Annotated in this window: 110 protein-coding genes and 1 pseudogene; 59 read left to right on the top strand and 52 right to left on the bottom strand. The window is 66.7% G+C overall.

The window, feature by feature from the left end; translation table 11 throughout:
* Positions 1-486: 486 nt before the first annotated feature.
* Both BLA15945_RS11000 and BLA15945_RS10995 read left to right on the top strand, forming a co-directional pair.
* Positions 487-1,320, top strand: coding sequence for a response regulator transcription factor (locus BLA15945_RS11000; protein ID WP_059241346.1), 834 nt, complete (start codon positions 487-489; stop codon positions 1,318-1,320).
* Positions 1,313-3,661, top strand: coding sequence for a sensor histidine kinase (locus tag BLA15945_RS10995; protein ID WP_174992333.1), 2,349 nt, complete (start codon positions 1,313-1,315; stop codon positions 3,659-3,661). Before BLA15945_RS11000 ends, BLA15945_RS10995 begins: the two co-directional genes overlap by 8 nt.
* 37 nt (positions 3,662-3,698) lie before the next feature.
* On the opposite strand, the gene BLA15945_RS10990 is transcribed toward BLA15945_RS10995, so the two are convergent.
* The 8 genes from BLA15945_RS10990 to BLA15945_RS10955 form a co-directional block, all read right to left on the bottom strand.
* A complete protein-coding gene (locus BLA15945_RS10990) occupies positions 3,699-3,968 on the bottom strand; it encodes a hypothetical protein (RefSeq protein ID WP_174992332.1) in 270 nt (89 codons plus the stop codon).
* A gap of 18 nt (positions 3,969-3,986) precedes the next feature.
* Entirely contained in the window at positions 3,987-5,090 is a 1,104-nt protein-coding gene (gene yjfF, locus BLA15945_RS10985; protein ID WP_174992331.1) for a galactofuranose ABC transporter, permease protein YjfF, read from the bottom strand.
* On the bottom strand, positions 5,087-6,127 hold the full coding sequence (locus tag BLA15945_RS10980; RefSeq protein ID WP_059241342.1) for an ABC transporter permease: 1,041 nt from the start codon (positions 6,125-6,127) through the stop codon (positions 5,087-5,089). Before BLA15945_RS10980 ends, yjfF begins: the two co-directional genes overlap by 4 nt.
* A complete protein-coding gene (locus BLA15945_RS10975; protein WP_059241341.1) occupies positions 6,124-7,638 on the bottom strand; it encodes a sugar ABC transporter ATP-binding protein in 1,515 nt (504 codons plus the stop codon). The genes BLA15945_RS10980 and BLA15945_RS10975 overlap by 4 nt, the downstream gene beginning before the upstream one ends.
* A 75-nt stretch (positions 7,639-7,713) precedes the next feature.
* Positions 7,714-8,655 (bottom strand): ABC transporter substrate-binding protein, encoded by a 942-nt coding sequence (locus BLA15945_RS10970; protein ID WP_174992330.1) that lies wholly within the window; start codon positions 8,653-8,655, stop codon positions 7,714-7,716.
* Between the two features lie 331 nt (positions 8,656-8,986).
* Entirely contained in the window at positions 8,987-9,838 is an 852-nt protein-coding gene (locus BLA15945_RS10965) for a pirin family protein (RefSeq protein WP_174992329.1), read from the bottom strand.
* A gap of 36 nt (positions 9,839-9,874) precedes the next feature.
* Positions 9,875-10,480, bottom strand: coding sequence for an FMN-dependent NADH-azoreductase (locus BLA15945_RS10960; protein ID WP_059241338.1), 606 nt, complete (start codon positions 10,478-10,480; stop codon positions 9,875-9,877).
* A 27-nt stretch (positions 10,481-10,507) separates the two neighbouring features.
* The gene (locus BLA15945_RS10955) at positions 10,508-11,086 is read right to left on the bottom strand and encodes a YceI family protein (RefSeq protein ID WP_059241337.1); all 579 of its coding nucleotides are present in this window, start codon (positions 11,084-11,086) and stop codon (positions 10,508-10,510) included.
* Between the two features lie 119 nt (positions 11,087-11,205).
* Here BLA15945_RS10955 and BLA15945_RS10950 point away from each other — a divergent pair, with 119 nt between their 5' ends.
* Both BLA15945_RS10950 and BLA15945_RS10945 read left to right on the top strand, forming a co-directional pair.
* The gene (locus BLA15945_RS10950) at positions 11,206-12,129 is read left to right on the top strand and encodes a LysR family transcriptional regulator (protein WP_174992328.1); all 924 of its coding nucleotides are present in this window, start codon (positions 11,206-11,208) and stop codon (positions 12,127-12,129) included.
* A gap of 131 nt (positions 12,130-12,260) precedes the next feature.
* Complete coding sequence (locus BLA15945_RS10945) at positions 12,261-13,649, top strand: MFS transporter (protein ID WP_174992327.1); 1,389 nt, start codon at positions 12,261-12,263, stop codon at positions 13,647-13,649.
* A gap of 74 nt (positions 13,650-13,723) precedes the next feature.
* Here the strand turns inward: BLA15945_RS10945 and BLA15945_RS10940 are convergent, their stop codons facing one another.
* Positions 13,724-14,251 (bottom strand): hypothetical protein, encoded by a 528-nt coding sequence (locus BLA15945_RS10940; protein WP_174992326.1) that lies wholly within the window; start codon positions 14,249-14,251, stop codon positions 13,724-13,726.
* Between the two features lie 464 nt (positions 14,252-14,715).
* Here BLA15945_RS10940 and proP point away from each other — a divergent pair, with 464 nt between their 5' ends.
* Complete coding sequence (gene proP / locus BLA15945_RS10935) at positions 14,716-16,185, top strand: glycine betaine/L-proline transporter ProP (protein ID WP_174992325.1); 1,470 nt, start codon at positions 14,716-14,718, stop codon at positions 16,183-16,185.
* A gap of 60 nt (positions 16,186-16,245) precedes the next feature.
* Here the strand turns inward: proP and BLA15945_RS10930 are convergent, their stop codons facing one another.
* From BLA15945_RS10930 to BLA15945_RS10915, 4 genes are all read right to left on the bottom strand, one after another.
* Entirely contained in the window at positions 16,246-17,070 is an 825-nt protein-coding gene (locus BLA15945_RS10930; protein WP_174992324.1) for an alpha/beta fold hydrolase, read from the bottom strand.
* A 180-nt stretch (positions 17,071-17,250) separates the two neighbouring features.
* Entirely contained in the window at positions 17,251-18,243 is a 993-nt protein-coding gene (locus tag BLA15945_RS10925; protein ID WP_059241331.1) for a LysR substrate-binding domain-containing protein, read from the bottom strand.
* 638 nt (positions 18,244-18,881) lie between these two features.
* A complete protein-coding gene (locus BLA15945_RS10920; protein ID WP_174992411.1) occupies positions 18,882-19,733 on the bottom strand; it encodes a ferritin family protein in 852 nt (283 codons plus the stop codon).
* Between the two features lie 26 nt (positions 19,734-19,759).
* A complete protein-coding gene (locus BLA15945_RS10915; RefSeq protein WP_059241330.1) occupies positions 19,760-20,707 on the bottom strand; it encodes a fatty acid desaturase family protein in 948 nt (315 codons plus the stop codon).
* A 380-nt stretch (positions 20,708-21,087) separates the two neighbouring features.
* On the opposite strand from BLA15945_RS10915, the gene BLA15945_RS10910 reads away from it, so the two are divergent.
* Genes BLA15945_RS10910 through BLA15945_RS10800 form a run of 23 tightly spaced genes read left to right on the top strand, consistent with a single transcriptional unit; the run spans position 21,088 to position 44,796 of the window.
* The gene (locus tag BLA15945_RS10910; RefSeq protein ID WP_233464181.1) at positions 21,088-22,851 is read left to right on the top strand and encodes a fatty acyl-AMP ligase; all 1,764 of its coding nucleotides are present in this window, start codon (positions 21,088-21,090) and stop codon (positions 22,849-22,851) included.
* Complete coding sequence (locus BLA15945_RS10905; protein WP_059241328.1) at positions 22,848-23,558, top strand: ABC transporter ATP-binding protein; 711 nt, start codon at positions 22,848-22,850, stop codon at positions 23,556-23,558. Before BLA15945_RS10910 ends, BLA15945_RS10905 begins: the two co-directional genes overlap by 4 nt.
* Complete coding sequence (locus BLA15945_RS10900; RefSeq protein ID WP_174992322.1) at positions 23,530-24,747, top strand: ABC transporter permease; 1,218 nt, start codon at positions 23,530-23,532, stop codon at positions 24,745-24,747. The genes BLA15945_RS10905 and BLA15945_RS10900 overlap by 29 nt, the downstream gene beginning before the upstream one ends.
* Positions 24,744-25,484: an outer membrane lipoprotein-sorting protein gene (locus BLA15945_RS10895; protein ID WP_059241326.1), complete on the top strand. Its 741-nt coding sequence runs from the start codon at positions 24,744-24,746 to the stop codon at positions 25,482-25,484. The genes BLA15945_RS10900 and BLA15945_RS10895 overlap by 4 nt, the downstream gene beginning before the upstream one ends.
* The gene (locus BLA15945_RS10890) at positions 25,474-26,814 is read left to right on the top strand and encodes a hypothetical protein (protein WP_059241325.1); all 1,341 of its coding nucleotides are present in this window, start codon (positions 25,474-25,476) and stop codon (positions 26,812-26,814) included. Before BLA15945_RS10895 ends, BLA15945_RS10890 begins: the two co-directional genes overlap by 11 nt.
* Positions 26,815-26,827: 13 nt before the next feature.
* Positions 26,828-27,922, top strand: coding sequence for a hypothetical protein (locus BLA15945_RS10885; protein ID WP_059241324.1), 1,095 nt, complete (start codon positions 26,828-26,830; stop codon positions 27,920-27,922).
* Between the two features lie 58 nt (positions 27,923-27,980).
* Positions 27,981-28,235 (top strand): acyl carrier protein, encoded by a 255-nt coding sequence (locus BLA15945_RS10880; protein ID WP_011350104.1) that lies wholly within the window; start codon positions 27,981-27,983, stop codon positions 28,233-28,235.
* Between the two features lie 7 nt (positions 28,236-28,242).
* Complete coding sequence (locus BLA15945_RS10875) at positions 28,243-29,118, top strand: hypothetical protein (RefSeq protein ID WP_059241323.1); 876 nt, start codon at positions 28,243-28,245, stop codon at positions 29,116-29,118.
* A 1-nt stretch (position 29,119) separates the two neighbouring features.
* Positions 29,120-29,740, top strand: a complete 621-nt coding sequence (locus tag BLA15945_RS10870; protein ID WP_174992321.1) for a hypothetical protein — start codon at positions 29,120-29,122, stop codon at positions 29,738-29,740.
* 1 nt (position 29,741) lies between these two features.
* Entirely contained in the window at positions 29,742-30,725 is a 984-nt protein-coding gene (locus BLA15945_RS10865) for a ferritin-like domain-containing protein (RefSeq protein WP_174992320.1), read from the top strand.
* Position 30,726: 1 nt separating this feature from the next.
* Positions 30,727-31,716, top strand: coding sequence for a beta-ketoacyl-[acyl-carrier-protein] synthase family protein (locus BLA15945_RS10860; RefSeq protein ID WP_059241320.1), 990 nt, complete (start codon positions 30,727-30,729; stop codon positions 31,714-31,716).
* Positions 31,706-32,881 (top strand): PLP-dependent decarboxylase, encoded by a 1,176-nt coding sequence (locus BLA15945_RS10855; RefSeq protein WP_174992319.1) that lies wholly within the window; start codon positions 31,706-31,708, stop codon positions 32,879-32,881. The genes BLA15945_RS10860 and BLA15945_RS10855 overlap by 11 nt, the downstream gene beginning before the upstream one ends.
* 20 nt (positions 32,882-32,901) lie before the next feature.
* Positions 32,902-34,479, top strand: a complete 1,578-nt coding sequence (locus tag BLA15945_RS10850) for an acyl-CoA ligase (AMP-forming), exosortase A system-associated (RefSeq protein WP_174992318.1) — start codon at positions 32,902-32,904, stop codon at positions 34,477-34,479.
* Positions 34,476-35,567, top strand: a complete 1,092-nt coding sequence (locus BLA15945_RS10845) for a hypothetical protein (protein ID WP_059241317.1) — start codon at positions 34,476-34,478, stop codon at positions 35,565-35,567. Before BLA15945_RS10850 ends, BLA15945_RS10845 begins: the two co-directional genes overlap by 4 nt.
* Positions 35,567-37,414 (top strand): acyl-CoA dehydrogenase, encoded by a 1,848-nt coding sequence (locus BLA15945_RS10840; RefSeq protein ID WP_174992317.1) that lies wholly within the window; start codon positions 35,567-35,569, stop codon positions 37,412-37,414. Before BLA15945_RS10845 ends, BLA15945_RS10840 begins: the two co-directional genes overlap by 1 nt.
* Position 37,415: 1 nt before the next feature.
* Positions 37,416-38,663 carry a citrate/2-methylcitrate synthase gene (locus BLA15945_RS10835; RefSeq protein WP_174992316.1) on the top strand — a complete coding sequence of 416 codons (1,248 nt, stop codon included), beginning with the start codon at positions 37,416-37,418 and terminating at the stop codon, positions 38,661-38,663.
* 28 nt (positions 38,664-38,691) lie between these two features.
* Positions 38,692-39,354 carry a class I SAM-dependent methyltransferase gene (locus BLA15945_RS10830; RefSeq protein ID WP_174992315.1) on the top strand — a complete coding sequence of 221 codons (663 nt, stop codon included), beginning with the start codon at positions 38,692-38,694 and terminating at the stop codon, positions 39,352-39,354.
* Positions 39,355-39,357: 3 nt separating this feature from the next.
* Positions 39,358-40,431 carry a TauD/TfdA family dioxygenase gene (locus tag BLA15945_RS10825; protein ID WP_174992314.1) on the top strand — a complete coding sequence of 358 codons (1,074 nt, stop codon included), beginning with the start codon at positions 39,358-39,360 and terminating at the stop codon, positions 40,429-40,431.
* A gap of 11 nt (positions 40,432-40,442) precedes the next feature.
* Positions 40,443-41,456, top strand: coding sequence for an ATP-binding cassette domain-containing protein (locus BLA15945_RS10820; RefSeq protein ID WP_174992313.1), 1,014 nt, complete (start codon positions 40,443-40,445; stop codon positions 41,454-41,456).
* Positions 41,449-42,528 carry an ABC transporter permease gene (locus BLA15945_RS10815; protein ID WP_174992312.1) on the top strand — a complete coding sequence of 360 codons (1,080 nt, stop codon included), beginning with the start codon at positions 41,449-41,451 and terminating at the stop codon, positions 42,526-42,528. Before BLA15945_RS10820 ends, BLA15945_RS10815 begins: the two co-directional genes overlap by 8 nt.
* Positions 42,529-42,565: 37 nt before the next feature.
* Positions 42,566-43,108 (top strand): hypothetical protein, encoded by a 543-nt coding sequence (locus tag BLA15945_RS10810; RefSeq protein ID WP_059241310.1) that lies wholly within the window; start codon positions 42,566-42,568, stop codon positions 43,106-43,108.
* Between the two features lie 2 nt (positions 43,109-43,110).
* Positions 43,111-44,520 carry an FAD-binding oxidoreductase gene (locus BLA15945_RS10805; RefSeq protein WP_174992311.1) on the top strand — a complete coding sequence of 470 codons (1,410 nt, stop codon included), beginning with the start codon at positions 43,111-43,113 and terminating at the stop codon, positions 44,518-44,520.
* A gap of 33 nt (positions 44,521-44,553) precedes the next feature.
* Positions 44,554-44,796 (top strand): hypothetical protein, encoded by a 243-nt coding sequence (locus BLA15945_RS10800; protein WP_059241308.1) that lies wholly within the window; start codon positions 44,554-44,556, stop codon positions 44,794-44,796.
* 22 nt (positions 44,797-44,818) lie between these two features.
* Here BLA15945_RS10800 and BLA15945_RS10795 read toward each other — a convergent pair whose 3' ends face one another.
* The 4 genes from BLA15945_RS10795 to BLA15945_RS10780 form a co-directional block, all read right to left on the bottom strand.
* Entirely contained in the window at positions 44,819-45,910 is a 1,092-nt protein-coding gene (locus BLA15945_RS10795) for a lactonase family protein (protein WP_174992310.1), read from the bottom strand.
* A gap of 92 nt (positions 45,911-46,002) precedes the next feature.
* Positions 46,003-47,355, bottom strand: coding sequence for a TRAP transporter large permease (locus BLA15945_RS10790; RefSeq protein ID WP_059241306.1), 1,353 nt, complete (start codon positions 47,353-47,355; stop codon positions 46,003-46,005).
* A gap of 4 nt (positions 47,356-47,359) precedes the next feature.
* On the bottom strand, positions 47,360-47,932 hold the full coding sequence (locus BLA15945_RS10785) for a TRAP transporter small permease (RefSeq protein WP_059241305.1): 573 nt from the start codon (positions 47,930-47,932) through the stop codon (positions 47,360-47,362).
* The gene (locus BLA15945_RS10780; protein ID WP_059241304.1) at positions 47,929-48,915 is read right to left on the bottom strand and encodes a TRAP transporter substrate-binding protein; all 987 of its coding nucleotides are present in this window, start codon (positions 48,913-48,915) and stop codon (positions 47,929-47,931) included. The genes BLA15945_RS10785 and BLA15945_RS10780 overlap by 4 nt, the downstream gene beginning before the upstream one ends.
* Before the next feature lie 577 nt (positions 48,916-49,492).
* On the opposite strand from BLA15945_RS10780, the gene BLA15945_RS10775 reads away from it, so the two are divergent.
* Positions 49,493-51,643, top strand: a complete 2,151-nt coding sequence (locus BLA15945_RS10775; protein ID WP_174992309.1) for a glycoside hydrolase family 28 protein — start codon at positions 49,493-49,495, stop codon at positions 51,641-51,643.
* Between the two features lie 70 nt (positions 51,644-51,713).
* On the opposite strand, the gene BLA15945_RS10770 is transcribed toward BLA15945_RS10775, so the two are convergent.
* Positions 51,714-52,799, bottom strand: a complete 1,086-nt coding sequence (locus BLA15945_RS10770) for a helix-turn-helix transcriptional regulator (protein WP_233464180.1) — start codon at positions 52,797-52,799, stop codon at positions 51,714-51,716.
* On the opposite strand from BLA15945_RS10770, the gene BLA15945_RS10765 reads away from it, so the two are divergent.
* Both BLA15945_RS10765 and BLA15945_RS10760 read left to right on the top strand, forming a co-directional pair.
* The gene (locus BLA15945_RS10765; RefSeq protein WP_174992307.1) at positions 52,800-53,204 is read left to right on the top strand and encodes a hypothetical protein; all 405 of its coding nucleotides are present in this window, start codon (positions 52,800-52,802) and stop codon (positions 53,202-53,204) included.
* A 17-nt stretch (positions 53,205-53,221) separates the two neighbouring features.
* A complete protein-coding gene (locus tag BLA15945_RS10760; protein ID WP_059241302.1) occupies positions 53,222-54,334 on the top strand; it encodes a histidinol-phosphate transaminase in 1,113 nt (370 codons plus the stop codon).
* A 69-nt stretch (positions 54,335-54,403) separates the two neighbouring features.
* Here BLA15945_RS10760 and BLA15945_RS10755 read toward each other — a convergent pair whose 3' ends face one another.
* Entirely contained in the window at positions 54,404-54,655 is a 252-nt protein-coding gene (locus BLA15945_RS10755; protein WP_059241301.1) for a hypothetical protein, read from the bottom strand.
* Between the two features lie 443 nt (positions 54,656-55,098).
* Between BLA15945_RS10755 and BLA15945_RS10750 the strand changes: the two genes are divergently transcribed.
* Both BLA15945_RS10750 and BLA15945_RS10745 read left to right on the top strand, forming a co-directional pair.
* Complete coding sequence (locus BLA15945_RS10750) at positions 55,099-56,157, top strand: NAD-dependent epimerase/dehydratase family protein (protein ID WP_174992306.1); 1,059 nt, start codon at positions 55,099-55,101, stop codon at positions 56,155-56,157.
* Positions 56,154-57,143, top strand: a complete 990-nt coding sequence (locus BLA15945_RS10745; protein WP_174992305.1) for an AraC family transcriptional regulator — start codon at positions 56,154-56,156, stop codon at positions 57,141-57,143. Before BLA15945_RS10750 ends, BLA15945_RS10745 begins: the two co-directional genes overlap by 4 nt.
* 41 nt (positions 57,144-57,184) lie before the next feature.
* On the opposite strand, the gene BLA15945_RS10740 is transcribed toward BLA15945_RS10745, so the two are convergent.
* Positions 57,185-57,673, bottom strand: coding sequence for a RidA family protein (locus tag BLA15945_RS10740; protein ID WP_174992410.1), 489 nt, complete (start codon positions 57,671-57,673; stop codon positions 57,185-57,187).
* A gap of 227 nt (positions 57,674-57,900) precedes the next feature.
* Between BLA15945_RS10740 and BLA15945_RS10735 the strand changes: the two genes are divergently transcribed.
* Positions 57,901-58,200 carry an H-NS histone family protein gene (locus BLA15945_RS10735; protein WP_059241298.1) on the top strand — a complete coding sequence of 100 codons (300 nt, stop codon included), beginning with the start codon at positions 57,901-57,903 and terminating at the stop codon, positions 58,198-58,200.
* A gap of 163 nt (positions 58,201-58,363) precedes the next feature.
* Here the strand turns inward: BLA15945_RS10735 and BLA15945_RS10730 are convergent, their stop codons facing one another.
* Positions 58,364-58,696, bottom strand: coding sequence for a cupin domain-containing protein (locus BLA15945_RS10730; protein ID WP_174992304.1), 333 nt, complete (start codon positions 58,694-58,696; stop codon positions 58,364-58,366).
* Positions 58,697-59,012: 316 nt separating this feature from the next.
* Positions 59,013-59,390 carry a RidA family protein gene (locus tag BLA15945_RS10725; protein WP_174992303.1) on the bottom strand — a complete coding sequence of 126 codons (378 nt, stop codon included), beginning with the start codon at positions 59,388-59,390 and terminating at the stop codon, positions 59,013-59,015.
* A 206-nt stretch (positions 59,391-59,596) separates the two neighbouring features.
* Here BLA15945_RS10725 and BLA15945_RS10720 point away from each other — a divergent pair, with 206 nt between their 5' ends.
* Entirely contained in the window at positions 59,597-60,406 is an 810-nt protein-coding gene (locus BLA15945_RS10720) for a glutathione S-transferase family protein (protein WP_174992302.1), read from the top strand.
* A gap of 38 nt (positions 60,407-60,444) precedes the next feature.
* On the opposite strand, the gene BLA15945_RS10715 is transcribed toward BLA15945_RS10720, so the two are convergent.
* Complete coding sequence (locus BLA15945_RS10715; protein ID WP_174992301.1) at positions 60,445-61,659, bottom strand: MFS transporter; 1,215 nt, start codon at positions 61,657-61,659, stop codon at positions 60,445-60,447.
* A 155-nt stretch (positions 61,660-61,814) separates the two neighbouring features.
* Between BLA15945_RS10715 and BLA15945_RS10710 the strand changes: the two genes are divergently transcribed.
* Positions 61,815-62,039, top strand: coding sequence for a hypothetical protein (locus tag BLA15945_RS10710; RefSeq protein ID WP_174992300.1), 225 nt, complete (start codon positions 61,815-61,817; stop codon positions 62,037-62,039).
* Positions 62,040-62,066: 27 nt separating this feature from the next.
* Here BLA15945_RS10710 and BLA15945_RS10705 read toward each other — a convergent pair whose 3' ends face one another.
* Positions 62,067-62,990: a LysR family transcriptional regulator gene (locus BLA15945_RS10705; protein WP_174992299.1), complete on the bottom strand. Its 924-nt coding sequence runs from the start codon at positions 62,988-62,990 to the stop codon at positions 62,067-62,069.
* A 67-nt stretch (positions 62,991-63,057) separates the two neighbouring features.
* Between BLA15945_RS10705 and BLA15945_RS10700 the strand changes: the two genes are divergently transcribed.
* On the top strand, positions 63,058-63,675 hold the full coding sequence (locus tag BLA15945_RS10700; RefSeq protein WP_174992298.1) for a LysE family translocator: 618 nt from the start codon (positions 63,058-63,060) through the stop codon (positions 63,673-63,675).
* A gap of 49 nt (positions 63,676-63,724) precedes the next feature.
* Here the strand turns inward: BLA15945_RS10700 and BLA15945_RS10695 are convergent, their stop codons facing one another.
* Entirely contained in the window at positions 63,725-64,357 is a 633-nt protein-coding gene (locus BLA15945_RS10695) for an FMN-dependent NADH-azoreductase (RefSeq protein ID WP_059242414.1), read from the bottom strand.
* 132 nt (positions 64,358-64,489) lie between these two features.
* Between BLA15945_RS10695 and BLA15945_RS10690 the strand changes: the two genes are divergently transcribed.
* A complete protein-coding gene (locus BLA15945_RS10690) occupies positions 64,490-65,368 on the top strand; it encodes a LysR substrate-binding domain-containing protein (protein ID WP_059241291.1) in 879 nt (292 codons plus the stop codon).
* 151 nt (positions 65,369-65,519) lie between these two features.
* Positions 65,520-66,209 carry a hypothetical protein gene (locus BLA15945_RS10685; RefSeq protein WP_155627322.1) on the top strand — a complete coding sequence of 230 codons (690 nt, stop codon included), beginning with the start codon at positions 65,520-65,522 and terminating at the stop codon, positions 66,207-66,209.
* 46 nt (positions 66,210-66,255) lie between these two features.
* On the opposite strand, the gene BLA15945_RS10680 is transcribed toward BLA15945_RS10685, so the two are convergent.
* Entirely contained in the window at positions 66,256-67,731 is a 1,476-nt protein-coding gene (locus tag BLA15945_RS10680; protein ID WP_174992297.1) for a coniferyl aldehyde dehydrogenase, read from the bottom strand.
* Positions 67,732-67,830: 99 nt separating this feature from the next.
* Here BLA15945_RS10680 and BLA15945_RS10675 point away from each other — a divergent pair, with 99 nt between their 5' ends.
* Positions 67,831-68,484, top strand: coding sequence for a TetR/AcrR family transcriptional regulator (locus tag BLA15945_RS10675; RefSeq protein WP_059241288.1), 654 nt, complete (start codon positions 67,831-67,833; stop codon positions 68,482-68,484).
* Positions 68,485-68,616: 132 nt separating this feature from the next.
* Positions 68,617-69,324 (top strand): type 1 glutamine amidotransferase domain-containing protein, encoded by a 708-nt coding sequence (locus tag BLA15945_RS10670; RefSeq protein WP_174992296.1) that lies wholly within the window; start codon positions 68,617-68,619, stop codon positions 69,322-69,324.
* On the opposite strand, the gene BLA15945_RS10665 is transcribed toward BLA15945_RS10670, so the two are convergent.
* The 3 genes from BLA15945_RS10665 to BLA15945_RS10655 form a co-directional block, all read right to left on the bottom strand.
* Complete coding sequence (locus BLA15945_RS10665; RefSeq protein ID WP_174992295.1) at positions 69,321-69,800, bottom strand: MerR family transcriptional regulator; 480 nt, start codon at positions 69,798-69,800, stop codon at positions 69,321-69,323. The genes BLA15945_RS10670 and BLA15945_RS10665 overlap by 4 nt on opposite strands.
* A gap of 124 nt (positions 69,801-69,924) precedes the next feature.
* Positions 69,925-71,169: a saccharopine dehydrogenase family protein gene (locus tag BLA15945_RS10660; protein ID WP_174992294.1), complete on the bottom strand. Its 1,245-nt coding sequence runs from the start codon at positions 71,167-71,169 to the stop codon at positions 69,925-69,927.
* A gap of 43 nt (positions 71,170-71,212) precedes the next feature.
* Positions 71,213-72,130 carry an acetoacetate decarboxylase family protein gene (locus BLA15945_RS10655; RefSeq protein ID WP_174992293.1) on the bottom strand — a complete coding sequence of 306 codons (918 nt, stop codon included), beginning with the start codon at positions 72,128-72,130 and terminating at the stop codon, positions 71,213-71,215.
* Positions 72,131-72,346: 216 nt separating this feature from the next.
* Between BLA15945_RS10655 and BLA15945_RS37630 the strand changes: the two are divergent.
* A pseudogene (locus tag BLA15945_RS37630) lies at positions 72,347-72,669 on the top strand (alpha/beta fold hydrolase); the annotation flags it as partial.
* A gap of 74 nt (positions 72,670-72,743) precedes the next feature.
* Here the strand turns inward: BLA15945_RS37630 and BLA15945_RS10650 are convergent.
* The gene (locus tag BLA15945_RS10650; RefSeq protein WP_174992292.1) at positions 72,744-73,406 is read right to left on the bottom strand and encodes a glutathione S-transferase family protein; all 663 of its coding nucleotides are present in this window, start codon (positions 73,404-73,406) and stop codon (positions 72,744-72,746) included.
* A gap of 154 nt (positions 73,407-73,560) precedes the next feature.
* Between BLA15945_RS10650 and BLA15945_RS10645 the strand changes: the two genes are divergently transcribed.
* Positions 73,561-74,487, top strand: a complete 927-nt coding sequence (locus BLA15945_RS10645; RefSeq protein WP_233464179.1) for a helix-turn-helix transcriptional regulator — start codon at positions 73,561-73,563, stop codon at positions 74,485-74,487.
* A 239-nt stretch (positions 74,488-74,726) separates the two neighbouring features.
* On the opposite strand, the gene BLA15945_RS10640 is transcribed toward BLA15945_RS10645, so the two are convergent.
* Positions 74,727-76,688, bottom strand: coding sequence for a Kelch repeat-containing protein (locus BLA15945_RS10640; RefSeq protein WP_174992290.1), 1,962 nt, complete (start codon positions 76,686-76,688; stop codon positions 74,727-74,729).
* 458 nt (positions 76,689-77,146) lie between these two features.
* The gene (locus BLA15945_RS10635) at positions 77,147-77,791 is read right to left on the bottom strand and encodes an HD domain-containing protein (RefSeq protein WP_059241280.1); all 645 of its coding nucleotides are present in this window, start codon (positions 77,789-77,791) and stop codon (positions 77,147-77,149) included.
* Between the two features lie 145 nt (positions 77,792-77,936).
* Between BLA15945_RS10635 and BLA15945_RS10630 the strand changes: the two genes are divergently transcribed.
* On the top strand, positions 77,937-78,344 hold the full coding sequence (locus BLA15945_RS10630) for a DUF3224 domain-containing protein (protein ID WP_174992289.1): 408 nt from the start codon (positions 77,937-77,939) through the stop codon (positions 78,342-78,344).
* Between the two features lie 49 nt (positions 78,345-78,393).
* Here the strand turns inward: BLA15945_RS10630 and BLA15945_RS10625 are convergent, their stop codons facing one another.
* The 5 genes from BLA15945_RS10625 to BLA15945_RS10605 form a co-directional block, all read right to left on the bottom strand.
* Positions 78,394-79,959 (bottom strand): methyl-accepting chemotaxis protein, encoded by a 1,566-nt coding sequence (locus BLA15945_RS10625; protein ID WP_174992288.1) that lies wholly within the window; start codon positions 79,957-79,959, stop codon positions 78,394-78,396.
* Between the two features lie 190 nt (positions 79,960-80,149).
* A complete protein-coding gene (locus tag BLA15945_RS10620) occupies positions 80,150-80,638 on the bottom strand; it encodes a VOC family protein (protein WP_226196065.1) in 489 nt (162 codons plus the stop codon).
* Positions 80,635-81,480, bottom strand: a complete 846-nt coding sequence (locus BLA15945_RS10615; protein WP_174992287.1) for an MBL fold metallo-hydrolase — start codon at positions 81,478-81,480, stop codon at positions 80,635-80,637. The genes BLA15945_RS10620 and BLA15945_RS10615 overlap by 4 nt, the downstream gene beginning before the upstream one ends.
* 18 nt (positions 81,481-81,498) lie before the next feature.
* Positions 81,499-81,825, bottom strand: a complete 327-nt coding sequence (locus BLA15945_RS10610; RefSeq protein WP_059241275.1) for a hypothetical protein — start codon at positions 81,823-81,825, stop codon at positions 81,499-81,501.
* Positions 81,800-82,348 (bottom strand): sugar ABC transporter, encoded by a 549-nt coding sequence (locus BLA15945_RS10605; RefSeq protein WP_174992286.1) that lies wholly within the window; start codon positions 82,346-82,348, stop codon positions 81,800-81,802. Before BLA15945_RS10605 ends, BLA15945_RS10610 begins: the two co-directional genes overlap by 26 nt.
* A gap of 168 nt (positions 82,349-82,516) precedes the next feature.
* Between BLA15945_RS10605 and BLA15945_RS10600 the strand changes: the two genes are divergently transcribed.
* From BLA15945_RS10600 to BLA15945_RS10585, 4 genes are all read left to right on the top strand, one after another.
* Positions 82,517-83,410, top strand: a complete 894-nt coding sequence (locus BLA15945_RS10600) for a LysR substrate-binding domain-containing protein (protein WP_059242410.1) — start codon at positions 82,517-82,519, stop codon at positions 83,408-83,410.
* A gap of 111 nt (positions 83,411-83,521) precedes the next feature.
* The gene (locus tag BLA15945_RS10595) at positions 83,522-84,469 is read left to right on the top strand and encodes an alpha/beta hydrolase (protein ID WP_174992409.1); all 948 of its coding nucleotides are present in this window, start codon (positions 83,522-83,524) and stop codon (positions 84,467-84,469) included.
* On the top strand, positions 84,466-84,831 hold the full coding sequence (locus tag BLA15945_RS10590) for a hypothetical protein (RefSeq protein ID WP_174992285.1): 366 nt from the start codon (positions 84,466-84,468) through the stop codon (positions 84,829-84,831). The genes BLA15945_RS10595 and BLA15945_RS10590 overlap by 4 nt, the downstream gene beginning before the upstream one ends.
* A gap of 468 nt (positions 84,832-85,299) precedes the next feature.
* On the top strand, positions 85,300-85,701 hold the full coding sequence (locus BLA15945_RS10585) for a hypothetical protein (RefSeq protein ID WP_174992284.1): 402 nt from the start codon (positions 85,300-85,302) through the stop codon (positions 85,699-85,701).
* 227 nt (positions 85,702-85,928) lie between these two features.
* On the opposite strand, the gene BLA15945_RS10580 is transcribed toward BLA15945_RS10585, so the two are convergent.
* The 5 genes from BLA15945_RS10580 to BLA15945_RS10560 all read right to left on the bottom strand — a co-directional run bounded on the left by BLA15945_RS10580 (position 85,929) and on the right by BLA15945_RS10560 (position 90,197).
* Complete coding sequence (locus BLA15945_RS10580) at positions 85,929-86,747, bottom strand: alpha/beta fold hydrolase (protein ID WP_174992283.1); 819 nt, start codon at positions 86,745-86,747, stop codon at positions 85,929-85,931.
* A 244-nt stretch (positions 86,748-86,991) separates the two neighbouring features.
* Complete coding sequence (locus BLA15945_RS10575) at positions 86,992-87,225, bottom strand: hypothetical protein (RefSeq protein WP_011549124.1); 234 nt, start codon at positions 87,223-87,225, stop codon at positions 86,992-86,994.
* A 349-nt stretch (positions 87,226-87,574) separates the two neighbouring features.
* A complete protein-coding gene (locus BLA15945_RS10570; RefSeq protein WP_174992282.1) occupies positions 87,575-88,114 on the bottom strand; it encodes an AAA family ATPase in 540 nt (179 codons plus the stop codon).
* Positions 88,115-88,362: 248 nt separating this feature from the next.
* Positions 88,363-89,391, bottom strand: a complete 1,029-nt coding sequence (locus BLA15945_RS10565) for a leucine-rich repeat domain-containing protein (RefSeq protein ID WP_174992281.1) — start codon at positions 89,389-89,391, stop codon at positions 88,363-88,365.
* A gap of 122 nt (positions 89,392-89,513) precedes the next feature.
* Positions 89,514-90,197: a TetR/AcrR family transcriptional regulator gene (locus tag BLA15945_RS10560; protein WP_174992280.1), complete on the bottom strand. Its 684-nt coding sequence runs from the start codon at positions 90,195-90,197 to the stop codon at positions 89,514-89,516.
* A 52-nt stretch (positions 90,198-90,249) separates the two neighbouring features.
* Here BLA15945_RS10560 and shc point away from each other — a divergent pair, with 52 nt between their 5' ends.
* The gene (shc, locus tag BLA15945_RS10555; protein WP_174992279.1) at positions 90,250-92,289 is read left to right on the top strand and encodes a squalene--hopene cyclase; all 2,040 of its coding nucleotides are present in this window, start codon (positions 90,250-90,252) and stop codon (positions 92,287-92,289) included.
* A gap of 68 nt (positions 92,290-92,357) precedes the next feature.
* Here the strand turns inward: shc and BLA15945_RS10550 are convergent, their stop codons facing one another.
* Positions 92,358-93,272 (bottom strand): LysR substrate-binding domain-containing protein, encoded by a 915-nt coding sequence (locus BLA15945_RS10550; protein WP_174992278.1) that lies wholly within the window; start codon positions 93,270-93,272, stop codon positions 92,358-92,360.
* Between the two features lie 149 nt (positions 93,273-93,421).
* Here BLA15945_RS10550 and BLA15945_RS10545 point away from each other — a divergent pair, with 149 nt between their 5' ends.
* The 4 genes from BLA15945_RS10545 to BLA15945_RS10530 are packed head-to-tail and all read left to right on the top strand — an operon-like array spanning position 93,422 to position 97,097.
* Positions 93,422-94,546 (top strand): NAD(P)/FAD-dependent oxidoreductase, encoded by a 1,125-nt coding sequence (locus BLA15945_RS10545; protein WP_174992277.1) that lies wholly within the window; start codon positions 93,422-93,424, stop codon positions 94,544-94,546.
* A complete protein-coding gene (locus tag BLA15945_RS10540) occupies positions 94,539-94,838 on the top strand; it encodes a (2Fe-2S)-binding protein (protein WP_059241263.1) in 300 nt (99 codons plus the stop codon). Before BLA15945_RS10545 ends, BLA15945_RS10540 begins: the two co-directional genes overlap by 8 nt.
* A complete protein-coding gene (locus tag BLA15945_RS10535) occupies positions 94,835-96,271 on the top strand; it encodes an FAD/NAD(P)-dependent oxidoreductase (protein ID WP_174992276.1) in 1,437 nt (478 codons plus the stop codon). Before BLA15945_RS10540 ends, BLA15945_RS10535 begins: the two co-directional genes overlap by 4 nt.
* 43 nt (positions 96,272-96,314) lie before the next feature.
* Entirely contained in the window at positions 96,315-97,097 is a 783-nt protein-coding gene (locus BLA15945_RS10530) for an ABC transporter substrate-binding protein (RefSeq protein WP_174992275.1), read from the top strand.
* Between the two features lie 132 nt (positions 97,098-97,229).
* On the opposite strand, the gene BLA15945_RS10525 is transcribed toward BLA15945_RS10530, so the two are convergent.
* Positions 97,230-98,249, bottom strand: a complete 1,020-nt coding sequence (locus BLA15945_RS10525) for an aldo/keto reductase (RefSeq protein ID WP_059241260.1) — start codon at positions 98,247-98,249, stop codon at positions 97,230-97,232.
* A gap of 101 nt (positions 98,250-98,350) precedes the next feature.
* Here BLA15945_RS10525 and BLA15945_RS10520 point away from each other — a divergent pair, with 101 nt between their 5' ends.
* Positions 98,351-99,262, top strand: a complete 912-nt coding sequence (locus tag BLA15945_RS10520; protein WP_174992274.1) for a LysR family transcriptional regulator — start codon at positions 98,351-98,353, stop codon at positions 99,260-99,262.
* A 158-nt stretch (positions 99,263-99,420) separates the two neighbouring features.
* Here the strand turns inward: BLA15945_RS10520 and BLA15945_RS10515 are convergent, their stop codons facing one another.
* Both BLA15945_RS10515 and BLA15945_RS10510 read right to left on the bottom strand, forming a co-directional pair.
* Positions 99,421-99,837, bottom strand: coding sequence for an SRPBCC family protein (locus tag BLA15945_RS10515; protein ID WP_174992273.1), 417 nt, complete (start codon positions 99,835-99,837; stop codon positions 99,421-99,423).
* A gap of 17 nt (positions 99,838-99,854) precedes the next feature.
* Positions 99,855-100,874: an aldo/keto reductase gene (locus BLA15945_RS10510; protein ID WP_174992272.1), complete on the bottom strand. Its 1,020-nt coding sequence runs from the start codon at positions 100,872-100,874 to the stop codon at positions 99,855-99,857.
* 323 nt (positions 100,875-101,197) lie between these two features.
* On the opposite strand from BLA15945_RS10510, the gene BLA15945_RS10505 reads away from it, so the two are divergent.
* Complete coding sequence (locus tag BLA15945_RS10505) at positions 101,198-101,539, top strand: DUF4148 domain-containing protein (RefSeq protein WP_059241256.1); 342 nt, start codon at positions 101,198-101,200, stop codon at positions 101,537-101,539.
* Between the two features lie 370 nt (positions 101,540-101,909).
* On the top strand, positions 101,910-102,170 hold the full coding sequence (locus tag BLA15945_RS37625) for an efflux RND transporter periplasmic adaptor subunit (protein ID WP_233464176.1): 261 nt from the start codon (positions 101,910-101,912) through the stop codon (positions 102,168-102,170).
* Between the two features lie 287 nt (positions 102,171-102,457).
* Here the strand turns inward: BLA15945_RS37625 and BLA15945_RS10495 are convergent, their stop codons facing one another.
* From BLA15945_RS10495 to BLA15945_RS10480, 4 genes are all read right to left on the bottom strand, one after another.
* Positions 102,458-103,360: a LysR substrate-binding domain-containing protein gene (locus BLA15945_RS10495; RefSeq protein ID WP_059241255.1), complete on the bottom strand. Its 903-nt coding sequence runs from the start codon at positions 103,358-103,360 to the stop codon at positions 102,458-102,460.
* 186 nt (positions 103,361-103,546) lie between these two features.
* Positions 103,547-104,458, bottom strand: coding sequence for an NAD-dependent epimerase/dehydratase family protein (locus BLA15945_RS10490; RefSeq protein ID WP_174992271.1), 912 nt, complete (start codon positions 104,456-104,458; stop codon positions 103,547-103,549).
* 220 nt (positions 104,459-104,678) lie between these two features.
* A complete protein-coding gene (locus BLA15945_RS10485) occupies positions 104,679-105,302 on the bottom strand; it encodes an ankyrin repeat domain-containing protein (protein WP_233464174.1) in 624 nt (207 codons plus the stop codon).
* Positions 105,303-105,344: 42 nt separating this feature from the next.
* A complete protein-coding gene (locus BLA15945_RS10480) occupies positions 105,345-106,202 on the bottom strand; it encodes a response regulator transcription factor (protein WP_174992270.1) in 858 nt (285 codons plus the stop codon).
* A gap of 271 nt (positions 106,203-106,473) precedes the next feature.
* On the opposite strand from BLA15945_RS10480, the gene BLA15945_RS10475 reads away from it, so the two are divergent.
* The 3 genes from BLA15945_RS10475 to BLA15945_RS10465 all read left to right on the top strand — a co-directional run bounded on the left by BLA15945_RS10475 (position 106,474) and on the right by BLA15945_RS10465 (position 109,050).
* On the top strand, positions 106,474-107,592 hold the full coding sequence (locus tag BLA15945_RS10475; protein WP_174992269.1) for a polyamine ABC transporter substrate-binding protein: 1,119 nt from the start codon (positions 106,474-106,476) through the stop codon (positions 107,590-107,592).
* A gap of 77 nt (positions 107,593-107,669) precedes the next feature.
* Positions 107,670-108,041: a cupin domain-containing protein gene (locus tag BLA15945_RS10470; protein WP_174992268.1), complete on the top strand. Its 372-nt coding sequence runs from the start codon at positions 107,670-107,672 to the stop codon at positions 108,039-108,041.
* 121 nt (positions 108,042-108,162) lie between these two features.
* A complete protein-coding gene (locus tag BLA15945_RS10465) occupies positions 108,163-109,050 on the top strand; it encodes a LysR substrate-binding domain-containing protein (protein ID WP_174992267.1) in 888 nt (295 codons plus the stop codon).
* A gap of 15 nt (positions 109,051-109,065) precedes the next feature.
* On the opposite strand, the gene BLA15945_RS10460 is transcribed toward BLA15945_RS10465, so the two are convergent.
* Both BLA15945_RS10460 and BLA15945_RS10455 read right to left on the bottom strand, forming a co-directional pair.
* The gene (locus BLA15945_RS10460) at positions 109,066-109,752 is read right to left on the bottom strand and encodes a histidinol-phosphatase (protein ID WP_174992266.1); all 687 of its coding nucleotides are present in this window, start codon (positions 109,750-109,752) and stop codon (positions 109,066-109,068) included.
* Between the two features lie 140 nt (positions 109,753-109,892).
* Complete coding sequence (locus tag BLA15945_RS10455) at positions 109,893-112,031, bottom strand: phosphocholine-specific phospholipase C (RefSeq protein ID WP_174992265.1); 2,139 nt, start codon at positions 112,029-112,031, stop codon at positions 109,893-109,895.
* Positions 112,032-112,177: the final 146 nt, after the last annotated feature.

Below are 112,177 nucleotides of genomic sequence, written 5' to 3'. Positions count from 1 at the left end.
CTAGTGTGCAGGCATCCGTTCAAACAAACCTTTTCTCGAGCGGAAAAAAGCTTTTCCCGAGCGGACGATATTTACTTTCATACATTCCGGCTCGCAATCCGGTTTTTATCGAATCGAATGTTGACCGGCCAGTAGAAATCCATTAATCGCGCCAGCACCGATTGAGCGCATTTATTTCACATTGAAAGGAATCGTCTTTCGACACAACTCTCCCGAATTCATATCGCGGGCCAATTCGATTCTACAATCGATAAAATCCGGAAATAAAGACCGATATCGAAATGCAATTCGGCATGTTTTTCCACCTCCATTTCGTTCGACCCGGCGTCGGCGCCGAAACCGCGCAGCGCCCCGCCGGATATGCCCACACGGGCCGCACGGAATCCTCACAATCGGCACTGTTGTCGACATATAATTTTTCGCAACAATTGAGCAGAAAGCGCTGCTTTCGATCCGACTGAACACCCTTCCACCGCGCCCGCCACCATGTCATCCCGCTCGTCCAGCCCGGCGCAGCTTCGCTCCACGCCGGATCTCGCTGACGCACATATTCTTGTCGTCGACGATCGCCCGAACGACCTGCGGCTCCTGACCGAAATCCTGCGTGCCGCGCGATGCCGGATCAGCGTCGCGTTCGACGGACTGCAGGCGTATCACCGCGCCCAGGCGATCGCGCCCGACCTGATCCTGATGGACGTCCGCATGCCGCGCATGGACGGTTTCGCTGCATGCCGGCTGCTGGCGTCGACACCGTCGACGCAGTCCATCCCCGTCATCATCCTGACGGCCGCGGGCGATCTCGAGGATCGCATCGCGGGGCTCGAAACCGGCGCGATCGACTACATCGTCAAGCCGTTCGAGCCGATCGAAGTGCTGGCCCGGATCCGCAACCACCTGAAGCGCGCGCGGCGCAGCCAGCCGTTCGCGCACCTGCCCGAGATGCCCGCCAACCCGGATGCGGCCCTCGTACGCGCGGCGGCCGAAGTCCTGCTGCGCGACCTGCGCTATCCGCCGGCGCTCGAGGAACTCGCCCGGCAGGTCGGCACGCACGAAAAGCGGCTGTCGCGCGTGTTCCGCGACCAGCTTGGCCAGACCGTGTTCGAGTACCTGCGCGACACGCGCCTGCGCGCCGCGATGCACTTCCTCGCGGAGACATCGATGGGAATCGGCGACATCGCCGAGGAAATCGGCTTTTCAACGCCCGGCAATTTCGCGACGGCGTTCCGCGAACGCTTCGGCATCACGCCGTCCGACTGGCGGCGCCAGCGCCATGCGATCAACGCGCCGCTCACGCCCGGCGGGCATCATCCCGATGCGTAGTCGCGGCGCGGCGTGGGCAGCCGGATGGCGCGCGGTGCTGCTGCTTCTGATGGCACTGGCCGTCACCTGCGCGACGGCCCGCGCGGCCTCGGCGCCGAATCCCGCGCAACTGGACGCCGTGTCGGTGTTCGAGGACGCGAGCACGACGATGACAGCCGAGCAGGTCGCCGCGCGCATCGCCGAGCCGGGGCGGGACGCGGCTGCGGCCGGCGCATCGACGTTCAACGTCGAGTTCTCGCGGTCGGCATGGTGGGTCCGCGCGACGCTGGTCAACCGTGACAGCGCCGCACGCCCGCTGGTACTGGTAATTCGCGACGCACGCGTCGACCATGCCGACTTCTACGTCGGCCAGAACGGCCGGTGGACGCTCGACAGCCGTTTCCCGGCCACCGGCGCGGGCGGCGATGCCACCGCGCCGCCCGCGCGCTACCCGGCACTCGACGTCACGCTGCCCGCCGGCGAAAGCCTCCCCGTGCTGATCCGCGTCACGTCACGCAAGGAAATGCGGCTCGCGCCGGCGGCATTCACCCGTGCGGCCTGGGATGCGCTGGAACGGCGCGCGACGATGTGGGACTTCGGTTTCTTCGGTGGGCTGCTCGCTCTCGCGTGGTGCGCGCTGCTGATCGGGTTCTTTTCGCGCAGCGGCGTGTTCCACGTCCTGGCCGCGCTGGCGCTGGGTACGACGCTGTTCGAAGCGGCATACCGCGGCTATACGGCAATGGCGTTGCCGCCCGCGTTGCGCGAATGGTCGGCGCGCGGCGAGGTGATCTTCGCGTACGTGGCTGTCGCCTGCTTCATCGCCTTCATCCTGATGGTCGCCCGGCGTGAGCAGGCGAGGCTGCCGTTGCGCGCGATCTACATGGCGTTCCTCGCGCTCGAATGCATCGGCATGGCGGGCGCCGCAGGCGGCGACCTGCTGACCTTCACGTGGTTTTGCCTGCGGTTGAACGCGGTGCTGGGGATCGTCAACATCAGCCTCGCGCTGCTGCTCGCGATCCGCCGGACGCCGACCGGCCGCGTGATGCTGATCGCGATCGCGATCGCCACCTTCAACATGCTGATCCGCGTGCTCGACGGCATGAACGCGCTGCCGCCGGTACTGTTCTGGCTCAAGTCCGACATCTACCCGAACCCGGTCATCGCGATCGTCGGGCTTGCCACGCACCTGCTGGTGCTGGCCGCGTGGATCCACCACGTGGGCCGCCAGCGCACCGAGGCGCGCAAGCGGCTCGAACACTGGCAGCTCACCGAACAGGATCGCCTGCGCGACGAAGTCGCGAGACGCACGGTCGCGCTCAACGACGCGTTGCAACAGGTGACGACCCACATGCAGCAGAAGATCGAGACGCTCGGCTATGTCAGTCACGACCTGCGCGCGCCGCTGTCCACGATCAACGGCTATGCGAAGCTGCTGCTCCAGAGCGCGACGCACAGCCAGGCGCGGCTGATCCGGTCGATCGACCGCAGCATCCGCTACCAGCTCACGCTGATCGACGAACTGCTCGCGTTCACGAAGGCCGAGCTGCAGCCGCTCGGCGTGACGCCCGACACGACCGACCTGCCCGGCCTGCTCGACGATCTCGGCCACTACGCGCTCGCGCTGTGTGCGCAGCAGGACAACCGGTTCGTCTACCGGCCGGCCACACCGCTGCCGCGCACGGTGTCGATCGACGGGATGCGGCTGCAGCAGGTGCTGCTGAACCTGCTGTCCAACGCGTCGAAGTTCACGCGCGACGGCACCGTCACGCTGTCGGTGCATGCGGCGCGCGAAGGCGATGCGTGGCGCCTGCTGTTCGAGGTCGCCGATACGGGTATCGGGATCGACATCAGCGGCACCCGCGACATCTTCCGCGCGTACCAGCAGGTGCAGGCCGTGAACGGCGGAACCGGGCTCGGCCTGTTCATCGCACAGCGCATCGTCGGCGCCATGGGCGGCGAACTGGCGGTCGCCAGCCAGCCGGGCGTCGGCACGGCGTTCTCGTTCGCGATCGTCGCGCCGGCCGTCGGGCATGCACTCGTGCCGGCGTCGGAGCTCGTCCGGCGGCTTCATCCGGGCGACGATACCGGGCCGGAACGCGCCGCGCCCGCGATGGACGGCCCGCCCGACGACGCGCTCGACGAACTGATCCGGCTCGCCCGCGACGGGCGGCTCACCGATATCGAGCAATGGCTCGGCCAGGTTGCGGATGCGCCGGATTACGAAGCCTTCGCGCAGCACGTGCGCGAACACCTCGAGGCACTGGACCTGCCCGCGATCGAGAAGCTGGCCGGCTCGGTGAAACGCGCACGCGTCGCGGATGCGTCATTCGATGCCGAGACAGGCTCAGCCGGCGCGGCCTGACGGCGCAGCGCCGCTCGCGCGTTTCAACCCGAGTCCGCTATCGCTGCCGATCGGCCCGTTCGACGACGCGGGCGAGACGAATGATGTCGGTCAACCCGAATTCGCCCGCCTCCGGGCGCGGGCGGCCATGCTCGTCGGCCACGCGCATCGCGAACGCCAGCGCTTCCGAGCGCTCGCGCAGCAGCACGCGCAGCGCATCGGCCACGATCCGGCAGTCGCGCGCATCGCCCAGGTCGAGCAGCGGCCGGCGGCCGGGCTCGACGGCCAGCGTACCGGCACCGCTCGCCGTCACGTCATTGCGCGTCATGCCGTTCTCCTCGCGGAATCATGATCGGCCGCCCTGCAGCCGCCGCATCGTTGCAACCCGCGCCGCATGTTCCTCCGGCGATGCCCGCCGCGCGGGCGCGCTGTCGCGCGCCGGTTGCCGCGTACCCAGCCCCGTGCCGCCGGTGCGCCGCCGCGCGGCATGCCGTTCGATCACCCGCTGCAGCACGCAGAACACGCACAGCAGCGCGCCGATCACGATCCGCGTCCACCACGAACTCAACGTGCCGTCGAACGTGATCAGCACCTGAATCGTGCCGAGGATGGCGACACCGAACACCGAGCCCGCGACATAGCCCACGCCGCCCGTCAGCAACGTGCCGCCGATCACGGTCGCGGCGATCGCGTCGAGCTCCATCCCCTGCGCCTGCAATCCGTAGCCCGACAGCACGTACAGCGTGAACACCACGCCGCCGAGCGCCGAACAGAAGCCGCTCAACGCATACACGCCGATCTTCGTACGCGCGACCGGCAGCCCCATCAGCAGCGCCGAGCGCTCGTTGCCGCCGATCGCATACACGTTGCGGCCGAAACGCGTGAAATGCGCGACGTAGAGCGCGACGGCCAGCGTCGCGAGCGCCATCAGCGCGCCCGCGCTCAGCATCCCGCCACCGACCGGCACGCTGACGCCCGCGATCGCATGGAACGTCGGTTCGTTGATCGTGATCGACTGCGTCGTGATCAGGAAGCACGCGCCGCGCGCGAGAAACATCCCGGCGAGCGTGACGATGAACGGCTGCAAACGGAAGTAATGGATCAGCGCGCCCATCGCCGCGCCGTACAGCGCGCCGAACGTCAGCACGAGCGGCACGATCACCCACACGGGGCAGTGCAGCCGCTCGGCGCCGACTGCGCACAATATGGTTGTTAGCGCAACCACTGAGCCAACCGACAGGTCAATGCCGCCCGACACGATCACGAACGTCATCCCGATCGCGACGATCAGCAGGAACGCGTTGTCGACGAGCAGCCCGGTCAGCACCTGCATCGAGAAAAATCCCGTGTACATCACGGACCCGAAACCGAACAGCGCGGCGAACAGCACGATCGTCACGACGATCGGCAGCGTACGCGGGTCGGCGAGCCGGCCAAGGAATCGGGTCATCGGTGCGTCGCTCCGGAGGTGGCGCGCGAACGCGCGGAAGGCAGCAGCCGCGACGCATGCCGGACGACGAGCGCGCGCGCCGCCTCCGACTGGATCAGCGTCACGACGATCACGACGACCGCCTTGACAACGAGCGTCGCCTCCGGCGGCACACCGATCGAATAGGTCGTGTAGGTGAGCGTCTGGATGATCAGCGCGCCGAGCACGGAACCGGCGAGGCTGAAGCGGCCGCCGAGCAGCGACGTGCCGCCGAGCGTCACGGCGAGGATCGCGTCGAGCTCGAGCAGCAGCCCCGCGTTGTTGCCGTCGGCGCTGCGCACGTTCGAGCTCGCGAGGATGCCGGCGAGCGCCGACAGCACGCCCGAGCCCAGATACACGCCGAACACGACCGCGCCCGAGCGCAGCCCGACGAGCCGCGTCGCGACCGGGTTCACGCCGATCGCGCGGATGAACAGCCCGAGCGCCGTGCGGTTCACCAGCAGCGCGGCCGCGGCGATCGTCGCGAGGGCGATCCACACCGCGCACGGGACAGCCGCGAGATAGCCGCCGCCGAGCGCGAGGTAGCCCGGCGCGCCGATCGGGATGATCTGGCCGCCCGTCAGCAGTTGCGCGACGCCGCGCCCGGCCACCATCAGGATCAGCGTCGCGATGATCGGCTGCATCCCGACGAACGCGACGAGCAGGCCATTCCATGCGCCGGCCAGCAACCCGACGCCGAGCGCGGCCGCGAGTGCCGTGCCGACCCGCGACGGGTCCGCATCGAGCACGATCGCCGCGGCCGCGCCTGCAATCGCGACGATCGCACCAACCGAGATGTCGATCCCGCGCGTTGCGATCACGAGCGTCATCCCGAGCGACACGATCACGAGCGGCGCTGCGCGGTTCAGGATATCGATCGGCGCGCCGAACAGATGACCGTCGAGCAGCGCGATCGACAGGAAGCCCGGACGATGCGCGACGTCGAGCGCGAACAGCAGTGCGAGCGTCAGCGCCGGCCACGCGAGCGGATGGCGAAACAGCGTGCGCAGCCGCGTCATGACTGGCCTCCCGCGATCAGCCGGTACACCTGCTCCTCGGATGCGTCGGCGCCGGTCAGTTCGGCGACCTTGCGCCGGTCGCGCAGCACCGCGATCCGGTGGCTGACGCGCACGACCTCGCCGATCTCCGACGAGATGAACAGGATCGCGAGCCCGGTCGCGCACAGCGCGAGCACGCGCTCCATGATGTCGAACTTCGCGGCGACGTCGATGCCGCGCGTCGGTTCGTCGAGAATCAGCAGCTTCGGATCCGTCGCGAGCCAGCGCGCGAGCAGCACCTTCTGCTGGTTGCCGCCCGACAGCAGCCCGATCGGCTGCTCGGCGTCGTGCGCCTTGATGCCGAGCCGCACGAGGTACGTATCGGCGATCTCGCGCTGGCGCGCGCGCCCGATCAGCCGCCACCAGCCGCGTCGCGCCTGCAGCGCGAGGATGATGTTCTCGCGGATCGACAGCGCGGCGACGATGCCCTCCTTCTTGCGATCCTCCGGGCAGTACGCGATACCGTGGCGGACCGCGTCGTGCGGCGAGGCGAGCCGCCTGCGCGCGCCGTCGATCTCGATCGCGCCGATGTCCGGCCGCTCGGCGGCGAATGCCAGCTGCGCGGTCTCCGTGCGCCCCGAGCCGAGCAGCCCGGCCAGCCCGACAATTTCGCCCGGGTGCACGTCGAGATCGAGCGCGTTCATCATCCCGCGCCGCCCGACCTGCTGCATCGACAGGAACGGCACGGCGTCGCCGGCCGTACGCTCGACCGCCGCCGCACCGGCCTGCAGCGTGTCGGACATCCGTTCGCGGCCGGTCATCTTCGCGACCAGCGCATCGACCGGCAGGTCGCGCGCCCGATACTCGCCTTCGCGCTCGCCGTTGCGCATCACGGTGATCCGGTCGGACACCGCGTAGGTCTGCTCGAGAAAGTGCGTGACGAACAGGATCGCGATGCCCGACGCCTTCAGCCGGCGCAGCACGTCGAACAGCCGCACGACTTCGCCGTCGTCGAGGCTCGATGTCGGTTCGTCGAGAATCAGCACGCGCGCGTCGACGGACACCGCGCGCGCAATCGCGACCATCTGCTGCACGGCGATCGGATAGGCATCGAGCGAGCGCGTGACGTCGAGCGTCAGGTCCAGTTCGGCCAGCGCCGCGCGCGAGCGCGCATGGATCGCGTTCCAGTCGATCGCGCCTCGGCGCATCGGCTGCCGGCCCGCGAAGATATTCTCGGCGACCGACAGGTTCGCGCACAGGTTCACTTCCTGGTAGAGCGTCTGAATGCCGGCCGCCTCGGCCTCGCGCGGCGCGGCGAAGCGCACCGGCCGGCCGCCGACGCGAATCTCGCCCGCGTCGTGCGCATGCACGCCGGTGAGCACGTTGATCAGCGTCGACTTGCCCGCGCCGTTCTGGCCCATCAGTGCGTGGATCTCGCCCGGAAACAGCCGGAAGTTCACGCGCTGCAGCGCGCTGACGCCCGGAAACGACTTGTCGATGCCGATCATCTCGACCACCGGCGGACTCTCCATGCATCCTCCCTCGAAGCGGTTGCCATCGTCCGGGCGGCCGCGGCGCGGCGGCCCGTGCCGGATCGGCCGGACCGGTCAGTACTTGCGGGTCGGCATCACCTGCGCCGCGACGCTCATCGGGAACACGGTCTCGTTCGTCACGATGCGCTTGGGCAGCGTCTTGCCGGCGACGACGTCCTTCACGGCGCTCATCAGTTGCGGGCCGAGCAGCGGGCTGCATTCGACATCGACGTTGATCTTGCCGGCGACCATCGCCTGGAAGCCGCCCTTCGTCGCGTCGAACGACACGACGCTCACGTCCTTGCCGGGCTTGATCCCCGCTTCCTCCATCGCCTGGATCGCGCCGAGCGCCATGTCGTCGTTGTGTGCGTAGACGACGTTGATCTGCTTGCCGTAGGTCTTCGCGAACGCTTCCATCACCTGCTTGCCGCCGGCGAGCGTGAAGTCGCCGCTTTGCGACGCGATCACCTTGAATTTCGGATTGCTCCTGATCACTTCGAGCAGGCCCGCGCGGCGATCGTTGGCCGGTGCCGAACCGACCGTGCCCTGCAGCTCGACGATGTTGATCGGGCCGGCATCGTTCCTGTAGTGCTCTTCCATCCAGTGACCCGCGCGCCGCCCTTCCTCGAGGAAGTCCGAGCCGATCATCGTCACGTACAGCGACGGATCCTTCACGTCGACCGCGCGGTCGGTCAGGATCACCGGGATGTGCGCGGCCTTCGCTTCGGTCAGCACCGGCTCCCAGCCCGACTCGACGACCGGAGAAAACGCGATCACGGAGCGGATCGCACGGATCTGGTTCTCCTGCTTCTGCTGCGCATCGGAAAACTTCAGGTTGATGCCGGCGTCCTTCGCCGCGCCCTTCACCGACACGGTGTTCGCGGTGCGCCACGCACTCTCCGCGCCGACCTGCGAGAACCCGAGCGTGATCGGCCTCTGCTGCGCGAACGCGCCCGGCGCCCATACCGTCGCCGCGGCGACGAGCGCACCGGCCGCCAGCTTCCTGATGAATGTCATGGTCCGTCTCCGATGATGTCGTTGTCTGCCGCGGCGCTGTTCTGTTTCTGCGTGGCGCTGGCGCGGATCGGGGCTGCGCCGGCCGGCGCGTGCGGCCGGCCCGGTCTGCCTGCCCCGCATCAGTCTAGGAACAAGCCCGATAACCTTCCAATGAAATATTGGATTGAAGCGATATCGGAATCGGCATACGTATAAACACCTAAACGCGCGAAGGCCGGCGCATGCGGGAATGCGCCGGCCCGTCGGGTTTCAGCGGACGGAGGGGAAGTGATCGTTCTGCGCCGGATCGAAGCGGCGGACGATGCGTCGCCGTGAAACGGCTTCCGTCAACTCAGCGCATCACACCCCTGGCGCGTAGTTCGCGGCCAACGCGCACGATTTCGCGCTCGCCTTCCGCCAGCGCGGCGGCGCTCGTATGCACCGAGTAGGCACCCAGATGCAGATCGTGCGGATGCGGAATCGCCGTACCGACCACGAAGCGCGCGTCGGTCACGGCCTCGAATTCGATCCCCGCGTCGGACGAGTCGAACACGGCCAGTTCGCCCTGGCCGACCGGATCCGGCGTACGCAGGCTGCCGTCCATCACCGCCGTCCAGCCAACCCGATACCCGTGCGGCGGCCGGCAGATCCAGCGCTCGCCTGCCTTCAGCTGGACGACGACATAGTTGATGCCCGGCGGTGCATCGATGGGGCTGACCGCGTCGCCATGACGGCCGAGCAGCACGCGCGCCGGGCCGTCGGTCGGGATGTCGTCGATCGACAAGTGCTGGCTGAACGCCGGCGCCAGCTCGCGCCCCGGCGGCAACGCAACCCACAACTGGAACGCCTTGACCGGCGGCACCACGGAACCCGTATGCCAGACGCCGCGCCCCGCGCTCATCCATTCGATGTCGCCGGGTGCCATCGCGCCTTCATGGCCGGTGGATTCCGCATAGGTGCCGTGCCCGTCGATCGCGAGCGTCAGCGTCGCGATGCCCGAATGCGGGTGCCAGCCGAAGGACGGCTGCCCGATCGGCGCCTGCGTGTCGATCAGGTCGAGAAAGACGAACGGCTTGATGATCTCGCCGACATCGGACGGGCTGACCATCCGGACGACCGGCCCGTTCGCGTGGCCATGCGTGCGAAGCACGATACGGCGGCAGGCGCCGATGGTCCCCGGACCAGATTCGAAGGCATGCAACATGGTGGTTCTCCTGTGACCGGCATCCGGCCCGGCGCGTCAGGCTGCGAGGGCCGCTACCGCTTCCTTCGCCGATGCAATGGCGTCGCTGCGCTTGTCCGGCCCCATCGCGACGCCTTCCGCACGAATGAACGTGATGTCCGTGACGCCGATAAAGCCGAGCACATCTTTCAGATAGGTTTCCTGATGATCGAGCGATGCCACCGGCGCCCCTGCGCTGTACACGCCGCCGCGCGACGATGCGATGACCAGCTTCTTGGCGCCGCACAGACCGACCGCCCCGTTCTCGCCGTAGCGGAACGTCTTGCCGGCCACCAGGATGCGGTCGATCCACGCCCTCAGTTGCGACGCGATGCCGAAGTTGTACATCGGCGCGCCGACGACCACGATGTCGGCCGCGAGGAATGCGTCGAGCGCGTGCTGGCCGATCTCGACGTCCGCCTTCAGCGCGTCGTCAACCGGCGCGCCTTGCGCGGCGGCGAGGTGACCGGCCGTCAGATGGCCGATCGGCGTCGCGGCGAGGTCGAGTCGCGTCACCGTGAGGCCGGGATCGCGAGCACGCAAGGTCGCGACGATATCCGCCGACAGTTCGCGGCTGACCGAGCCTTGGCCGAGGATGCTGGAATCGATATGCAGCAGTTTCATGAGGAATCTCCGAACGGGATGACGCGATTACTGCTTGAGGGCTTCGGCCGTGATGAGCAACTTCGTCTTCATCCGGAAGCCGTACTGCTTGCCGTAGTCGAGGCCGAAGTCGCTGCGGTCGAATTCGCCGACGGCGTCGACGCCGCACACTTCACGCTTGAGCATCGGGTGCGGCATGCAATTGAATGAGTCGATCTTCAGCGTCACCGGCTTCGTGACGCCATGCAGCGTCAGGTTGCCGACCACCGATACCGGCTTGTCGCCGTCGAACTTGATCGTGCCCTTGTAGTTCGCCTGCGGAAACTTCGCCGCGTCGAAGAACTCGGCCGTCTGCAGGTGCTCGTCGAGCTTCGCGCTGCCCGTGCGGATCGACGTGATGTCGGTCGTCACGTCGACCGTGCCCGTCTTCGCCGCGCGGTCGAGCGTCACGGTGCCGCCCGACTTGTCGAACTTGCCGCGCCAGACCGACAGGCCGCCCATGTGGTCGGCTTCAAAGCTCGGGTACGTGTGGCTCGGATCGAGCTGGTACGTCGATGCGGCCGCGAATGCGGAAAGCGACAGCGATGCAGCGAGCGCGCCAATCGCGATCGTCAGATGCTTCTTCAATTCAATCTCCTTGAGACTTCAGGGGGTTCGTCTGTAGCGTGAGGCCAGTATGGAGATGGAAGCTGCTTTACACTAGACGGATAAATAGGATTTGATTAATCCATTTTTGGAGGAATCCGATGCTCGATCTGAATGATCTCGCGCTGTTCGTCCAGGTCGTCCGGGCCGGCAGTTTCTCGGAGGCCGCGCGGCGCCTGCGCATGCCGGCCAATACGCTGAGCCGGCGCATCGACCAGCTCGAGGGGCATATCGGCACGCGCCTGCTGCACCGCTCGACCCGCAAGCTCGCACCGAGCACCGAAGGCCAGGCGCTATTCGAGCGCTATGCGCCGGCGCTCGACCGGATCTTCGAGATCGAGCGGCAGCATGCGCACGGGCAGGAACCATCCGGCACCGTGCGCGTGGCGGCAATGGCCGGCCTGTTCGAATTTTTCCAGTTCGAATGGCTGGCCGAGTTCTATGCGCGCTATCCGCAAATCAGCCTCGACTTCCTGCTCGACGACACGCCGTCCGACCTGATCGGCGAGCGCATCGACCTCGCGCTGCGCATCGGCATCGAGACGGGCGGCAGCTTTCGCGTGCGCCGGATCGCGCCGGGTACGATGATCCTCGCCGCCAGCCCCGCTTATCTGAAACGGTGCGCCGCGCCGCGCACGCCGCGCGAACTGGCCGGTCACGATTGCCTGACGGTGTCCAGCCGCCAGGGGCGCAGCATGTGGCGCCTGCAGGGGCCGCGCGGCACGCAGGAAATCTCGATCGACGGCCGTTTCTCGGTCAACGACATGCGCGTGGTCGTGCAGGCGTGCATCGCCGGGCTCGGCATCGCGCTGGTGCCGCAACTGATCGCCGAACCGGCGATCGAGCAAGGCAAGCTGGTGCGCGTGCTGCCGTCCTATCGGCGATCGAGCCCGGGCCTCGGGCTGCAGCTCGTCTATACGAGCCGCCCGCCTCTGCCGCCGGCGGTCACGGTCGTCGCCGAGTTTCTGCTGGAGAAGCTCGGTCAAGGGATACCGGGGTACCCGGAGCCCGCGGCCGACCGATAACGTTTCGTTGTCGCGGCGAACGGAATTTCTTGTTGGACGCGGAATTTCGGCGCACGAACACTGCGGGGCATCGCGTCGGGTACCGACTGACGCCAATGCAAGGGCGCGGAGCCCCATCGCAGGAGACAGCCATGCCGGCAGCAGGAAGATCCGTCAACGTCCGGGAATTCATCGACGCGCGCGCCGTCAGCCCGTTTCAGTGGCTCGTGGGGCTGCTCACGTTCGTCGTGATCTCGCTGGACGGCTGGGATACCGTCATCATCGGCTTCGTCGTGCCGGAACTCATCAAGGAATGGGGCGTCACGAAGAGCGCACTGGCGCCGGTGCTCAGCGCCGCGTTGTTCGGTCTGGCGGCCGGCGCGCTGTTGGGCGGCCCGATCGCCGACCGGTTCGGACGCAAGCGCGTGCTGGTCGCGAGCGTGCTGATCATCGGCGTCGGCACGCTGGCCACCGCGCATGCGACGTCGCTCGCGACGATGCTGCCGATCCGCTTCGTCACCGGGCTCGGCCTCGGCGCCGTGATGCCGAACGTCGTGACGCTGTGGTCCGAGTACGTGCCGGAGCGCCGGCGCTCGTTTCTCGTGACGGTCGTGTACAGCGGGTTCACGGTCGGCGCCGCGCTGTGCGGGTTCATCGCGGCATGGATCATCCCGAGCTACGGGTGGCGCACGATGCTGACCGTGGGCGGTGCGCTGGCCGTCGCATGCGTGCCGCTTCTCATGCTGTGGTTGCCTGAATCAGTCGCATTCCTGACGGTTCAGAACAACCGTCCCGAACTGATCGCGAAGATCCTTTCCGCAATCGGCCGCACGCCCGTGCCCGCCGACACGCGATTCTTCCTGCCCGCGCAACCGAAGGTGAAAGGCGGCGCGATCGGCACGATCCTGTCGACACGCTATATCGCAGGCACGGTCCTGATCTGGCTGTGCTACTTCGTCGGGCTGTTCGTCCTTTACCTGCTGTACAACTGGCTGCCGACGATGGCGAAAGACGCCGGCTATACGAGCGCACAGGGCGCGATCATGGTCGGCTTCCTGAACTGGGGCGGCACGCTGGGCTCGGTCGCGATCGGCTGGCTGATGGATCGCTTCGACCGCTACCGGGTGATCGCCGCGAGTTTTTGCCTGGCGGCACTGTCGCTGTGGGCCGTGCACGGGATGCAGTCGACGTTCGGGGCGCTGCAGGTTCTCGCGTTTGCGTGGGGATGGTTCATTCCCGGCACGAATACCGGCATGAACGCGCTGACCGCGCGCTTCTACCCGACCGTCGCGCGCTCGACCGGATTGAGCTGGATGCATGCGTTCGGACGGCTGGGCGCGATCGGCAGCGCGTTTGCCGGTGCGGCCCTCCTGAGCGCGGGGCTGGGCCTCGGCCAGATTCTTCCGATCATGGCCGTCGCGCCGCTGGCCGGTGCGGTGGCCGTGCTCGTGATCGCGACGCTCGTGAAGCGCTGGGCGCTGGCCGATGAGTCGGCGGGCGCGGCCGTGACTTCCGCGGCGGAGGTTTCCGCGAATACGTAACGACAGCCGTCGCGGCAACCCTCAGATCCGGCAAGTCGCCACCGGCCTGTCGGTCTCCCGGGCACTCTCCGCGGTCAACGCGGGGAGAATGGCTTGTGCCCCGTTGCCTTCAACGCGATGTTCACATCATCGCGCGTGTTGACGATACGGCCTTCCACCTTGCAATCCGATTGCACCGGCTTCGCACCGGCTGCAAATCCCGCGCCGCCGAGATCGGTTGCGACCCATTGCGCGCTGCGCTTGTCCAGCGCGAACTTCATGATCTCGGCCTGGTCATCCGTCATCTCCAGGCTGCCGCCCTTATCCGTCAATGCCACGCATGCGAAGGCGGCATCTCGATCCTCGATCAGATCGACCACGAAATAGTGGTAATCCTTCAGGTCCGGTTCGCGGTCGTTCAGCCGGTGAACGGCGGCCAGTATAGGGGCGCGGTCAGGGTCGCGCTTGTCCAGATCGCGGGCATACGTCACGTTGGCGACGGTCGCGACGAGGACCCATGCGCATGCAGTGAGCTTGGATAGCGTCATCATCGAGAATCGAGAAAAACAAGTAACCGGGATCGCCCCGCCATCGAGCGGCAGTGCGAACGTCTCGCGGGACATCGCAACACCCGGCCTCGGGCGACAGTACCTCTGGCGAGTCGATGCTGCCGTTATCCGGCACCAGCGCCCGTTGATAGTGATCGTCTGTTGCGTCATGGCCGATCGGGAGACGCTACGCTACCACCAAAGACGGCGGCAGATGGCTTTTGTTCATCTCGTGCGCGTTGCCCCGGTTTCCACCCGACGTTGCCAACGATTGCAGATGTTGATGAGCATCGAAACGATGGGCAGCCACCGTTCCTTCCGTGTCGTTTACAACCGGGTTCCGGGCGCATGACCGATAGTCGGCTGCACCCGTTTCTCTAAACTGGTTCTCACAACACACTTGCCCGGTGTCGCCCGCAACGCACGTCACGTCACCGACATCGAGGCCCCCGAGACATCCGCCTTCGCTGCTCCTCGGCCCGCACGACTCCACTGCATTCCAGCCCGGCCGGCTGCCAAGGCAATTCCAGGAGAGTTCATTGAGCCCGTCGCAAGCGCACCCTGCGAAATCGCGATCTTCGCGCCAGTCCGTCAAGCTGGATGACATCACGATCGTCGACCCTGCCGTCCTCAAGCGGGCAGTCGGTGCGATGGCGTTCGGCAATGCGATGGAATGGTTCGACTTCGGCGTCTACAGCTACATCGCCGTCACGCTCGGCAAGGTGTTCTTCCCGTCCAGCAGCCCGTCCGCGCAGTTGCTCGCGACCTTCGGCACGTTCGCGGCCGCGTTTCTCGTGCGCCCGCTCGGCGGCATGGTGTTCGGCCCGCTCGGCGACCGCATCGGCCGCCAGCGCGTGCTCGCCGCGACGATGATCATGATGGCCGTCGGCACCTTCGCGATCGGCCTGATCCCCAGCTACGCGTCGATCGGCATCATGGCGCCCGTGCTGCTGCTGGTCGCCCGCCTCGTGCAGGGCTTCTCGACCGGCGGCGAATACGGCGGCGCGGCCACCTTCATCGCCGAATTCTCGACCGACAAGCGCCGTGGCTTCATGGGCAGCTTCCTCGAATTCGGCACGCTGATCGGCTATACGCTCGGCGCGGCGACCGTCGCACTGCTCACCGCAACGCTGTCTCAGGAAGCGCTGCTGTCGTGGGGCTGGCGCGTACCGTTCTTCATCGCCGGCCCGCTCGGCCTCGTCGGCCTCTACGTGCGGCTGCAACTCGAGGAAACGCCTGCGTTCAGGAAGGAGGCCGAAGCACGCGAAGCGGACGAACGCGCGCGGCCGAAGCAACGCTTCGCGACGCTGCTCGCCGAACAGTGGAAGCCGCTGCTGCAGTGTGTCGGCCTCGTGCTGATCTTCAACGTGACCGACTACATGGCGCTGTCGTACCTGCCGAACTATCTGTCCGCGACGCTGCACTTCCGCGAATCGCACGGGCTGTTCATGGTGCTGCTCGTGATGGTGCTGATGATGCCGATGACGCTGTACGCCGGGCACCTGTCGGACAAGGTCGGCCGCAAGCCGGTGATGATGGCCGGCTGCGTGGGCCTGCTCGTGCTGTCGGTGCCCGCGCTGATGCTGATCCGCACCGGCGGCATGCTGCCGGTGTTCGGCGGGATGCTGATCTACGGCATCCTGCTGTCGACGTTCACGGGCGTGATGCCGTCGGCGCTGCCGGCGCTGTTCCCGACGCGGATCCGCTACGGCGCGCTCGCGATCGGCTTCAACGTGTCGGTGTCGCTGTTCGGCGGCACGACGCCGCTCGTCACCGCGTGGCTGGTCGATCGCACCGGCGACCTGATGATGCCCGCGTACTACCTGATGGGCGCCTCGTTCATCGGCATCGTGTCGGTGCTCGCGCTGCGCGAGACGGCGCGGCAGCCGCTGCCCGGCTCCGGGCCGTGCGTGGCCAGCCGCGCGGAAGCGCTGAGCCTCGTGCGCGGGCATGCGGACGAAGCCCGTGTACCCGGCAGGAAGTTCACGCCGGCCGGCGAACGCGCGTGATGCAGTCTGGCGTGACGCGACGCCGTGCGGCATGCGCTGGCGTCGCCATACACACGTTCGTCAGTTCGACGGCAGTTGCTGCGCGTCGAACCAGTCGAGCAGCGCGCGCGTGACGAACGCGGGATTTTCCAGATTCGAAATGTGGCCGGCGTCCGGCACCAGCGCATGCGCGCAGCCGATCACGCTCGCCATCTTCACGGTTTCCGACGGCGGGCGCGCCATGTCGCCCGCGCCGCACATCAGCAGCGTGCGTTCGGCGTCGAGCGCGGCCAGCGCCGACAGCGTGTCGGGCCGACCGAAGATCAGCCGGCCGAGCGGGACGATCGATTGCCGCAGCCGGTCGGCGGGCAGGCTCGCGAGCGCCGCGCGGAACGCGGTCGGCACCGGGTCGGCCAGATTGACGTCGGGACGGAAGAACAGCGGCACGATCGCGTCGAGCAGCGGCGGCACGATACTGCCGGCCGCCGCGATCGCATCGAGCATCCCGAAGTAGCGCAGCCGGGTCGCCTCGGGCTCGGCCTCCAGCGACGCGTCCATCAGCACGAGCGAACGCACGCGCCGCGGTTCGCGCAACGCGAGCCGCGCGCCCCACATGCCGCCGACGCTGAGCCCGACGACCGCGCATTGTTCGATCTCCAGCGCATCGAGCAGCGCGCTCGCGTGCGCGGCGAGATCGTCGAGCGTCTGCGTGCCGTCGGGCAGCGCGCCCGATGCACCATGCCCCCACAGGTCCGGCACGATCACGCGGTACGAACGCGACAGCGCATCGATCTGCGGCGCCCACATCGCCGCGTCCCACAGATAGCTGTGTCCGAACAGCACCGGGAACCCGGTGCCGTGATCCTGGTAATGCAGCGTGCTGCCTTGAATGATGTGTGCGGGCATGTCGTCTCCGGGTATCAGGACGCGGCGGTGACCCGGAACCGGGCGCCGCGGTCGGCGGCGTTCTGCAACGAACGCGAAGCGGCGCATCATCGCACAGGTCGCAGGTGTTGCGCATGACGGAACCGCACGCGCGGCGGCGCGACACGCACGAAACCGCACGAAGCATGGCGGGCGGCCGTGCTATCCGACGCGATACATCGGCAGCACGTTGCTGCCGGCGGCATCCTGGTTCGACGCGAGCGGATGGCATGCCTGTTCGAGCAGCCAGTTGGTCAGCACCGCGATATCGAATTCGTTGCACGCATCCGGGTTCTGCACGAGCACGTAGCTGCCCGATGCAACCGTGCAATGCGGGAACAGCTCGACGAGCCGCCCCTGCTTCAGCAGCCCGTCGACCAGCGGCCGCCTGCCGATCGCGACGCCGTGCCCGTCGACCGCGGCCTGGACCAGCTGGTCGTACTGGCTGAAATGCAGCGCACCGGCCGGCCGCAGGCGCGGCACGCCGAGTTCCTTCAGCAGATGGCTCCACCCGTGCCACGGCCACTCGCCGCGCGGATCGTCGAGATGCAGCAGCACGTGCTTGTCGAGGTCGGCCGGCTTCATCGACGCGGCGTCGCCCGCCGCCGTCATCAGGCTCGGACTGCACACGGCCACGACGCGCTCGCGAAACAGCACCTCCGTCTCGTCGGTCGACGTATACGGCCCCGCATATCGGACGGCCAGGTGCAAACGTTTGCGCTTAAGATCTTCAATTTCGCTCGTTGCCGACACGCGCACATCGATGTCCGGATAGCTGGCGCGGAATGAACCGAGGCGCGGAATCAGCCACAGCGCCGCGAACGACACGGTGGTCGACAACGAGATGGAGCGCTGGCCGACGCTCGACGACAGCTTGCCGATCACCGATTCCAGGTCGGACAACGCGAACGAGATCGCGTCGTACAACTCCCGTCCCTTGTCGGTCAGCGTCAGTGAACGGATGTGCCGGTGAAAGAGCTCGATCCGGAGCTGCTCCTCGAGCGCCTTGACCTGGCGACTGACGGCAGATTGCGTGACGCTCAATTCCTGCCCCGCACGCGTAAAGCTCAAATGGCGCGCCGCGCATTCGAAGCCTCTCAGGAAATCCAGCGAAGGCAAACTTCTCAATCGCTTTGCCAATCTCACATTAGCCATACCGCCACCTCAAAGTTGCACCCATCGACAGACAAGTCGCCGTTCGTCTCCCTGTGTCGCCTCTCCTATTTGGATTCGGAAACGATTTTATATTGAAGCATGGATGCATATCATTCTTATTTTCAATCGTGACACGCGTATTTATCTATCACTTTTCATCGCCCCGATATCCTTACATAAGCATTATGAAGTAGTGATTTTGTAAATTAATACATGCACGAAATGATGTCTCGGACGATCGCAAAAAACCCGTAAAAACAGATGCTTTTTGCCTGGATTTGCCATCTCGGCAGCGTTTTCGACGCCCCGGCAGAGCTGTATTCGAATGCCTACAAATCAATTTCATTTTCCCGACCATTCATTTCATTTACCGGATTGCGAAAAAACAATGCAATTCAACATTCATTCAAAATACCATTTAAATCACGAATTTCGTGTTTATTGAAATATACTAAACGGACGAAATTTAATCGCCTCATTCAATTCCGGAAATTGATGAACCAATTGTGTCCGGAAATGCGCATTCCGCCGGCTGGCGGCGGCAATCCGCACACGCTGCGCCGACGGGTCGGCTCGCATCCGGCGTGCGCCCGCACAACGCGGAACGCGGACCGCGGGACGCATGGCCCCTCCGGTCCCTAGCCGGCGTCCGCCACACTGCCCGCTCGCACCGTTACCTCGCGGCGGTAACGGTTCAGCTCCTGCGCGGTCGCGAACGTGCGCTCGAACAGGATCGACAGGTTGTGCAGAATGCGCTCGACGACCTTCTTTTCCCACTCGCCGTCGAAACGGATCTGCTCGTCGAGCCAGCGCTCGAGCCATTCCGGATCCGGCAGGCGCGACTGCACGGTGTCGCGCGGGAACAGCGCCTGGTTCACGTGCAGGTTGGTCGGGTGCAGCGGCTTCTCGGTGCGGCGCGCCGACGCCATCAGCACGCCGATCTTCGCGAATGCGGCACGCGCGACGTCGCCGCAGTTGTTCAGCGCCTTCTTCATGTAGCGCAGGTACGCGCCGCCATGACGCGCTTCATCGCGCGAGATCGTCTCGTAGATCTGCTTGATGACGGGCTCCGTGTGCCAGTCGGCCGCGCAGCGATACCAGTGGTTCAGGCGGATCTCGCCGCAGAAGTGCAGCATCAGCGTCTCGAGCGGCGGCGCCGGGTCGAACTGGAAGCGCACCGCGTGCAGCTCCTCCTCGGTCGGCACCATTTCCGGCTTGAAGCGGCGCAGGTATTCCATCAGCACGAGCGAATGCTTCTGCTCTTCGAAGAACCACACGCTCATGAATGCGGAAAAGTCGCTGTCGTGCTGGTTGTCGCGCAGGAACATTTCCGTCGCGGGCAGCGCCGACCATTCGGTGATCGCGTTCATCTTGATCGTCTTCGCCTGCTCGTCGGTGAGCAGCGAAGCGTCGAACTTGTCCCACGGAATGTCCTTCTCCATGTCCCAGCGGACAGCTTCGAGCGACCTGAACAGTTCCGGGTAGAGCATCGTCGTCGAAAGGCGCGCGGGCGCAGTCATGCCGATTGCGTGGACGCCGCCGCAGCCGACTCCGCATCGGGCTCGCGGTCGTCCATGTCGTCGTCCACCGAGCGCGGCGACAGCCTGCCGCGCAGCAGCGCGTAATAGAACTGCCGGTACGTGCGGTGGTAGTAGCGGATGCGCGGCGCGATTGCGCCATGCAGGTCGTGCAGTCGTTCGATCGGCAGGTTCGGCATCATGTGATGCTCGACGTGATAGTTGTTGCCGTTCGTGAACCACGTCATGAATGCATTGCTCTCGATCGTCCGCGTGTTGCGAAAGGGATCGGTGCTCGTCAGGTCGCAGCGGTAGTGCTCGGGCATCTCGACCAGTGCATGCACGGGCGCCGCGACGAACGCGAGCGGCACGACCCACACCCACACGACGAACCACGTATGCAGTGCGAACGACAGCCCGGCCAGCAGCACGATCGCCGCGACCGTCAACAGGTGATCGCGCCGGATCGCACGCGACACGAGCGGGTTGTCGCCGAAGCGCGCCCCCGGCACGACGAGCTTCGCGACGTTCTTCGCGAACTGGATGTAGTGCGCGGCCATCGACAGGCGCCACGCCCAGCGGCCGAGATTGACGACGGGGCTCGCGCCGTACTGGTCGCCATAGTCGAAGAATTCCTTGTTCTCGGGGGTGCCCAGCAGCCGGTGATGGCGCAGATGGCTGTCCTGGTAAGCATGAAACGACACGAGCATCGGCATGCCGAGCAGCACGCCGAACACCATGTTCAGGCGCTTGCTCCGGAACCCCTGGTAGTGCAGCGCCTGATGCTGCAGCTCGACGCCGTGCGCATACATCGCGCCGATCAGCAGGATGCCGGCGATCTTCAGGATCACGATCGCCGACTGCGCGAACATCATCCCGTGCGCGATGAGCGCGACGTAGACCGCCAGCTTCAGCGAGAACACCACGCCGCTCGGGCGGCTCTTCATGTCTGCAACCGGTTTCGGGCGGGCAACAAGCGATGAGGTGACGGACAAGACGCTCTCCTTGAGCCGGACCTTGCCCGGCACGATGACGCGGCGACGCTGGCACGTGCCGGGTTGCCATTCTTCTGTGAGTCGATGCTTCGGACAAACGAATTTTCCGAACGCATTGCATGCCCCTCGCGCATGAGCACACCACATCGTGAACTAGACGACTGGTCGAATGCGACCGACCGGTCACCTCGTGGATGCGCTCTGCTCATGCATAGCCTGCGTAGATTCCGTTTGTCGCGCCGCATCGATCCGGCAAGAATCCCCTTCACTCGACGAACGGCGCCGCCGGCACCGTGGCGCGAGCGGCCGTGTTCCTCAAGGGGAGAATCCTCGTGACGAAGTGCGCATCCACCATTCATCGCCTGATCGAATCGCTCGAGGACGTCGCGGGCGCCACGCATCGCATGACGTTCGTCGACGATGCGGGCCGCGATGCGAGCATCACGTACCGGCATTTCGCGGAAGCGGTGTTTCACCAGGCCGGCGCGCTGCGCGAGCTCGGTGTCCGCGAGAACGATCTGGTGATGCTCGCGCTGCCCGCGTCGGTCGAGCATGCGGCCGCGATGATGGCCTGCGTGATGACGGGCGCGCTGCCGTGCACCGTGCCCGTTCCCGCGCGGCGTGCGGCCGCCGGGCGGCAAGTGGTCGACGTCGCGTGCGAGTTGTACCGGCCGCGCCTCGTCGTCGCCGCGGATGCGCAGGCCGCCGCGTGGCGCGACGACGCATTTCCCGCCGCATCCACCCGTGTCGTCGGCCTCGCGACGCTGTCGAGCGCGGCCGATGCCGGCGCGCGCGCGCTGATCAGCGCGAAGAGCGGCCGCGATCCGCATCATGTCCAGCTCACGTCGGGTTCGACGTCGCATCCGAAAGCCGCGGTGCTCAGCCACGAAAACGTGATCGCGAACGTGCTCGGCATCGGCGGCTCGGTGCGCTTCGACCTCGCGGCCGGCGACGGCACCGCGTCGTGGCTGCCGCTCTATCACGACATGGGGCTGCTCACGCTGCTGTCGAACATGCACTACCGTGCGCCGCTGCTGATGATGCAGCCGAACAGCTTCATCCGGAATCCGCTCGGGTGGCTCAAGCGCATCGCGTCGGCGCGTGCGACGACCACGTCGGTGCCGACCTTCGCGCTGCGCTACTGCGTGCGCCGCTTCAATGCCGCCGCGATGGACGGCGTGGATCTGTCCGCGTGCCGCAACATCTTCATCGGCGGCGAACGCGTCGACGACGCGACGCTGCGCGATTTCGCCGCGACGTTCGCGCCGTACGGTCTCGCGGCGTCGGCGCTGCAGCCGTGCTACGGGATGGCCGAATCGACGCTCGCGGTATCGATGCATCGCGCGTGGCATGAAGGCGCGGTCGACGGTGCACCGTACGTGATCGCCGACACGCTCGACCGGCGCGCGCTGATCGAGCGCCGCGACGCGCAACCGGCCGCGGCGAACGACGGTAACGACACGGAAACCGAAACGGTGCTCGCAATGGGCACGCCGATCGAAGGCATGGCGTTCCGCATCCTCGACGACGGCGATCACGCACTGGGTCACCGCGCCGTCGGCGAAGTCGCGATCCGCGGCACGTCGGTGATGCTCGGCTACCTGAATCCCGACGACGGCACGATCGCCGCGCCGCTGACGGCCGACGGCTGGTTCCGCACGGGCGACATCGGCTACGTCGCCGACAGCCAGCTCCATATCCTCGGCCGCAAGAAGGAAGTCATCATCATTCGCGGCAGCAACTACTTCCCGCACGAGATCGAGGAAGCGCTGGCGTCGCACGGCGCGCTGCGCAAGAACACCTGCATCGCGTTCGGCCTGCCCGATCCCGAGACGGGCACCGAACGGCTGGTCGTCGCCATCGAGGCACGGCCGATCGATGCAACGGCGCAAACGCGCACCGAGTGCCAGCAACTGCTCGCGTCGCGCATCGGGTTCGCCGCGCAGGATCTGTGTTTCGTCGAACCCGGCTCGCTGCCGCGCACGACGAGCGGCAAGCTGCAGCGCCTGAAATGCCGCGACCTCTATGCGAACGGCGCGCTGCCCGTCATTCAGGCGACGGCGGCCACCGAAGCCGGTCAGGGAGCGTACGCATGACGACCGGCTCCCTTTCTCCGGTGCTCGAACTGCGCGATGTCACGCGCAGATACGAAGGCGCGGGCCGTGTCGTCGCCGTGCGCGGCGCGACGATCTCGATCGGCCAGCGCGACGTCGTCGCGCTCGTCGGCCCGTCGGGCAGCGGCAAGAGCACGCTGCTCAACCTCGCCGGCTTCCTCGATGTGCCGAGCACTGGCGAGCGCTGGCTCGAAGGCCGCCGGATCGACGACGCACCGGACACCCTCGAGCGGATCCGCCGCGAGCGCATCGGCTTCGTATTCCAGCAGTTCAACCTGATTCCGGTGATGTCGGCCCTCGAAAACGTCGAGCTCGGCTGCTTCGCGTGGGGCACGCCGCGCACGCGCCGCGAACGTGCCCGCGCGATGCTCGACGCGGTGGGGCTCGCCGCGCGCGAACGCCACCGCCCTGGCGAACTGTCCGGCGGCGAGCAGCAGCGCGTCGCGCTGGCCCGCGCGCTCGCCAAGGAGCCGGCGATCGTGATCGCGGACGAGCCGACCGCAAGCCTCGACAGCACCAACGCACGGGCGGTCGCCGAGCTGATCCTCGACACCAACCGTACGCTGGGTACCGCCTTTCTGATTGCGTCGCACGACGATCGTCTGTGCGCGCACCTGCCGCGCCGCATCGAGATGCGCGACGGCGTACCGGGAGTGAATCGTGAACTGGTCGACGTTTGCGTGGCGTAACCTCTGGCGCAACCGGCGCCGCACCGTGCTGACGATGGCGATGATCGGCGTCGCCGCGTTCGCGTCGAGCCTCGCGCTCGGCTATGTGATCGCAACCTTCGACGCGGTGCGCGAAGGGTCGATCGACAGCGGTGTCGGCCATGTGCAGGTGCTGCATCACGGCTATCTCGACCTGATCGGCGAGCGGCCGCTGCAGTACGGGCTGACGGCCGACGAGCAGGCCGCGGCAGCACGCGCCGTCGCGACGCTCCACGGTGTCGCGACGACCGCGCGCGGCATCGACTTCGACGGGCTCGTGTCGAACGGCGATCTCAGCTACGGCTTCGTCGGCGAAGGCATCGAGCCGAACCGCGAACCGCCCGGCTTCTTCGACTATCACTCGGTGCTGTCGGGCCGCTACCTGTCGCCGACGAATGCAGGAACCGAAGTCGTCGTCGGCGCCGAACTCGCGCGCAAGCTCGATGTGCACGTCGGGTCGGTCGTGCAGTTGATGGCGTCGACCGCGCACGGCGGCATCAACGCGACCGACGCACAGATCGTCGGCGTGATGAGCACCGGCAACAAGGACGTCGACGAGCGCATCGTCGACGTGACATTCACGGCCGCACAGGCGCTGCTGCGCACCGACCGCGCATCGCGCATCGCGGTGTTCCTGTCGAACACGGCCGGCACCCCGGCCGCCGCCGCGACGCTGCGCGCCGCGCTGCCGACGCTCGACGTGAAGACCTGGGACCAGCTCGTGTCGCTCTATCACCAGGTCGTCGCGCTGTACAAGAACCAGTTCTCGGTGTTCGGCGCAATTCTGTGCGTGACGATCCTGCTGTCGATGAGCAACTGGATCCTGATGAGCATCGTCGAGCGCCGCCGCGAGATCTCGACGCTGCGTGCGCTCGGCGTGCCGGCCGTCACGGTGCGCGGCGTACTGATCCAGGAAACCGCGCTGCTCGGCCTGCTCGGCGCAGCCGCCGGCATCGCGGTGGCCCTGCTGACGATGGTCGCGCTCAATCACGCGCAGATCCACCTGCCTGCGCCGCCCGGCCGCGTGAAGCCGATCCTGCTCGAATTCACGGTCTCGCCGGCCGCCGTGGCCGCCGTCGAAGGCGCGTTCGTCGTGCTCGGGGTGGCCGCCGCGCTGCTCGCGACCGTCGGGCTCGCCAAACGCAACATCCTCGAAGGACTCGCCCCATGACCCGCATCCGCCTCATGCTCGCCGCGCTCGTCGCGTGCGCGCCGCTCGCCCGCGCCGCCGACGCGCCGGCGGCCCAGACCATGCTCGCCCGTGCCGACGCGTACCGCAGCACGGCCGCCGATACGCAGACGAACATCGAGATCACGAATGAGGTCGGCGGACAGTCCGGCGACGCGACACGCTATCTCGTCTACACGCGCGGCAACGGCGACACGCTCGCACTGACACGCAGCGGCGAGAACGACGGCCAGAAGTACCTCGCGACGACCCGCGGCCACTGGTTCTACGTGCCGAACACGCGCAGCGCGGTGCGCATCAACGGGATGCAGCGGCTGCAAGGCGAGGTCGTGATCAGCGACATCACGCGCACGCACTGGGCGGACAGCTATCGCGCGACGGCCGCGCCCGGCACCACGGCGATCGCCGGCAAGCCGGCCACCGAGCTCGACCTGACCGCGACCGATCCCGACAACGTCTATCCGACGATCAAGCTGTGGGTCACGCCCGAGGCCGACGTGCCGGTACGCGCGCAGTTCTTCCTGGCGAGCGGCCTGCTGTTCCGCAGCGCCGATTTCTCCGCGCCGGTCGATGCGAACGGCCGCAAGGTGATACGCAAGATCACGTATCGCAACGAGGTCGAGAAGCAGCGCGCGAGCGTCGTCGACATCCTCGACGGCCAGCCGCGCAAGATTCCGTCGGGCTGGTTCAATCCCGACACGCTCGCCGATGGCCAGTGAGCACGACGCCCATGCCGACGCCCGTCATGACTGCCTCCATCCGTCGTCCGGCCGAGCAGATGCGCCGTGCCGGCGCGCGTGGCAACGCGCCGCGCTCGCCGTCCCGCTCGCGCTCGGCGGCTCGCTCGCGCATGGAGCGTCGCTGATGGACCAGCTCGGCACGCTGAACGGCATCGCGTACGCACGCTCGGTCGACAGCATGGACGGCCACGCGCTGCTCGGCAACCTGATCGGCGATTCGCCGCGCAACCAGCAGGAAGCCGGCATGCTCGCGCGCATCGACGGCGAGAACCTGTTCATGAATGCGCGCGCCGTCGCCAGCAATCATTCGCTCGGCGCCCAGTCGAGCCGCTTCAACGAAGCCGGCGTGCGCTACGCGTTCGACAACGGCATCACGCTCACGGCCGGCAAGCGGATCGACCCGCTCGACACGTCGCAGGCGTTCTTCCCGCTCGGCTTCTTCCAGAAGCGGGCCGCGACGGCCGACATCTACGATCGCTACGGCGACGTCGAGGGCACGCCGCTCGTCGAAGCGAAATGGGCCGGCGAGCAGACCACGCTGCAGTTCATCGCCGGCGAGAACCGCACGCTGCGCAACGACGTCGACAACCGCGACGTGGAGGGCGCGACGCAGCTCGTGCGCGGCGCGTACAACTGGTCGGGCGGCTCGGCCGCATTGCTCGCGGGACGTCACGCGGGCCACGGTGGCGCGGGTGCGACGCTGTCGTTCGACGTCGCTCGCTCGAACACCGTCTATGCGAGCGCATGGCTCGAACGCGGCACGACGCGGCCGCTGCCCGCGTTCATCGCGAACGGCACGCCGCTCGATTCGGCAGCTGCCTATGACGCCGTCGATCGCCGCAACGACCGTCAATACATGTGGCGCAGCGCGGTCGGCATGCAGAGCGCACTGCCCGGCAACCTGTCGCTGATCGTCGAGTGGTCGCACGACGAAGCGCGTTACGACGCGAACCAGTGGCGCCAGATGGTCGGCGCGGTGCGCGCGAACAACGCGCTGCTGCCCGTCGCGCCGGGCGCCGCGCTGGCCGGCCTCGGCGGCACGGCCGATTTCGTGAGCGTCGACGGCAACCTGCGCGACTACCTGTTCGCGCGGCTCGGCAAGAAGATCGGCCGCGTCGAGTATTCGCTGCGCGGCGTCTATTCGCCGCAAGACAAGGGCCTGCTCGCGATCGCGCAGGTCGTCGCCGACGTGAACAAGCGCGTGAGCGTCGACGTCGCGCTCACCCGCGCATTCTCCGACAGTCACTCCGAGTACCGGATGGTCGGTCTCGGCACCCGCATCGACGCCGCCGTGCGCGTGCGTTTCTGACAGGAACCCTGCCATGTCCACGCTTTCCGCTCCCGCTTCGATCGCCACGCCGCCGGCGCAGCCGCTGCTGCGCGTGGCCGACCAGGCCGCGTATCCGGTGCTGCGCCACCTCGATATGACCGGCACGCCGCCGCGCGCCGCGGCCCGGCTCGTCGAAGCCGCCACCGTGCGGCTGCTCGACAGCGAAATGGTGATCGCGCTGCACACCGAGGCGCCGGGCGTGCTGCCCGATGCGTCCGCGTCGGCGCCGCTGCGGCACGACGAGGCGCCGCTCACCGAAGCGTTGCTCGAGCAGATCGGCCGCGAAGGATTTCATCACCTGTTCAAGCCGTTCATGCGTGCGTTCATCCGCATCATGTTCGGGCTGTTCTTCTCCGACGACCAGAACCGTCGCGCCTGCGACTGCATCGACAGCGGCCACAACTTCGCGTTCCTGATGAGCGACGGCGGCGGCCCGACGCTCGCCGCGTGGCGCACGGTCATCCGCAGCGACGACAGCGGCCTTGCGCTCACCGTCGACAAGGTGTGGGGCATCGAGGCGCATCGCGACTGCATGGCCGTCGTCGCGGCGCGCTTGCCGGGCGTGATGTTCCCGGCCGCCTACCTCGTGTGGCCCGACGAGTACCGGAAGCTGACACGCGCGACCTGCGGCGCGCCGTTCCTCGCGGGCAACCTGCAGCTCGCGAATGTCGGCGGCCAGGTGCGCGTCAGCGCCGAGGATCGCCTGCGCATCGGCGGCCCGACCGTGTTCAACAAGTACCTGACCGTCGTGCGGCCGTACTTCGTTCGTGCGCTGATGGCCCACGTCGGCTGGCTCGCACAAACCGGCCGCGTCGAACTCGATGCCGATGCACGCGCCGTGCACCGCTTCATCGCCGATGCCGCACGCAGCCAGACCGACGACGCGCACTACAGCTTCGGCAAGGTGCAGCGCGTGCTCGCGATCAAGCTGCTGTCGAACGAGTTCCTGACCGCGCTCGTGCGCGACGGCAAGGTTCCCCTCTTCGACGACCAGCGCGACCTGCTGGCGTTCTCGAAGATGGAAGGCAGTTCGTACCGTTGTTATCACGAGCTTCGCAAGAGCCTGCGCTGCGAAGCCGGCAGTTGACCCACGCGACAGGCCGATCGATCCCGATCCATTCACTTCAACTCCAGGAGCTCCCCTCATGACGACCCAGAACGTTCCAGCCGACGCGCTCGACATCCTGTCCCGCGAAGTCGCGAAGATCCTCAACGTCGAAACCGTCGACACGGACGCCGGCATCGGCGAACTCGGTATCGATTCGCTGAACATCGTCGAGCTGATCGTGTTCTGCGAACAGCTCTACGGCTCGATCGATCCGGAAGCGCTGAACATCACGCAGTACACGACGCTGCAGCAGCTCGACGCACAACTGCGCCGCCAGCAGCACGCCGCCTGACACGACGATGCTCGCGCCCCTTGCGACCGCGGCGGCTCCCGCCGCCCAACCGGCCCCGGCGACCGCACTGACCGTGCAGGCGCTCGCGTACCGGCGCGTCGCGCCGTCGCGCGACGGCGCGGCCGTGCCGCTCAACGATACGGCGCACGCGATCGGCACGCTCGCGTGCGCCGAGCGCGAGCGGCTGTGCGGCGCGATCGGCGCGGACGATTACGTGGTCAGCTCGACGATCCTGTCGATGCTGCTGATGAACGACTCGCCGCAGCATCGCGCGTTCGCGCAGGCACTGGCCGGTGCGAACGACTACACGCCCGACTGGATGACCTGCTCGTACGAATGCGCGGGCTGGGGCTACGTGCTGCGCCGCACGCTCGCGACCGCGGCCGAGACCGGGCCGCGCACGCTGCTGCTGCAGATCGTCGACGTCGACGTGCACGGCTACACCTACTGGCACGGCAACCCCGCATGGGGGCGCTCGGGCTTCGGCGTCTGCACGCTGCTCATCGATGTCGGCCGCGACCCGGCGCAGTCGGTCATCGCCGATGCGGCGCCGCCGGCCAGCGCGGTCGTGCGGCTCGGCCGCGACATCCGCATGTTCTGCGCGGCGCGCCCCGGCCTGCACGCGGCGTTGCCGTTCTTTCCAGCCACGTCGCGCCGCGCGCTGCTCGCCGCCGTCGGCAAGACGCCGCTGCTGCCGGACGGGCACGGCGTGTTCGGACATGCATTCGGCAGCGATCCGTGGCTGTCGGTGCTGCTCGCGCATCGCGACGGCGACACACCACGCCGCGCGGCCATCTGTTCGCTCGCGCTGAACGGCTATTACGCGGTCGCCGACGTGGCCTTCGCGCCGGACGCGACGTTCTCACTCGACGGTGAGGCATGACATGGTGCGCCCCGTTCATTTCACCTACCGGATCGAGCGCGACGCGCGGCAGCCGGTCGCCGTCGCGGCGAGCGCGTACCGGATGCCGCTCGATACGCCCGACGACTATGCGCGCGCCGCGCTCGCGGAAGCGGCCGGCGATGCGTACGACGCGGGCGGCGCGGCCGGCGGCGAACGCCGCGTGCTGCTCGACCACGTCCAGTATTTCGCGTTCCTCGCGGAAGCCGCCGCGCGCGTCCGCGACGCCGTACATCCGGATGCCCGTCTGTTCATCGAAGTCTGCGCGCCGTACTTCGGCGCGCTGCCGGCCGGACTGCTCGCGCCGCACGTGCTGCTCGGCGTGCACCTGTACGACGAAGCGTTGCGCGATGCCGCGCGCGGCGCGCCCGTCGTGTGGATCGGCGACCGCATCCTGCGCGATGCGGAGTTCGCCGGCGACAACCGCGTGTGCTGCGCGATCTGGCCCGCGCGGCTCGCCGATGCATTCGACGCGCAGCTGCGCGGCCCGTGGCCGGCATTCGCGATCCGCCTCGAGCCGCACCCGGGCGCATCGCGCGCCGCCCTCCCGTTGACCGATTCCGCCCATCATTCCGGCGCCGCCGCGCGGCCGGGGAGACCCTGAAATGACTGACACGCTAACCGTGATGCAGGACACGGCCGATATTCGCTGGTCGATGCCCGTCGATGCACTGATGTCGAACGACTACGCGCTGCGCGAAGAAGCGCTGAACCGGCTGTACGAGAAAGCGAAGGCCGCGCAGTGGGACGTCGCGACCGACGTCGACTGGAGCCACGACCTCGACCCGGCGAATCCGCTCGGCATGCCCGACCCGACGCTCTTGATCTACGGCACCGCGCTGTGGAGCAAGCTGTCGGACGCCGACAAGCGCGAGGTGCGCCATCACGCGCAGGGCTGGCTGCTGTCGCAGATCCTGCACGGCGAACAGGCCGCGCTGATCTGCGCGTCGAAGCTCGCGTCGGCCGAAAGCGGCCTGAGCGCGCGGCTGTGCGCGGCCGCGCAGATGATGGACGAAGCACGCCACGTCGAGGCGTACGCGAAGCTCGTCAACGAGAAGCTCGACGTCAGCTACCCGATGAGCCGCTCGCTGAAGGGGCTGCTGCACGACACGATCACGAGCAGCGCGCTCGACATGACGAACCTCGGGATGCAAGTGCTCGTCGAGGGCATCGCGCTGTCGATTTTCCAGAGCGTCGTCGCCTATAGCGCCGATCCGTTCATCAAGGACCTGTTCGTGCGAATCCAGCGCGACGAGTCGCGTCACTTCGCGGTCGGCCGGATCACGCTGTGCCGCGTGTATGCGGAGATGAGTTCGACCGAGCTGCGCGAGCGCGAGCAGTTCGTCTGCGAAGGCGCGGCCGTGCTGTACGAGCACCTGTGCGCGGACGACATCTGGGAACCGATGGGGCTGTCGAAGCGCGAATGCAGCGCGATGGTGCGCGAGTCGCCGGTGTCGAGCTCGATCCGCCGCTCGATCTTCCGGCGCCTGGTGCCGACGATCCGCGAGATGGGCCTGCTCACGCCGACCGTGCAGGCGACCTTCGACAAGCTCGACGTCCTCGACTACGCGGCGATGCCGCTCAACTGACATGACGATGCCCTCCTCCCACGCATCCCGCGACGCCGGCTTCTGGATCGGCGTCGACGCAGTGGCCTACGAGCTGCCCGGCCTGCCCGTCGATATCGAGGCCTGGGCCGCCGAGCGCGACTACCCGGCGCAGCGGGCGGCCGCGATCGCGCAATCGGGCAGCCGCTATTTCCACATGGCGCTCGACACGAGCGAGACCGACCTCGCAATCGCGGCGGCCGGCCGGCTGCTCGACACCGCGCGTGTGCATCCGTCCGATATCGGCGCGATCGTGCACGTGCACACGCAACAGTTCAGCGTGCCGCCCGCGCCGCGCAGCCTGCCGCACGAGCTGGCCGCACAGCTCGGCATCGAGCCGCTGTGGCTCGGCTCGGTCGCGCAGTTGAACTGCGTGTCGGTCGCGGCCGGGATCGAGACGGTCCGCGCGCTGATGCGCCGCTATCCGCAGCTCGATGCGGCGCTCGTCGTGTCGTCCGACCGCGTGTATGGCGAGGATTACCGGATGCGGCAGATGACGGGCGTGCAGTGCGACGGCGCGGCCGCAATGCTGATCGCGCGCAACAGCACGAGGAACCGGCTCGGCGGCATCGCGATCGAGACGCATGCGAAATGGCACCGCGGCTCGGACACCGTCGCCGCCAACGAGGCCGACCTGATCATGATGGAGTGGCCGTACACGCGCAAGGCGATCGACGCGGCCGTCGCGCTCGAATCGCACGCGCTCGACGCATACGAACTCGTGCTCCCGCACAACGCCGACCTGCCCGGCTGGAACGCGCTGTGCCGGGCGATGCGCGTACCGGCCGAGCGGCTCTACGCGGAAAACATCCATGCGCGCGGCCACGCGTGTTGCTCGGATTTCCCGATCAACCTGGCCGACGTCGGCCTCGATGCGGTCGCGCATGGCCATCGCGTGCTCGGCGTGATGCAGTCGAACTGCGGCGCGTATGCAGCCGCCACGCTCCATCCGGTGGGCCGCCATGACGCCTGAGCATCCGCTTCCGTCCGCCGGCGACCACGCGTGGCTCGCCGACCTGCGCACGCCCTGCTACGTGTACGAGCCCGAGGTCGCGATCGCACGCTACCGGTCGCTGAAGGCGCGGCTCGGCACGCGGCTGATCGTGTCGCTGAAGGCGAACCCGAACCAGGACCTGCTCGCACGTTGCGCGCACGCGTACGAGGACGGCGTCGAGCTGGCGAGCCGCGGCGAACTCGATGCGGCAATCGGCCGGATCAAGGCGGCGCGCTACCTGAACAATCCGTCGATGGACGAGATGTTCATGCGCGCAGGGCTCGCGTCGCGCTGCCATTTCGTGCTCGACAACCCGGACGCGGTCGCCCGCTTCGTGCCGCTTGCACGCGAAGCGGCGGCCGGCGGCAGCACGCCGGGTGCGGTGCTGTTGCGCGTCAATGCCGGTGCGCTGGCCGGCGAGCACGCACGCTCGCTGTGGCACGACCACTTCGGGATGACGCCGAACGAGGCACACGACGCGGTACGCACGCTTGCGGCCGCCGGCCTGCCGGTCGCCGGGCTGCACGTGTTCTCCGGCCCGCATTCGTTCATCCGCCAGGACGCGACGCAACCCGATACGCTCGCGTTGCCCGAACGGCTCGCGGCGCTCGCACGCGATCTCGCGCCGGCCAACGGCGCGCCGCTCGGCTCGCTGAGCCTCGGCGGAGGTTTTGCCGACGATCATCCGGGCGACGCCGCGTTCGCACGCTATGCGAACGCGCTGGCGCCGCTGGCCGGCAATTTCACGCTGGCCCACGAGGCCGGCCGCGCGATCTTCGCCGATGCGGGCGTGTTCGCGACGCGCGTCGTCGCGGTCAAGGCGTGGCAGGACCGCACGATCGCCGTCTGCGACGGCGGCCTGTCCCATGCGTTCCTGCTCGCGCAAACCGAATCGGTGATGCGGCGCCTGGCCACGCCATCGCTCGTGCGCCGCACGCCCGCGCCGCCGTCGCGTGGCGTGCCGACGCTGTACGTCGGCAGCACCTGCAGCCGCGCGGACGTGATCGGCCGCGACGACACGGGCGCACCGCCGCAGGCCGGCGACATCGCGGTGTTCGCACGCTGCGGCGCGTATCACCGCACGTACTCGATGGCGCATTTCCTGTCCCACGAAGCCGCGCACGTGTACGTGCGGCCCGCCTAGACCATCCAGAGGAGCCGATCTTGAACGCACTGATCAGCGTCGCCGACCTGCTCGAGCACGGCGCACAGCGCTGGCCGCATCACCCCGCGTATGCCGACGGCGGCGGCACGATGACCTACGACCGGCTCGCGCGCGCGGTCCGGCGCGCCGCCGCCGCACTCGCGGCGCGCGGCGTACAGCCCGGCGAGCGCGTCGCCATCTACGCGCCGAAGCGTATCGAGACGGTGGTCGCGATGCTCGCGGCCAACGCGCTCGGCGCGATCTTCGTGCCGGTCAATCCGCAGTTGAAGGAAGCGCAGATCGAACATATCGTCGCCGACAGCGGCGCCGCGCTGTTCATGACCGGCGCGCAGCGGCTCAAGCGCCTGCCGGCGCTCGCCGCACTCGTCGGCACACGCGCGCTGCTGATCGAGGAACTCGCGGAGGCAATCGACGCGCCGGATGCCGGCACACCGCCGCCGGCCCCCGCCGGCCGGCCGGTGGACGACGATCCGGCCGCGCTGCTCTACACCTCCGGCTCGACCGGCAAGCCGAAGGGTGTCGTCGTATCGCACCGCAACCTGGTGTCGGGCGCATTCAGCGTCGCCGCATACCAGGGGCTCGCGGACGACGACGTCGTTCTCGGCGTGCTGCCGCTCAGCTTCGACGCGGGCCTGAGCCAGCTCACGACCGCGCTGGCGGCCGGCGCGTGCTACACGCCGCTCGACTTCCTGCAGCCGGCCGAGGTGCCGCGCCATTGCGACGCGTTCGGCGTCACGTCGATCACCGGCGTGCCGCCGCTGTGGATGCAACTCGCATCCGCCGGCTGGAGCGACACCGCGCGCACGCGGATCCGCCGCTTCGCGAACACCGGCGGCCATCTCGCGACGCCGCTGCTGCACCGCCTGCAGGCACTGTTCACGCACGCGTCGCCGTACCTGATGTACGGGCTGACCGAGGCGTTCCGCTCGACCTACCTCGCGCCGGCCGATGCGGCGCTGCGCCCGACGTCGATCGGCAAGGCCGTGCCGAACGCCAACATTCTCGTGTTGCGCGCGGACGGCAGCGAATGCGCGGCCGACGAGCCCGGCGAACTCGTGCATCGTGGCGCGTTCGTCACGCTCGGCTACTGGAACCGGCCCGAGCTGACCGCGCAGCGCTTTCGCGCACTGCCGCGCCGCCACGGCGAGATTCCGCGCCCGGACGTCGCCGTGTGGTCGGGCGACATCGTGCGGCGCGACGCGGACGGCTTCCTGTACTTCGTCGCACGCGGCGACGACATGATCAAGACGTCCGGCTATCGCGTCAGCCCGACCGAGGTCGAGGACGTGCTGTTCGCGCTGCCGCATATCCGCGAGGCCGCCGTGTTCGGCGTCCCGCACCCGGCGCTCGGCGAAGCGATCGCCGCGTGCGTCGTGTCGACGCTCGACGCCGGCGCGTGCCGCACCGACATCGCGCGCGCCTGCCGCGACGCGCTGCCGACCTACATGAGCCCGCTCGTCGTCGAGCCGTTGCCGGCCCTGCCGCGCAACCCCAACGGCAAGATCGACCGGCCGGCACTGAAAGCGCAGTATCGCGACGCGTTCGCGCGTCCGAACCTCGAGGAGACCGCCGCATGACCCTGTCGACGCTCGAAGAAGCCCGTATCGGCGCGCCCCGCGTGGCCGCGCCCGGCACGCTCGCCTTGTCCGGCGGCGTCGTGGTGCTGCCGCCCGCCGTCGTGTTCAGCGCGATCCAGGCGCAGGAGCGCCATCCCGGCTACCGGCACCTGCTGCTGCCGCAGGCGCGCTTCGCCCGGCCGCGCGGATCGGGAGCGCTGACGCCCGAGGAAGGCACGCGCCTCGCGCCGGGCGGCCGGCCCGTGCTGCGGGTCGCGCCGCCCGGGCGCAGCCTCGCCGATCTCGCCGCCGATGCGGCGCTCGACCTGCGCGACCAGCTCGGCTCCGGTCAGCTCGCGCGCACGACCCACGTGATCGTCGCGAGCTGCGCGCTCAACGAGGGCATCGGCGACTCGGTCGTCGGCCGCATGCAGTACGAACTCGGGCTGCAGCGCGTGACGCCGTTCGCGCTCGGCCAGAACGGCACGCTCGGCTGGTATTCGGCGCTGATGCTGCTCGACGGGCTGCTCGACGAAGGCGACCAGGCGCTCGTGATCCTCAGCGACAAGTGGCTGTACCCGTTCTTCCGCCAGTTCGGCGATCTGGTCGGCTATGGCGACGCCGCCGCCGCGCTGCTCGTGTCGCGCGCGGGCCCCGCGCCCGAGCCGGCCGTGTGGGGCGGCGTGCGGTCCGTCGCGGTCGAATTCGGGCCGTCGATCGCCGATCCGTGGGCCGACGCGCCCGCTGCGCTGCGCGACTCGCTCGCGCCGGTCGCCGCGCGCGCGATCCGCCGCGCGCTCGATCAGGCGAACCTGCGCGCGAACCGGATCGACTGGTGCGTGCCGCCCGGCTTCGATCCCGGCTTCGCGGCACGCGTGGCCGACGCCGCCTCGATCCCGCTCGGCGCGCGGATCCAGCACGACGGGTCGGGTCACCTGTCGTCGGCCGAAGCGGCCGCCGCACTGATCCGGCTCGCCGGTGCGCTCGACGAAGGCGAGCGTCGCACGGTGCTCGTGTGGGACGCGGCACTGCATGGCGCGGCGGCCGCCGCCGTCGTCGACCTGGCCGGCGGCCTCGATGCCGCGCTCGATATCGAAGGAGACGCATGATGAGCGCCTACAAGGTGAGCCTGCGCGAGCTGCGCTTCTTTCTGTGGGAACTGTTCGAGGCCGACCGGCACTTCCTGACGCACGGGCCGTACGGTACGCACGACCGCGCGTCGGTCGATGCACTGCTCGAACGCGCGCGCGACTTCGCACTCGACCTCGGCCGCAGCTACCAGCAGGCCGACGTCGAAGGCTGCACGCTGCTCGACGACGGCCAGGTGCGCATTCCGTCGCATTTCCACGCGCTGTGGGCGCGCTTTCGCGACGAATGGTCGAACACGCTGTTCGGCACCGCGCACGGGCTGCCGCCGATCGTCACGCAGATGATCTACGAGATGTTCATGGGCGCGAACCCGTCGTTCATGACGTACGGCGGCTTCACGCGCCCCGCGATCAAGCTCTTGCAGATGCACGGCACGCCGCACCAGAAAGCGCACATTGCGCCGCTCGAGGCGTACCGCTGGGACGCGTGTTTCTGCGCGACCGAACCGCAGGCCGGCACCGACCTCACCGCGGTCGCGCTGCGCGCAACGCCGCTCGAACGCGACATCTACGCGATCGACGGCGAGAAGGTCTACATCTCGGCCGGCATGCATGAGCTGACCGAGAACACGCTGTATTTCGTGCTCGGCCGCATCGACACCGCGTCGCCGGATTCATTCTCGCTGTCGTGTCTCGTCGTGCCGCGCTTCTGGCCCGACGAGGAAACCGGCGAGCTGCAGCCGAACCATGTCGACTGCATCGGCCTGCCGCGCAAGATGGGGCTCAAGGGCTGCGCGAACACGCACCTCGTGTTCGGATCGAACGGCACGACCAAGGGCTGGCTGCTCGGCGGCCGGCGCAACGTCGGCCTGCTGCAACTGATGCCGCTGATGAACCAGGCGCGGATGAGCACCGGGATGTTCGGCGTCGGCGTCGCATCGAGCGCATACCTGCATGCGGTCGAGTACGCAGGCCGTCGGCTGCAGGGCCGGCCGATCGAGCGCGCGTCGAACACCCACGCCGCCCGCGTCGCGATCGTCGAGCACGCGGATGTGCAGCGCATGCTGGTCGACATGAAAAGCCGCGTCGATGGCTGCCGCGGCCTGCTCGGCAAGCTCGCGGCGACCGCGACGCGGGCGGCGATGCTCGAAGCGACGCCCGACGCCGACCCGGCCGAGATCGAGCGCCACCGCAAGCTGCAGTTGCTGCTGACGCCGATCTGCAAGGCGTTCATCTCGGACCAGGCGTGGCGGATCTGCGAAACCGCGATCCAGGTGCACGGCGGCCTCGGCTATACCGATGCGAGCCCCGTCGAGCAGAACGCGCGCGACGTGAAGATCCTGTCGATCTGGGAAGGCACGAACTACATCCAGGCGCAGGACCTCGTGCGCGACAAGCTCGGCTTCGGCCGCCATTCGCGGCTGATCCAGTACTACCGCGACGAACTCGACGCGTTCCTCGCGCACCAGCATCACGGCGGCACGCACGCGGAACTGCGGCCGCTGTTCGACGCGCTGCGCACGGGCGCCGACCGGATCGCCGCCGCGCTCGACGACATCGCGCGCGACGTGCAGGACGGGCACACGCACCGCAGCAGCCAGTTCTACACGCGCTTTCTCGAGATGTTCGGCGTCGTCACGTCGGCATGGGTACTGCTCGAATCGGCGACGATCGCCGCGCGCCGGATCGATGCGCCGGAAACGGCCGATACGCCGGCCGAACTCGCGTTCTATCGCGGCAAGCTGAAAAGCGCACGCTACTACTTCGCGAACGTGCTGCCCGTCGTCGACCAGCACGCGGCCGTGATCGCCGCGATGGCGCATGCGGCGATCAGCGTCAGCAGCGACGAACTCGCACCGGCGGAATGACATGGACACGACACTCGATTCCGGCACCGCCGCCGCGACCGGCGACGCGCCGCGCAACCTGCTCGGCCGACCGGCGACGCGCCATCGCGGCACCGACATCGACGGCGCGACGCTCGAACCCGAAGCACTGCGCGTGCGCGATCTCGACCTGAACGCGCTGATCGGCGCAACGACGTTCGAAGGCGCACTGGCGCATCTGTGGTTCGACGTCGCGCCCGGCAGCGCCGGCCATCGTGCGCACGAAGCGGCGATCGGCGCGCGGCTCGCGGCGTTCGCCGACGCGCTGGCGCCCGGCTCGGTCGCACAGTCGCTTGCCGCGGAACTCGGTGCGGCGGGCGTCGCACCGAGTTCCGCGGCCGCGTCGGGCCTGCTGCGCGGCTTCGACGACGTGCTGGCACGGCTGCCCGGCCCCGCGCCGGACGACGCCGACCTCGACACGATGCTGCTGGGTGTGGCCGCCGCGCCGTTCCTGCTGCACGCGGCGATCGAAGGCCGTCCGTTCGCCGCCGATGCCGGTACGGGCGGCGGCGCCAGCGCGTCACTCGATACCGCCGCGACGCAAGCGCAGCGCATGCTCGTGCTGACCGGCGCAACGCGCCACGACGCGCCAGCCCTGGCCGCGATGGACATGCTGCTCGTCGCCTGGCACGCCGGCTTCGGCTACATCACGCCGACCGTGCTCGCGCCGCGCGTCGCGATCGGCACCGGCGTCACGCTGACGCAGGCGATCGCGTCCGGCTTCCTCGCGAGCGGCCCGTCGCACGTCGGCGCGGCACTCGAAGCGATGCACTGGCTCGCCGCGCTCGCGCGATCGGTCCCGGCCGGCGCCGGTGCGCCGCCCGCCGCGCTCGACGCGGCCGGGCGCGCGGCGATCGATGCGGCGCTCGACGCGAAACACACGCTGTACGGCTTCGGCCATCCGCTGTTCGTCGCCGATCCGCGTCCGCCGCACATACGCGGCCGGTTCGCCGCACGCGGCTTCGACGGCGCGTACGTGACGCTGTTCGACGCGTGCTGCGCGCAAGCCGACGCGCGCCGCGCGCTGCGGCCGAACATCGATTTCCTGACCGCCGCGACGCTGCTCGAACTCGGTGTCGCCGCGCCGTCGTGGGGCGTCGGCGTCGGGCTCGGCGCACGCATCGCGGCGATGGCCGCGCATGCGGTCGAACGGCGCCGCCGCCCCGCGTTCGGCGTCAACAGCGCGACCGCGCGACGGCTGCTGGCCGCCGTGCCGGTCGGCTGGCTGTGAACCCTCACCCTTTCGCACAAGGAACGTCATGCTGCTCAAGAACCTGCGCCCGGCGAACGACTACGATCGCTTCGCCACCGAAACGCTCGAACCGTGGGACCTGCTGTTCATCAGCCGCATCCGCCAGCTGGCGCGCGCAATGACGCCCGGCACGATCGCCGACATCGGCACGGCCACCGGCGTCGTGCCGGTGCGGCTCGCGACCGATCCGGCGATGCGCGGCTGGCGCTACGTCGGCATCGACCTCGATCCGGCGATGCTCGACGAAGGCCGCCCGCGGATCCGCGAACTCGATCTGGACGACACGATCGAGATGCGCGTGGGCGACGCGCTCGCACTGCCGTTCGACGACGGCACGCTGACGATGGCGGTCGGCCGCGCGACGCTGCACCACCTGCCCGACAAGGCGCTCAGCCTGACCGAGATGTATCGCGTGCTGGAACCGGGCGGCATCGCGCTCGTGCACGACATGCGCCGCGATGCGCCGCAGCACCTGCTCGACCGCTTCACCGCGATGCGCGCGGCCGCCGACTATCCGCCGACCCACGTCGAGGAAAAGATCACGCTCGACGAAGCGCATGCGCTCGTCGCCGAAGCCGGCCTGGCCGACGTCGCGTCGATCTACAGCCCGAGCGCGGGGCTCGGTGCGCTCGGCTTCGAGATCCTGCTGAAGAAACCGGCGCTGGCCTGAGCGATGACCGATCTCGCCTTCCTCGCCGCGCACGCCGCCGTGCGGCTCGGCGCCGACGACGTCCATTGCGCGGCGGTCGCACCCGGCACGACACTGCCGCTGTGCGTGACGCCGCGCAGCGCCGAACTCGCGACGTCGCCGGAGATGTTCGTCGCGTGGTACCGCTCGCGGCTCGACACGATCGACACGCTGCTCGACGCGTGCGGCGCGCTGCTGTGGCGCGGCTTCGCGGTGCCCGACACCACCGCGTTCGGCCGCCTCGGCGCGCTGTATCCGGCACACGCGAACGGCTACACGGCGGGCGCCGCGCCGCGCCGGCAGATCGACGGCCAGGTCTACGAGTCGACCCGCATGCCGCCGCCCTTCAAGATCGGGTTGCATCAGGAAATGGCCTACATGCCCGCGTTCCCGCGCCTCGTCGCGTTCTACTGCCGGCAGCCGGCCGACGCCGGCGGCGAAACGCCGATCTGCGACATGCGGCGCGTGACCGCGCGCGTGCCGGCCGCGCTGCGCGAGCGGTTCGCCGCGCGCGGCGTGATGTACCTGCGCAACTTCGCGGCGCCCGGCGACCGCGCGGACGGCCTGGCCGCGAACCCGAACCTGCCGTTCGCCGCGTATCACCGGCCGTGGGACGACGCATTCGGCACTCCCGAGCGCGACGAAGTCGAGCGGCTGTGCGCGGAACGCGGCGTCGGCTGCCGCTGGCTCGACGACGGCAGCGTGACCGTGTCGCACGTCGGCAGCGCGCTGCGCGCGCATCCGCGCACCGGCGAGACGGTGTGGTTCAACCAGGCGAGCGCGCAGCACCCGAACCCGCGCTCGATGGGCGAGCTCAGCTACCGCTACCTGCAGCGCATGTACGGCGCGCGCGCCGCGTTCCCGTACGAAATCCGCTACGGCGACGGCTCGCCGATGCCGTTCGACGATCTCGTCGCGGTCTACGACGCGTTCGACGACGAGGAGCGCGCGTTCCCGTGGCAAGCCGGCGACGTGCTCGTCGTCGACAACATGCTGGTCGCGCACGGCCGCAACCCGTACCGGGGCGCGCGCGACACGCAGGTCATGCTGTTCGACTGAGGGCGCAGGCGATGAGCGTTTCGTTTCTCTCCTCGGTGCGCGCGATGTTCGGCCCGCACACCGCATTCGACCGGCCGCCGCGCCCGGACACGCCGCCGCTGCCCGATGCGCGTGCGCCGGGCGCGGCGCTCGGCGCACGCGCGATAGACGTCGCGGCCGGCGATTTCCGCTTCTCCGCGCGCCACGTGCGGTTCCGGCTCGGCGCCGTCACGGCGATCGTCGGGCCGAACGGCTCTGGCAAGACCACGCTGCTCGAAACGCTGCTCGGCTTCCGGCGCGGCGGCAGCGACGTGCGCGTGCTCGACGTGCCGGCCGAGCGCTTCATGCGCGACTCGCGGTCGTTGCGGAGGATCGGCGCGCAATTGCAGAAGGTCGAGTATCCCGATCACCTGCGCATCTCGGAAATCGTCGCGCTGCACCGCGCGATGTACGGGCACGCGGATGCGGCGATCACCGATGCGCTCGGCATCGCCGAGCTGCTCGACAAGCCGTGCCGCGCGCTGTCGAAGGGGCAGCGCCAGCGCATCGACCTCTACGTCGCGCTCGCGCACCGGCCCGAACTGGCCGTGCTCGACGAGCCGTTCACTGGCCTCGACCGCCGCTATGCGGGCGTCGTGATCGACCTGCTGCGCCACCGTGCGCGCGACACGAGCGTCGCGATGATCTGCCATTCGGAAGAAGAACTGTCCGTCGTCGACGATCTCGTGTGGGTGCGCGACGGCGGCGTGCGCTACCAGGGCGACAAGGACACACTGCGCGCCGAACTCGTCGGCGACGCGCGCGCGGTCCTGCATTGCCACGACGAAGCCGATGCGCGCACGCTGCGCAAGCGGCTCGCGGCGCTGCCGGGCGTCACCGGCGTGCGCGTATCGGCCACGCATGTCGTCGAGGTGTTCGGCGATGCGACGCTGCATCCGAACGTGCACCGGATCGTCGGCGAACAGGGCATCCAGCATCTCGCGCTCGCGCCGAGCACGCCGGGCGACCTGCTGCGCCTCTGCACCGAGGGCCCGGCCCATGACTAAAGTGTTCCTGATTCTCGTGCGCAACGAGCTGCTCGGCTATCTGCGCAGCCGCTCGTCGCTGTTCTGGACGCTCGTGTTCCCGGTGTTCCTGCTGAGCGTGATGCTGTTCGCATTCGGCGGATCGGGCTCGCTCGGCACCGCCGACCTCGCGTTCGACCTGCCCGGCGGCGCAACGCCGTACAACCAGGCGTGCCAGGCGCAGATCGTCGCCAGCCTGTCGCACAGCGACACGGTGAAGGCGACCTTCGGCGGCCGCGGTGCGCCGGCCGATCGCGTGACTGTCGTGCTCGGCGCCGACGAGCGCACGCCCGCGACGATCCGCTACGACTTCAACGGCTCGCTCGCGGTCAAGGCGGCATCGCGGGTCGTCGAGATCGCGCTCGCGCGCTGCGCCGCGCAGCAGCTCGGGGTGCCGGCCGCACAGGCGCGCTTCGAGAATGCGGCGCCGGCGCGCCGCCCGTTCGACTATGGCGCGTTCTTCGCGACCGGCATCCTGGTGATGGCGTTCATGGCGATCGGCCTCAACTCGACGACCACCGCGATCGCGTCGCTGCGCGAGCGCAACACGTTCAAGCTGTACGTGTGCTTCCCCGTCTCGCGCGGCGTGTTCCTTGCCGCGCTGATCGTCGCGCGGATGGCGATGATGGCGCTGTCGGCGCTCGTGCTGCTGACGGTCGCGCGCGTCGCGTTCGGCATCGCGCTGCCGATCGCGACGCCGGACGGGCTGCGCGCGTTGCCGATCGTGCTGCTCGGCGCGGCGATGGTGCTGAGCATCGGCGTGCTGCTCGCCAGCCGCACCCGCTCGCTCGCGGCCGCCGAACTCGCGTGCAACGTCACCTACTACCCGTTGCTGTTCTTCAGCGACCTGACGATCCCGATGCACGACGCGCCCGCGTGGCTGAAAGCCGCGCTCGCGTTCCTGCCGACCAACCAGTTCGCCGTCGCGCTGCGCGGCGCGCTGGTCGACGGCGCGCCGTACGCGCAGCTCGCGCCGCAACTGCTCGGCATGACCGCGTGCACGGCGCTGTTCCTGTTCGCCGCCGCGCGGCTGTTCCGCTGGCACGACGCATGACGCGTCGCGACGCTGTTTCGACGAAGGAGAGACACCGATGAAATCGAGCAATCCCATAACCGACTACCTGCTGCACGCGAGCAACTTCCTGCCGGCGATCGTGTTCCTGTTCTACGGCCGGCTCGGCCCCGGACAGCCGGACGTGCGCTGGACGCATGCGTTCCTGATCGGCGGCGTGCTCGCCCTCGTGCACGGCGCGTGGCTGGTCCGCCGCGCGGATCGCAACAGCATCGCGATCGGCGTCGACCTGTTCCTCGTGATCGGCGCGGTGCTTGCGCTGGTATCGCCGACAGGTAGCCGTCTGTGGGGCGAGGAACTCGGGCCCGCCGCCATGCTCGTCTGCGTGCTGGTGGTCGGCATCGTGCATACCGCGTGGTCGGACGGCGGCTTCGTCGACGGCACGTTCGTCGATCACGCGCGTGCGCGTTCGCTGTCGCTCGTGCTGATCGCCGTCACCGTCGTCGCGCTCGCGGTGTCGATCACGATGCGGCACAGCCCGCTGTGGGGCGGCGTCGTACCGCTGATCGCGCTGGTCGTCGTGCGTGGCCGGCTGCGCAAACAGCTGGTGCGGGCGAACTGACGATGAGCGCGCTGCCCGAACGCGACGCGCAGCGGCACGCGCTCGCCGCGGCACTCGGCCACGGCTGGCTCGAAGGCGCGTCGTGCGAGCCGTATGCGAGCGACGTGGCGCGGTACGGCGGCGTGCCGCTCGGCGTCGCACGCCCCGCATCGACCGCCGACACGCGCGCGCTCGCACGCGTCGCCGTCGCGCACCGGATCGCGCTCGTCGCCCAGGGCGCGCGCACCGGGCTCGTCGGCGCCGCCGTGCCCGATCGCAGCGGCACGCAATGCGTGGTGTCGTTCGACCGGATGCGCGCCGTTCGCGCGTTCGATCCCGCGAATCGCAGCATCACGGTCGAAGCCGGCGTGCGGCTGTCCGACATCAACCGCATGGCGGGCGAAGCCGGGCTCTGCGTGCCGATCGATCTCGGCAGCGATCCGGCAGCCGGCGGCCTCGTCGGCGCGAACGCCGGCGGCAGCCGCCTGATCAAGTACGGCGACGTGCGCCGCCACGTGCTCGGCGTCGAAGCCGTGCTGGCCGATGAAGCCGGCACCGTGATCGACACGCTCGCGCCGCTGCGCAAGCGCAACGCGGGCTTCGACGTCACGCAGTGCTTCATCGGCGCAAACGGCGCGAACGGGCTCGTCACGGCCGTGTCGTTTGCGCTCGCGCCGCTCGAACGGTCGTCGTGCGCGGCGTTCGTCGCGTTCGCGTCGTACGATGCGGCGCTCGCCGGACTGCTCGCGTTCGAGCATGCGTTCGGCGAGATGCTGTCGGCGTTCGAATTCATGTCGGCGGCGGCGGTCCGCTGTGTCGCCGCCGCGTTTCCGGCGTGGCGGATTCCGTTCGGGGCGAACGATGCCGCGTGCTACGCACTCGTCGAAATCGCGACCGGCATGCCGGGGATCGATGCACTGCTCGAGGAACGGACCGTCGCGGCACTCGACGCACTCGCGGGCGAACGGAGGGTGCTCGACGCGGCGTGCGCGCCGGCCGAACGATTCTGGCGCATCCGCGACGCACTGCCGGCCGCGGTGGCGCAGGACGGTATCCCGCTGTCGTTCGACGTGTCGTTTCCGCGCGGTGCGGTGGCCGGATTCGTCGCGGACGCCGAGCAATGGATCGCCGCCACCCACCCGTCGCTGCGCTGTCATGCGTTCGGCCATTTCGGCGACGGCGGCTGCCATCTCGTCGTGTCGATCCCGCAGGCCAGCGCGGAACGCTACGGGCCGCTGCAGCAGGTGGCGCTGCGCGGCGCGCTGTACGACCGTGTCGTGCGCGCCGGCGGCTGCTTCAGCGCGGAACACGGCGTCGGGCCGGTCAATATCGCCTACTACCGCAAGCACGTGCCGGCCGCGCAACGGGAACTCGCCGCCGCAATTCAGCATGCCGTCGACCCGCTGGGTCTGATCGGGCGAGTCCGCTACTGATGCGCCGTTTTGCGGTGCCACGGAGAATTTCGCATGATGTTTCGACATCCGCCCGGCCCGGGCCCCGCTTCCGAACCGGACGCCGATCCGGCGTTGTCCGGCATCCCGGCCACGCTACCCGACTCGGGTGTCGTCGTGAACGTGCGCGGTGTAGCGTACGTGATCAAGCTGCCGCCGCGCGATCACGCACGTCCGGCGCTGTGGCGCGAGCTGGCGGACTGGCGCGACGAGCGGTCGGTCGACGGCGACATCGAGCCGGCCGCGCGACAGGACTGACCGCCCGCTCGGCGGCCGGCTTTCAGTTCGTCCCGTCGTAGGTGACGATCTCGACCCAGTTCGCCCCCTTGCCGACCGGATACTTGCCGATCGCGGCGAGGTGCCCGGTGTTCCGCTCGATCCGGTACACGGCAAGCGTCGGCGACAACTGGCCCGCCGCGAGGAGATACCGGCCCGACGGATCGATCGCGAAGCCGCGCGGCTGCTGCTCGGTCGCGAACGTGCCGATTCGCGCGAGCTGGCCCGATTTCGCGTCGACCCGATACGCGGCGAGCGTGCTCGACGTGCGCTCCGACGCGTACAGGAAGCGTCCGTCCGGCGTCAGGTGCAGGTCGGCGCCCCACGGCTTGTCGCCGTGGAAATCCGGCGGCAGGATCGACACGGTCTGGATCGGCCGTGCGGCGGCGCCGCCGCGCGACAGCGCGAGCACATGCAGCTTGCCGTCAAGCTCGTCGATCAGGTACGCGACGCGCCCGTTCGACGAAAACACGAAGTGGCGCGGCCCCGATTGATCCGGTAGCCGGTAGGCCGGCGTCGCCTCGCCGGTCAGCCTCCCCGTCGACGCATCGAACGGCAAGCGCAGCCACGCATCGGCGCCGAGCACCGACGCGAACGCATAACGGCCGTCCGGCGACTGCCGGATCGCGTGCGCCATCGGGCCGGTCTTCACCGTCTGCTGCACGTCGCCCGCGATACCGCTCTCCCCGATCCGGTTCACCGCGAGCAGGTTGCCGCCATACGACGCCGAGAACAGGTAGCGGCCCGACGCATCGGTCGACACATACGCCATGCTCTCCGCGAGTGGCGCGCGGCCCAGTTCGATCAGCCGCCCGTCGAGCGGATTGATCGCGAAGCTCACGACACGATACGGCGTCGAGCGCAGCGCCGCATAGAGGCGATGGTGATCGGGCGACAGCGCCATCGGCATCACGGTGCCGCCGACCGGCACGGTCTCGATCGCGGTCAGCGCGCCGTTCGACATGTCGACGCCGAACACCGAGATGTCGCGGCTGTCGCTGTTCGACACATACGCATACGTCGCCGCGTGCGAGAGCGTGACGGCCATCCCGACCGCGGCCGCCGCGACGGCGCGCCAGAGTGTCTTCGTGTTCATGGGTCTTCCGGAAACGTGAAAGGGAACCGCAGAAGCGACAGCGGCGCCGGACAACCTCGGTCGTCCGGCGCCGCGACGGGCGACACGTGCGCTCAGAACACCGCGTGCCCGCTGATCAGGCTCGGCAGCCAGGTCGAGAAGAACGGCAGGTACGTGACGATGTTGATCGCGCTGAAGATCGCGAGGTAGTACGGCCACGCCATCTTCGTCGTCTCGCCGATCGACACGTTGCCGATCGCGCAGCCGACGAACTGCACCGACCCGATCGGCGGGTGCACGAGGCCGAGCGAGCAGTTCAGCAGCAGCATGATCCCGAACTGCACCGGCCCGACGCCGCACGCCATCGCGATCGGCAGGAACAGCGGCGTCGTGATCAGGATGTGTGCGGCCATGTCGACGAACGTGCCGAGGAACACCTGGATGATGTTGATGTACAGCAGCATCAGCCACGGCGCGGCGGTCGACTGCTTCAGCAGCCCTTCGATCGCATCCGGAATCTCCAGGTACGACATCTGGAAGCGCAGCATGTTGGACACCGCGATCAGCAGCAGCACGACACCCGTCGTGCGCGCCGCATGCGACAGCGCGCGGCGCAGCTTCTCGGCCGTCAGCGTCCGGTAGACCACCGCGGTCAGCACGAGTGAGTACACGACGGCGATCGCGGCCGCTTCGGTCGCCGTGGCAATCCCCTTCGCGACGCACACGAGGATGATCGCGATCACCATCAGCCCGGGCACCGCGCCGACGAAGCTGCGCAGCACCGCATACCAGCCGGGGAACGCGGGCAGCGCGGACGAACCGTCTTCCCGGCGCGGATAACCGTGACGCACGGCCTGCCAGTACGCGGCGGCGAGCACGAAGCCCATCACCCACAACACCGGCAGCAGCCCCGAGAACAGCAGGTCGCCGATCGACACGCCGCTCACCGGCTGGCCGTGCAGCATCCCGGTGATGCCCTGCGCGGCGAACGCGTAGATGATCATGTTGGTCGACGTCGGCATCAGCGCGCCGGCGAGCGACGCATGCGTCGTCACGTTGACCGCGTACGCGGCGCTGTAGCCTTCGCGCTTCATCAGCGGAATCACCACGCCGCCCATCGCCGACGTATCGGCGGTCGGCGAACCCGATACGCCGCCGAACAGCGTGCACGCGACGACGTTCGCCATCCCGAGGCCGCCGCGGAAGTGGCCGACGGTCGCCTGCGCGAAGCGCAGGATCCGGTCCGCGATGCCGCCGTGCAGCATCAGTTCGCCGGAGAAGATGAAGAACGGCACCGCGAGGAACGAGAACGCGTTCATCCCCGAGATCATCGCCTGCATCGCGGTCGCGATCGGCAGGCCTTCGACCATGTAGGTCAACACGCAGGCTATCCCGAGCGCGAACGACACGGGCACGCCGAGTACCAGAAAAATCAGAAAACTGACGGACAGGATCGCGAGTTCCATGGCGTTATTGTCCCGACGAAGAACGACGAAGCGCGAGCAGGTGCTCGAGCGAGAAGAGGATGATGGCGATCGCCGCGGGCATCGCGATCAGGTAGCGCACGCCTTCGGGCAGCCCGATGATCGGGATGCGGTCGCCCATCGTCTCGGCGGCCATGCTGCCGCAACCGACCATGATCATGATCGCGAACACGATCAGGCTCAGGTGCTGAATCGCGACGACCACGGCGCGACCGTTCGGCGGCAGCCGGCGCACGAGCGAATCGAGGCCGATGTGGCCGCCGTCGCGCACCTTCATCGCCGCGCCGAACATCGCGATCACGATCACGAGCAACAGCGCGATCGGTTCGACGAAATCCGGCGCGTTCTCGAACACGTAGCGCATCACGACCGCGTAGAACACCAGCACCGTGAGCACCGCGAGACACGCCGACGCGATCACGGCGAGCACGCGAAACACCACGTCGTTCACGCAGCGCAGGAGCGGCGCGCCGTGCGGCCGCGCCGGCACCGCACTGTCCGGGGCGGCGGACGGCGAGCCCGCGGCCGCCGCGCCGTTCAGGGAAGTGCGACGCGTCACTTGGTGGCCTCGATCTCGTCGACGATCTGCTTCATCTGCGGCGTCTTTTCATACTTCGTCCACAGCGGCTGCATCGCCTTCACGAACGCTGCGCGGTCGATCTGCGCGGCCGGCAGGACCTTCGCGCCGCCCTTCGTCACCGTCTGCTGCGCGGACGCCTCGCGCGCGGTCCACAGCTTCTGGTAGTACGGCACCGAATCGGCCGCCGCCTTCTTGATGGCCGCCTGCTCCTGCGGCGACAGCGTGTCCCAGATCTTCTTCGAGAACACCAGCACTTCCGGCGTCATCGCGTGCTGCGTCTCCGAGTAGTCGGGCGCCACTTCGTAATGCTTGGTTTCCTCGTACGACGGCATGTTGTTTTCCGCCGCGTCGACGAGGCCCGTCTTCAGGCCCGTGTACACCTCGGCGAACGGCATCGGCGTCGGCGTGCCGCCCATCGCCTTGATCTCGTCGACCATCAGGTCGGACGGTTGCACGCGCACCTTCAGCCCCTTCATGTCGGCCGGCGAACGCACCGGGCGCTTCGCGTAGATCGAGCGCGCGCCGCTCTCGTAGAACGTCAGCGCGATCATTCCCTTCGCGGTGAACGCATCGAGAATCTTCTGGCCGGCCGGGCCGTACATCGCCTTGCGGAAATGGTCGACGTCGCGGAACAGGAACGGGAACGACGGGATCAGCGATTCCGGCACGATCTCGTTGAACGACGCGCCGTTCACGCGCGCCATGTCGATCGCGCCGATCCGCACCTGATCGACGGTGTCCTTCTCGGAGCCGAGTGCGCTGTTGCCGAACACCTTGATCGAATCCTTGCCGCCCGTCTGCTTCGACAGTTCGTCGCCCATGAACTTCACGGCCATGTTGGTCGGGAAATTGTCGCCGTGCACGTCCGCCGAGCGGAACACGCGCGCCTGCGCGGACATCGCAAAGCCGGCCATCAGCGCGACGGCCAGGACGGTACGGGAGCCGGTGAATCGGTGCTTCATGGTGAGTCTCCTTGATGGTCGATCGTTGTTGCGCGGCGATCCGTCGGCTGGCGCGTGCGTCGGCGAGGCGCTTTCCTGAATCGCAGAGTCATACGTCGTATGACGTGTTGAGCGAATGTACGTCGGTTAATCGTTTAACTCACTTGGTGCATACCCCTACGGCCGCTGCCATAACGGGTTGACGGCGATTTTCGGGGAATCGCTTTCTCCGTTTCGGGGAATTATTGCGAAACGTTTTCCGGAAATGGGTCCGTATTTGAATCGGGCGCCCGTGTCGCTGTTTCCCGACGCCGAAAAGCAATCTTTCGCTTCGCTTGCCGTCGTTATAGGATGACTGACCACAACACGGATACCCCCGCGCGTCGCCACGAGCACGCGCCGGCCCCGCATCGCGCGCCCGCGATCGCACTCGTGGCACCGGCCCCGGCGACCCGCGCCGAGGCCCGCGCCGCCCGCTCCAGTCTTGCCCGCGGCACGTTCAGGCTGCGCGTGCGCGCCAGCCGGCGCGCGCGGGCCGAACGACCCGATACCCACCCGGCATCGCGCACAGCCGATGCCTCATCAGGAGATCTTCGTCATGACATCCCCCCTTTGCCGGCCAGACCGGCGCCCGCGCGCGCTCGGCCTGCTCGCGGCGTTGCTCGCGACAGCCGCAGCGCTCACCGCGTGCGGCGGCGACGATTCAAGCACCGGCGGCGGCGCCTCCACCGCGCCGCCCGCCACCAGCGTGTTCCAGGTCGGCACGACGACCGTCGACGCGAACCTGCCGGCCGAGCCCGCGCTGCCGGCCGACATGCAGGTCTGCGGCACGCTCGAGGCCGCCAATACGCTCGTGAGCCGTCCCGACGGCTCGCTGCCGCCGGAAGCCGACCCGTCGACGGCCGGCGTCGGCAAGGCCGTGGCGGCCGCGACGGCCAACCCCGACCAGGCGCGCATCCAGGCTGCGCTCGACGCATGCGGCGCGGCGGTGGACGCCGAGGTCGGCGCGACGATCGCGGCGGCGGACGTCGCGGCCACCGCCGCGCAGAAGGCGGCGGCCGTCCCGAACGCGAACATCGCCGGCGCGTCCGGCGAGGAACTCGCGAAGCCGAAGTACCGCGCCAGCAAGTTCGCGGTGCGCCTCGTCGTCAACCACGCGGGGCCCGGCAACAGCTTCATCAGCGGGCCGCTGACGCTGCCGTCCGGCGTCACGTTGTGGATCGACAAGGGCGTGACGCTGTATGCGTCGCGCGACGTGAAGGCGTATTCGCCGAACGCCGCCGGCCCGTACTGCGGCAATACCGCCGTCAGCGCGACGAAGGCCGGCAGTTCGTCGAACTGCGCCGCGCTGATCACCGGCACCAATCTCGTGAACGCGGCAGTGGTCGGCGATGGCCGCATCGACGGGCGCGGCTACGCGGAGCTTGTCACGTCCGATGCGAAATACCCGCTGATGAAGGTCGACCTGACCTGCTCGAACACCTACGCGGCATACAAGGGCGGCACTGTGGCGCCCGACGGCACCGCATGCGACGACGGCGGCACCGTCGTCGACTCGAAGTCGACGGTGCGCAACATGACGTGGTGGGATCTCGCGTATCTCGGCAACATGGTGCAGAACGGCACGACCGGCTTCGGCTCGCAGTCGAATTTCCGGTTGATGGTGTTCAACTACGCGAAGAACCTCACGCTGTATCGCATCACGCTGAACAACAGCCCGAATTTCCACGTGGTGCCGAGCGGCGTCGACGGGCTGACGATCTGGAACGTGAAGGTGCAGACGCCGACGCTCGCGGCGTTCGCGAACCCGGCCGGCAACGGCAACCCGCTGTACAACGGGCAGACGTTCAACGCGGACAACGTGAAGAACACCGATGCGTTCGACCCGGGCTCCGCGTCGAAGCCGGCGTCGGCGGCGCTGTCGACCGGCAGCACGACGACGTCCGCCGCCGCGATCTCGTTCGACGGCTACCTGAAGAACTTCGTGTTCGCGTACAACTACGTGAGCACCGGCGACGACGACATCGCGCTCAAGGGCAGCAACAACCCGGCGCCCGCCGGTTCGGGGCTGTTCGGTATCGACGGCAATCGCGACGTGCGCGCCGATCGCAAATGGGGTGTCGTGATCGCGCACAACCACATCTACTGGGGGCACGGCATCTCGATCGGCAGCGAGACCAACGGCGGCGTGACGAACGTTCAGGTGTACGACAATGCGTTCAAGGATTCGGAAGAAGGGCTGCGCATCAAGTCCGACTATGCGCGCGGCGGCGAAGTAAGCAACATCCGCTATTCGAACATCTGCATCCGCGATGCGAAGAACGCGCTGCTGTTCACGCCGTACTACAGCACGAAGGCCGTACCCGCGAGCGGGCCGCTGTACCCGAACTTCCACGACATCTCGCTCGCGAACGTCGTGATCGAGGGCACGGCCGGCGTGAAGTTGCAGGGGTTCGAAGCGAACACCGGCGGCTACGGCGAGCCGGCCTTCCCGCTCGTGATGTCGCTGAGCGACGTGGTGGCCGACACGCCCGACGGCATCTCGACGATCGCGTCCGACGCGAACCTCACGCTGCACCACGTGAACCTGCCGGTGTTCGCGTCGACCGCGAACCGGGTCGTCGTCAACGGCACGGCGGCCCACACGATCGACCCGGCCAGCGTGCTCGACTGCAGCAAGGCGTTCGTCGACTTCCCGGGCATCGACCAGTCGAACCCGTTCGGGTCGACGTGGGCGCCGGCGCTGTAACACCCGGCCGGCGCGATCGGGTTTCCCGCGCCGGCGCGGGGAACCCGCCGCGCCCGCGCGTGCGGCACGCTCAGGTCTGCATGACCAGCGACGTCAGTTGCGCCGCGCGCGCCACGTCCGTCTTCGCATAGATCGACTTGATCTGCGCGCGGACGGTGCCGATCGACACGCCGCGCAACGCCGCGCATTCCTGCGGCGACCGCCCGTCGCAGCAGAGCAGCACGGCGAGATCGGCTTCCGCCGACGACAGCCCGTAGAACACGCGCAAGCGCTGCGCGCGCGCCGCCGGCGAACGCAGGTCGGCGGCCGTCATCAGCGCAGCCACACCGGGCCGTTCGCGCGCGAGGCGCGACTGTTCGGGAACGGGGATCAGCGCAAGCGGCAACGGTTCGCCCGTCGCCCGCCGCAGCAATAGCCCGCCGCGCGCGAACGCGTGCCGCCATTGCGCGTCGTCGATGCAGCCTTCCGGCGCAAAACGCCCGTTCACGACCCGCAGCGCCGGTTCGGCGGCGATCAGCTGAGCGGCCGCCCGGTTCGTGTAGCGCAGTTCGCGCTGCGCGCCGAGCAGGAACACCGGCACCGGAATCGCATCGAGCGCCGATTCCGCGGCGGCCACACGCGCCTCGAGTTCGCCGATGCGCGCCTGGATCTGCAGCGCACGGCGGATGTGCGCGCCCATGATCTCGATGGTGCGGCGCTGATCGTCGGAAAGCCCTTCCGATTCGGGGCCGCTCTGGACGCTGAGGAACGCGCTGGCGCCCTCGCCGCGATGAATGTACAGGCCCGAGATGCTGCCGAGCCCGAAGGGATGCAGGAATTCCCGATAGAACACGCTGCGCGCGCGCTGCTGCGCGGGCAGGTGCTTGACGTCCTCGAACCAGCGCCCCACCGGCCAGTCGCCGGCAATCGGCACGACCGGGTCGTACAGGTAGAACTCGGTGTTGTAGCTGTGGTGACACGCGGCGACCCACGACGCATCGTCGCCGGCTGCCTGCTCGATCGCCGGCACCCTCGCCGCCTCGTCGAACGACAGCAGCGTGGCCATGCGCACGCCGACCGACGAACGCAACCCGTCCAGCACCGTTTCCCATCGTTGATCGCCCAGTGCCGCAGCGTAGATGTCATCGATCCATGCCGATGGAATCAACCCGTTCATATGCATCTGGCCACCCCGCGCCGTGCGTTTTTGTCGAACGTCGTTCGGGCATCTTACTCAATCGGTCTCGTTGTTCAAATGGCCGATGCAGGTTTGAACGAAATACCACGTTTGTTACCGTCTTTTGTCAGACGTAATGGCCGCTTTCGATACACCGGCGCTGTTGGTGCGGACGAGAGCCGGCTTTTCATCGCCGCCGGGGTATGCCATGATGCAGCGCATGACGATCCGGAACATCACGACCTCGCAGCACCATCATCACGGCCGCCCTCCATTGCGCCGTGGTTCGTTTCGCATCTAGACATTGCATCGGGCACGTTCCCGATCAGGACGACAACCAAGGCGCCTCCGGCGCCTTTTTTGTTTTTTGCGCCGTCAAAACCTGCTGTGCCGATCAACCGATAACGTATGGAGCGTTTTCAATGCAACACCCCTGGAAAGAAGTCTCCCTGTCGGATCTGCCGCTGCGGGAGGATCTCCGGATGCAGCACGCGTACGGGGCGCCGCAGCTCGATGTGCCGGTCTGCCTGAACGTCAACGAGAACCCCTATCCGCCGTCGCCGGCACTCGTCGAACGCATCGCGATCGCGGTCGCCGACGCGGCGCGCCACGCGAACCGCTACCCCGATCGCGACTTTGCCGCGCTGCGCTCGCATCTGGCCGACTACCTGTCGCACGACAGCGGCGTGGGCGTCGACGCGTCGAACGTGTGGGCGGCCAACGGCTCGAATGAGGTGATCCAGCAGATCCTGCAGGCATTCGGCGGCCCGGGGCGATCGGCGCTGGCCTTTACGCCCGCGTATCCGATGTATGACGAATACTGCCGGACGACCTTCACGCACCTGCATGCGCTGCCGCGTACCGAAGATTTCGCGCTGGACCTGGATCAGGCGCTCGACAGCATCCGCACGCATCGGCCGAGCGTGATCCTGCTGACGTCGCCGAACAATCCGACCGGGACCGCGCTGCCACTCGACACCCTTCGCGCGATACTCGACGTCGCGCCGGGCGTGGTCGTCGTCGACGAAGCCTATGCGGAGTTCCGGCGTCGCGGCGTACGCAGCGCGGTCGCGCTGCTGCCCGACTACCCGCGGCTGATCGTCTCCCGCACGTTGAGCAAGGCGTTCAAGTTCGCCGGCGGCCGCGTCGGCTATTGCGCGTGCGCGCCGGCAATCGTGGACGCGCTGAAGCTGGTCCGGCTGCCCTATCACCTGTCGGCCTTTACGCAGGCCGCGGCTTGCGCGGCGCTGGTCGCGCGCGACGAGATGCTGTCGCAAGTGGAGGCGATCAAGGCCGAGCGCGACGCCACGGTCGGCTGGCTTCGCGGGCTGGGCCTCGCGGTGGCCGATTCCGACGCCAACTTCGTGATGTTCGGCAAGTTTGCGGATCGCCACCGGATCTGGCGCGGACTCCTGAGCCACGGTGTGCTGATTCGCGAGTCGGGCCCGCCGGCATACCTGCGCGCGTCCATCGGCACCGCCGCGGAAATGGCCGCGTTTCGCGCGGCCCTGCTTGACGTGATGGCGCTCGAGTAAGCAACGGCTCGGACTGACACCCGCGACGACGCGATGAAACGCATTTCGCCCCGCCATCCGACGATGCACTTACTTCATCGTCGCGAATCGCGACTCCATCGCGTCGATCTTCACGAGCACCGCTTCGCAGAGCTTTCTCACGTGACGCGGCATATCGGGTGCCGACAGCAGCTCCTCGATACGCCCGCGCCAGTAGCTCGGATGTCTGACGCGCCCCGCGCCCGACATCGATACGTCGTCAGCGACCGTCTCGCTGTCCAGGAGAGCGACCATTCTCTGAATGTGAGAGAGCTCTCGTTCCACATAGTCTCGTGCCAGCATATTGATTGAAATTCCCCGAAATGCGACATCAGGCCTTCCGTCATCAACGCGCCACCGTGCCGCGATGCCGGCGACGCACCGCACACGTTGCACATCAGCGTACGCGACGGTTGTGTCAGCCGACTGCGCGGACGTTCGCAGCGATCGATACGCAACGACAGGCCTGTCCGCTTGTTCTGGTGGGATCCGGTCCCCGATGCCCTGCCGTCAATCGTAGGCGCGCCGTCAGGCGACGGCATCCCCAAAAGTGGGGATGCCGGGCGATATCGGGCGCGCCGTGGTTACCGGACATGACAGGAAGTGCGCGCCTTCACGTCTGACAAATGGGTGTCGGGCATCGCGACGCCTGTCGCCCATTGCATGTCGATTGGCACGCTTTGCGAGTGAAGTGGCGCGCGAAAGGCGTCATCATGGCGCATCCCCTCCGCCACGGAATCCCGCTCATGAATATCGATACCGACCTCCCTGTCATGGTGACCGGCGCAACCGGGTACGTTGCGGGCTGGCTCGTGCAGCGGCTGCTCGAGGCCGGCGTGACGGTCCATGCGGCCGTCCGCGATCCCGACAGCCCGGACAAGCTGAAACATCTCCAGCGCATCGCGGCCGGCAAGCCCGGCACGATCCGCTATTTCCGTGCCGACCTGCTCGAACCCGGGTCGTACGCGGAAGCGATGGCGGGTTGCGGGACCGTGTTCCACACGGCATCGCCGTTCACGGTCACCGTCCGCGATCCGCAGAAGGAACTCGTCGATCCCGCGCTGCTCGGCACGCGCAACGTGCTCGAAACGGTCAACCGCACGCCGTCGGTACGGCGCGTCGTGCTGACCAGCAGCTGCGCGGCGATCTACGGCGACAACGCCGATCTCGCCGCGACGCCGAACGGTGTGTTCACCGAAGCGATCTGGAATACCAGCTCGTCGCTGACCCACCAGCCCTATTCGTATTCGAAAACCGTTGCCGAGCGCGAGGCGTGGACATTCGCCGGCGGACAGCAGCGCTGGAATCTCGTGACCGTCAATCCGTCGCTCGTGATCGGGCCCGGCATCAATCCGTACGCGACGTCGGAAAGCTTCGAGATCGTGCGGCAGATGGGCAACGGCACGATGAAAACGGGCGTGCCCGATCTCGGCATGGGCGCGGTCGATGTCCGCGACGTGGCCGACGCTCACCTGCGCGCCGCGTTCCTGCCCGACGCGAACGGCCGCTACATCGTGTCGGGGCACGATACGAGCCTGCCGGCGATGGCGGCCACGCTGCTCGAACGGTATGGCGCCGACTATCCGATTCCGCGGCGCATCCTGCCGAAATGGCTGGTGTGGCTGGTCGGCCCGCTCGCGAACAAGAGCGTGACGCGCCGCATGATCGCGCTCAACGTCGGGCTGCCCTGGCGTGGCGACAACAGCCGCAGCCGCAACGAACTCGGGATCCGCTATCGCCCGCTCGCCGAATCGATGAACGACTTCTTCCAGCAACTCGTCGAAACCGGGCAACTGCGGCGATGAACCGCTTCGCGGTATCGCCGGGCTGGCAGGTCGTGATGGTCGACCTCGGCCTGCGCGTCGACGAACTGCTGCGGCGCGCGCAGTTGCCCGCCGATCTGTTCACGCGGCCGGAAGGCGGGCTGACGACCCGCGAGTTCTTCCGCATGTGGCTCGCGATGGAGGAGATGGCCGACACGCCGGCCGTCGCGCTGCGCATCCTCGATCGGGTCTCGGTCGAGACCTTCGATCCGCCGCTGTTCGCCGCGTTGTGCAGCCCGAACCTGGAAATCGCCATCCGGCGCATCAGCCAGTTCAAGCCGCTGATCGGCCCGATCCGCTTGCGCGTGACGCGCGAGGCCGATCTGCTCGTGCTCGCGATCGACTTCCTGGAACGCGAGGTGCCGCCTCCCGGCATGCTGCTCGCGGCCGAACTCGGCTTCTTCGTGAAGCTGGCGCGGCTCGCAACCCGGACCGACCTGCCGGCCCGCGCCGTCACGCTGCCGCGCGGCCTCGCGCCGCATCCCGGCTATGCGCGGTTTTTCGGCGTGACGCCGCGATACGGCGACGCGCCCTCCGTGAGCTTCGCGCTGCAGGATGCACGGCGCCCGTTCGTGACGGCAAACCACGCGATGTGGCAGATCTTCGAACCCGACCTGCGCCGCCGCCTCGACGTGTTGTCGGCCGAGGCCGGCACCGTCGAACGCGTGCGCGCGGCGCTGCTCGAACTGATCCCGGGCGGCCTCGCCACCGTGGACGGCGTGGCGCACACGCTGGCCATCAGCAAGCGCACGCTGCAACGTCGGCTCGGCGACGAAGGCGCGAACTTCAAGACGCTCCTGGCGGAAGTCCGCGAGAAGCTCGCATGGCATTACCTCGATCGCTCGGACCTGCCCTGCAGCCAGATCGCGTTCCTGCTCGGCTATCAGGATCCGAACTCGTTCTTCCGCGCGTTCAACGAATGGACCGGGATGACACCCGAAGCCGCGCGCTCGCGACCGGTACGCTGATCGACGCGATCCGCCCGAAGCGTCGCCGCGCCGATGCCGAATCAGCCAGCGGCGGTGCGACGGTTCAGCCCGAAAATGAAATCGGCTTCGACCGACGCGCCTTTCGGCAATTGCAGCACGCCGACCGACGAGCGCGTATGGACGCCCGCGTCACCGAGCACCGCATACAACACGTCGGAGGCGCCGTCGGCCACTTCGCTTTGCAGCGTGAAGCCGGGCGCGCTTCGCACGTACACGGTCATGCGCGGCACCGTCGCGACCGCATCGAGCGTGCCGCAGTGCTTGCGGATCAGCGACAGCGCGCGCAGCGCCGATATGCCGGCCGCACGGCGGGCGTCTTCCAGCGAAACGGATTCGCCCACGACGCCGACGAAATGCACGACTTCCCCGATTCGCGGAATCTGGCCGGCAATGTACGCCGTACTGCCGTCGACCAGAACGGCGGTGTACTTTCCGCCGATCCGGATCGTTTCGTCCGGATCGAATCCGAATTCGGCTGCAACCTGTTTCAGCGTGTCGTCTCTGTTCATCAGTGAATTCCCCGATCCTTCTGAAAAAAGATCAAGAATAATTGAGTCTCCGATGCTTGTCCCGGAGGAGAAGATCGGACGGAAACGATCAAATCGATACACCTTCAGGTGTTCGAAGCAGTCCTGTTCGCCATATCGACGATGAATTTCGTAGCCGGAGCGATTTTCTTCATCATTTCCGGCTGAAACCGCTATCATGTATAGACACACAACCTGAAGAGCGATATATGGCAACTTACAAGGAACTGAAAGCCCAGATGGACGCTTTGGCGGAGAAAGCCGAAGCAGCGCGCGTCGCGGAATTCCAGGCGATCGTCGACGACATCCGCACCAAAGTCGCGGAATTCGGCATTACCGAAAAAGACATTTTCGGTTCACGCCGCGGTCGGCCGGCCAAACAAGCGGCAGCCCCCGTGCAGGCGAAATATCGCGATCCGAAGACCGGTGCAACCTGGTCCGGCCGCGGTCGCGCGCCCGCATGGATCAAGGACGCAAAGAATCGCAATCGATTCCTGATCCAGGAATAAGATTCCCGGCGCGCGATTCAACGCGCGGTCCGGTAGTTTGGGCTTCCATTGAGCATCGATGCCGGCGGGTTTAAAAGACCGCTCCGGATCGATGAGACTTTGCCTCGCTCGGCGTGTGACGTACTGGCCAATCGACAGATCGGGCGACACGCCAATACTTTCCTCAGCGTTCGTAATAGATCGCAAGCCAGACGGTTTGCGCTTCGTCATGCGTCCATGCGACACGATGACGGCAATGCGGTTCGATCAGCACGTAATCTCCGGGGCGCATATCGTGCCGAGTCGAATCCGCTTCGAATTCGAGTACGGCCGCCCCCGACAGCAGCACGACCCATTCGGCGCGCGAGTCGTCATACCAGAACCCGTCCGGGCTCGCGTGTCCCATCGATACGATCCGCTCGACATTCAGGCGTTGCCCCGTGACGAGTATGTCGATTCGCTCGTCACCGCCGCGCTGCCCTTCGACGCTGAATAAATTACCGGTTTGAAGTTGCATCGCTTTACCTCGTCGTTGACCGTCCGGTCAGGAATGCGGGTTTAAAGGCGAAGGAAAATGTCCGCTGCAGTCCGACGATCGGCTTTCTTTGCACGCGTCGATGAATGCCTGTCATAAAGATGAAGAATAGTCGCAACTGCGCCCGCGCTCATTCATCGTCGCGATAAAGCACGCCGTGACTTTCTTTTAGCGAAGCGCGCGCCATCGCGGGTCATTTCGGTAAAGCCCGGCCGCATCCTGCCGCGCTCGGGCGCGTCGCGCCGGCGCAATCCGCCCCGGGCATCCGCCCGGTTGTTCGGCGCGCCGCTTGCAACACTCAGGGTTTGCACGCAATGGCTTCGATTTCTATCTTCGTGCCGACCATGTTCGTCGCCTGCAATGTCGATCGCGACGGCTTGTTCCCGGGAAAGAACTCCGCATAGACGCGATTGAATTCGGCGAAGTCGCGTGCGTCTTCGAGCCAGACCGTGGTTTTCACCACATCGTCGAGCGTGCATCCCGCAAGCGCGAGTACCTGAGCGACGTTCTGCAACGTCCGGCGTGTCTGCACGTCGATCCCGCCGGCAACGATGCTTCCGTCTTCGTTTCTCGCAATCTGACCGGACACGAACACCAGATCGCCGGCTTTTACCGCCAGCGAGCGCGGCAGGTTGCGAGTGAGCGGATTGCACTCGGCAAAGTACTCGATCGTCATGTGCGTCTCCTTCGACCGGCATCGCATCTGCGTCGGCCAACGCTGACGAGCGTATCGCGGAACAACAGCGCTGCCAATTCGTGGTACGGAGCAGCTCGTCTTCCCGCATCCGGAATCGCCTTGAAGCCCTTCCGCGAACTTGCCACAATTCATCAGGCACACCCGCACTTTTATCGTGTATGCCAGGCGCGTGATGCGTGAGGCCCATGTCGATGACCACCGAATGCGTTCATCCTGCTGTACTGATCACGATGCCGCACAGCCATTACAGCGAGAAGGCGCGGTGGGCGCTCGACCGGCTCGCGCAACCTTATCGCGAGCAACCGCATGCGCCGCTGCTGCACCGGCTGGCCACGCTGCCCAACGGCGGTAGCAGCGTGCCCTTGCTGCTTCATCGCGGTGCACGCTTCACCGATTCCACCGATATCCTCGTACATATCGACCTGCTCCACGGCGGCGATTGCCTGTACCCGCGCGATGCCGCGCTGCGGCAGGAAGTCGAAGCCCTCGAGACGCAGTTCGATGAAGTGCTGGGCCCGCATGCGAGGCGCTGGGCGTATGCGCAATTGCTGCCCGAGCGCAGCCTGTTGCTGCGCGTGATGTCGCGCGGGGTGCCGCGGTTCGAGGCCGTGGTGCTGCCGGTCATCCTGCCGGGCGTCGTGCGGCTCATTCGAACGGCGCTCAGGATCACGCCGGACAGTGCGGCCCGCTCCATCGAACGCGTGCGCGGCGTCTTCACGGAGATCGACGGCCGACTGAGCGATGGCCGACGGTTCCTGGTCGGCGAACGGTTCACGGCGGCCGATCTGACATTTGCGGCACTCGCCGCGCCAGTCCTGTTTCCCGCAGGCTATCGCGCGGCCTACCCGGCGCTCGACGCCGTACCGGCCGCGATGCGCGACGAAGCCCTGCGCCTGCGGGATACCGCCGCCGGGCGATTCGCGCTGCGCTTGTATGCGGAAGAACGCGACCGTGTGCCTGACGCTTTGCACGCGTGGCACGACAGTCCCGGGTAACGGCTTCCGGCGCCGCCGGCAATCGCCGTTCGAGTACGTCAGCGCGCCGCGACCGGCGCCTTTTCCGGGCGCAGACTCGTGTGAGTGAGCATCAGCAGGTTGATGACGACAACGGCGATGAGCACGTCGATCATCAGGTTCACCCCGCCCTGGGCGACCAGCATGCCCGCGACGTACGGAAACCCGAATAAACCCGTGAAGTAGGCAATCGTGAAGACTTGCGAGCTCGCCGACGCGGACAATCCCCGTTCGCCGGCCAGATTGACCGCCATGCCGTTCAACGTGGAGTAGCTGAGCCCGTAGCCGATGGCGAAGACGATCGCGCCGGTCACGTACAGGATTCCGCTGCCCGGATTGGCGACGAACAGGACCAGCGCCAGCAGCGTCGCACCGAACAACGCGCAGGCGAGCTTTCGAACGGGCAATCGACTGATCGTTTGCGCCAACGTGAAACGGCAGGCGACGGTCGTCACCGTGAAGGTCACGAAGAACAGGTCCGGCGACAGGTGCCGCGACTCCGCATAGGCCGCCTGAAAATTCGACAACGCGGAAAAGACGCAGGCGGCGAGCGCGATCATGATGATCGGCAGCCGCGTCACGTTGCGCAGGATCTCCGCGATCCGCGCGGGCGTCAGGCCGGTGGCCGCCATCGGCAGGGTCGTTGTGTGTATTGTCCATTTCCGGGCCGCGTAGAAGGCAACGGCCGCAATCAGGCAGAGGCACGCCAGTCCGTCGTACACGACCGAATACGAACCGAAGCGGCCGGCAACGAAATGACCGATCGGCGACGCGAGTCCCAGTCCGACCATTTGACCGCCCGACAGCAACGTCAGGTATTTGATCCGTGCGTCGGGTCGCAGGTGATGAATGATTTGAAGCGGCGCGAGAATGTAAAACGCCGACCACCCCATCCCCAGCAACAGGCCACCGGCAAACGCCAGCCTCGCATCGATCGCCGCGAGGCTGAATGCGAGCATGGACACGGACATCACGACGGCAGCGGCAACGATGGTCGACATCAATCCGATACGCTGCGCGATCCACCCGGCGAGCAGCGCGCTGACGATCATGGTCAGGATGCCGGTCGAAATCACGGCGCCGGTCATCGAGGAATCGAAGCCACAATGACGCAAATGCTCGGAAAGGAGAAAGCTGGCGCCGTACGCGGCCGCAAGCGCAATGCTCGCGACGAGAAATGGAATGAAAGTGGCAGCACCAGGCGATGACGGCAATGGGTCAGCGGGTGGATTCATGGAATGTGCGTCCGGGTTTTATCGCCGCCGCAATGCAGTAAGCGGAGCGGTCTTCCGTTATCGATTTTTACCTGCATCGGGCAGGACGACGGCCCTTTTCACATATGCCGGCCCCATCCTCGCGGAAATTGTGTTTCAGGCTGATAGAGAATGAAATGTACAGTGCAGCCGATTTGTTTCTGCACAGTTATGCAGCGAGCCGCTGGCCCACGCGGCAGATGCTCGTCGTCTTTCTGTTCGCGCCGGGCATCGTGTCCGTTTTCTCGGTACGCTACAGCCTGATTCGGCCATTCGACACCCTCGATGTGCAGATTGCATCAAGGTATGGATGTCACTGCATGCCGGCGGAAAATGCATCGATACAATCCGGAGCAAAATAAAATGAATCTCGCCGCGCTCGGACGAGATCACGCCACCGCCTTCAACCACCCCAGCAACGCCGCCTGCGCACTCCCCTCCGCCATCGGCGCCGGCGTCAACAGGCAGTAATGCGAACCATCCTCGACGAACCCCATCGGGGCGACCAGCACACCGCTCTCGATGTCGTCGCGCACGAGATGCCACGGCCCGATCGCTACCCCCAGCCCTGCGACGGCCGCCTGCAGGCTGAAGTAGAAATGATCGAACATCTGCACGCGTCCGCTCGCGCCCGGCTGGTTCGCCGCCGCCGCCCACGCGCTCCACGCGTCCGGCCGGGTCCGCGTCTGCAATAGCGCCGCGTCGTGTTTCAACACGCGGCCGCCGCGACGCGCCGCAAACCACGCGCCAACCTTGTCCGGCCGGCAAACCGGTCCGACCCGCTCCGCAAACAGCGGCTCGGCGTGACAACCCGCCGGCCACGCGAAATCGTTGCGACGAATCGCCATGTCGATGCCGTGATCGAACGAGAACGGCCCGCCCGCAGCGGCCAGGTGGATATCGACGCCTGCGTGTCGCTCCTGGAAATCCGGCCAGCGCGGGATCAGCCAGCGCATCAGGAGCGTCGGCTCGCACGACAGCACCCAACGCCGTGCACGAGCAGCCTCGGCGCGCAGTGCGTGCGCGGCGTGACGCATCAGGCCCAGGCCGTCGTGGACGGCCTGGGCCAGCTTGCGGCCCGCTTCGGTCAGGAAGACACGGCGGCTGCGCCGTTCGAACAGCGTCACGCCCAGATCGTCTTCGAGCAGACGCACCGCACGACTGACCGCGCCATGAGTCAGGCACAGCTCGTCGGCGGCGCGGCTGAAATTCTCGTGACGCGCCGCCGCCTCGAAACACCGCAACGCCATCAGCGACGGCAGGTTCGTTCGAATCGGTTGTGAGTCAGGCTCACCATTCCGGTCAGAAATCATCGCTTTTCCCGATGAAGTGTGGTTCTTATTATTGTGACATCAACACTTCGATCGGAAGGACAATGCCATGACTGAACTGATAGTTGTAGTCACCATTACGCTACTGGCCGTCATCAGCCCGGGCCCGGACTTCGCGATGGTTACGCGCAACAGCCTGATGCTGTCGCGCCGCGCCGGCGTGCTCACCGCTTTGGGCATCGGGCTCGGCGTGACGGTCCACGTGAGCTATACGCTGCTGGGCGTGGGCCTGCTGATCCGCCAGTCGCTGTGGCTCTTCAATGCCGTCAAGATGGTCGGCGCGCTCTACCTGGTCTACCTCGGCGGGAAGATGCTCATGACGAAGGCGGGCGGCGGGCAACCCGACGCAAAGGTGGCGCCGCTGTCCGACTTCGCCGCACTGCGTACGGGCTTCCTGACCAATGCGCTGAATCCCAAGACCACCGTGTTCATCGTCAGCCTGTTCATGCAGGCAGTCCGGCCCGACACGCCGCTGATCGTGCAGATCGGCTACGGCGCCTTCATCGCGGCAACGCATGCCGGCTGGTTCAGCCTCGTGGCCGTCTGCTTCTCGGCCACGGCGGTCCGGGATCGGCTGCTGTCGCTGCGCCACTGGATCGATCGCACGTTCGGATGCCTGCTCGTGGGCTTCGGCGTCGCGCTCGCCATTGCGCGCGGCGGACGCTGACCACCGCCGTGTGCGCGCCGCCCGCGCACCGGATGCGCGGCGTGCAGCGTCAGAACGTGCGCGCGAGCGTCCGGGCTTCGTCGATCGCACGGCTACGATCGACCTTGCCGTCGGGTCCGAACAGCGTGCGCTCGACGACGATTCCCGCGACGTCCGTCACGCCCACGAACCTGAGCCACGTTTCCATATACGGACGCTGCAGGTCGAACTCGGCCGCCGGCGTAAACGACCCCGGCGCCTGATAGGCGAGCCCGCGCGCATAGACGACCGCCGCCTTCTTCCCGGCCAGCTTGCCGGCAAAACCCGATGCGTCGAACGTGAACAGCACGTCCTTCTGCGAGATCGCATCGATCAGGTGCTTGAGCTTGTACGGGATGCTGAAATTCCACAGCGGTACGCCGAACAGAAACTTGTCCGCTTCGTGGAACGGCGCCGCGAGCCGTTCGATCTGCTGCCATGCCGCCGCCTGCTCCGGCGTCAACGCCGTGCCGCTCAGTCCGGCATATTTCGCGGCCAGCGCGGCGGCGTCGAATTCGGGCATCGCCAGATCCCAGATGTCGAGCGTCCGGATCTCATGATCGGGATGCGCATGCCGATATGCATCGAGAAACGCACTGCACACGTCGATGGAGGCCGAGTAGGCCTTGTTGGGTGAGCCTTCGATATAGAGCACGCATGTCATGGAGCCGGTCCGGGTCAGCAGTGACGGCGGCGCGCCGGATGCGCGCTCGCCCACTGCGATTCGCAGCCTATCGGGTCGGCCTATAATCCGGAAACGATATTAATTGATTGAATTAACCCGGATTGGTGATCAATGAGCCTCCCCCTCGACACGGCGCTGCTGCATACGTTCGTTGCGGTCGCCGACGTACGAAGCTTCACCGGTGCCGGCCACCGGCTGAACCTGAGCCAGTCCGCGGTCAGCGCGCAAATCGTTCGCCTGGAAGAACAGGTCGGCCAGGCGCTGCTCGTGCGCAATACCCGCAGCGTCACGCTCACCGCGCATGGCGAGACGCTGCTCGGCTATGCACGCGCGATGCTCAATCTGAGCGAGGAGGCGCGGGCGAGACTCGGAGCGGGTACTGTCGTCGACCTCAAACTGCGGATCGGCGTGTCGGAGGATTTTGCGGATGGCTGGCTGCCTGACCTGATGCGCCGTCATGGCGCCGCGCGGCGCGGCCTGCGGATGGATCTGGTTGTCGACATCGGCGACAACCTGTTTCAGCGGCATGCAAACGGCGAATTCGATCTCGTGATCGGCAGCCGATGCTCGCATTCGGGCCAGGGTGCAACGTTGTGGCAGGAGCCGCTCGCCTGGGCGTTTGCGCGCCACGAGCCGCTTCCGGAAGGCGACGTGCCGCTCGCCTGCTTCCCCGATCCGTGCCCGTACCGCGGCGCCGCCATCAAGGCGCTCGCGCTGGCCGGCATGCCCTACCGGATCGCGTGCGAAAGCCCGAGCGTGACCGGCATCCGGACCTTCGCGCGGGCCGGCATCGCGATCGCCCCGGTGCCGCGCAGCGCGATCGACGACACGCTTCGCGAACTCGGCCCGTCCGAAGGGCTGCCCGAATTGCCGGACATGGAATTCGTGATGATGCACGACGCCCGGATGCCGGCAGCCGTCGAATTCGCCGCGACGATGCTGGACGAGACGGCCGCCCGCACGGGGGCGGGCAAACGCAACCGGGCGTAGCGGAACATAACCCGCATGCGCGAACCCGCACACACCATGTCCGGATTAATGATCCCAACCAGCGGAATCGAATATCGACGAAACAGTTGCGTTGATGCGCAACATCTGCCGCAAGCTATAATTCCCGCAGACCACTCGGGGACATGAATTCATGAGTAATGTAACGATTCTTGAATCGCAATTATTCAATTTGTGTCGCGAGGCACTATCCTCGCTGACTTTTTTGAATGTCAATCAGAAGGCAGGCACGTCGACGTTCGAAGCAGATGACCTCATCCCGAAGCTGATTCGTATCCTGAGCCTCGGCAAGCCGCCGAAGCCTGCGTCTACCAGCTCGAACAACGACATGATTGGCTTCTCGCTTTTCACGGCATGGTTCATCATGAAGGTCAGTACGAAACTGGGATCCGGATTCGAACTTCGGACCGAGCTGCACAAGAAAAGCGTTCTCAAGAGCAGTTTCAAAAGCAATATCGAATCTTACGCAAAAAGCGCGAAGATAAAACTCATTCCATCCGAGCTTCTCGTCGACTTTTTCATCAGCCCCGAAGACAAGAAGCACTGCCCCATTCTGACGGCCGAAAGCGAGAGCAAGGAAGATCTCAAATTCCACGATTTGAGCAAACTCCTCTTGACGACGTCTCCTCGCAGAATTTATCTGGCCAACATCGGGTCGTCCAGCATATCCCCGGCGACGAGCGCGATACAGCACATCCTGGACGAAGCCAATGGCGCGGGCATTCTGAATACGGGCGACCAGATCGTCTTCGTCTTGTACGAAAAGAACGGGAAGAATTTCGTCATTCACCTGTTCGACTACGATCAGTACAGGCACCTGTAAAACTTGCGCGGCCCGTCACGGCCGCGCACACGGCGCACGGCCCGGCTCAACGCTTCGCACTCCATTCGATACGCCCACCGGCCGGTTCCCGGCGCCGTCCGAGCAGCGCCGCCAGCGAGACATCCGCAAGCTTGCCGAACGGTGCGCGCAACAGGCTCGGCAGGCTCCAGCGTCCTTGCACGAACACGCCCTTGGCGTGGCTCATCGCACGGAATCCCTCGATGCCGTGATACGCGCCCATCCCGCTCGGCCCGACGCCGCCGAACGGCAAGTCTTCCTGCGCGACGTGCAGGACCGTGTTGTTGATGCCGACGTTGCCCGACGTGGTCCGCCTCAGCAACGTCTCGCAATCGCCGTCCCGTCGACCGAAGTAATACAGCGCCAGCGGCCGCGGGCGCGCGTTCACGTAATCGACGACCTCGTCGATCGTGCGATACGTGCGCACCGGCAGGATCGGCCCGAAGATCTCTTCCTGCATGACCGCCGTGTCGTCGCCTGCGCCGACGATCAGCGTCGGCGCGAGCGTGCGCTTGCGGGTCGCCGCGCTTTGCGGATGGATGCCCGCCTCGATCACGCGCGCGCCTTTGCTGCGCGCTTCGTCGACGAGGCCTTTCAGACGGTCGTAGTGCCGGTCGCTGACGATCGACGTGTAGTCCGGGCTGGTCGGCCCGTTCGGATAGAAACGCGCGACGGCCGCATCGTATTGCGTGACGAACGCGTCCAGATCGTCTTCGTGCACGAGCGCGTAGTCGGGCGCCACGCAGGTCTGTCCGCCGTTCGACAGCTTGCCGAACACGATGCTGGACATCGTCCGGCCATCGACATGCCCTCTCGCGACGATCGCGGGGCTCTTGCCGCCCAGTTCGAGCGTCACCGGCACGAGATTGTCGCTCGCGGCCTTCATCACCTTGCGGCCCACCTGCGTGCTGCCCGTAAACAGCAGATGATCGAACGGCAACCCGCTGAACGCCGCGCCGGCTTCCGGGCCGCCGAGCACGACCGCGACCTCTTCGCTCGGGAACGTGTCGGCGAGCATCCGACGCATCACTTCGCTGGTACGCGGCGTCAGCTCCGAAGGCTTGAGCATCGCGCGGTTGCCGGCGGCCAGCGCGGTGGCCAGCGGAATGAACGTCAGCGCGAACGGGTAATTCCACGGCGCCATCACACCGATCACGCCCAGCGGCTGGTATGCCACATGCGCTTGCCCGGCGCGATAGAAGAGGCCGACGTGCCGGCGCTGCGGCTTCATGAAGCGGCGCAGGTTGCGCGTCAGGTAGTCGATCGCCTGGACCACGCCGACCAGTTCCATGATCGCGGTCTCGTGGCGCGAGCGATGTCCGAAATCGGCGTTGACCGCCTCCTCCACATCGCGGCGATGCGCCAGCACCACGGCCCGCAACCGCGCGAGCCGCGCCTTGCGCTGCTGCAGGCTCGGCGGCCCCTCGGCCACGAATGCGCTGCGCTGGCGGGCCAGCAACGCCGCCGGATCGATGCTCGAGCTGGATTCTGCAGAAACGGCCATGGTGCACCTCACGAGGTTGCGTCGATGTAGACACTGTCAACTTGCATGCGGCCGATCATAGGACCACAATGTGTTCCTTGTCAACATAGGAGCAATACGATGTCGTCGGATGGGGATGCGGACGCCGGGCAAAAGGCTTATCACCACGGGGATCTGCGTCGCGCGATCATCGAAACGGCACTCGACACACTGCAGGAGCAGCAAGGCTGGCAGTTCACGCTGCGCGAAATCGCGCGGCGCGCGAACGTCAGCCACTCCGCGCCGTACCGGCATTTCCCGGACAAGGCCGCGTTGCTGCACGAGCTCGCGCTGATCGGCTTCGATCGCCTGCGCGACGATCTCGCCGCCTCCGTCGATCCCGCGGCGAATGCACCGGACGTGCTGCTGGCGCTCGCCTATGCCCATCTCGCGTTCGGGAAACGCAACCCGGATCTGTATCGGCTGATGTTTGCCGCGGATGCCGGGGAGCCGTCGGATATCCATCTCGATCCGCGCGTGCAGGCGCCGTTCCTGCTGGTCGTCGACATCCTGGAGCACGGGCATCGCGCCGGCACGATCCGCCCGCGCCCGGCGCTCGGCCAGGCGACCGCGTGCTGGGCGCATCTCCACGGCCTGACGATGCTCGCGATCGACGGACGGCTGGTGCGCGAGAAAGTCGGCGATCACGCGATCGAGGATGCGCTGACCACGTTGCTGGACGGGCTCGTGATGCCCGAGAAGCCCGCCCGGGCGGCCAAGGCGAAAAAGCCTTGACCTTGAACTTCGCTTAAAGGTTATGGTTTGCCTCGGCAGCGTATCGAGGCCAGGGGTATGTGTCCCGCCAACCGACAATCCGGCGGTGCGTCGCAGACGTCCGCCCGTGGCCGATCAAACGGAGCCCGCATCATGACCAAGCGAATCCTTCACGTCGTCAGCAATGTCGCGCACTACGCCGATCCGTCGCAGCCGACCGGCCTGTGGCTGTCCGAACTGACCCACGCCCATGAGATCTTCGCGGCGAAAGGCTATGCGCAGCAGCTCGTGAGCCCGAAAGGCGGCGTGTCGCCGCTGGAGCCGCGCTCGCTCAAATGGCCGCATGCCGACGCCGCGTCGAAGGCATGGCGCGCCGACAAGGCCAACGAGGCGCTGCTCGCGAACACGGCCCGCCCGGACGAGATCGATCCGGCCGGCTTCGATGCGATCTACTTCACCGGCGGCCATGCGGTCATGTGGGACTATCCGGACGATGCGGGGCTGCAGCGGCTCACGCGCGAGATCTACGAGCGCGGCGGCGTCGTGTCGTCGGTCTGTCATGGCTATTGCGGGCTGCTGAACACGACGCTGTCGGACGGCTCGCTGCTGGTCGCCGGACGCCGGATCACCGGCTATTCGTGGTTGGAGGAAATCCTGGCAGGCGTCGCGAAGAAGGTGCCCTACAACGTCGAGCAGCAGATGCAGCAGCGTGGTGCGCGCTACGAGAAGGCACTGCTGCCGTTCACGTCGAACGTCGTCGTCGACGGCCGCCTCGTGACCGGCCAGAACCCGCAATCGGCGAAGGCAACGGCCGACCAGGTCGTCGCGCTGCTGTCGTGCGACGCACCGGCGGCCGCCTAACGGCCGGTGGTCCGGCGCAAAGCCGGGTCGTCGCGAGCGTCGGCGGCTCCAGCATCGCCAGCGTCCGCCGCACGCGCGGACGGGAGGCGCGACAGCAGCGTTTTCGCATTGGTTGCGCAATCGACGGTATCCGGTTTCGCGCCGATCCCGGCGATCAGCGCGATGACGTGCGCCTTGCTGTGCGCGAGCCGCGCCTCCAGCGCCTCGATGTCCTGCACCTTGCGGCAGAGCGCGTCGAGCAACGCACCGCATTGCCACTGGGCGAAGTCGGACGGAATCAGCGTGCGAATCTCGTCCAGGCTGAAATCCGCTTTCTGCGCCGTCGTGATCAGATCGAGCGCCGTCACCGCTTCCGGCGGATAGGTGCGATAGCCGTTCGCTTCGCGCTCGACGAGCGTCAACAGACCGATGCGCTCGTAGAAACGGATGCGCGAAGGGGTCAGGCCGGTGCGTTCCGCCAGTTCCCCGATCTTCATGTTCCGATACTCCCCGGCCGGCCTGCAGCCGACCATCTGCCTTGCCCTGACGTCAGGTTGTCTCCTCACGTTGATTCGTCATCCGATCTTTATCCTTTCCCTTGAAAAAGCCGACGGGGTTCGCTCAGATCACCTCGAAACGCAACCCCGCATGACGAACCAGACGCGCGATATAGCGTTCGTCGAACATCGTCGCGGGCGTCCAGAAACCGCCACCGCGCCCGGTCTTGACGCCGTCGCTGCCGCAATCGAGCGCGAGACTGATCGCAGCCTGCCCGAGCATCTTGCCGGTGGAGCCATAGCCCGGATCGCGGTCGCCCGTGACTTTCACGCGCAAGGTCCGCCCGTCGTCGGCGCGGCCGAAGAAACGTATGTCGTAGCGGCCGGCCTGCTGGGCCTCGGCGCTCGGCCCTTCGCCGGGCTTCGGCAGCAGGAAGCGCTCCATCAGGCTGCGCACCGGCTTGACGAGAACCCCCACCATGAACGCGCCGAGTCCGGCCACCATCGTCAGCGCGGTCAGCCGGCCCTTGAGGCCGGTACCCGTCATCACGGCCTCGTCGTAGGTGAAGCGGCTGCCGTACGCATTGCCCGCCAGCGCATTGGAGCGGTGCACGACACGCTCGTTGATCGCCGCCATCACGAACGGCGCGATCCATGTGTCGCTGTCGCGATCGAATTCTGCGGATCGAACCGCATGCTGCCGCACCGTGAAGCCATGCCCCTGCGGGCACAGCGAATACGGATCGAGCAGTTCCCTGCGCAACGCCGGATCGGCCGCCGCTTCCCGCACGACGTTGATCACGCTTGCCACGGTGCCGCCCGACGCCCCACCCTTCAGCGTGCGGACCCGCATCTTCACATGGGTGGCCGGCGCGTCCCACTGCTGCCGCGCCTGTTGCTGCAGGAAGAAAACGCCCATGTCCGACGGCACCGAATCGAAGCCGCAGCAATGCACGATGCGCGCGCCCGATTGCCGGGCCGCGGGCTCGTACTTGTCGATCATCCGTTTGATCCACTGCGTCTCGCCGGTCAGGTCGCAGTAATCGGTGCCGGTTTGCGCGCAGACCCTGACCAGCGGCTCGCCGTAAAGCGCGTACGGCCCGACGGTCGACACGACCACCCGCGTTTGCGCACACAGCGCCCGAAGCTGCGCTTCGTCGGCCGCGTCGGCGACGATGATCGGCACCGACTGCCCGGCCGCCCCGAGCGCGTCCCTCACCTGCCCGAGCTTCGCCTGGGACCGGCCCGCAATGGCCCAGCGCAGCGTCTCGCCATGATCCGACAGGTAGTCGGACAGGTAGCGGGTCAGGATCTGACCGACGAAACTGGTGGCGCCGAATACGACGAGATCGTAGGTCGGTTGGGGCATGGACGACTCCTTCGGCGCGCGCGGGTCGCGCGCATTCGTATCGTTAGCGGGGCTTTCCGGGTTCATCGAACGTCTTCAAAGGCGTCGGCAGGTTCAGGACCAGCTGCGCGTCCTTGACCACATCCAGACGCATGATGGTGGACGCGCCCAGCCCGTCGAGCAACTGGCTCAGCGGCCCGCCGTGCCGAACCAGTTCGACGTTGCGCGGCAACAGGCGCTGCGCGAACGACAGCATGTTGGTCTGCACCGACGACTGGTGCCATTCGCCGTCGATACGGTTGACCATCGTCGTCGTGCCCATGTGCGATTGCGACGGCACGCTGGTCAGCGCCGGCGACGGCACGCTCAGGCTCAGGTCCGTCCGGCCGTCCGGGCCGGCAATGCGCGCACGGGCGGTGGCACCGATGTTCACGTCGATATCGGCGAGCCATTTCGGCAACTGATACCCGTGTACGCCGCGCACCCGCGCGATGTCCGTCGTGACCGGCAGCGCCAGCACGTGTGCGACGAAACTGCGGCGCCGCATCGAGTCGATCAGCTCGAGCGCATGCGACCCTTTCGCACCCGGCCGGCGGATCACCACCGCGACGGATACTTCGTCATACGGATCGTTGTCGCAGACCGAATACGAAAAGAACGTCAGTGCGACGAGCCCGTACCCGGGGAGCGCCCGCAGCGGTTCGAGCGGCGCGGGCAGCGTGGTCCGCAGGCGTTCGAGCGGCGCGAGGAACAACAGCTGGATGCTGCTGGAACGGTAATAGAAGTTCGGCGCCCAGGTCGGCCCCACCCGCGAAGCCACCTGACGCTTCGGAATCCGGCGGAAAAAATCGATGTTCCCGGCTGCGGGGTCGCGCGCCACCTCGTTCAGGTCCGGATTCATCCGGAACCGGTCGTAGTACCCGCCCTCGAGCACGTCGACCGTATGCGGCCCGAATTCGACCTGTGTAAAGCGCCTGTCCATGTTCGTTGCCTCCCGTCGATGATCGATCGTGGCAGGCAACACCCGAAGCCTGCTGATTCACTGTCGTCAGCAGCACTCTAAGCTTTAAGTCAACTTTAAGGTCAAGGCGACGAATAGAGGAACATGTCGGACTTCGCCTGCGCGGCGTTCCGGCGGCCGGCGCCGGATCATGTGGCCGCCGTGCGGCGCCCCTTGCCACGGATCGACACCATGCCCAATCGCGAAGGCGCGACATCGTCGCAAGGTGTCATCCGGTACGGGTGGCGGCAAGGCATGATGGGCATCGCCAGGACGCACCGTGACGGCATCGTCACGTTCTCGCAGACCGCCTTCACCGACGACCTGAAAAGCACCACGATTCGCGTTCTCGCGATGCATGGCGACGACGGCCCGATCTTTCCGTACGCCGATCCGGTTTCCTGCCGGCGAAGCTGGCGAGGAACAGCACGCCGAAGGTCCATGCGGGCTTCCCGCACGGCATGCCCACGCCCCGCGCCGACACGATCAACGCCGATTTGCCCGCGTTCATCCGCAGCTGAACGCTGCGCATGCCGGCGCAGCCTTCAGCCCGGGACGCAGGTTGAAGGCCGCCCTGCATGGCCGGCGAACACGGCTAACAGGTTTCACGAAGAAAATCGGGAACCGCTTCCCCGATCGACGCCAGGTACGCCGCCATCGCACCGGCCACCTTGCGCACGGCGGGACGCGCCGTCATCCGCTCACGCCACGCGAGCAGGTTGGGGGTCTCACCGGTCATCGGCGCGCCTTTGCGCGCGCCGAACAACTGCGCCATGTAGAACGCGATATCGGCAAAGGAGTAGGTTTCGGCGAGAAATTCGCGATCCGCGAGCACGTGCTCCATGCGCCGGTAGTATTGCGCCGCTGCGGCACGCGCGGCCTGTGCCGCCGGATCGTCCGGCGCGTCTTCCAGCCCCATCAGCCGGACGATGTGCGGAAAATACACTTCGTCGCTGCCGTGTTCGAGCTGACGCGCAACGGCGCGCGCCGCCGGACGCGCCGGCCACAATGCGGGCGCCGGTTTCAGATCCTCGAAATACTCGAAGATTTGCGTGGAATCGAAAATCTCCAGCTCGCCGTCGATCAGCACCGGCACCTGGCGCTTCGGGTTGATGCGCAATACGTCCGGATGCCTGGGTTCGTAGCCGCGCTGCTGACTGAACGGCACCATCGCCCGCTCGAAATCGATGCCCTTCTCGTGCGCCGCAATCTCGACCTTGGCGCCGAACATGCTCAGCGGTCCTGACAGGATCTTCATGGTTTGTCCTTCGCTTCGATGGAACGGATCGGGGATGCGGCAAAGCATAAGCCTGAAAACATGACACCTGATGTCATGTATTTGGAGTAACGTGCTGTGAATGAAAGCGAGCCGCCTGTTGTCGATCCTGATGATGCTGCAAGCGCGCGGCCGGATGACCGCGCCTGCGCTGGCCGAAGCGCTGGAAGTGTCCGAGCGCACGATCCTGCGCGATATCGACCAGCTCTCCACGGCCGGCGTGCCGATCTGGGGCGATCGCGGCCGCAACGGCGGATTTCAGCTACGCGACGGCTGGAGCACCGATCTCACGGGGCTCACCGAGCACGAAGCGCATGCGCTGATTCTCGCGGGCCTGCCCGGTCCGGCGGGCGAACTCGGCCTCGACGGCATGGCGGCCTCCGCGCGGTTGAAAATGATGGCGAGCCTGCCGCCGGGCTCGCGCGAGCAGGCCGACCGCGTCGCCAGCCGGCTGCATATCGATACCGTCGACTGGTACCGCGCGCAGGAGACGCCCGAATTTCTGCGCGAAGTCGCCGATGCGGTGTGGGGCGCGTATCGAATCGACGTGACATACCAGAGCTGGCGCGGCGTATCCCGCCGTGCGCTCGAGCCGCTCGGCCTCGTGCTCAAGGGCGGCGCGTGGTACCTGATTGCCCGGGTGGCCGGCAAGCCCGGCGCGCTCACCTTCCGGCTGGCGAACATTCTCGAACTCGACGCAACGCGCCGCCGTTTCAAGCGCCCCGCCCGGTTCGATCTGGCCACGCACTGGCGTGACGCGATGAGCCGGTACGAAGCCGACCTCCACCGGCTGACCGCCCATATCGCAGTATCGCCGCGCGGCGAAACCTGGCTGGCCAACGAGCGGGTCAACGCCGCGCCGGTTTCGCCGGATGCAGGCAACGCAGCGGTGCCGCCAGGATGGAAAGCGTTCCTGATGCCGATCGAATCGATCGAGCACGGCGCGCGCAAGCTGCTGGGGTACGGCGCGCACGTGAAGATCCTCGGGCCGCAGGCGCTGAAGGATCAATTCATCGACGAGTTGTCGCAGATGAAGGCGCTTTATCGATCGGGCGGCGATTGACGTAATGCGTCGAGGCCTTTGCCGGCGCAGCGACGACACGGCTGCCCGCTCTTGAGAGCGCGGCGTCTGTCAGGCCTGGATCGTTTCGGGCACCTGCCGCACGCAGCGCAGTCGCAATCTTCCGGTACGCAACGTGATTGGCTGACGACGGCGGATCGCAACGCAGCAGATTGCCGGCGCCCGACGCATCGCGAATATCCGAAGCAGCCGCGCGATCAGCGCGCGGCGTGCCTCCCGAATCAACGGAATCGTTCAGACGACGAGTAAGTTCTGGTGTGATGGTAACTGCCGGCAACCAGCACGGAGCCATCGTTCAACAGCGTAGCCGTATGCATGGATCGCGGATCGCTCATATTGGCAATTGCAGCCCAGTTTCCTGTTGCCGGATCGAACACTTCCGCCGACGTTCCGTTCCCTTCGTAGCTGGCGTCATAGTTGCCCGTGACGACGACGCGCCCGTCCGGAAGACGTGTGGTCTGGGAATCGCGGCGTGGCATGACCATCGGTCCCGTCAGCGTCCAGACTCCGGTGACCGGGTCGTACTGTTCGGCCGTGAGCGACGAACTGTTTCCTCCAACCACCAGCACCTTGCCGGTTGACAGCATCGTTGCGGTCGGCGTGGATCGCTGCACGTGCATGTCGCGAACCAATGTCCATTTACCGCTGGGCGCGTCATAAATCTCGGCCGTGGCCGTGACACCCGCCGTACTGCTTCCGCCGGCCACCAGCACTTTTCCTCCAGGCAGGAGCGTTGCGATGTGATGCGCACGTGCGATGTTCAGGCTACCGGCCGTCGTCCATGTCCGGCTGACCGGGTCGAACAACTCTGCCTCGGCAACGAAGGTACCGAAATCGCCTTCCTCGATACCGCCGACGACCAGCACCCTGCCGTCCGGCATCAGCGTCGATGTCGCCAGGTGCCGTCCGCGCTTCATGTTGCCGACCGGCGTCCACACTCCGGTTGCCGGATCGTACAGCTCCGACGTGCGAGTCGTTTCACCACCTGTCACATACCTGCCGCCGGCAACCAGCACGCTTCCATTGTCCAGCCTGGTTGCGGTGTGCTCCGTACGAGCAGTCTGCATTTTCCCCGCACGCGCCCATACGCCGTTGGCCGGGTTGAATCGTTCTGCAGAGCTGAGTATGCCGCTCAGTCCCGACCCACCCGTTACCAGAACTTCGCCATTGGACAGCAACGTTGCAGTATGCGACGCTCGCCCCTCAAAAAGATTACCGCCCGGCAACCATTCACCGCTCGCCGCAGGGATCACGGAAATTTCGAGTGGCGCCTGCACCGTGCCTGCACTATTGCTTCCCGAAACAACATAGGCCGTCGGAACCTGGGCGTTCGCCGGCGTCCCGCTGATCGCGCCCGTCTGCGCATTCAGACTGAGCCCTGTCGGCAATGCCGGGGATACCGCGTACCGCGCAATGTTGCCGCCGGTCGATTGCGGCAAATTCGGTGTGATCACCTGACCGACCGTATAAGAGACGGTTCGACTCAAGTACTCCAGATGCATCGGCGGTGCAATTGCCGCACGCACCTCAAGTGTGACTTGCGCCGTCACGTTGCCCGCACTGTTGCTGCCGGTTACCCTGTAAGACACGGGGCCCGAGACGGTTGCCGGCGTTCCGCCGATCTCCCCCGTCACGGGATCGAGCACGAGCCCGCCGGGCAATGCCGGCGATATCGTGAATTGCGTGATCCTGCCGCCAGACGTGGCAGGTACGATGCCCGTGACAGCTTGTCCGGCAGTGAAGATCATGAATGGATTCTGGTAGGCAAGCGTCGCAGGAGCGGCCGTTATCGCCTTGACCTCGATCTGCAGCCGCGCAGTGACGCTTCCCTGAGCGTTGCTGCCCGTCACCGTGTAAATTGCGCTCGGCGTGGCCGCGACGGGCGCGCCGTTCACCACGCCGGTCTGTTGATCCAGGACGAGTCCGTCTGGAAGCGCCGGCGATACGCTGTATGTTGAGATCGGACCGCCACTGCTGGACGGGATGTTCGGCGTGATCTTTTCGCCCGGCGAATATACGGCCGACGGCACGGGATAGGAAAGACCGGCGGGAGACGCAACGGCACTGCCACTCATGTGCGACACATCCGGATTGCCCGGCCCGCCGTCACCGCCACAACCGGCCACGGACGTGGCAAACACCAGGCAGCACCCCAACCAGAATCCCTGTCTGAACGAAATCACGATTCCCTTCCCCCGAAAGTGGACACACGCTCTCATTTAATTAGTTTTACAGATTAATCAGGATTTCATTTTTCTTCAAAACCCGATCAATGCAAGTGCAAGCGTGTCGACAAGGATCGCAAAACGAAGTGGTCGACTTCAAACCTCGCCGCCAGCGCTGCCCTGGCACTATGCCGGCGAAGATTACCAGAAATTTTCAAAAATATTACGATGTTAAATGTTAAATAACATGATGTGCGGCTTACCAGGTGCCATCGTCTGCTGGATGAGCCCGGAAGGAATCTCCGATGTCCGGCGCGCTTTCCCGTTGCGACTCGGGGAACCGCAATACGTGGCCGCAAAGAATCTCACCGTCAAGCGGCCGCGCAAGCAATTTAACGGCTTGCTTCTCCGGACAGCCGCCAGTCCGTGACCAGCGCACCCAATGAAAGCTGCAGCACCCATCGCCCCCCGCCCATTCAGATCTCGTCGGAAAACTCGTCGAGAAAGCGCTGCAACCGGTCGCGACGCATGATCGCCATGCGCGTCCCGGTGACGGTCTGGAACCCGGTCGCCAGCGTCAGCAACTTCGTGCGGAAGTGGTCGATCGCGAATCGCGCGTCGTCGAGCGCCCGTTCCGATGCGTGCGGATCGGCCGGGTCGTACAGCGCGCTGCCCATCCGTCCCGCGACATAAAAGCAGCGTGCGACACCCACCATGCCGATTGCATCGAGCCGGTCGGCATCCTGCAACACCCTGGCTTCGAGCGTCCTCGGCACGATGCAGGCCGAAAAACTGTGCGCCTCGACCGCATGCGCGACGGCATCGATCTTCGCGTCCGGCCAGTCGAGCGCCTTCAGCACCTCGCGCGCCTTGCCCGCCGACAGCCGCGATGCCTGCGCGCGCAGCGGGGAATTTTTCTCGACGGCCACACAGTCGTGCAGCACCGTCGCCGCACACAGTACTTCGGCATCGCCGCCTTCCGCGGCCTGGATCGCGGCGGCGTTCTTCCACACGCGCTGCAGATGCGACGTGTCGTGAGCACCGTCGCCATGGGCGTCGTGCCAGTGAGCCAGCAAGGTGGTGGCCAGTTCCTGAAAGGGGGCGAATGCAGGGGGCGTCACGGGTGCGGGAGGTCAAAGACGGGAAGGCGATTATCCCTCAGGTCGAATCCGGCACCTCGCTGCCGGCGCACCGCACAAACCGTTACCGCCAGTTGAACCCCGTTGGCTTATAGTGCGGAGTGCCCATTCAACGAGGAGAGCGCTCATGAAACTGCAGGCCAGCGGTCCGTTCGAAGTGAAGCTGAATCCGGAATCCCTGAGCGCCGTCGCGGAAAGCAGCGGGCTCGGCCGCATGTCGCTCGACAAGCAATTTCACGGCAACCTGGAAGCCGTCAGCCACGGCGAGATGCTCGCGTTTCGAAGCAGTGTCCAGGGCTCTGCCGGCTACGTGGCGATGGAAACCGTCCAGGGTGCGCTCGGCGGGCGCAACGGCAGCTTCGTCCTGCAGCACAGCTCCACCATGACGCGCGGGCAGCCGCAGCAGTCGATCACCGTCGTGCCCGATTCCGGGACGGGCGAATTGCTGGGGCTTTCCGGTTCGATGATCATCCACATCGACAACGGCCGGCATTCGTACAGCTTCGACTATGAATTGCTTGACGCGGCGCAGTAAGCCGCTCACGGCGGCGGCGCCCAACCCGGGACGGTGACACGGCCCGGCGTTACACGACGGCCCCGTCACGCAGACGGAACTGCGCGACCGCCGCGCTCAGTCGCGCGCCCTGTTCGTCCAGCGACAGCGCCGCGGCGGCCGCCTCCTCGACCAGCGCGGCATTGCGTTGCATCGTCTGCTCCATCTGGATCACTGCGGCGTTCACCTGCTCGATGCCCGACGATTGCTCCTCGAAGGCCTGGCTGGTTTCGCTCATGATCGCGTTGACACGCTCGACCGCGGCGACGAGCTCGGCCATCGCCGAGCCGGCCAGCGCGACGAGACCGCTGCCGTCTTCGACGCGCCGCGCGGAATTGCCGATCAGGTCGCGGATTTCCTTCGCCGCCGAGGCACAGCGCTGCGCGAGGCCGCGAACCTCCGTCGCGACGACCGCGAAACCGCGCCCCTGCTCGCCCGCGCGTGCGGCTTCGACTGCCGCGTTCAACGCGAGGATGTTCGTCTGGAACGCAATGCTTTCGATCACGCCGACGATGCCGGAGATGCGCGCGGAGCTGGTCGAAATCTCGGACATCGTCTCGACCACGCGCTGCATCGCGTCGCCGCCGCGCGCCGCAATGCCGGCCGCGCCTTCGACGTACGTACGCGCATCGCGCGCGTTGTCCGCATTCTGGCGCACGGCCGCCGTCAGTTGCTCGACGCTCGCGGCCGCCTGCTGCAGCGACACGGCCTGCTGCTCGGTGCGCGCGGACAGGTCGACGTTGCCGCTCGCGATCGTGCGTACGTCGCCGACGATCGTCTCGGTGCTCGCCCGCACCTGGCTCACGGTATCGACGAGGCCGTCCTGCATCCGCCTCAACGCATTCAGCAGATAGGCCATTTCGTTTTCACCCGGGATGACGACGGTTCCGGTCAGGTCACCTTTCGAGATTTTTTCGAACTGGCCGACCGCGAGATTGATCGGCTCGATGATCGCCTTCGCGAGCACGCGCTGCGCGACGAAGCCGACGACGAGCGCCAGCGCCGCGACCGCCCCCATCCCCCATACGATCCGGTGGAAATGCACGCCGGCCGTATCGTAGCGGGCCTTCTGACGCGTGACCTGGAACGATTCGAGCGCGTCGATCGCCGCCTGGTAGGCGGCGAACAACGCAGGCGGCGCGGTGCGTTGCGTGTCGAGGAAGTTGAATCCATCGTCGCCGTCCAGTTGCGACAGCGCCTTCAGGAACACGCGGTCAAGCAGCGCGCGACGACGGCTCTGCAGCGTGTCGAACAGCGCCTGTTCGTCCGCGTCGCGCGCATGCAGGCGCGCGTAGGCGTCCAGTTCGTCGTTGCTCTGCTTGAGGAGCGTGTGGAGCTGCGCGACTTCGTCCTTCGCGGACTGGCCCGCACTGATGACCTGCGCGACGTCGCTCATGCGTTCGCGCAGCACGAGCATCCGCTCGGAGCTGGTTTTCAGGTGCAGCAGCGACGCGGTGTCGTCGCGGTACATCGCCTCGAGCGAACCGTTGCCCAGATAGAGGGCCGCGATGCATGCGCCGACCACCAGCACGAGCAGCACGGTATAGCCGGCGATGGTCGCAACGAGTCCACCACGGATTGTGAGTTGTTTTCGCATGACGTTCCCTTGGGCTGGCCACGCACGGCCAGCGGCGGATATGGATGCCGGATCACGAACGATGCGCGCCGTGTCGCAACACGCGGCGCGGGGGCTGCGAACGGGTTAACGGCAGCGGGAACGGGCAGGTTTTACCTGCACGCGACGCGAATCTTGACGATTGCGACAGATGGGGGGAGAAGCAGCGCGGCTACCCGCCGTCGCCGAGCCTGGCGCGAATCTCGTCGGCCGACAGGTCGCGCTGGTGCGTGGCGATCTGCCAAACGTTTCCCCACGCATCCTTGACCATCGCCCGCCTGTCGCCGTACGGCATGTCGGCGGGCGCTTCCAGTGAAAGCGCTTGCGCCGCAATCGCGCGCCGATAGGTCGAATCGGTATCCTCGACATACACGTATAGAAACGCCGGCATCGGATCGCGCAGGCCGGCGCCGCCGCTGATCATCACGACGGAATCGCCGATCCGGATCTCGGCAGGCAAGCCGGCCCGGAATTCGCCCTGTGCGTGAAACACCGTGCGGATGAAGGCGATCAGGTTTTCCGGATCCGGCACGACGATGCGGGGCGTGACGGTATGCCATCCATCGGGCTGGAATGGGGCCATGGTGTGCGACCTCCGACGAGATTTCCGAATGGATTCTCCTCCGTGGAAGACAGCCTGGAAAGGGGCGTGCGGCCTCACGCCCCGGTTTCGTAAAACAGACCGTATTCGCCCTTCGTCCGCCGGATTCGCGCGAAACCGGCCTCTCCCAGATGCATGCCGGCAATCATCAGCCCATCCGTGCTGATCCAGTCCAGCAACCGCGATCGCGTGGCCGCTGCCCGGGACGCATCCTGATCGAATGCAATCGATACGTCCGGCCGTTTGATCTGGACGTGCGGAAAATGCACGATATCGCCCCACACCAGCAGGCCCTGATCGCCGGATTCGATGACATACCCGGTGTGCCCGTCGGTGTGTCCCGGTAACGGCATCGCGCGGATCCCCGGCAGCACGTCCCCTTCATCGAACGTCCGGAGCACGTCGCGGTAGCCGTCGAATGCCTGACGCGCGATCAGGAAGTTGCCGCGTGCCCGCTCGCTGGCACGGCTCAGATTTCCGTCGTCCCGCCAGAATTCGACCTCCCGTCGATGCGCAACCAGCTCCGCATTCGGAAACGCCACGTGCCCGGCGGCATCCACCAGCCCGCCGACATGGTCGGGATGGGCGTGTGTCAGCAGGATGGTGTCGATCGCCGCAGGTTCGATGCCGGCAAGCCGTAAATTGTCCCGCAGGCGGCCGCCCCATTGCTTGATGCCGCCGGCCCCGGCATCGATGAGCATGGTGCGGCCCTTGCCGCGCACCACGTAGCAGTTGATATGCACTGCAGAGGGTTCGTTCTGCCCTGCGTCGCGCTGCATCCTGGAAGCCTCGGATGCGTCGATATTCGACAGGAAGTCGAGGCTGGCCGTGAGGTAGCCGTCGCTTATCGCGGTGATCGTGAAATCCCCGACTTGCTGACCGGGAAAGGTAACGGTGGACACGGTGCGTCTCCTGGCCGGCTAGTTCCGGGCGTGAATGTTCGGCGCGGCATGGCCGAAGCAACGGATGCGCGCCGTCAGGCCCGTGCGGCGGGCGATGGCGTGATCCAGCGCTTCCATGAACGCGTTCATGACCGCAGGCGGGCGAAACGACTCCGCACGATACTGGACTTCCGCGAAAACGGGATGCCCGTGTCCGTGCCGGACGCTCACATAAATGATGTGGACGTTCCCGAGGTCTGCCTGAAGAACATCCGTACAGAGTTCGATGCAGTCGCCGGACAGCCCCGCGAGGTGCTCGTCGGACGGCATGCGTTCCGCATCAATATGGAAAGTCACGTTGGGCATCGCGCCCCTCCTTTGTCAGTTGCTCCGTCATCGGTGCATAAAGGTAAAGGTCTGCCGGCGCGTTCTCGACGAGCCAGGCGTCACGCCGCGGCAGCACGGCGAGCCAACGGTGCGCCGGAACCTGCTCCAGCGCAACGGCCTGCATGGCCAGCGGGTTCAGGCCCATCCCGATCAGCGGATCGGGCCCGCTTGCACTCAGCACGAGAAGTTCGTCGGCCGCGACCGCCGGCGCAAGACCGATATCGCTGTAGAGATTGCGGTGCCAGTCGGTGATGTGCTGCTGCCACCGTGCGAAATTGCCGCCGCCTTTCTGGCGATATTCATCCCCGGCCAGCACGTCGGGACCGTCGACCGTGTGGACGGCCAGATAAACGGGGCAGCCGTCGCCGATCGATTTGAAACGTTGCGACGTATGAAAGCCCGTCACCGAGATGAGGGCCGGCAGCTTTTCAAGGCTGTAGAAGTCGTTCCATTCGGCTTCGCTGCCGGGGTCGGCGAAGCTGCATTCCACGGTGTAGATCATCGGATTGTCCTTCGTGACGGATGAGCATCCTGCTCCGTGAACCTGGATGTTCAGTGCAGTGACGTAATGCTAATCTGCTGCTTCCCGCGTATATATCGACTTAAAGTCAGCCTTCAGTGATATTTGCTCAAGCTGATGTCGAACGCGCTCCAACCGACGAGCCCCCCGATGCGACGCAAGATCCCGAGCAATTCCGCGCTCCTGGCCTTCGAGGCGGCTGCCCGGCACGGCAGCTTCGCCCGTGCCGCCGACGAGCTGGCACGCACCGAAGGCGCCGTCAGCCGCCAGATCGGCCGGCTGGAGGCGTTTCTGGGTGTGACGCTGTTCGAGCGCGTCGGGAACCGGGTGCGGCTTGCCCCCAACGGCACCCGATACGCGGTGCAGGTGCGCGAGATTCTGGATCGGCTGGAACGGGACAGCCTGTATCTCATGGGCCAGCCCGTCGAAGGCGCGAGTATCGACATCGCCGCGATTCCGACCTTCGCCACCCGCTGGCTGATCCCCCGGCTGAAGCGCTTTCAGGATCGGCATCCGAACATCACCGTGCATATCGCCGAGCGGATGGAACCCTTCCTCCTGGCCGGCAGCGGTTTCGACGCGGCCATTCATTTCGAGCATCCGGCATGGACCGGCATGCATCTCCACCGCCTGCTGGAGGAAGTGCTGGTGCCCGTCTGCAGCCCGGCGCTCCTCGAGGGCGTTGGCGCGAACCCGTCGCTGGATGAATTGCCGCGCCTTCACCGGCGGCAGAATCCGGACGCGTGGCAGAGCTATGCGCAGGAGACCGGCATCGTGCTCACCAATTCGGCCGTCGGCCCGCGTTACGATCTCCATTCGATGCTGATCGAGGCGGCGCTGGCCGGCCTGGGGGTGGCGCTGGTGCCGCGCCTTTACATCGGGACGGAGCTGGAACAAGGTCGTCTGGTCGCGCCCTGGCCCGACGGCAAAGCGGTGACCAAGAACTTCTGCCTCGTGCTCCCCGAGCCGATCGAATTGAGCGCGGGGCCTGCACAGGCGTTTGCGGAATGGGTGCTTGGCGAGGCGCGCGGGTCGGCGCCTTGATGCCTCGCCGGGTGGTCGTTGCAGGACAACCGGGCGTCCGGAAGCATGGCGATGGCGATTCTCGGCCATGTCACCACCGCGGCAGCCCTTCATTCGGGAAGTCCTTTACACATGATGCAGACAGACATCGAAGCCCCGGGGCCGGGCGGCCCCCTGAGCGGCACGCTGTTATCTCCGGCCGCGGGCGATGTGCCCGTGGTGCTGATCGTGCCGGGATCGGGCCTGACCGACCGGAACGGCAACAATCCATACGGCATTCAGGCATCGACCTACCGGATGCTTGCCGAAGGATTGCTCGCCAACGGTATCGCGTCGGTTCGAATCGACAAGCGCGGCATGTACGGTAGCGCGTCGGCGATAGCGGATGCGAATGACGTCACGATCGACGACTATGCGGCGGACGTCCGCTCGTGGGTGACGGCCATCCGGACGCAGACCGGTGCGTCCTGCGTCTGGGTGCTGGGGCATAGCGAGGGTGGCTGGGTCGCGTTGTCGGCGGCACGGCAAGCCGTCGACATCTGCGGTTTGATCCTGGTGTCTTCGGCAGGACGGCCGCTCGGGCAAGTATTGACGCAGCAACTGCAGTCGAACCCCGCGAATGCCCCTGTTCTCGGCAACGCCATGTCGATACTCGAATCGCTCGAAGCCGGAAAGACGGTGGATGCGGCCCGGATCGACCCGGCGCTGATGCCGTTGTTCAGGCCGCAGGTTCAGCGGTTTCTGATGAGCGAATTGGCCGTCGATCCGGTGGCGCTCCTGGCGGGTTGTACGAAGCCGGTGCTGATCGTTCAGGGCGCGCGGGATATTCAGGTCGGGCTGCAGGATGCGCAACTTTTAAAGGACGCAAATCCACGCGCGCGGCTGGCGGTTATCGCTCATGCCAATCATGTGCTCAAGACCGTGCATACGGAGGCTCGGGACGAAAACCTTGCCGCGTATTCGGCCCCGAGCCTTCCTCTGGCAGACGGTGTGGTGGAGGCTATTTCGGTGTTCGTTCGGGAATCGGCTGCCGGTCGGCATGCTTGCCACGCGCCTTCGGAACGGGAAAACGAGCGATGACCGACCTGATTCGATTCCAGGTTCGGCCGGTGTATCACGGGAGCGAGCTGCTGGTCGAGATACTCGAAGACCATCGTGCCGCCGGCTTTCCCAACGTCGCTGCGATCCTGAAAAGCGCGCTGCATTCCGTTCAGGTCCCTCATCCTGACGGCCTCGATAACCCGCGGGTCGCGTGGTCTCAGGACCGCTATTTCAGCTATTGGACGTATGCTCGCGGCGACTATGAAATCGACGACGATATCTGGGGATTATTCGTCACGGCTTCCGTCAACAACTCGCCCATCGTCGCGGACATCGAGCGGGCGCTTCTGTTGACGGGGAAGTTCGTGAAGGAGGACGTCGACTTCGGGAAGTTCGCGTGACGCCGAAGGATTCGAAGAAGATTGAATCACAACGGGGCGTGACGGCTCTCGGTAGTCTGCGACGCGTGCTTCGGGTCGACTGAGCTGCCTGGATCCGGCGGCAAGCGTCGATGAGCGGTCAGTCGACACTCGGGTTGATCGAGTTCGCCTAGGGTATGGACGGCAGCGTTGGGTTGCGGATTCAACCCGTCGATGCCGAACGTCGCCTTCGCGCCGAAGCGTATCGTTCGATGCCCGTCACGGACGAAACTGCATCGACAGGCGCAAGCATTGAATTCAGGTCTCGTCCGAAACAGCGGCCGTCTGATCGTGGAGTAGTATTCCCCCATATCCAGGCTATTGCTCGGACTGTACGGCGCACAGCCAACCCTTTGACCAGGGCGGCAAGCTCGTCAAAGGGTTGGCGAACTGCTTCGACGATAGGTGTGGCGGCGTCGGCCGTGACGACGGCATCGATGGGAATGCATCATGTCAACCGAGTGGAAACACCGCGTCAGACTGTTTATCCAGCGTTTCTGGCAGCCGACCAGTGCGTGCATGACCTGCATGCCGGGGAGCTGGGGCAATATCATGAGCCTTGCCCACTGGACTATTGCACTTCATACAGGTCTGCTTACTGGACTCCTGGCTGTGCTTTTGACTTTCACGCCTGCGGCGAAACTCTACGCGCATCGATACGGCAATGCGCTGGTCGTGGGCGCCCTGACAACGTTGGGCGACGCCTACTCGCACACGAGTCACTATCGTATCCCCTATGTCGAGCACATCGTGACCGGTGCAATTTCAGGTCTCCTGACGCTGATGGCCTCCTATCTCCTCGAAGATCGCGCGCGACGCCTTCGGGCCGTATGGGCTCGGGTTTTCGGATAGCTTGCCCGCAGACTTTCCGAATCCGCCGGCTCAAACGGAAAGAGGCTCCCCAATGTGGCGATGCTGCATGACCGGGAGACAGTGCATGGACAACAAGAGCTCGCGACAGTTTGCGTGCCCCTGCGTCAGGGCGCGGCCAGGAGGGGACACTCGATGACACCGTTTGGATCGTCGACGATCACTTCATGCGCCACCGGAAAATCCTCACGACTGCTTCGCGTCCCCCGCTACTGCAGAGCTTTACATTGATTGATGAACCCCGCGATCACGCCCGTAAGCTCCTGAGGCCGTTCGAGGGACGGCAAATGTGCGGTTCCTGATACCTGATGGAACGTCCCGCGGGATACGTTTGCCGCGACGTAACGACTTCGCTCCTGAATTCCGGGGAGGTCCAGATCCCCACACATTACCAGCGTCGGTACAAATAGCTCCCTCAACCGTGCGTAAGCGATCGGTGCATCCGTGTTCATGCCCGTCGGCGGCAAACCGAGAGCGGCAACGTTCATCTCGTCAAACAGTTTGCGAGCTTCACCCGTCACACGCCCCTCAGGTTGAAACGGACCATCAAGCCAGAGCCTGGTTCGAATTGTGACGGCCTCGTCAATATCTCTCCTCGCTTCTGCCGCCGCCAAACGGGTGATCAGATCTTCAACCCGCGCTGCATGAGTCATTTTTGGCGCACCTGTCACACTCGGCGCGACAAGAACGAGTCCGCGAACATACGACGGATACCGAAGAGCTGCGTCGAGAGCGATGCCTCCACCCTGAGAGCAGGCAACGACTATCGCAGGAGATCCACCTGCCACCAATTGGAGAACGGCGATCAAATCTTCAACGGCAGAGTGGTCCTCTGCCGCGGCAACCGTTTCGCCAAATCCGCGTCGGTCATAGGCGATAGCTTGGTTGCTTTCGCCGATTGCGTGCATCTGCTGGCTCCACATCCTGCGATCGGCGACCCGGGCGTGCAAAAATACAATCGGTTCCCCGCTTCCGAACACTTCCGTTGCGAGCTTGGCACGACCTGAAGCGACCAGGATGCTTTTCATCGCGAACCGCCGTATGTGTGAGAACGTGCATGGTACACGCTGCGCGGACTTGAAGCCCGCGCTGCCGAATGGTCGCTTTACGGGAAACCGGGAGACTGAAAGGGATCAGAGGTCGCCGCTCGCAGACGTCGGCCGCCGGTCAACCACGGCCGGCTACATCGGGCGGCAGCCGGCCACAAACGGCCGTTCGACACAGCTTTTTAGATCGTCGACAATCGGTGCAGATAAGGTAAGGGCTTAGCCTTTAGCGGTTACCGTCGATCAGATCGTTCAGCAGCGCATCGAACGCGGCCTGTGCGTCTTCAAGTTCCTGCAGGGCGGCATCGAAGGTTTGCAGCGCGAACGGCGAAGGCTCGCCGCTGCCTTGCGGCGGAAATTGCTTCTGCATCGAGGCGAACGTACTCTGCACGCGCAGCGTGGCGGCCACCATGCGCTCCATCGCCTGGGTTTCTTCGGCTCGGGCCTGTTCCGGATTCATTCCACTCTCCTTGGATGGTTTTCTTGAAGACCAGATCGTACACACTGTGTCCGTTCTTGCCGCCCTTGGCAGAACGACTCCGTTGAAGGTTCCAACGGTACGCTGTGGGAGAAGCGATTAAATCGGGAATGATTCCGCAGTCGCGCCGAGGCCAAGATACTCATCGAGCGTGGCTACAAAATCCCGCTGCAGGTCACAACGATTGGCCGCTTTGGATGAATCTAAAGGGCCGTTCAGGGTCGGCAGCAGTCACTCACTTGCGCCAGCAACAGACGACAGGCGGTCCGAAACCGGCCGAAGCAACGAGCGACAGCATACTCGACGCTCCCCCGGAAGGTCCGCTCGAGCCCTACGCATCGACGATCCCCGCTTCGTCATGAACCACGACATTCAACCCCTCCTCCCCACCCGGCGCAACGAAGTACCGGGTAATCAACTCGAACTCCGCCTCCGACGCCTGAAACGGATGCTCCCCTCGCGCATTGCGCGCGTGCAGCCGTGCTTTGCAAACCGCATCGCCAACATCGAGGAAATGAAGCCGATGATCACGGCCGGCGGCCTTCGAAACCCCAAGCCCCCAAGCACGCGCCGCCACGGTATTGAACGGAAAATCGAGCACCACCGAAACCCCCGCCCGCAGTAAGGCGCAGACGTGATCCCCGATCACATCCTTGACGCGCTTAGCACATCGAACATAATCATCGACCGACAGAATCTCCCCCGGATAGAGCCGGGCGAGCCACACGTCCTCACTGAGCAGTACGGTCCGCTGTTCGCTCGCGAGCCTCGCGGTGAGCGTCGACTTCCCCGACGCGATCTTGCCGCATACCATGTGGAGCAACGCCGCGTCGCTCGATGGCACAGCGTGAAGTGAACTCTCGGTCTGCATATCCAGGCGCTCCGTGGATAGCCCAGAAAGCAAAAACCCGCCTTCCGGGCGGGTTGTGATGACAAACGTTCAGTCGATGGCTACCCCGCCGGCAAAAGTGCGGCGCAAATAATCGAATGGGTAGACGGTCGGTTCATGTGCCTCAGAATAATCAACTGCCCAATCCGGCGCAAGCAAGTTCGACGCAACAGGCTTCAACGCGCTGCGCACGCAAAGCCGGCACTCACACAATCATCGCCCCGCACCGATCACGGCCAAAGGCTACCCTCCTCCCCCAACCCGCGCGCAGCCAGCCGAACCGTGGCATCTTCGTTCCACTTCCTGCTGCCCGAAAACAGCCTGACAGAACGCGCAACCGGCGACCAATCGCGATCGCGCAACGCATTGAGGTCGAGCGCCACCTCCAGCGCGCGAAACTCCCGCAGCCTGTCCTGCTCATCCAGCCCGACCAGTGTGGCCAGCTTCTTGCAATTGAACAGCGACAGCCGTTCCAGCCTTGCGCCGGACAGATCCAGCGTCGACAGCTGCAGCTGATCCTCGATGCGCAGCGCGGAAAGCGACGGCAAGCGCGACAGGTCACCCATCGTGGACAGCCCGCGCACACGAAGGACCTGCAGCAGTTCGATGGTGGGGCTCGACAGATCGTCGAGATTGTCGCGACCGCCCAGGAGCAACGTCATTTCCTTCAGGCCCGGGCTCGCCTGGATGAAGCCGAGCGGATACTTTTTCGCATAGCAACTGAGCGTCAGCTTGCGCAACCCGGGCAAGCTCGCAATCGCGTCGATGCCCTTGGCATGGCCCTGGACGAAGAGTTCGGTCAACGATCCGCATTTCGCCAGCGGCGACAGGTCGATGTTTCGCTTTTCGTTTTCCGACAGCATCAGCCGCTCGAGCCGGCCCAGTTCGATCGTGTCGAGGAAATCCGGCCGGTTCAGATTGAACACACCGAAGCCCAGCCGTTTCAACCCCGGCAGCCCGCCGATTTCCTCTTCATGGACGATCTCGGTCAGGCAATCGACCGACAGGTCGCGTGTTTCAGGCAATTGGCGCAGCACGGCCGCATCGAACGACGTCTGGTAGTGACCGTAGAAACGGACCTGGAGCCGATCCCCGGCCAGCCGGCAAGCCTCGTTCAGCGATTGCAGGATGTCCGGGCCGTAGGCGTCGGGCTTGCTGAACTGGACAACCACCCGCCCGTGCTGCTCGCAGGCATGCGCGATCTCCGTCGGCGAAATGGTTTCCGGATTGGTCATCCGGCCATCGAATACCTGCACCATGCTCTCTCCGGCAATGGGTTCGCGGTCTTGTCGTCAGGCGGTCGCGGCCCGCATCCGCGCACGGTCCTACGCCTGCCTTACTTGAATTCCGGCTTCCGATGATACAAAACCCCTGCCGTGCGTTACCGCGGAAACACACCCTTGCTCATCGAGTCGAGCTGCCGAACGATCTCCGCGCGCAATTCGGCCGATACCTCGATGCTGTCGAGCAATTCCGAAATCCACAGCCCGTCGGCGGCGAGCCGGCAGATCATCAGCGTCGCGGCCTGCGCGAGCGGCACGGGATCGGGCCGCGTCCATTCGCGCATCGGCACCGACCATCGCTCGCGCGTGTCCTGCTCGGTAATCATCGATGCGACCAGCACGCGCAGCACGTCGGTACTCGCGGCCGGATTGGCCGCATCGAGCACCGCATGCAGATAAGCACGCGCCGCCGCGCCGTCGCCGCCTGAATCCGCCGCCATTCGCGCGGCCATCTGCGCGCCGAAGCGCTCGGTCGCCTGCCCGAACAGCGCATCCAGCAACCCCTGCTTGTTCGCGAAGTGATACTGCAGCGCGCCTTTCGTCACGCCGGCGCGCTCGGCCACCGCATCGAGCGTGAGCCCGGCCACGCCGTGATGTGTCGCGATTTCCGACGCAGCCGCCAGCAACTGCGCCCGCACCTGATCCGGCGCTTTTTTCCGACGCACACCGGCGACGGCGGCGGCCGGCGCCGGTGATCCTTCGGACGCCCGTGCACCGGCCGTTCCAGCCGGTTCGACAGGCGCGGACACGTCGTGCGGCGCGGGTTCGAGGCGTTTTTTCATGGTGCGGATGGTAGCACCCGGCGTCTCGGTATAAACATTCCGGCTGGATGGTATGATCCGCCGCATGACTAAACCCGCCCCTTCTCCCTGGTCCGCGCTCGACACCGCAATCGCCCGTGGACGCGACGCGCTCGTGCGTCTTCAGCAGCCCGACGGCAGCTGGTGTTTCGAACTCGAATCCGACGCGACGATCACCGCGGAATACATCCTGATGATGCATTTCATGGACAAGATCGACGACGTGCGCCAGGAGAAGATGGCGCGTTACCTGCGCGCGACCCAGCGGCTCGGCACGCATGGCGCCTGGGATCTGTACGTCGACGGTGCGCCGGACGTGTCGTGCAGCGTGAAGGCGTACTTCGCGCTGAAGGCGGCCGGCGACAGCGAACACGCGCCGCACATGGTTCGCGCGCGCGATGCCATCCTGAAGCTCGGCGGCGCGGCGCGCGCGAACGTGTTCACGCGCATCCTGCTCGCGACGTTCGGCCAGGTGCCGTGGCGCGCGGCGCCGTTCATGCCGATCGAATTCGTGCTGTTCCCGAAGTGGGTGCCGATCTCGATGTACAAGGTCGCGTACTGGGCACGCACGACGATGGTGCCGCTGCTGGTGCTGTGCTCACTGAAGGCGCGTGCGCGCAATCCGCGCAACATCTCGATCCGCGAGCTGTTCGTCACGCCGCCGGACGAGGAACGCCAGTACTTCCCCCCCGCGAGCGGCATGCGCAAGGTATTCCTCGCGCTCGACCGCACGGTGCGCCATATCGAGCCGCTGATGCCGAAAGGCCTGCGACAGCGCGCGATCCGGCATGCGGAAGCGTGGTGCGCGGAACGCATGAACGGCGAGGACGGGCTCGGCGGCATCTTCCCGCCGATCGTCTACGGCTACCAGATGATGCAGGTGCTCGGCTACCCGGACGACCATCCGCTGCGGCGCGATTGCGAAAACGCGCTGGAGAAGCTGCTGGTCACGCGGCCGGACGGCAGCATGTATTGCCAGCCGTGCCTGTCGCCGGTGTGGGACACGGCGTGGAGCACGATGGCGCTCGAACAGGCACGCGGCGTCGCGGCGCCGGAAGGCGACGACACAGCGTCGGGCGCGCTGCGCGAACTCGATGAACGCATCGCACGCGCGTACGACTGGCTGGCCGTGCGCCAGGTCAACGACCTGCGCGGCGACTGGATCGAGAACGCACCGGCCGACGTCGAGCCGGGCGGCTGGGCGTTCCAGTATGCGAACCCGTACTACCCCGACATCGACGACACGGCGGTCGTCACCGCGATGCTCGATCGCCGCGGCCGCACGCATCGCAACACGGACGGTACGAACCCGCATGCGCGGCGTGTCGCGCGCGCGCTCGACTGGATGCGCGGGCTGCAATCGCGCAACGGCGGCTTCGCGGCATTCGATGCCGATTGCGACCGCCTGTACTTGAACGCGATCCCGTTCGCCGATCACGGCGCGCTGCTCGATCCGCCGACCGAAGACGTATCGGGCCGCGTGCTGCTGTGCTTCGGCGTGACGAAACGCGCGGAAGACCGCGCATCGCTCGCGCGCTGCATCGAGTACGTGAAGCGCACGCAGCAGCCCGACGGCAGCTGGTGGGGCCGCTGGGGGACGAACTACATCTACGGCACGTGGAGCGTGCTGGCCGGCCTCGCGCTCGCCGGCGAGGACAAGTCGCAGCCGTACATTGCGCGCGCGATCGAATGGCTGCGCGCGCGGCAGCACGCGGACGGCGGCTGGGGCGAAACGAACGACAGCTATATCGACCCGAAGCTGGGCGGCACGAACGGCGGCGAAAGCACGTCGAACTTCACCGCGTGGGCACTGCTCGCGCAGATGGCGTTCGGCGATTGCGAATCCGATTCGGTGAAGCGCGGCATCGCGTATCTGCAGTCGGTGCAGCAGGAAGACGGCTTCTGGTGGCACCGCTCGCACAATGCGCCGGGTTTCCCGCGCATCTTCTACCTGAAGTATCACGGCTATACCGCGTACTTCCCGCTGTGGGCGCTCGCGCGTTACCGGCGGCTGGCGGGCGCGGCTGCTACGGCGCCCGCAGCCGTGGAAGCCACCGACACGGCAGTCGCTTGAACGACCCCGCGCCGCGGTGCCCGGGAAGGGCGCCCGGCGCGGTCGTGACGGCCCCCCTCCCCGCCGGATCAGCCGGCCCCCTTCCCCCGCATCCTCGCGAACGCATCGCGCAGATCCGCGCAGAACGCGTCGCCGATCATCGACAGCGGCTGCGACGCGGACGTCACCAGATAGAAGTGATCGGGCACGGCCGGCTCGAACGGCTTGACGGCCACGCGCTGGCCCGCATATGCAGCCGTCACCGGATCGATCAGCGCGACGCCCGCACCGTTCGCGACGAACGCGACGATCGTCTGCGACAGTTGCGCCTCGATCGACAGCACCCGCGACACGCCGGCCTCGACGAACACGCGGTCGATCGCGCTGCGCGCCTCGAAGCTCGGCGGAAACGAAATGAACGATTCGTCGCGCAGGTCGGCCGGCTGCACGACGCGCTTGCGCGCGAGCCGATGCTCGCGCGGCACGATGCAGCACATCGCTGCTTCCGCGAGCCGCTCGCCGCGCACGGCCGGATGCGGGACAGGTTCGGCGATCAGCCCGACGTCGCACTGCCCTGACGCGACCTTGTCGACGACAGTGGACGCACTGTGCGCGAGCAACGTGATGTCGACGCCCGGATGCGCGTGCGAGAAACGCGTGACGAGTTCCGGCAGCAGATCGAGTGCGACGGCCGGCGAGCCGGCCACGCGCAGCGTGCCGCGCCGCATCGCGCGGATCTGCTCGGCCGCCTGCGCTACGCGATCGAGCCCGACGAACGCGCGTTCGACCTCCTCGTACAACACGCGCGCCTGCGCGGTCGGCGTGAAGCGCCCCTGTTGCCGCTCGAACAGCACGAAGCCGATCCGGTCCTCGAGATCGGCGATCAGCCGGCTCACGGCCGGCTGCGAGATATGGAGATCGCGCGCGGCGCGTGTGACGGTGTGGCGCTGCATCACCGCGCGAAACGCTTCGATCTGACGAATCCTGAGCGAGGGCGTGGTCATAACACTGGATTATGGGTCGTTGATCAAGCTGTATTGGACAGCACATTTTGCCTGTCCGAACATCGGTTCCGCAACGTAACGAAAGCAAGGAACCGCGCCGCCATGGGATATAACACGCAACCGTTTCACCCGCGACGACGGAGTCGCGCATGACCGTGCGCCGCTTCGACGTCGTCGTGGCCGGCGGCGGTCTCGTCGGCATGGCCATCGCGTGGGGCATCGCGCGGCTCGGCAAAAGCGTCGCGGTCTGCGACGGCGACGACATCGCGTTTCGCGCGGCGCGCGGCAATTTCGGGCTCGTGTGGGTGCAGGGCAAAGGCGGCCGCTGCCTGCCGTATGCGCGCTGGTCGCGCGAATCGTCCGAGCGCTGGCCTGCATTCGCCGCACAGTTGCAGCGCGAAACGGGGGTGGACTGCGCATTCGAACGTCCGGGCGGCATCGAACTGTTCGAGCATCGCGCGGAACTCGACAGCGCAGCGGACCTGCTCGAATCGCTGCACCGGCAGGACGCGGCGCTGTCGTATGAAGTGCTCGATCCGGCGGCGCTGCGCGAGCGCATCCCGTCGGCATCGCCGTCGCTGGCCGGCGCGTTGTGGTCGCCGAACGACGGCCACGCGAATCCGCTCTACACGCTGCGCGCGATGCTGCAGGCGTTCCAGCAGTGCGGTGGCGTCTATCTGCCGCGCAGCGAAGTCACCGAGATCCGCCCGTGCGCCGGGCGCTTCGAGATCGACACGCGCGACACGCGGCTCGAAGCCGGGCGTGTCGTGCTCGCGGCTGGCCTCGACAACGCACGGCTCGCGCCGATGGTCGACCTGCGCGCGCCGATCTCGCCGTTGCGCGGCCAGATCATGGTCACCGAACGCCTCGCGCGGTTTCTCGACCATCCGACGCTGGTCGTCAGGCAAACGCCGGAGGGCTCGGTGCTGCTCGGCGATTCGGCCGAAGACGTCGGCCTCGACGACGGCCAGACGCGCCCCGCGATGGTCGACATCGCACGCCGCGCCCGCACCGCGTTCCCGGCGCTCGCGCATGCACGGATCGTGCGCGCGTGGGGCGCGCTGCGCATCATGACGCCCGACGGCCTGCCCGTCTACGAAGCGTCGGCCACGCATCCCGGCGCGTTCATCGCGATCTGCCACAGCGGCGTGACGCTCGCGGCGACCCATGCCGATCTCGTCGCGCCGTGGATCGCGGGCGGTGCTGCGCCCGCCGACCTGTCCGCCTTTACCACCGCGCGCTTCGCCGCGCCCACGGAAGCCCGGCATGTTTGACTCCCTCATTCCCGCCGCCGCGATAGTCGAACGCGTGCGCATCCATATCGACGGCACGCCGCACGACGTGCCCGCGCACTACAGCGTCGCGGCCGCGATGCTCGCCGCCGGGTCGGCCGCGTGCCGTGCGAGCGCCGTGAGCGGTGCGCCGCGCGGCCCGTTCTGCATGATGGGCGTGTGCTTCGACTGCCTCGTCGAAGTCGACGGCTTGCCCAACGTGCAGGGCTGCATGACGCCCGTCTCGGACGGCATGCAGGTGCGCCGGATGCACGGCAAGGCGAGGCTCGCATGACACGCCGCCAGTGCGATCTGCTGATCGTCGGCGCAGGGCCGGCCGGGATGGCGGCAGCCGCCGCCGCGCGCGTGGCCGGGCTGTCGGTCGTCATCGCGGATGAAAGCCGTGCGCCCGGCGGCCAGATCTACCGCAACGTGACCGATGCACCGGCCGCGCTCGCGCAATGGCTCGGCGCCGACTACACGGCCGGCCGGCCGCTCGTCGACGGTTTGCTCGCGAGCGGCGCGCACCACCTGCCGCGCAGCGTCGTGTGGCAGGTCGCGTTCGAGCCGGAACCCGTCGCGATGCTCACGCAAAGCGGCCCGTCCGGCGGCACGCTCGAAGTCGGCGCGCGCGCGGTGCTGATTGCGACCGGCGCGCAGGAGCGGCCGTGGCCGGTACCCGGCTGGACGCTGCCCGGCGTGATGGGCGTCGGCGCCGCGCAGACGCTGCTGAAATCGTCGGGCCTCGCGCCGTCGGCCGATACCGTGCTCGCGGGCAGCGGCCCGCTGCTGTGGCTGTTCGCTGCGCAATTGCTGAATGCGGGCCGGCGCGTGCGCGCACTCGTCGACACGACACCGCGCGATGCGTGGCGCCGTGCGCTCCCGCATGCGCTGCCGGCGCTGCGCGGCGCCGACTATCTGCTCAAGGGCTGGCGCATGCTGCGCGCGGTGCGCAATGCCGGCATCCCCGTGTATCGCGGCGCGACCGACATCCGCATCGACGGCGACACGCACGCCGAACGTATCCGCTTTCGTGACGACGATGGTGTCGTGCAGACGCTCGACACGTCGCTCGTGCTGCTCCATCAGGGCGTGATTCCGTCGACGCAGCTCGCGCGTTCGCTCGGCTGCGCGCACGACTGGGACGCGCCGTCGGCGTGCTGGCGCCCGCAATGCGACGCGCGCGGCCGCAGCAGCGTGTCGCGTGTCTGGATCGCAGGCGACGGTGCGGGAATCGGCGGCGCCCAGGCAGCAGCGCTCGCCGGCGAAGTGTCGGCGCTCGACATCGCCGCGCAACTCGGCGCGCTCGACGCAGACCGGCAGGCCACACGCGAACGCCCGGTGCTGCGCGCCTTGCGCCGTCACCTCGCGGTGCGTCCGCTGCTCGACGCGCTGTACACGCCACCGGCCGCGCTGCGCCGCCCCGACGACGACACGATCGTGTGCCGCTGCGAAGAAGTCACGGCAGGCGAGATCCGCCAGCTCGCCGCACTCGGCTGCCAGGGGCCGAACCAGATGAAGGCATTCACGCGCTGCGGGATGGGTCCGTGCCAGGGGCGCTGGTGCGGCACGACGGTCGGCGAGCTGATCGCCGACGTGCAGCAGCGCAGCGTCGGCGACGTCGGTCATTACCGGATCCGCGCACCGATCAAGCCCGTCACCGTCGGCGAGATGGCCGACGCCCTCGAACTGTCGAACGATTTCCAGCGCGGCGAATTCCCGAGTTGACGCGCACACGCACGCTTCCCCCACACACGAACGGAGCCAGACCATGAAGACGCGCCTCACGATTCTCCTTTCCGCCGCCGCGATGGCCTTTGCGTCGCAAGCGTCGGCAAAGGAGTGGACGACCATCCGCATCGGGGTCGACCCGACCTACCCGCCGTTCGAATCGACCGCGACCGACGGCAGCGTGAAGGGCTTCGACGTCGATCTCGGCAACGCGCTGTGCGCGAAGCTGAATGCGAAATGCGTGTGGGTGTCGAGCAGTTTCGACGGGCTGATTCCGGGTCTGCAGGCGCGCAAGTTCGACGTGATCCTGTCGTCGATGGCCGCGACCGAACAACGGCGCCAGCAGATCGACTTCACCGACCGCCTCTATCGCAACCAGACGCGGCTGATCGCGCGCACCGGCTCGGGACTGCTCCCGGACGCGGCGAAGCTCGCCGGCAAGCGCGTCGCGGTCGAGCAAGGCACGATCCAGGAAACCTATGCGCGTGAAAAGTGGGCCGCGGCGAAGGTCGAGGTTGTCCCGTATCCGAGCTACGACCAGGCGTATGCGGATCTCGTCAGCGGACGCGTCGACGGCGTACTGATGGATGCCGTGCAAGGCCAGCTCGGGTTCCTGTCGACGCCGCGCGGCAAGGGCTTCTCGTTCGCGGGCGGTGTGGTGTACGACCCGAAGATCATGGGCAACGGCGATGCGGCCGGCGTGCGCAAGGCCGACGGCGACCTGCGCGACGCACTCAATCGCGCCATCGCGCAGATCCGCAGCGACGGTACCTACAACACGATCCAGTCGAAGTATTTCGACTTCGACATGTACGGGAATTGACGGCGAACGTGGGGCGATCGAAGGGCCGCAGCACCGACTGCCGGCCGTACGCGTGCAGCCGGTATTGCGACGATTGACGTTCACCGAAGCGACGGGATCCGCGCCGGCCTGTGCGGCCGCATCGCTTGCCGCTCAGCGAGCGAGCGGCAACGGCGCGTCGGGAGCGACGAGCTGCTGCTCGCGCATCTCGCGCCAGAAATCGGCGGGGATATCGAACGTCAGTGCCGCGACATCTTCCGCGATACGCTCCGCACGGCTCGCACCCGGAATCACCGAAACCGTCGCCGGATGCGCGAGCACGAACTGCAGTGCGGCCGCCTTGACCGGCACGTCGTAGCGCGCGGCGATCGCGTTGATCCGTTCGACCTTCGCGACGATTTCCGGTGGCGCCTTCCGGTATTCGTAGTGCGCGCCGCCGACGAGCACGCCCGAGCTGTACGGGCCGCCAACGACGATTCCGACGTTACGGGCCGCGGCCGCCGGCATCACGCGTTGCAGCGCGCGCTCGTGGTCGAGCAGCGTGTAGCGACCGGCGAGCAGCATCGCGTCCGGGTGCGGCTCGGCGAGGTCAAGCACCAGTTCGATCGGTTCGACACGGTTCACGCCGAGGCCCCACGCGCCGATCACGCCTTCTTCGCGCAGCTTGCCCAGTGCACGGAATGCACCCTTGCGCGCCGCTTCGAATTGCGCGAGCCATTCGTCTCCATAGATGTCCTGAGCGATGTCGTGCACCCATACGATATCGAGGCGATCGGTACGCAGGCGCTTGAGGCTGCCCTCGATCGAGCGCAGCGTCGCGTCGGCCGAGTAATCGCTCACCAGCCGGTTCGCGCGGCCGTGCGCGAAGATCCCGCTCTTGTCGCCGTAGTCGCGCGTCTTCGCGTCTTCCATTTCGTCGAGCACGATACGGCCGACCTTCGTGCTGATGAAGTAGTCGTCGCGGCGATGGCCAACGAGCGCGTCGCCGAGGCGCGATTCCGCGAGGCCCGCGCCATACGACGGCGCGGTGTCGAAGTAGCGTATGCCGCGCGCCCACGCGGCTTCGACGGTTGCGATCGCTTCTTCGTCGGGAATGTCGCGGAACATGTTGCCGAGCGGCGCTGCACCGAAACCGAGCCGGTTGCCGGCCGGCAGCGTGTCTTTGAGACTCATGTGTTGCTCCAGGTTTGACAGGAAAGTGCACCCAGTCTAGGTTGCACAAACAAGTCCGTCCAAGACATAATTCATCAAACTTGAGTCCCATAAGGTCTTATATGCTCGACATCCGCCAGCTTCAATATTTCATCGCGGTCGCGGAAGAAGAACACGTCGGTCGTGCGGCCGAACGCCTGCACATTTCGCAATCGCCGCTCAGCCGCCAGATTGCGCAGCTCGAGGAAAAGCTCGGCCTGACGCTGTTCGAACGCAGCCAGCAGCGCATTCGTCTGACGCGCGACGGGCGCACGTTCCTCAGCGAAGCGCACGCGTTCCTGCGCCACGCGAACCGGCTCGAGTCGCTGGCGCGACGGCTCGGCCGCGGCGACGAAGGCGGCCTGTGCATCGGCTACCTGGAAACGGCCACGCACTCGGGCGTGCTGCCGCGCGCGTTGAAGACGCTGCGCGCCGAGCGCCCCGCCGTCCATATCGCGCTGTACAACTACACGTCCGCCGCGCAGCTCGAAGGCCTGCGCGAGCGCAGTCTCGACATCGCGCTCGTCACCGAGCCACCCGCGCCCGACGATCCCGAACTCGATGCGACGATGGTACTGAACGACCCGATGCTGCTCGCGATGCCCGACGGGCACCTGCTCGCGAAGAAGAAGACGCTGGTCGCCGACGATCTCGCCACGCAAGCGTGGATCGGCGTGACGCAGCAGGAAAGCGCGCCGCGTCACGGCGCGTTCGTCGCGGCCTGTGCGAAGGCGGGTTTCTCGCCGGAGATTTCGGTGGAAGCGACCGAGCCGCTCGCGGCGCTCGGGCTCGTCGCCGCCGGGCTCGGCGTGACGATGATCCAGCAGAGCCTGCGTCATCAGGTGCCGGAGGGCGTCGTACTGCGCGAGCTGCCGTGGTTCAGCTACCGTACGCCGCTTTGGGCCGCGTGGCACAAGGTCAACCTGCGGCCGCTGGTCGGCACCTTCCGCGAGATCCTGACCGGCGAGGAAGTCGTCGCGGCGGTCGGACAATGACACCCTGGATGGTCGGGGCGCCGGCACATCGGTGCCGGCACGCATGCGATGCAAACGTGCCAACGCCTTCGCTGCGAGCCTGAACCCGCGACGAAGGCGCTGACGGAGCCCGATATCGCCAGGCTCCTGCTCGCACGATGCGATGCGATGCGCTGCCGTCAGGCCACCGCAAACCGCTTCGCCAGTTCCGCGAGGCCGTCTTCGTAGATCCCGCGGAACAGCTTGACGGTATCGTCGTCGGTCGCGCCGTGCGGCGTGAACGTGCCCGACCACTCGACGGCCGACGCGTTCGGGCCGTTCTCGCGCACGCGCAGCGTGGAGCGATAGTTCACGACCGGGAACGGCGCTTCGAGGATCGCGTACGTGTAGCTGTGCGCCGCTTCGTCGAACGCGACCAGCCGCTCGACGATCGCCTCGCCGGCCGGGTTCGCGAGACGCCGCACGCGCCCGCCTTCGCTCAGCTCGCTGGCCGGAATGTACGACAGCCAGTCGGGCAGCGACCCGAAGCCGCCAATCAGTTGCCAGACGGTCTCGGCCGAAGCCGGGAGTTCGATGCTTGCATTTGCCTGTGCCATGCCATCACCTTTCAGGATTAACGATCGGTCGGCAGCGGCGCATTGGCCGCAATCAGACCTTGTTCACGCATGTCGCGCCAGAAGTCGGCCGGAATCACCACGTTCAGCGCAGCCTGGTCTTCCGCGATCCGCTCCGGACGGCTCGCGCCCGGGATCACGGCGACGGTGGCCGGATGCGACATCGAGAACTGCAGCGCGGCGGCCTTGATCGGCACGTTGTAGCGCGTGGCGATCGCCTTGATCCGCTCGACCTTCGCGAGGATTTCCGGCGAAGCCTTCTGGTATTCGAAGTGCGACCCGCCTGCGAGCACGCCCGAGCTGTACGGGCCGCCGACGACGATGCCGACGTTCTGCGCGGCAGCCGCCGGCATCACGCGTTGCAGCGCGCGCTCGTGATCGAGCAGCGTGTAGCGGCCGGCCAGCAGCATGCCGTCCGGTTGCGGTTCGGCAAGGTCGAGCACCAGTTCGACCGGTTCGACGCGGTTCACGCCGAGGCCCCATGCCTTGATCACGCCTTCTTCGCGCAGCTTGCTCAGCACGCGGAATGCGCCCTTGCGCGCCACTTCGAATTGCGCGAGCCATTCGTCGCCGTAGAAGTCCTGCGCGATGTCGTGCACCCAGACGATGTCGAGGCGGTCGGTGCGCAGCCGCTTCAGGCTGTCCTCGATCGAACGCAGCGTCGCGTCGGCCGTGTAGTCGTTGACGATGCGGTTCGGCCGGCCGTGTTCGAACAGGCCGCCCTTTTCACCGAGATCGCGCGCCGACACGTCTTCGACTTCGTCGAGGATCACGCGGCCGACCTTCGTGCTCAGTACGTATTCGTCACGCGAATGGTTCGCCAGCGCGTCGCCGAGGCGGATTTCCGCGAGGCCGGCGCCATAGAACGGGGCCGAATCGAAATAACGGATGCCGTGTTGCCATGCCGCTTCGACGGTGGCCGCGGCTTCCGCGTCAGGGATGTTGCGGAACATGTTGCCGAGCGGGGCAGTACCGAAACCAAGGATCTTGTTACCGGGCAGCTTGTCTTTGAGACTCATGATTTTCTCCAGCGAGTGAGGGAAAGCGAGTTCAGTCTAGGGAGATGGGTTAAGTCTGTCCAAGACGGAATTCGACACACTTGAGTCCCAATAGGTCTAATCGGCCGGTTCGATGCCTGTTTCGATGACCGGCGCCGGCCCGCTCTTACGGCAGGACGCCCGCCCGGCAAGGTGCCGACCGAATCGACACCCGATTCGTGATTCCAGATCAAAAATCATTTGGGCCGGCGACCGTATTTCCCCGGTCCCGCGATGCCTATATTGGCTGCACTCGCAACGACATCAGCGTGGTTGCGGTTCACTCAACCTGATAGGCACCCCTGATGAAAACGCTGATTTCTTCCACGCTCGCCGCACTGATCCTTTCCGCACCGGCGCTGTCGTTCGCGCAACCGGCCGACCATCCACTGACCCGCGCCGAAGTGAAGGCCGAAATGGCCCGCCTCGCGGCCGTCGGCTACACCCCGGCGATGGATCACAACCAGTATCCGGTTGCGATCCTCGCCGCCGAAAAGCGCGTGCGTGACAATGCCGTCGCGCAGGCAGCACCGAACGCCGCGCCGGCCGCCGACAAAACCGGCTTCGGCAGCGAAGCCCGCACCACCAGCGAATCCGGCCGCGCGACGATGACCAACGGCCGCGACTCGATCTATCGCGGTCATTGATTCGCGTCGACGCGCAAGAGAGCACGCCTCTCGACACGCGCGATCGCTCGTCCCGCCGCTCCGCATTGCCGGCCCGGATCGCCTGAACAGGCATTCGGGCCGCGCGTCGCCGCTGCATTTCTCCCCTCGACCTGCCCTGCGAAACCAGCTCGCGCGCCGTCGCTGCACACGGCGATTCGTGACTGCGCAGTACAAGTTCTTAGGCCGCTTCGTCCGTTTATCCGCCGCGCGCCGCGCACGATACTGCGTACCATCCGGCGCCAGGCGCCTCACTCGACATTTCGCACGCGCATGAACCGATATCCAGGATCGAAGCGCATCGCGCGACCGGCCATGCTGGGCACCGTTCCGCTCGCCGCGCTGCTCGGCATTGTCCGGCTGCCAGTCGGACGACAAGGCGCCGGTCGCGACGCCGAGCGTGATCGTCAGCAATGTCGACGACATCGACGTCTACACGGGCCGCTTCGAAGCCGTCGACACGGTCGACATGCGCCCGCGCGTGAGCGGCTATCTCGACAAGGTCGCGTTCCATGACGGCGCGACCGTCCGCAAGGGCGACCTGCTGTTCGTCATCGACCCGCGCCCGTACCGGGCGCGCAAGGCGCGCTCGAACGCGCGCAGTCGCAACTGAAACGGAGCCGGCAGGACTTCGAGCGCGCGTGCCTCCCGATCAAGACCGACACGATCGCGCAGAGCCTCCACGACCAGCGCAGGCAAGCCGTGCAAAGCGCGCAGGCCGAGGACTCGCTCGCGCAGGCGCGCACCGGGGAAATGCTGAGTCAGGTCAGGCTGATGAGTGCGCCGGGGCAGCAAACGCGCGGTTCAGGGTCGACCGATACGCAAAGGGCGACGGGTGCGATGTCATTCGAACCCGCCGCCCTTTTTTGTGTTGCGCGATCCGGCGCGTGCGGCGTTGACTCAATCGATGTCGCCGCCCTCCTTCAACTGCGCGCTCACATAGTCGAGAAAGCTGACGATGCGCGACGACAACGTTGCATTGCGATAGAACACCGCGTGAATCGGCTGGCGGAATTCGGTGGTGTCGTCGACGAGCAGTTCGACGAGGCTGCCGTCGCGGCGATGCGTGCCCGTCATGTAGTCGGCGAGACACACGATGCCGGCGCCATTGAGCGCGAGCGTCAGCAGCGTCTCGCCGCTCGATGCCTGCAGCGCCGGATGAATGCGGTACACGCTGCCGTCTGCGGTGCGCAGCGGCCAGTGGTTCAGCGTCTCCGGCTGCACGAAGCCGAGCAGCGAATGGTTCGCGAGGTCGGCGACGCTCGTCGGCACGCCGGCTTTCTCCAGGTAAGCGGGGCTCGCGAGGATGCGCAGCCGGCTGCTGCCGAGCCGGCGCGCATGCAGCGTCGAATCGCGCAGCTCGCCGATCCGGATCGCCACGTCGGTGCGCTGTTCGAGCAGGTCGATGATCTCGTCGCTCGTGTGGAGCTCGGCCGCGATCGCCGGATACGCTTCGCGGAAGCCGGGCATCATCGGTGCGATCACGTGCTGCATGAACGGCATCGCGGCGTTGATCCGCAGGCGCCCGGCCGGCGTCTCTCGCTGGCTGACGATCTGCTCCTCGGCAAATTCGACCGACGCGATGATGTCGCGCGCATATTCGAGGAAGAGCTTGCCCTCCTCGGTCACTTCGAGACGGCGGGTCGTGCGTCGGATCAGCGTCGTGTCGAGCTTTTCCTCGAGGCGTCGCAGGATCCGGCTCATCACCGAGGTCGGCTGGTGCAGTTTGTCCGCCGCACCCGTCAACGAACCGGCGTCGGCGATGGTCACGAACGCGAGCATCTCGTCGAGGGTCGTCTTCATGGTCGGCAGTATCGGCAGTTTCAGGAACCGTCACGATAGTGCCGCCGCGCCGGTTTGATAAGCGGGCGCGGGCGCGAATCACAGTTGATTTCGATTCAATAATGCGCGGCGAATATTGTCCGAACAATCCGGAATGAAGCCGGAGGGCGAACGCGTGTTTTCATCAGACCAGGCGAGGCGGCGGCGTCAGGCCGCGACGGGCATCTCGTCGCGGATCCAGTCGAGCATCGCGCCGTGCTGCGGTGCCCACCCGAGTTCCTGCCGCGCACGCAGCGCCTTCACGCGGCTGTTCGATGCGAGCGAGAAATGCGCACGCGAATGACCGAGCACCTGCGCTGCATCGGCCACATCCCATTCGACGACGGACGGCAAGCCGAGCCGCTCGGCCAGCGCATGGCCGATTTCCGCGAACGATGCTTCGCCGTTTTCCGCGAAGTAGAACGCACCGGGCGATGCAGCATGGATCGCGCGCAGATACAGGTCGGCGACATCGTCGACGTGCACGTTCGACCAGCGGTTCAACCCCTTGCCGATCACGCGCACCGCGCCGGCATCGCGCGCGACGGCCGCGAGCAGCGGCAGCTGCGCGCTGTCGCGGCGGATGCCGAGGCCGTCGCCGTAGATCATGCTGTTGCAGATTACCGCCGAGCGGATGCCCAGGCTCGCGGCCGACATCACGAGCCGGTCGATCGCGTGGCGTTCGGCCTTCGCCGGGGTGACGATCGGCGTCGTTTCGTCGAACACGGCGGCATTGGCATGCGCGCCCCGCGCATCGTCCGCAATCACGCTGGTGCCGCTCGTATGCAGGAACGTCTTGCCCGAGCCGCTCAGCGCCGCGACGATCGCCTCGACGGCCTCGCGGTGATCGCTGCTCGCCGCGTTGACGACGCAATCCGCGTCGCGCGCGAACGCATGCAGCAGCGCCGTGTCGTCGAGCGTGCCGACGACCGGCATGATGCCGGCCGCCGCGAGTTTCGCGGCGTTGTCGCCGTCGCGCGTCAAGCCGGTGACGACGTGTCCGGCCGAGACGAGCCGCGCGGCCACCGAACCGCCGATATAGCCGCTTGCGCCCGTCACGAATATTTTCATGCCTTTCATCCACTGCTCCGAAGGCGAGACGGTCAATGCGGGACAGGTCTCGCGAAATGTCTTGCGTCGCAGTATCGGCGGCCGGTGTCGCCCGTGGAAGGCGCGAATCGCCAAAACAGTTTTGAGCGCAACGGGATGATCGGCGGCATCGGACGAACCCCGCGCCGACCCGCGCGCAGCCGTTCGCGGCGATCTCGTGCCGCTGGCCCGAGCCACCGACCACGCGGCCTCAGCGCTCCGACACGAGCACGGACGCCTCGCCGTCCGTGCGCAGCGCATAGCCGAAGCCGCCGTACATGCCGGGCACCGCGAATCCTGTTTGTCCGGCCTGCGCATCGAGTTCGGGCAGACGCAGTGCATCGATATACCGGCGCGAAATGCGGCCGACGATCGTGTCGTGGAAATGGCGCTGGGTGGCGCGCAGCGTATCGCCGGGCATGAAGCGTCGCGGCTGCGGCGTCAGCAACCCGGCCAGATGCCGATGCCCGCGCTGCGCCGCGATATCGACCGCGCGCTCGCGTCGTGCGTCGCGCAGCACGCGCCACGCGCCGAGCCGCAGCAGTTCGGTGACGCCCCCTTCCGGCGCCCCGCCGCAAGCAGCCCGATGCAATGGCGCATCAAGCGACGTCCCGCCCGGCCGTGTCGTGTCGTGTCGTGTCGTGTCGTGTCGTGTCGCGTCGTGTCGCGTCGCGTCGCGTCGCGTCGCGTTGATGAGGCCAGGCTGTTGCGTCACGCGGTCGAGCATCGTCGACCAGTCGCCGTCGCGTGCCGCGTCGGCCAACGCGTGCCGGCTCGCGACCTGCGCGCCGCCGAGCACGCCGGCGCCCGTGATGCCGTCCCATGCGACGCTCAAGCGGCTCTCCCGCCGATTGCGTGGCGTGTGCGCACATGGCGATCACGCATCGCCTCTCCGTGCCGATGACGCGTCGAGCGCGTCATGATCGACGAGCAGATTCAGCAGCTGTCGGCGCGACTCGATACCGAGCTTCGCGAACGCACGCCGCGCGTAGGTATCGATCGACGACGGCCGGATGCCGAGTTCGTGCGCGATATCCTGCGTTTTCCGGCCGCGAATGAGCCGTGCGCACACCTCCGATTCGCGGGACGTCAGCTTTTCGAACACGTCGTTCAATCGCTGCGCGGTCCCGCTTCCCGGTGGGCGCGGCGCGTGCACATCCGCACCGGCCGGACGGTCGCCGGCAATGCGCCGATGCGCGACCGCGAGCGGCAACACGATCAGCGCGACGTGCCGGACGACACTCAGCTCCTTCAGCGAAAACGGCGGCAGCCGGCGCGCGCGGCACACCGACAACGCATAGGTCAGCTCGTCCACGCGATACGTGACCACGCATTCGTCGTGAATGTCCTCGGTGTCGTAAAACGCGCACCGGATCTCGGGGTTCAACCGCAGCGTCGACAACTGCAGCAACTGCGTATCGCGTTCGCCGCGGATGCAGTCGAACGTCGTGTCGACCTGTGCGAAATCGCGGTAATAGCGCGTCATCGTGCGCTCGATCTGGTCGGGATAGGTGCCGTAGCTGCCGATCCAGCCGACCCGGCGGTCGAGCAGCGACTCGTCTTCGTAATCCAGATGAATGGAATCGCAATCGACGATGCGCGTCAGGTTCTCGAACACGACCGCGACGAAATCCGGCGATCCGATCGCGCCGGCCACGGCCGAGAGCGCGTCGGACATGAACACGAGCTGGCCCAGCTGGATATCGATCGTCGCGGCGGCGTCATGGTCGGTCATACGATGCACGGGGGATTGGGACGCCTACCGTTACCACGCCAAAAGTACGTTGCCAATTCCCTCGCGCCGCGTTCCGGTGCGTCACGCGGCCTCGCTGTACGGATTTCATGGACAGACATCCCGATGGCCGCCGAATAGAGTCATTCCCGATATCCGGCGAGGCCCGTCGGCGCGTCCGCAGGTCGAAGCGCGCCGCCGCGCGCCTCGTCGACCGACCCGCGGCGCGCCTGCGCCACGCAGTGCGCCGCCTTCGTTCCGAAAGGGAGTGACCATGATCGTCCGCGTATTTCGTCTCGCCTTCCCCGTTGCCATCGCGACCGTTGCGGCCTTCGCGCCGCTGTCGGTGTCGCCGGCCCGCGCGGCTGACGCCGAACTGAACGTCTACAACTGGTCCGAGTACATTGCGAAAACGACGATTCCGGACTTCCAGAAGCAAACCGGCGTGCACGTACGCTACGACGTCTACGACAGCGACGACACGCTGCAGTCCAAACTGCTGGCCGGCAGTTCCGGCTACGACATCGTCGTGCCGACGTCGAACTACATGGCCAGGCAGATCCAGGCCGGCGTGTACCAGAAGCTCGACAAGACGAAGCTGCCGAATCTCGCGAACCTCGATCCCGCGTTGATGAAGAAGATCGCCGAATCGGATCCGGGCAACCAGTACGGCGTGCCGTGGGCCTACGGCACGGACGGTGTCGGCTACAACGTGCAGGCGGTCAAGAAAGCACTCGGCGACGGCGCTCCGCTCGACAGTTGGGCGCTGGTGTTCGATCCGGCCAACGTGTCGAAGCTGAAAAGCTGCGGCGTATCGTTTCTCGATGCGCCGGACGACGTGTTTGCAGCCGCGCTCCAGTACATCGGCAAGGACCCGAACAGCAAGAACCCGGCCGACTATCACGCGGCATTCGACATGCTGAAGAAGGTGCGCCCGTACATTACGCAGTTCAACTCGTCGGGCTACAACAACGATCTCGCGAACAACGACGTGTGTGTCGTGCTCGGCTGGTCGGGCGACGTCAGCGTCGCGCGACGCGAAGCGGTGGCAGCGAAGCGCGGCTACGAGATCCGCTACGCGAACCCGAAGGAAGGCGGCATCCTGTGGTTCGACGTGATGGCGATTCCGAAGGATGCGCCGCATCCGGAAGCCGCGCTGCAGTGGATCAACTACATCCAGGATCCGAAGGTCAACGCGGACATCACCAACGAGATCTACTATCCGAGCGCCAACAAGGCGGCCCATCAGTACGTGACGCCGGCCATCGCGCATGATCCGAACGTGTATCTGACCGCCGACGTGCTCGACCGGATGACGCTGTCGAAGCCGCGCTCGGCGGACATCGCGCGACTCGAGAACCGCCTGTGGCAGCAACTGAAAACCGGCAACTGACCACGCCGCCCTCAACCATGCAATCATGCGAACGCGCCGTCGGCGCGTTCATTTCAATTCGACGCAACCTGACCATCATGATCGACGTTTCATTGATTACCGATGCGCTCCGCCCGAGCGGCGCGCCGACGCAGTACCGCGTGTCGCCCGACAAGCTGATCTCGGGAGATCCGCTTCAGACGCTCACCCCGGGTTTCGCGAGTCCGTGCGGGCGTTTCTCGACCGGCATCTGGGAAAGCACGCCCGGATGCTGGCGTGTCGCCTATACGGAAGCGGAGTACTGCGAGATCCTGGAAGGCACCTCCGTGATCACCGACGCCGAGGGCAACCGGAAGACCGTTCGCACCGGCCACCGCTTCGTGATTCCGCCAGGCTTTCGCGGCACATGGGAAGTGGTCGAACGCACGCGCAAGATCTTCGTCGCGTACGACGAGCAGCCGGCGGAATAAGCAGCGGCAGCGCCCGGCACACGCAACATTGCACCCCAATTTGCCACGCACCTGCACGGCAATGACACGGAATTGACACGCGCGGCCGGTAAGTTCCGGTCGTCCCGTCCCGTGTGCCGCCATGCTTGCCCTGCTTCTCGCCGCCTTCTACGAAACCGCCCGCCAGGGAAGCGTGACCGCGGCCGCGAAGCGCCTCGACGTAAGCCAGCCGACGATCACGTCGCGGATCCAGCAGCTCGAACGCCACTACGGAGTCGAGCTGTTCCATCGCCGCGGCAACCGCCTCGATCTCAGCGATGCCGGTGCGTCGCTGATGCCGATGATCGGCCAGATGCTGCAGATGGAGAACGACATCGATTTCGCGCTGCGCAACGAGCGCGAACTGCACACGGGCAACCTGCGCGTCGGCACGACCGGCCCGTTCTACATCCTGCCCGCGATCGCCGCGTTCCGCCGCCAGTATCCGGCCGTGAAGATCAGCATCGAGATCGGCAACTCGCAGCAGGTGCTCGATGCGCTCGTCGATTTTCGTGTCGACGTCGCGGTGTCGTCGCAGCGCGACGACGATCCGCGCTTCGTGCGGCACACGATCGCGAACGATCCGCTCGTGCTGGTCGTGCACCGTTCGCATTCGCTCGCCGTGCGCGAGTCGGTCGCGCTCGCGGCGCTGGCCGGGCAGACGTTGCTGCTGCGCGAGGCGGGCTCGCGCACGCGTGCGCTGATGGAGCACGTGCTGAAGCACGCGGGCATCGGCGTGCCCGCGAACGCGATCGAACTCGGCAGCCGGGAAGCAATCCGCGAAGCCGTGCGGCACGACATGGGCTGCACGCTGATGCCGCGCGGCGAGGTCGGCGCGCATCCGGAGCTGCGCGCGATCGCGATCGCCGACGACTTGCCGCCGATGCACGAGTATCTGTACTACCTCGGCGCGCGCGCCGATACGCGGCTGATCACCGCGTTCATGGCGAACGTCGAACGCCGCGACGAACGTCCGCTCGCACGCGCATAGCGACGTGGCGCACGCTCACACGGTTTCGAACAGCTCGACGATCCGCCAGCCGCGCGCCGTCGCGAGCGCACGCAGCCGTTCGTCCGGATTGGTGGCAACCGCGTCGGTGACTTTCTCGAGCAGCGGCACGTCGTTGTGCGAATCGCTGTAGAACCAGCTGCGTTCGAAATCCGGCCACGCGAGGCCAAGAGACGCGAGCCACGCATCGGTGCGCACGATCTTCCCTTCCCGATAGCTCGGCACGCCGGCCGGCCGCCCCGTATAGCGCGAACCGGGCTGCCCGTCGACGGTCTCCAGCTCGCACGCGATCAGCGCGTCGATGCCGAACGCCTGCGCGATCGGCCGCGTGATGAACGCGTTCGTCGCGGTGACGACGCAGCACAGGTCCCCGCGCGCGCGATGATGGCGTACGAGATCGAGCGCCGCCGGCGAGATCGCCGGCCGCACGACGTCGGCCATGAAGCACGCGTGCCAGTGCGCGAGCCGTTCGCGCGAATAGCGGGCGAGCGGCGCGAGCATGTTGCACAGGTGCGCGTGGATGTCGAGCGTGCCGGCCGCATAGCCGGCCGCGAATGCAGCGTCGATGCGGTCGAATTCGGCCGCGTCGACGAGGCCGTGCTCGACCATGAAACGGCCCCAGGCCTGGTCGCTGTCGAACGGAATGAGGGTAAGGTCGAGATCGAAAAGCGCGAGTTGCGTCATCGAATGAAGCGTCGTGTGAGCAGGGAGGAATGAAAAACGCGCGGCCTCGCCAACGCGGGGCCGCGCACAAAAGCCGCCGGCGCGGGTCGGCGCGCCGGCGGCACCCGGTGATGCGGCACCGGCCGTGCGGCCGGCGCCCGTCAGCTGGACACGCCCATCGCCGGATCGCTGATGCTGTCCCGGCCGGTCTCGACGCGGCCCGCGAAGCGGCGCACGAGGCCGTTCTCGGCCGCCAGCGTGAAGTCGTACCAGCCGCTCGACGCGGCGAGCGTCCAGTACGGCTCGACCTGCATCCCGGCCGGCACTGCATAGCGCCACGGGCCGTCGGTGCGGTATGCGTTCGACGTGACCGTGACCTGGCTCGCCGCGTTGCCGACGTTCATGATCGTCAGGTACACCGCGTCGTTCGCCGGGTCGTAGCACACGCGGATCTCCGGCACGGGCCCGCTCGCGGCCTTCGCGACGTTGCCCTGGAATTCGCGCAGGAAGCCGTTCGGCCCGAGCACCCACAGGTCGTAGCTGCCCGCGTCGTCGGCCACGACGCGCCACGCATCCGACAACTGCTTGCCCGCTTCGACCGTAAAGCGGCGCGGCGCACGATCGAGATGCAGCTTGTCGTACACATGGAACACCGCGCCGACCGCGCCCGTGTTGCTGAACGTGAGCCACAGCAGGCCGCCCGACACGTCGGCGCTCGCGCTCGTATGCAGCTCGTACGGCAACGCACGCGACGGCCGCGTGCCCTGCGGCTGCACCGGCATCTGCTGCAACGCGACCGACGGCACGGGCACCGCGCCCATCAGCGCCTGCTGCACGTGCTGCGCGTCGGCCGCGGCCTTGGTCGGCGCCGGCAGCGACGTCGTCGGGTTGCCGTTGGGATTCTTGAAGTTGAACGCCGACGTCATGTCGCCGCACACCGCGCGGCGCCACGGGCTGATGTTCGGTTCCTGCACGCCGAAGCGCTGCTCGAGAAAGCGCAATACCGACGTATGGTCGAACACTTCCGAGTTGACCCAGCCGCCCGTGCTCCACGGCGACACGACGAACATCGGCACGCGCGGGCCGGGCCCGTACGGACGGCCGTCCGGCGCGAGCGGCGACGAATCGCCGGGCGGGTTCGGCAACGTGAAGTACTCGTACTGCGTGGTCACGGTCGACTTGCCCGCATACGTGCCGTCCGGGTTGCGCGACGGCGGATTCGGCGGCGGCATGTGATCGAAGAAGCCGTCGTTCTCGTCGTAGTTCACGAACAGCACGGTCTTGCTCCACACATCCGGATTCGCGGTCAGCGTGTCGAGCAGGCGCTGCAGGTAGTACGCGCCCTGCCCCGGCGTCGAGGCGCCCGGGTGCTCGCAGTACGCGGTCGGCGACACGATCCAGCTCACCTGAGGCATCCGGTTCGCCGCGATGTCGTCGGCGAGCGACTGCAGGAAACCGCCGTCGGGCATCGTGTTGCCGATTCCCTTGTACAGCGGCGACAGCGCCTCCATCGCAGGCGTGTACGGCGCGTTCGGCGAACCGGGCACGGTCTCGTTGACCTTGCGGAACGTCGCGAAGCCCGCGAGCGGGTTGTCGGTGTAGTTGTCCGGCATGTTCTGGTAGACCTTCCAGCTCACGCCCGACGCCTGCAGGCGCTCCGGGTAGGTCGTCCACGTGAGGCCGGTCTTCGACGAACCGAGGCCGTCCCATCCGTCATTGTTCACGACGGCCGTGTTCGAGCCCGTCGGGCCGTTGGTGCCGGTCCACAGGAAGATCCGGTTCGAGTTCGTGCCGCCGTGCAGCGAGCAGTGGTACGCGTCGCACACGGTGAACGCATTGGCGAGAGCAAAGTGGAACGGCAAGTCGGACTGGCGCAGGTAGCCCATCGACGCATCGCCCTTCGACGCGGGCCATGCGGTCATCCGGCCGTTGTCCCACGCCGAATGCGAATCGGTCCACGAGTGCGCGCCGCCGACGAGCAGCGCATTGCCCTTCGTGCTGTCGAGATAGAACGGCAGCACCGGGCGCTTGCCGTCGTTCTGCTGCCAGACCGAGGCGGCGCCCGGTTGCGGGATCGTCAGGCGGTCGCCGAAGCCGCGCACGCCGGGCATCGTGCCGAAATAATGATCGAACGAGCGGTTTTCCTGCATGAAGATCACGACGTGCTGGACGTCGTTGATCGTCCCCGTCTGGTTGTTGGCGGGAATCGCGAGCGCGCGCCGGATCGCCGGCGGGAACATCGAGAAGGCCGTGCCGGCAGCAGCGGCACGGAGAAACGAACGGCGGTCGATGGAGGTCATGATCGAGAAGGAATGTCGTCCCGGAAAGGCGCGCGCGTCACGGCGCGCAGCGCAGCTGCGAGTTCAGCAACGGCGACGGCAGCGCGGCCGTGCCCGACGCCGCGCACGGGCCGGCGCCCGGCAGCGCGACGATCGGCACCGGCGCG

It is taken from the genome of Burkholderia arboris (genome assembly GCF_902499125.1).
GTDB classification, from domain to species: Bacteria; Pseudomonadota; Gammaproteobacteria; order Burkholderiales; family Burkholderiaceae; genus Burkholderia; species Burkholderia arboris.
Note: the sequence above shows the minus strand (reverse complement) of the source record. Positions and strands in the feature narration are given on the sequence as shown.

What these genes read in the sequence shown, in the direction of transcription:
- BLA15945_RS11000 (WP_059241346.1), top strand. Translation starts at nt 487, where the DNA reads ATGTCATCCCGCTCGTCCAGCCCGGCGCAGCTTCGCTCCACGCCGGAT.
- BLA15945_RS10995 (WP_174992333.1), top strand. Translation starts at nt 1,313, where the DNA reads ATGCGTAGTCGCGGCGCGGCGTGGGCAGCCGGATGGCGCGCGGTGCTG.
- BLA15945_RS10990 (WP_174992332.1), bottom strand. Translation starts at nt 3,968, where the DNA reads ATGACGCGCAATGACGTGACGGCGAGCGGTGCCGGTACGCTGGCCGTC.
- yjfF (WP_174992331.1), bottom strand. Translation starts at nt 5,090, where the DNA reads ATGACCCGATTCCTTGGCCGGCTCGCCGACCCGCGTACGCTGCCGATC.
- BLA15945_RS10980 (WP_059241342.1), bottom strand. Translation starts at nt 6,127, where the DNA reads ATGACGCGGCTGCGCACGCTGTTTCGCCATCCGCTCGCGTGGCCGGCG.
- BLA15945_RS10975 (WP_059241341.1), bottom strand. Translation starts at nt 7,638, where the DNA reads ATGGAGAGTCCGCCGGTGGTCGAGATGATCGGCATCGACAAGTCGTTT.
- BLA15945_RS10970 (WP_174992330.1), bottom strand. Translation starts at nt 8,655, where the DNA reads ATGACATTCATCAGGAAGCTGGCGGCCGGTGCGCTCGTCGCCGCGGCG.
- BLA15945_RS10965 (WP_174992329.1), bottom strand. Translation starts at nt 9,838, where the DNA reads ATGTTGCATGCCTTCGAATCTGGTCCGGGGACCATCGGCGCCTGCCGC.
- BLA15945_RS10960 (WP_059241338.1), bottom strand. Translation starts at nt 10,480, where the DNA reads ATGAAACTGCTGCATATCGATTCCAGCATCCTCGGCCAAGGCTCGGTC.
- BLA15945_RS10950 (WP_174992328.1), top strand. Translation starts at nt 11,206, where the DNA reads ATGCTCGATCTGAATGATCTCGCGCTGTTCGTCCAGGTCGTCCGGGCC.
- BLA15945_RS10945 (WP_174992327.1), top strand. Translation starts at nt 12,261, where the DNA reads ATGCCGGCAGCAGGAAGATCCGTCAACGTCCGGGAATTCATCGACGCG.
- BLA15945_RS10940 (WP_174992326.1), bottom strand. Translation starts at nt 14,251, where the DNA reads ATGTCCCGCGAGACGTTCGCACTGCCGCTCGATGGCGGGGCGATCCCG.
- BLA15945_RS10930 (WP_174992324.1), bottom strand. Translation starts at nt 17,070, where the DNA reads ATGCCCGCACACATCATTCAAGGCAGCACGCTGCATTACCAGGATCAC.
- BLA15945_RS10925 (WP_059241331.1), bottom strand. Translation starts at nt 18,243, where the DNA reads ATGGCTAATGTGAGATTGGCAAAGCGATTGAGAAGTTTGCCTTCGCTG.
- BLA15945_RS10920 (WP_174992411.1), bottom strand. Translation starts at nt 19,733, where the DNA reads ATGCTCTACCCGGAACTGTTCAGGTCGCTCGAAGCTGTCCGCTGGGAC.
- BLA15945_RS10915 (WP_059241330.1), bottom strand. Translation starts at nt 20,707, where the DNA reads ATGAAGAGCCGCCCGAGCGGCGTGGTGTTCTCGCTGAAGCTGGCGGTC.
- BLA15945_RS10905 (WP_059241328.1), top strand. Translation starts at nt 22,848, where the DNA reads ATGACGACCGGCTCCCTTTCTCCGGTGCTCGAACTGCGCGATGTCACG.
- BLA15945_RS10895 (WP_059241326.1), top strand. Translation starts at nt 24,744, where the DNA reads ATGACCCGCATCCGCCTCATGCTCGCCGCGCTCGTCGCGTGCGCGCCG.
- BLA15945_RS10890 (WP_059241325.1), top strand. Translation starts at nt 25,474, where the DNA reads ATGGCCAGTGAGCACGACGCCCATGCCGACGCCCGTCATGACTGCCTC.
- BLA15945_RS10885 (WP_059241324.1), top strand. Translation starts at nt 26,828, where the DNA reads ATGTCCACGCTTTCCGCTCCCGCTTCGATCGCCACGCCGCCGGCGCAG.
- BLA15945_RS10880 (WP_011350104.1), top strand. Translation starts at nt 27,981, where the DNA reads ATGACGACCCAGAACGTTCCAGCCGACGCGCTCGACATCCTGTCCCGC.
- BLA15945_RS10875 (WP_059241323.1), top strand. Translation starts at nt 28,243, where the DNA reads ATGCTCGCGCCCCTTGCGACCGCGGCGGCTCCCGCCGCCCAACCGGCC.
- BLA15945_RS10870 (WP_174992321.1), top strand. Translation starts at nt 29,120, where the DNA reads ATGGTGCGCCCCGTTCATTTCACCTACCGGATCGAGCGCGACGCGCGG.
- BLA15945_RS10865 (WP_174992320.1), top strand. Translation starts at nt 29,742, where the DNA reads ATGACTGACACGCTAACCGTGATGCAGGACACGGCCGATATTCGCTGG.
- BLA15945_RS10860 (WP_059241320.1), top strand. Translation starts at nt 30,727, where the DNA reads ATGACGATGCCCTCCTCCCACGCATCCCGCGACGCCGGCTTCTGGATC.
- BLA15945_RS10855 (WP_174992319.1), top strand. Translation starts at nt 31,706, where the DNA reads ATGACGCCTGAGCATCCGCTTCCGTCCGCCGGCGACCACGCGTGGCTC.
- BLA15945_RS10845 (WP_059241317.1), top strand. Translation starts at nt 34,476, where the DNA reads ATGACCCTGTCGACGCTCGAAGAAGCCCGTATCGGCGCGCCCCGCGTG.
- BLA15945_RS10840 (WP_174992317.1), top strand. Translation starts at nt 35,567, where the DNA reads ATGAGCGCCTACAAGGTGAGCCTGCGCGAGCTGCGCTTCTTTCTGTGG.
- BLA15945_RS10835 (WP_174992316.1), top strand. Translation starts at nt 37,416, where the DNA reads ATGGACACGACACTCGATTCCGGCACCGCCGCCGCGACCGGCGACGCG.
- BLA15945_RS10830 (WP_174992315.1), top strand. Translation starts at nt 38,692, where the DNA reads ATGCTGCTCAAGAACCTGCGCCCGGCGAACGACTACGATCGCTTCGCC.
- BLA15945_RS10825 (WP_174992314.1), top strand. Translation starts at nt 39,358, where the DNA reads ATGACCGATCTCGCCTTCCTCGCCGCGCACGCCGCCGTGCGGCTCGGC.
- BLA15945_RS10820 (WP_174992313.1), top strand. Translation starts at nt 40,443, where the DNA reads ATGAGCGTTTCGTTTCTCTCCTCGGTGCGCGCGATGTTCGGCCCGCAC.
- BLA15945_RS10815 (WP_174992312.1), top strand. Translation starts at nt 41,449, where the DNA reads ATGACTAAAGTGTTCCTGATTCTCGTGCGCAACGAGCTGCTCGGCTAT.
- BLA15945_RS10810 (WP_059241310.1), top strand. Translation starts at nt 42,566, where the DNA reads ATGAAATCGAGCAATCCCATAACCGACTACCTGCTGCACGCGAGCAAC.
- BLA15945_RS10805 (WP_174992311.1), top strand. Translation starts at nt 43,111, where the DNA reads ATGAGCGCGCTGCCCGAACGCGACGCGCAGCGGCACGCGCTCGCCGCG.
- BLA15945_RS10800 (WP_059241308.1), top strand. Translation starts at nt 44,554, where the DNA reads ATGATGTTTCGACATCCGCCCGGCCCGGGCCCCGCTTCCGAACCGGAC.
- BLA15945_RS10795 (WP_174992310.1), bottom strand. Translation starts at nt 45,910, where the DNA reads ATGAACACGAAGACACTCTGGCGCGCCGTCGCGGCGGCCGCGGTCGGG.
- BLA15945_RS10790 (WP_059241306.1), bottom strand. Translation starts at nt 47,355, where the DNA reads ATGGAACTCGCGATCCTGTCCGTCAGTTTTCTGATTTTTCTGGTACTC.
- BLA15945_RS10780 (WP_059241304.1), bottom strand. Translation starts at nt 48,915, where the DNA reads ATGAAGCACCGATTCACCGGCTCCCGTACCGTCCTGGCCGTCGCGCTG.
- BLA15945_RS10775 (WP_174992309.1), top strand. Translation starts at nt 49,493, where the DNA reads ATGACATCCCCCCTTTGCCGGCCAGACCGGCGCCCGCGCGCGCTCGGC.
- BLA15945_RS10770 (WP_233464180.1), bottom strand. Translation starts at nt 52,799, where the DNA reads ATGAACGGGTTGATTCCATCGGCATGGATCGATGACATCTACGCTGCG.
- BLA15945_RS10765 (WP_174992307.1), top strand. Translation starts at nt 52,800, where the DNA reads ATGCATCTGGCCACCCCGCGCCGTGCGTTTTTGTCGAACGTCGTTCGG.
- BLA15945_RS10760 (WP_059241302.1), top strand. Translation starts at nt 53,222, where the DNA reads ATGCAACACCCCTGGAAAGAAGTCTCCCTGTCGGATCTGCCGCTGCGG.
- BLA15945_RS10755 (WP_059241301.1), bottom strand. Translation starts at nt 54,655, where the DNA reads ATGCTGGCACGAGACTATGTGGAACGAGAGCTCTCTCACATTCAGAGA.
- BLA15945_RS10750 (WP_174992306.1), top strand. Translation starts at nt 55,099, where the DNA reads ATGAATATCGATACCGACCTCCCTGTCATGGTGACCGGCGCAACCGGG.
- BLA15945_RS10745 (WP_174992305.1), top strand. Translation starts at nt 56,154, where the DNA reads ATGAACCGCTTCGCGGTATCGCCGGGCTGGCAGGTCGTGATGGTCGAC.
- BLA15945_RS10740 (WP_174992410.1), bottom strand. Translation starts at nt 57,673, where the DNA reads ATGAACAGAGACGACACGCTGAAACAGGTTGCAGCCGAATTCGGATTC.
- BLA15945_RS10735 (WP_059241298.1), top strand. Translation starts at nt 57,901, where the DNA reads ATGGCAACTTACAAGGAACTGAAAGCCCAGATGGACGCTTTGGCGGAG.
- BLA15945_RS10730 (WP_174992304.1), bottom strand. Translation starts at nt 58,696, where the DNA reads ATGCAACTTCAAACCGGTAATTTATTCAGCGTCGAAGGGCAGCGCGGC.
- BLA15945_RS10725 (WP_174992303.1), bottom strand. Translation starts at nt 59,390, where the DNA reads ATGACGATCGAGTACTTTGCCGAGTGCAATCCGCTCACTCGCAACCTG.
- BLA15945_RS10720 (WP_174992302.1), top strand. Translation starts at nt 59,597, where the DNA reads ATGTCGATGACCACCGAATGCGTTCATCCTGCTGTACTGATCACGATG.
- BLA15945_RS10715 (WP_174992301.1), bottom strand. Translation starts at nt 61,659, where the DNA reads ATGAATCCACCCGCTGACCCATTGCCGTCATCGCCTGGTGCTGCCACT.
- BLA15945_RS10710 (WP_174992300.1), top strand. Translation starts at nt 61,815, where the DNA reads ATGTACAGTGCAGCCGATTTGTTTCTGCACAGTTATGCAGCGAGCCGC.
- BLA15945_RS10705 (WP_174992299.1), bottom strand. Translation starts at nt 62,990, where the DNA reads ATGATTTCTGACCGGAATGGTGAGCCTGACTCACAACCGATTCGAACG.
- BLA15945_RS10700 (WP_174992298.1), top strand. Translation starts at nt 63,058, where the DNA reads ATGACTGAACTGATAGTTGTAGTCACCATTACGCTACTGGCCGTCATC.
- BLA15945_RS10695 (WP_059242414.1), bottom strand. Translation starts at nt 64,357, where the DNA reads ATGACATGCGTGCTCTATATCGAAGGCTCACCCAACAAGGCCTACTCG.
- BLA15945_RS10690 (WP_059241291.1), top strand. Translation starts at nt 64,490, where the DNA reads ATGAGCCTCCCCCTCGACACGGCGCTGCTGCATACGTTCGTTGCGGTC.
- BLA15945_RS10685 (WP_155627322.1), top strand. Translation starts at nt 65,520, where the DNA reads ATGAGTAATGTAACGATTCTTGAATCGCAATTATTCAATTTGTGTCGC.
- BLA15945_RS10680 (WP_174992297.1), bottom strand. Translation starts at nt 67,731, where the DNA reads ATGGCCGTTTCTGCAGAATCCAGCTCGAGCATCGATCCGGCGGCGTTG.
- BLA15945_RS10675 (WP_059241288.1), top strand. Translation starts at nt 67,831, where the DNA reads ATGTCGTCGGATGGGGATGCGGACGCCGGGCAAAAGGCTTATCACCAC.
- BLA15945_RS10670 (WP_174992296.1), top strand. Translation starts at nt 68,617, where the DNA reads ATGACCAAGCGAATCCTTCACGTCGTCAGCAATGTCGCGCACTACGCC.
- BLA15945_RS10665 (WP_174992295.1), bottom strand. Translation starts at nt 69,800, where the DNA reads ATGAAGATCGGGGAACTGGCGGAACGCACCGGCCTGACCCCTTCGCGC.
- BLA15945_RS10660 (WP_174992294.1), bottom strand. Translation starts at nt 71,169, where the DNA reads ATGCCCCAACCGACCTACGATCTCGTCGTATTCGGCGCCACCAGTTTC.
- BLA15945_RS10655 (WP_174992293.1), bottom strand. Translation starts at nt 72,130, where the DNA reads ATGGACAGGCGCTTTACACAGGTCGAATTCGGGCCGCATACGGTCGAC.
- BLA15945_RS10650 (WP_174992292.1), bottom strand. Translation starts at nt 73,406, where the DNA reads ATGAAGATCCTGTCAGGACCGCTGAGCATGTTCGGCGCCAAGGTCGAG.
- BLA15945_RS10645 (WP_233464179.1), top strand. Translation starts at nt 73,561, where the DNA reads ATGACCGCGCCTGCGCTGGCCGAAGCGCTGGAAGTGTCCGAGCGCACG.
- BLA15945_RS10630 (WP_174992289.1), top strand. Translation starts at nt 77,937, where the DNA reads ATGAAACTGCAGGCCAGCGGTCCGTTCGAAGTGAAGCTGAATCCGGAA.
- BLA15945_RS10625 (WP_174992288.1), bottom strand. Translation starts at nt 79,959, where the DNA reads ATGCGAAAACAACTCACAATCCGTGGTGGACTCGTTGCGACCATCGCC.
- BLA15945_RS10610 (WP_059241275.1), bottom strand. Translation starts at nt 81,825, where the DNA reads ATGCCCAACGTGACTTTCCATATTGATGCGGAACGCATGCCGTCCGAC.
- BLA15945_RS10605 (WP_174992286.1), bottom strand. Translation starts at nt 82,348, where the DNA reads ATGATCTACACCGTGGAATGCAGCTTCGCCGACCCCGGCAGCGAAGCC.
- BLA15945_RS10600 (WP_059242410.1), top strand. Translation starts at nt 82,517, where the DNA reads ATGCGACGCAAGATCCCGAGCAATTCCGCGCTCCTGGCCTTCGAGGCG.
- BLA15945_RS10595 (WP_174992409.1), top strand. Translation starts at nt 83,522, where the DNA reads ATGATGCAGACAGACATCGAAGCCCCGGGGCCGGGCGGCCCCCTGAGC.
- BLA15945_RS10590 (WP_174992285.1), top strand. Translation starts at nt 84,466, where the DNA reads ATGACCGACCTGATTCGATTCCAGGTTCGGCCGGTGTATCACGGGAGC.
- BLA15945_RS10585 (WP_174992284.1), top strand. Translation starts at nt 85,300, where the DNA reads ATGTCAACCGAGTGGAAACACCGCGTCAGACTGTTTATCCAGCGTTTC.
- BLA15945_RS10580 (WP_174992283.1), bottom strand. Translation starts at nt 86,747, where the DNA reads ATGAAAAGCATCCTGGTCGCTTCAGGTCGTGCCAAGCTCGCAACGGAA.
- BLA15945_RS10575 (WP_011549124.1), bottom strand. Translation starts at nt 87,225, where the DNA reads ATGAATCCGGAACAGGCCCGAGCCGAAGAAACCCAGGCGATGGAGCGC.
- BLA15945_RS10570 (WP_174992282.1), bottom strand. Translation starts at nt 88,114, where the DNA reads ATGCAGACCGAGAGTTCACTTCACGCTGTGCCATCGAGCGACGCGGCG.
- BLA15945_RS10565 (WP_174992281.1), bottom strand. Translation starts at nt 89,391, where the DNA reads ATGGTGCAGGTATTCGATGGCCGGATGACCAATCCGGAAACCATTTCG.
- BLA15945_RS10560 (WP_174992280.1), bottom strand. Translation starts at nt 90,197, where the DNA reads ATGAAAAAACGCCTCGAACCCGCGCCGCACGACGTGTCCGCGCCTGTC.
- shc (WP_174992279.1), top strand. Translation starts at nt 90,250, where the DNA reads ATGATCCGCCGCATGACTAAACCCGCCCCTTCTCCCTGGTCCGCGCTC.
- BLA15945_RS10550 (WP_174992278.1), bottom strand. Translation starts at nt 93,272, where the DNA reads ATGACCACGCCCTCGCTCAGGATTCGTCAGATCGAAGCGTTTCGCGCG.
- BLA15945_RS10545 (WP_174992277.1), top strand. Translation starts at nt 93,422, where the DNA reads ATGACCGTGCGCCGCTTCGACGTCGTCGTGGCCGGCGGCGGTCTCGTC.
- BLA15945_RS10540 (WP_059241263.1), top strand. Translation starts at nt 94,539, where the DNA reads ATGTTTGACTCCCTCATTCCCGCCGCCGCGATAGTCGAACGCGTGCGC.
- BLA15945_RS10535 (WP_174992276.1), top strand. Translation starts at nt 94,835, where the DNA reads ATGACACGCCGCCAGTGCGATCTGCTGATCGTCGGCGCAGGGCCGGCC.
- BLA15945_RS10530 (WP_174992275.1), top strand. Translation starts at nt 96,315, where the DNA reads ATGAAGACGCGCCTCACGATTCTCCTTTCCGCCGCCGCGATGGCCTTT.
- BLA15945_RS10525 (WP_059241260.1), bottom strand. Translation starts at nt 98,249, where the DNA reads ATGAGTCTCAAAGACACGCTGCCGGCCGGCAACCGGCTCGGTTTCGGT.
- BLA15945_RS10520 (WP_174992274.1), top strand. Translation starts at nt 98,351, where the DNA reads ATGCTCGACATCCGCCAGCTTCAATATTTCATCGCGGTCGCGGAAGAA.
- BLA15945_RS10515 (WP_174992273.1), bottom strand. Translation starts at nt 99,837, where the DNA reads ATGGCACAGGCAAATGCAAGCATCGAACTCCCGGCTTCGGCCGAGACC.
- BLA15945_RS10510 (WP_174992272.1), bottom strand. Translation starts at nt 100,874, where the DNA reads ATGAGTCTCAAAGACAAGCTGCCCGGTAACAAGATCCTTGGTTTCGGT.
- BLA15945_RS10505 (WP_059241256.1), top strand. Translation starts at nt 101,198, where the DNA reads ATGAAAACGCTGATTTCTTCCACGCTCGCCGCACTGATCCTTTCCGCA.
- BLA15945_RS10495 (WP_059241255.1), bottom strand. Translation starts at nt 103,360, where the DNA reads ATGAAGACGACCCTCGACGAGATGCTCGCGTTCGTGACCATCGCCGAC.
- BLA15945_RS10490 (WP_174992271.1), bottom strand. Translation starts at nt 104,458, where the DNA reads ATGAAAGGCATGAAAATATTCGTGACGGGCGCAAGCGGCTATATCGGC.
- BLA15945_RS10480 (WP_174992270.1), bottom strand. Translation starts at nt 106,202, where the DNA reads ATGACCGACCATGACGCCGCCGCGACGATCGATATCCAGCTGGGCCAG.
- BLA15945_RS10475 (WP_174992269.1), top strand. Translation starts at nt 106,474, where the DNA reads ATGATCGTCCGCGTATTTCGTCTCGCCTTCCCCGTTGCCATCGCGACC.
- BLA15945_RS10470 (WP_174992268.1), top strand. Translation starts at nt 107,670, where the DNA reads ATGATCGACGTTTCATTGATTACCGATGCGCTCCGCCCGAGCGGCGCG.
- BLA15945_RS10465 (WP_174992267.1), top strand. Translation starts at nt 108,163, where the DNA reads ATGCTTGCCCTGCTTCTCGCCGCCTTCTACGAAACCGCCCGCCAGGGA.
- BLA15945_RS10460 (WP_174992266.1), bottom strand. Translation starts at nt 109,752, where the DNA reads ATGACGCAACTCGCGCTTTTCGATCTCGACCTTACCCTCATTCCGTTC.
- BLA15945_RS10455 (WP_174992265.1), bottom strand. Translation starts at nt 112,031, where the DNA reads ATGACCTCCATCGACCGCCGTTCGTTTCTCCGTGCCGCTGCTGCCGGC.